Annotated in this window: 107 protein-coding genes, 1 tRNA gene and 2 pseudogenes (2 of these 110 cut by a window edge); 71 read left to right on the top strand and 39 right to left on the bottom strand. The window is 60.5% G+C overall.

What is annotated here, in order from left to right; genetic code table 11:
- Positions 1-910, bottom strand: the 5' portion of a protein-coding gene (locus ACP7B3_RS24775; protein ID WP_369302981.1) for an MFS transporter. 413 nt of this gene lie to the left of the window's left edge; the window shows 910 of its 1,323 coding nt (coding positions 1-910); the start codon lies at positions 908-910; its stop codon lies beyond the left edge, outside the window.
- 191 nt (positions 911-1,101) lie between these two features.
- Here ACP7B3_RS24775 and ACP7B3_RS24770 point away from each other — a divergent pair, with 191 nt between their 5' ends.
- The gene (locus tag ACP7B3_RS24770; RefSeq protein WP_262207283.1) at positions 1,102-2,838 is read left to right on the top strand and encodes an IlvD/Edd family dehydratase; all 1,737 of its coding nucleotides are present in this window, start codon (positions 1,102-1,104) and stop codon (positions 2,836-2,838) included.
- Positions 2,839-2,885: 47 nt separating this feature from the next.
- The gene (locus tag ACP7B3_RS24765; protein WP_145164836.1) at positions 2,886-3,608 is read left to right on the top strand and encodes a FadR/GntR family transcriptional regulator; all 723 of its coding nucleotides are present in this window, start codon (positions 2,886-2,888) and stop codon (positions 3,606-3,608) included.
- Between the two features lie 35 nt (positions 3,609-3,643).
- Here ACP7B3_RS24765 and ACP7B3_RS24760 read toward each other — a convergent pair whose 3' ends face one another.
- Positions 3,644-4,111 (bottom strand): metallophosphoesterase family protein, encoded by a 468-nt coding sequence (locus ACP7B3_RS24760; RefSeq protein WP_145164834.1) that lies wholly within the window; start codon positions 4,109-4,111, stop codon positions 3,644-3,646.
- Between the two features lie 129 nt (positions 4,112-4,240).
- On the opposite strand from ACP7B3_RS24760, the gene ACP7B3_RS24755 reads away from it, so the two are divergent.
- The 5 genes from ACP7B3_RS24755 (at position 4,241) to ACP7B3_RS24735 (ending at position 11,024) form a co-directional block, all read left to right on the top strand.
- On the top strand, positions 4,241-5,131 hold the full coding sequence (locus ACP7B3_RS24755; protein WP_262207286.1) for a bestrophin family protein: 891 nt from the start codon (positions 4,241-4,243) through the stop codon (positions 5,129-5,131).
- 152 nt (positions 5,132-5,283) lie between these two features.
- Positions 5,284-6,042 carry a helix-turn-helix transcriptional regulator gene (locus tag ACP7B3_RS24750; RefSeq protein WP_426181508.1) on the top strand — a complete coding sequence of 253 codons (759 nt, stop codon included), beginning with the start codon at positions 5,284-5,286 and terminating at the stop codon, positions 6,040-6,042.
- An 80-nt stretch (positions 6,043-6,122) separates the two neighbouring features.
- Positions 6,123-7,010 carry a proline iminopeptidase-family hydrolase gene (locus tag ACP7B3_RS24745; protein WP_426181505.1) on the top strand — a complete coding sequence of 296 codons (888 nt, stop codon included), beginning with the start codon at positions 6,123-6,125 and terminating at the stop codon, positions 7,008-7,010.
- Positions 7,011-7,291: 281 nt separating this feature from the next.
- On the top strand, positions 7,292-9,700 hold the full coding sequence (locus ACP7B3_RS24740) for a glucose/quinate/shikimate family membrane-bound PQQ-dependent dehydrogenase (protein ID WP_426181502.1): 2,409 nt from the start codon (positions 7,292-7,294) through the stop codon (positions 9,698-9,700).
- Between the two features lie 58 nt (positions 9,701-9,758).
- On the top strand, positions 9,759-11,024 hold the full coding sequence (locus tag ACP7B3_RS24735; protein ID WP_426181499.1) for a carbohydrate porin: 1,266 nt from the start codon (positions 9,759-9,761) through the stop codon (positions 11,022-11,024).
- Positions 11,025-11,069: 45 nt separating this feature from the next.
- Here ACP7B3_RS24735 and ACP7B3_RS24730 read toward each other — a convergent pair whose 3' ends face one another.
- Entirely contained in the window at positions 11,070-11,441 is a 372-nt protein-coding gene (locus ACP7B3_RS24730) for an imm11 family protein (RefSeq protein WP_426181497.1), read from the bottom strand.
- A complete protein-coding gene (locus tag ACP7B3_RS24725; RefSeq protein WP_145164819.1) occupies positions 11,441-12,619 on the bottom strand; it encodes a XylR family transcriptional regulator in 1,179 nt (392 codons plus the stop codon). The genes ACP7B3_RS24730 and ACP7B3_RS24725 overlap by 1 nt, the downstream gene beginning before the upstream one ends.
- A 140-nt stretch (positions 12,620-12,759) precedes the next feature.
- Between ACP7B3_RS24725 and xylA the strand changes: the two genes are divergently transcribed.
- The 4 genes from xylA (at position 12,760) to ACP7B3_RS24705 (ending at position 17,995) form a co-directional block, all read left to right on the top strand.
- Positions 12,760-14,076: a xylose isomerase gene (xylA, locus tag ACP7B3_RS24720; RefSeq protein WP_145164817.1), complete on the top strand. Its 1,317-nt coding sequence runs from the start codon at positions 12,760-12,762 to the stop codon at positions 14,074-14,076.
- 230 nt (positions 14,077-14,306) lie between these two features.
- The gene (gene xylF / locus ACP7B3_RS24715) at positions 14,307-15,308 is read left to right on the top strand and encodes a D-xylose ABC transporter substrate-binding protein (RefSeq protein WP_145164815.1); all 1,002 of its coding nucleotides are present in this window, start codon (positions 14,307-14,309) and stop codon (positions 15,306-15,308) included.
- Between the two features lie 5 nt (positions 15,309-15,313).
- On the top strand, positions 15,314-16,858 hold the full coding sequence (gene xylG, locus ACP7B3_RS24710; protein ID WP_262207299.1) for a D-xylose ABC transporter ATP-binding protein: 1,545 nt from the start codon (positions 15,314-15,316) through the stop codon (positions 16,856-16,858).
- Positions 16,859-17,995: a sugar ABC transporter permease gene (locus tag ACP7B3_RS24705; RefSeq protein WP_416363239.1), complete on the top strand. Its 1,137-nt coding sequence runs from the start codon at positions 16,859-16,861 to the stop codon at positions 17,993-17,995. It abuts the gene before it with no gap.
- 51 nt (positions 17,996-18,046) lie between these two features.
- Here ACP7B3_RS24705 and ACP7B3_RS24700 read toward each other — a convergent pair whose 3' ends face one another.
- Both ACP7B3_RS24700 and ACP7B3_RS24695 read right to left on the bottom strand, forming a co-directional pair.
- A complete protein-coding gene (locus ACP7B3_RS24700; RefSeq protein ID WP_242198551.1) occupies positions 18,047-19,294 on the bottom strand; it encodes a glycoside hydrolase family 68 protein in 1,248 nt (415 codons plus the stop codon).
- A 250-nt stretch (positions 19,295-19,544) separates the two neighbouring features.
- Positions 19,545-20,483: a pectate lyase gene (locus ACP7B3_RS24695; protein WP_145164807.1), complete on the bottom strand. Its 939-nt coding sequence runs from the start codon at positions 20,481-20,483 to the stop codon at positions 19,545-19,547.
- Between the two features lie 512 nt (positions 20,484-20,995).
- Here ACP7B3_RS24695 and ACP7B3_RS24690 point away from each other — a divergent pair.
- Positions 20,996-21,298: a DUF6124 family protein gene (locus ACP7B3_RS24690; RefSeq protein ID WP_145164805.1), complete on the top strand. Its 303-nt coding sequence runs from the start codon at positions 20,996-20,998 to the stop codon at positions 21,296-21,298.
- A gap of 216 nt (positions 21,299-21,514) precedes the next feature.
- On the opposite strand, the gene ACP7B3_RS24685 is transcribed toward ACP7B3_RS24690, so the two are convergent.
- Entirely contained in the window at positions 21,515-23,011 is a 1,497-nt protein-coding gene (locus ACP7B3_RS24685) for a CoA-acylating methylmalonate-semialdehyde dehydrogenase (RefSeq protein WP_145164803.1), read from the bottom strand.
- 109 nt (positions 23,012-23,120) lie between these two features.
- On the opposite strand from ACP7B3_RS24685, the gene ACP7B3_RS24680 reads away from it, so the two are divergent.
- From ACP7B3_RS24680 to ACP7B3_RS24625, 12 genes are all read left to right on the top strand, one after another.
- The gene (locus ACP7B3_RS24680) at positions 23,121-24,062 is read left to right on the top strand and encodes a LysR family transcriptional regulator (RefSeq protein WP_426181491.1); all 942 of its coding nucleotides are present in this window, start codon (positions 23,121-23,123) and stop codon (positions 24,060-24,062) included.
- Between the two features lie 407 nt (positions 24,063-24,469).
- Positions 24,470-26,335, top strand: a complete 1,866-nt coding sequence (locus tag ACP7B3_RS24675; protein WP_426181488.1) for a 3-dehydroquinate synthase — start codon at positions 24,470-24,472, stop codon at positions 26,333-26,335.
- Between the two features lie 5 nt (positions 26,336-26,340).
- On the top strand, positions 26,341-27,210 hold the full coding sequence (locus tag ACP7B3_RS24670; protein ID WP_426181546.1) for a UbiA family prenyltransferase: 870 nt from the start codon (positions 26,341-26,343) through the stop codon (positions 27,208-27,210).
- Positions 27,207-27,890: an EboA domain-containing protein gene (locus ACP7B3_RS24665; protein ID WP_426181485.1), complete on the top strand. Its 684-nt coding sequence runs from the start codon at positions 27,207-27,209 to the stop codon at positions 27,888-27,890. Before ACP7B3_RS24670 ends, ACP7B3_RS24665 begins: the two co-directional genes overlap by 4 nt.
- A 40-nt stretch (positions 27,891-27,930) precedes the next feature.
- Positions 27,931-28,815, top strand: coding sequence for a TatD family hydrolase (locus tag ACP7B3_RS24660; protein WP_145164796.1), 885 nt, complete (start codon positions 27,931-27,933; stop codon positions 28,813-28,815).
- The gene (gene eboE, locus ACP7B3_RS24655; protein ID WP_426181482.1) at positions 28,812-30,026 is read left to right on the top strand and encodes a metabolite traffic protein EboE; all 1,215 of its coding nucleotides are present in this window, start codon (positions 28,812-28,814) and stop codon (positions 30,024-30,026) included. The genes ACP7B3_RS24660 and eboE overlap by 4 nt, the downstream gene beginning before the upstream one ends.
- Complete coding sequence (locus ACP7B3_RS24650; protein WP_426181479.1) at positions 30,016-31,461, top strand: alkaline phosphatase family protein; 1,446 nt, start codon at positions 30,016-30,018, stop codon at positions 31,459-31,461. The genes eboE and ACP7B3_RS24650 overlap by 11 nt, the downstream gene beginning before the upstream one ends.
- The gene (locus ACP7B3_RS24645) at positions 31,431-32,573 is read left to right on the top strand and encodes a hypothetical protein (RefSeq protein ID WP_426181476.1); all 1,143 of its coding nucleotides are present in this window, start codon (positions 31,431-31,433) and stop codon (positions 32,571-32,573) included. Before ACP7B3_RS24650 ends, ACP7B3_RS24645 begins: the two co-directional genes overlap by 31 nt.
- A 10-nt stretch (positions 32,574-32,583) precedes the next feature.
- Positions 32,584-34,947: a hypothetical protein gene (locus tag ACP7B3_RS24640; protein ID WP_426181473.1), complete on the top strand. Its 2,364-nt coding sequence runs from the start codon at positions 32,584-32,586 to the stop codon at positions 34,945-34,947.
- A 58-nt stretch (positions 34,948-35,005) separates the two neighbouring features.
- Entirely contained in the window at positions 35,006-36,304 is a 1,299-nt protein-coding gene (locus ACP7B3_RS24635; RefSeq protein WP_426181470.1) for a hypothetical protein, read from the top strand.
- A gap of 3 nt (positions 36,305-36,307) precedes the next feature.
- A complete protein-coding gene (locus tag ACP7B3_RS24630) occupies positions 36,308-38,116 on the top strand; it encodes a hypothetical protein (RefSeq protein WP_426181467.1) in 1,809 nt (602 codons plus the stop codon).
- Between the two features lie 12 nt (positions 38,117-38,128).
- The gene (locus ACP7B3_RS24625) at positions 38,129-39,178 is read left to right on the top strand and encodes a hypothetical protein (RefSeq protein WP_145164782.1); all 1,050 of its coding nucleotides are present in this window, start codon (positions 38,129-38,131) and stop codon (positions 39,176-39,178) included.
- Here ACP7B3_RS24625 and ACP7B3_RS24620 read toward each other — a convergent pair.
- Positions 39,173-39,478, bottom strand: coding sequence for a putative quinol monooxygenase (locus ACP7B3_RS24620; protein WP_426181464.1), 306 nt, complete (start codon positions 39,476-39,478; stop codon positions 39,173-39,175). The two genes, ACP7B3_RS24625 and ACP7B3_RS24620, sit on opposite strands and share 6 nt — an antisense overlap.
- A 406-nt stretch (positions 39,479-39,884) precedes the next feature.
- Between ACP7B3_RS24620 and ACP7B3_RS24615 the strand changes: the two genes are divergently transcribed.
- A complete protein-coding gene (locus ACP7B3_RS24615) occupies positions 39,885-40,019 on the top strand; it encodes a hypothetical protein (protein ID WP_369303005.1) in 135 nt (44 codons plus the stop codon).
- Positions 40,020-40,451: 432 nt separating this feature from the next.
- Here ACP7B3_RS24615 and ACP7B3_RS24610 read toward each other — a convergent pair whose 3' ends face one another.
- Positions 40,452-40,649 (bottom strand): hypothetical protein, encoded by a 198-nt coding sequence (locus ACP7B3_RS24610; protein ID WP_426181461.1) that lies wholly within the window; start codon positions 40,647-40,649, stop codon positions 40,452-40,454.
- A gap of 351 nt (positions 40,650-41,000) precedes the next feature.
- Between ACP7B3_RS24610 and ACP7B3_RS24605 the strand changes: the two genes are divergently transcribed.
- Both ACP7B3_RS24605 and ACP7B3_RS24600 read left to right on the top strand, forming a co-directional pair.
- Complete coding sequence (locus ACP7B3_RS24605; protein ID WP_242198583.1) at positions 41,001-41,378, top strand: DUF1090 family protein; 378 nt, start codon at positions 41,001-41,003, stop codon at positions 41,376-41,378.
- Positions 41,379-41,633: 255 nt separating this feature from the next.
- Entirely contained in the window at positions 41,634-42,194 is a 561-nt protein-coding gene (locus ACP7B3_RS24600; protein ID WP_426181458.1) for a fasciclin domain-containing protein, read from the top strand.
- Between the two features lie 144 nt (positions 42,195-42,338).
- On the opposite strand, the gene ACP7B3_RS24595 is transcribed toward ACP7B3_RS24600, so the two are convergent.
- The 3 genes and pseudogenes from ACP7B3_RS24595 to ACP7B3_RS24585 all read right to left on the bottom strand — a co-directional run.
- Complete coding sequence (locus ACP7B3_RS24595) at positions 42,339-43,358, bottom strand: alpha/beta fold hydrolase (RefSeq protein ID WP_426181455.1); 1,020 nt, start codon at positions 43,356-43,358, stop codon at positions 42,339-42,341.
- Between the two features lie 336 nt (positions 43,359-43,694).
- Positions 43,695-44,177: a DUF2846 domain-containing protein gene (locus ACP7B3_RS24590; RefSeq protein WP_145164769.1), complete on the bottom strand. Its 483-nt coding sequence runs from the start codon at positions 44,175-44,177 to the stop codon at positions 43,695-43,697.
- 184 nt (positions 44,178-44,361) lie between these two features.
- Positions 44,362-44,448, bottom strand: a pseudogene (locus tag ACP7B3_RS24585) (putative metallopeptidase); the annotation flags it as partial.
- 82 nt (positions 44,449-44,530) lie between these two features.
- On the opposite strand from ACP7B3_RS24585, the gene ACP7B3_RS24580 reads away from it, so the two are divergent.
- Entirely contained in the window at positions 44,531-44,932 is a 402-nt protein-coding gene (locus tag ACP7B3_RS24580; protein WP_145164766.1) for a hypothetical protein, read from the top strand.
- A 26-nt stretch (positions 44,933-44,958) separates the two neighbouring features.
- Here ACP7B3_RS24580 and ACP7B3_RS24575 read toward each other — a convergent pair.
- Both ACP7B3_RS24575 and ACP7B3_RS24570 read right to left on the bottom strand, forming a co-directional pair.
- A pseudogene (locus ACP7B3_RS24575) lies at positions 44,959-45,213 on the bottom strand (hypothetical protein).
- 308 nt (positions 45,214-45,521) lie between these two features.
- Complete coding sequence (locus ACP7B3_RS24570; protein ID WP_426181451.1) at positions 45,522-46,421, bottom strand: alpha/beta fold hydrolase; 900 nt, start codon at positions 46,419-46,421, stop codon at positions 45,522-45,524.
- Positions 46,422-47,125: 704 nt separating this feature from the next.
- On the opposite strand from ACP7B3_RS24570, the gene ACP7B3_RS24565 reads away from it, so the two are divergent.
- A complete protein-coding gene (locus ACP7B3_RS24565) occupies positions 47,126-47,488 on the top strand; it encodes a hypothetical protein (RefSeq protein WP_256676507.1) in 363 nt (120 codons plus the stop codon).
- Positions 47,489-47,559: 71 nt separating this feature from the next.
- On the opposite strand, the gene ACP7B3_RS24560 is transcribed toward ACP7B3_RS24565, so the two are convergent.
- Complete coding sequence (locus ACP7B3_RS24560) at positions 47,560-48,006, bottom strand: Lrp/AsnC family transcriptional regulator (protein ID WP_145164920.1); 447 nt, start codon at positions 48,004-48,006, stop codon at positions 47,560-47,562.
- Positions 48,007-48,137: 131 nt separating this feature from the next.
- Between ACP7B3_RS24560 and ACP7B3_RS24555 the strand changes: the two genes are divergently transcribed.
- Positions 48,138-48,758 (top strand): LysE family translocator, encoded by a 621-nt coding sequence (locus ACP7B3_RS24555; RefSeq protein ID WP_145164761.1) that lies wholly within the window; start codon positions 48,138-48,140, stop codon positions 48,756-48,758.
- A gap of 1,374 nt (positions 48,759-50,132) precedes the next feature.
- Here the strand turns inward: ACP7B3_RS24555 and ACP7B3_RS24550 are convergent.
- Positions 50,133-50,220: transfer RNA gene (locus tag ACP7B3_RS24550), tRNA-Ser, on the bottom strand.
- Between the two features lie 285 nt (positions 50,221-50,505).
- Here ACP7B3_RS24550 and ACP7B3_RS24545 point away from each other — a divergent pair.
- Entirely contained in the window at positions 50,506-51,177 is a 672-nt protein-coding gene (locus tag ACP7B3_RS24545; protein ID WP_060755618.1) for a Bax inhibitor-1/YccA family protein, read from the top strand.
- Between the two features lie 61 nt (positions 51,178-51,238).
- Here ACP7B3_RS24545 and murB read toward each other — a convergent pair whose 3' ends face one another.
- The 8 genes from murB to ACP7B3_RS24505 all read right to left on the bottom strand — a co-directional run bounded on the left by murB (position 51,239) and on the right by ACP7B3_RS24505 (position 58,095).
- On the bottom strand, positions 51,239-52,258 hold the full coding sequence (gene murB / locus ACP7B3_RS24540; protein WP_426181446.1) for a UDP-N-acetylmuramate dehydrogenase: 1,020 nt from the start codon (positions 52,256-52,258) through the stop codon (positions 51,239-51,241).
- Positions 52,255-52,719 carry a low molecular weight protein-tyrosine-phosphatase gene (locus ACP7B3_RS24535; protein WP_106579828.1) on the bottom strand — a complete coding sequence of 155 codons (465 nt, stop codon included), beginning with the start codon at positions 52,717-52,719 and terminating at the stop codon, positions 52,255-52,257. The genes murB and ACP7B3_RS24535 overlap by 4 nt, the downstream gene beginning before the upstream one ends.
- Positions 52,719-53,483, bottom strand: coding sequence for a 3-deoxy-manno-octulosonate cytidylyltransferase (gene kdsB, locus ACP7B3_RS24530; RefSeq protein ID WP_145164751.1), 765 nt, complete (start codon positions 53,481-53,483; stop codon positions 52,719-52,721). Before kdsB ends, ACP7B3_RS24535 begins: the two co-directional genes overlap by 1 nt.
- Entirely contained in the window at positions 53,480-53,665 is a 186-nt protein-coding gene (locus ACP7B3_RS24525; RefSeq protein ID WP_003174668.1) for a Trm112 family protein, read from the bottom strand. Before ACP7B3_RS24525 ends, kdsB begins: the two co-directional genes overlap by 4 nt.
- Positions 53,666-53,689: 24 nt before the next feature.
- The gene (gene lpxK, locus ACP7B3_RS24520) at positions 53,690-54,700 is read right to left on the bottom strand and encodes a tetraacyldisaccharide 4'-kinase (RefSeq protein WP_262207330.1); all 1,011 of its coding nucleotides are present in this window, start codon (positions 54,698-54,700) and stop codon (positions 53,690-53,692) included.
- On the bottom strand, positions 54,700-55,128 hold the full coding sequence (locus ACP7B3_RS24515; RefSeq protein WP_106579831.1) for an ExbD/TolR family protein: 429 nt from the start codon (positions 55,126-55,128) through the stop codon (positions 54,700-54,702). The genes lpxK and ACP7B3_RS24515 overlap by 1 nt, the downstream gene beginning before the upstream one ends.
- Positions 55,125-55,760 carry a MotA/TolQ/ExbB proton channel family protein gene (locus tag ACP7B3_RS24510; protein WP_106579832.1) on the bottom strand — a complete coding sequence of 212 codons (636 nt, stop codon included), beginning with the start codon at positions 55,758-55,760 and terminating at the stop codon, positions 55,125-55,127. Before ACP7B3_RS24510 ends, ACP7B3_RS24515 begins: the two co-directional genes overlap by 4 nt.
- A 109-nt stretch (positions 55,761-55,869) precedes the next feature.
- Positions 55,870-58,095, bottom strand: coding sequence for a DNA internalization-related competence protein ComEC/Rec2 (locus ACP7B3_RS24505; protein ID WP_426181439.1), 2,226 nt, complete (start codon positions 58,093-58,095; stop codon positions 55,870-55,872).
- Between the two features lie 135 nt (positions 58,096-58,230).
- Here ACP7B3_RS24505 and ACP7B3_RS24500 point away from each other — a divergent pair, with 135 nt between their 5' ends.
- Entirely contained in the window at positions 58,231-58,746 is a 516-nt protein-coding gene (locus ACP7B3_RS24500) for a DUF2062 domain-containing protein (protein ID WP_404483238.1), read from the top strand.
- 3 nt (positions 58,747-58,749) lie between these two features.
- On the opposite strand, the gene ACP7B3_RS24495 is transcribed toward ACP7B3_RS24500, so the two are convergent.
- Positions 58,750-60,108, bottom strand: a complete 1,359-nt coding sequence (locus tag ACP7B3_RS24495; protein WP_426181543.1) for a histidine kinase sensor domain-containing protein — start codon at positions 60,106-60,108, stop codon at positions 58,750-58,752.
- Positions 60,095-60,820: a response regulator transcription factor gene (locus ACP7B3_RS24490; protein ID WP_262207334.1), complete on the bottom strand. Its 726-nt coding sequence runs from the start codon at positions 60,818-60,820 to the stop codon at positions 60,095-60,097. Before ACP7B3_RS24490 ends, ACP7B3_RS24495 begins: the two co-directional genes overlap by 14 nt.
- Before the next feature lie 205 nt (positions 60,821-61,025).
- Between ACP7B3_RS24490 and ACP7B3_RS24485 the strand changes: the two genes are divergently transcribed.
- The 4 genes from ACP7B3_RS24485 to ACP7B3_RS24470 all read left to right on the top strand — a co-directional run bounded on the left by ACP7B3_RS24485 (position 61,026) and on the right by ACP7B3_RS24470 (position 65,775).
- Positions 61,026-63,779, top strand: a complete 2,754-nt coding sequence (locus ACP7B3_RS24485; RefSeq protein ID WP_426181434.1) for a response regulator — start codon at positions 61,026-61,028, stop codon at positions 63,777-63,779.
- Between the two features lie 93 nt (positions 63,780-63,872).
- On the top strand, positions 63,873-64,862 hold the full coding sequence (locus ACP7B3_RS24480; protein ID WP_416363183.1) for a 2-hydroxyacid dehydrogenase: 990 nt from the start codon (positions 63,873-63,875) through the stop codon (positions 64,860-64,862).
- Positions 64,863-64,933: 71 nt separating this feature from the next.
- Entirely contained in the window at positions 64,934-65,374 is a 441-nt protein-coding gene (locus ACP7B3_RS24475) for a hypothetical protein (protein WP_106579838.1), read from the top strand.
- The gene (locus ACP7B3_RS24470; RefSeq protein WP_416363182.1) at positions 65,371-65,775 is read left to right on the top strand and encodes an META domain-containing protein; all 405 of its coding nucleotides are present in this window, start codon (positions 65,371-65,373) and stop codon (positions 65,773-65,775) included. Before ACP7B3_RS24475 ends, ACP7B3_RS24470 begins: the two co-directional genes overlap by 4 nt.
- A gap of 116 nt (positions 65,776-65,891) precedes the next feature.
- On the opposite strand, the gene ACP7B3_RS24465 is transcribed toward ACP7B3_RS24470, so the two are convergent.
- Positions 65,892-66,353, bottom strand: a complete 462-nt coding sequence (locus ACP7B3_RS24465; RefSeq protein WP_145164736.1) for a TlpA disulfide reductase family protein — start codon at positions 66,351-66,353, stop codon at positions 65,892-65,894.
- Positions 66,354-66,470: 117 nt separating this feature from the next.
- On the opposite strand from ACP7B3_RS24465, the gene arsC reads away from it, so the two are divergent.
- Genes arsC through ACP7B3_RS24450 form a run of 3 tightly spaced genes read left to right on the top strand, consistent with a single transcriptional unit; the run spans position 66,471 to position 67,838 of the window.
- The gene (gene arsC / locus ACP7B3_RS24460) at positions 66,471-66,824 is read left to right on the top strand and encodes an arsenate reductase (glutaredoxin) (RefSeq protein WP_145164734.1); all 354 of its coding nucleotides are present in this window, start codon (positions 66,471-66,473) and stop codon (positions 66,822-66,824) included.
- Entirely contained in the window at positions 66,821-67,435 is a 615-nt protein-coding gene (wrbA, locus tag ACP7B3_RS24455) for an NAD(P)H:quinone oxidoreductase (protein ID WP_106579842.1), read from the top strand. Before arsC ends, wrbA begins: the two co-directional genes overlap by 4 nt.
- The gene (locus ACP7B3_RS24450; RefSeq protein ID WP_145164732.1) at positions 67,419-67,838 is read left to right on the top strand and encodes a DUF2069 domain-containing protein; all 420 of its coding nucleotides are present in this window, start codon (positions 67,419-67,421) and stop codon (positions 67,836-67,838) included. The genes wrbA and ACP7B3_RS24450 overlap by 17 nt, the downstream gene beginning before the upstream one ends.
- A gap of 94 nt (positions 67,839-67,932) precedes the next feature.
- On the opposite strand, the gene ACP7B3_RS24445 is transcribed toward ACP7B3_RS24450, so the two are convergent.
- The gene (locus tag ACP7B3_RS24445) at positions 67,933-68,604 is read right to left on the bottom strand and encodes a DNA-3-methyladenine glycosylase I (RefSeq protein ID WP_426181427.1); all 672 of its coding nucleotides are present in this window, start codon (positions 68,602-68,604) and stop codon (positions 67,933-67,935) included.
- Positions 68,605-68,671: 67 nt separating this feature from the next.
- Positions 68,672-69,496, bottom strand: a complete 825-nt coding sequence (gene ttcA / locus ACP7B3_RS24440; RefSeq protein WP_106579845.1) for a tRNA 2-thiocytidine(32) synthetase TtcA — start codon at positions 69,494-69,496, stop codon at positions 68,672-68,674.
- 362 nt (positions 69,497-69,858) lie between these two features.
- Here ttcA and ACP7B3_RS24435 point away from each other — a divergent pair, with 362 nt between their 5' ends.
- Both ACP7B3_RS24435 and ACP7B3_RS24430 read left to right on the top strand, forming a co-directional pair.
- Positions 69,859-70,461 (top strand): Yip1 family protein, encoded by a 603-nt coding sequence (locus tag ACP7B3_RS24435; RefSeq protein ID WP_106579846.1) that lies wholly within the window; start codon positions 69,859-69,861, stop codon positions 70,459-70,461.
- 128 nt (positions 70,462-70,589) lie between these two features.
- The gene (locus ACP7B3_RS24430) at positions 70,590-71,084 is read left to right on the top strand and encodes a SprT family zinc-dependent metalloprotease (RefSeq protein WP_064454959.1); all 495 of its coding nucleotides are present in this window, start codon (positions 70,590-70,592) and stop codon (positions 71,082-71,084) included.
- Between the two features lie 92 nt (positions 71,085-71,176).
- On the opposite strand, the gene ACP7B3_RS24425 is transcribed toward ACP7B3_RS24430, so the two are convergent.
- Positions 71,177-72,358 carry a CaiB/BaiF CoA transferase family protein gene (locus tag ACP7B3_RS24425; RefSeq protein WP_426181422.1) on the bottom strand — a complete coding sequence of 394 codons (1,182 nt, stop codon included), beginning with the start codon at positions 72,356-72,358 and terminating at the stop codon, positions 71,177-71,179.
- A 157-nt stretch (positions 72,359-72,515) separates the two neighbouring features.
- Here ACP7B3_RS24425 and tusD point away from each other — a divergent pair, with 157 nt between their 5' ends.
- The 6 genes from tusD (at position 72,516) to ACP7B3_RS24395 (ending at position 75,952) form a co-directional block, all read left to right on the top strand.
- On the top strand, positions 72,516-72,908 hold the full coding sequence (tusD, locus tag ACP7B3_RS24420; protein ID WP_145164727.1) for a sulfurtransferase complex subunit TusD: 393 nt from the start codon (positions 72,516-72,518) through the stop codon (positions 72,906-72,908).
- Between the two features lies 1 nt (position 72,909).
- Positions 72,910-73,260, top strand: a complete 351-nt coding sequence (gene tusC / locus ACP7B3_RS24415; protein WP_426181419.1) for a sulfurtransferase complex subunit TusC — start codon at positions 72,910-72,912, stop codon at positions 73,258-73,260.
- On the top strand, positions 73,260-73,538 hold the full coding sequence (gene tusB, locus ACP7B3_RS24410) for a sulfurtransferase complex subunit TusB (protein ID WP_426181416.1): 279 nt from the start codon (positions 73,260-73,262) through the stop codon (positions 73,536-73,538). The genes tusC and tusB overlap by 1 nt, the downstream gene beginning before the upstream one ends.
- Entirely contained in the window at positions 73,535-73,870 is a 336-nt protein-coding gene (locus tag ACP7B3_RS24405; RefSeq protein WP_145164721.1) for a TusE/DsrC/DsvC family sulfur relay protein, read from the top strand. Before tusB ends, ACP7B3_RS24405 begins: the two co-directional genes overlap by 4 nt.
- Positions 73,867-74,868, top strand: a complete 1,002-nt coding sequence (locus ACP7B3_RS24400; protein ID WP_426181412.1) for a glycosyl transferase family protein — start codon at positions 73,867-73,869, stop codon at positions 74,866-74,868. The genes ACP7B3_RS24405 and ACP7B3_RS24400 overlap by 4 nt, the downstream gene beginning before the upstream one ends.
- An 88-nt stretch (positions 74,869-74,956) precedes the next feature.
- A complete protein-coding gene (locus tag ACP7B3_RS24395) occupies positions 74,957-75,952 on the top strand; it encodes a glutathione S-transferase family protein (RefSeq protein WP_426181409.1) in 996 nt (331 codons plus the stop codon).
- 191 nt (positions 75,953-76,143) lie between these two features.
- On the opposite strand, the gene cysG is transcribed toward ACP7B3_RS24395, so the two are convergent.
- Genes cysG through ACP7B3_RS24365 form a run of 6 tightly spaced genes read right to left on the bottom strand, consistent with a single transcriptional unit; the run spans position 76,144 to position 83,645 of the window.
- Positions 76,144-77,538, bottom strand: a complete 1,395-nt coding sequence (gene cysG / locus ACP7B3_RS24390) for a siroheme synthase CysG (protein WP_426181406.1) — start codon at positions 77,536-77,538, stop codon at positions 76,144-76,146.
- The gene (serS, locus tag ACP7B3_RS24385) at positions 77,539-78,819 is read right to left on the bottom strand and encodes a serine--tRNA ligase (protein WP_426181403.1); all 1,281 of its coding nucleotides are present in this window, start codon (positions 78,817-78,819) and stop codon (positions 77,539-77,541) included.
- A 15-nt stretch (positions 78,820-78,834) separates the two neighbouring features.
- Positions 78,835-79,209: a fluoride efflux transporter CrcB gene (gene crcB, locus ACP7B3_RS24380; protein ID WP_034098661.1), complete on the bottom strand. Its 375-nt coding sequence runs from the start codon at positions 79,207-79,209 to the stop codon at positions 78,835-78,837.
- The gene (locus ACP7B3_RS24375) at positions 79,209-80,531 is read right to left on the bottom strand and encodes a replication-associated recombination protein A (protein ID WP_106579856.1); all 1,323 of its coding nucleotides are present in this window, start codon (positions 80,529-80,531) and stop codon (positions 79,209-79,211) included. The genes crcB and ACP7B3_RS24375 overlap by 1 nt, the downstream gene beginning before the upstream one ends.
- A 27-nt stretch (positions 80,532-80,558) precedes the next feature.
- Positions 80,559-81,182: an outer membrane lipoprotein chaperone LolA gene (gene lolA, locus ACP7B3_RS24370; RefSeq protein WP_106579857.1), complete on the bottom strand. Its 624-nt coding sequence runs from the start codon at positions 81,180-81,182 to the stop codon at positions 80,559-80,561.
- Between the two features lie 54 nt (positions 81,183-81,236).
- Positions 81,237-83,645 carry a DNA translocase FtsK gene (locus tag ACP7B3_RS24365; RefSeq protein ID WP_145164713.1) on the bottom strand — a complete coding sequence of 803 codons (2,409 nt, stop codon included), beginning with the start codon at positions 83,643-83,645 and terminating at the stop codon, positions 81,237-81,239.
- 498 nt (positions 83,646-84,143) lie between these two features.
- Here ACP7B3_RS24365 and aat point away from each other — a divergent pair, with 498 nt between their 5' ends.
- From aat to infA, 3 genes are all read left to right on the top strand, one after another.
- Entirely contained in the window at positions 84,144-84,824 is a 681-nt protein-coding gene (gene aat, locus ACP7B3_RS24360; protein WP_426181397.1) for a leucyl/phenylalanyl-tRNA--protein transferase, read from the top strand.
- A gap of 56 nt (positions 84,825-84,880) precedes the next feature.
- Positions 84,881-85,588, top strand: coding sequence for an arginyltransferase (locus tag ACP7B3_RS24355; RefSeq protein ID WP_426181394.1), 708 nt, complete (start codon positions 84,881-84,883; stop codon positions 85,586-85,588).
- A 100-nt stretch (positions 85,589-85,688) separates the two neighbouring features.
- Complete coding sequence (infA, locus tag ACP7B3_RS24350) at positions 85,689-85,907, top strand: translation initiation factor IF-1 (protein WP_002553999.1); 219 nt, start codon at positions 85,689-85,691, stop codon at positions 85,905-85,907.
- Positions 85,908-86,127: 220 nt separating this feature from the next.
- Here infA and clpA read toward each other — a convergent pair whose 3' ends face one another.
- Together clpA and clpS are read right to left on the bottom strand one after the other, a co-directional pair.
- The gene (clpA, locus tag ACP7B3_RS24345) at positions 86,128-88,398 is read right to left on the bottom strand and encodes an ATP-dependent Clp protease ATP-binding subunit ClpA (RefSeq protein WP_106579861.1); all 2,271 of its coding nucleotides are present in this window, start codon (positions 88,396-88,398) and stop codon (positions 86,128-86,130) included.
- A 29-nt stretch (positions 88,399-88,427) separates the two neighbouring features.
- Positions 88,428-88,796 (bottom strand): ATP-dependent Clp protease adapter ClpS, encoded by a 369-nt coding sequence (gene clpS / locus ACP7B3_RS24340; RefSeq protein ID WP_005789091.1) that lies wholly within the window; start codon positions 88,794-88,796, stop codon positions 88,428-88,430.
- Between the two features lie 223 nt (positions 88,797-89,019).
- Between clpS and cspD the strand changes: the two genes are divergently transcribed.
- Positions 89,020-89,331 carry a cold shock domain-containing protein CspD gene (cspD, locus tag ACP7B3_RS24335; RefSeq protein ID WP_145164692.1) on the top strand — a complete coding sequence of 104 codons (312 nt, stop codon included), beginning with the start codon at positions 89,020-89,022 and terminating at the stop codon, positions 89,329-89,331.
- Between the two features lie 79 nt (positions 89,332-89,410).
- Here cspD and icd read toward each other — a convergent pair whose 3' ends face one another.
- Positions 89,411-90,667, bottom strand: a complete 1,257-nt coding sequence (icd, locus tag ACP7B3_RS24330; protein ID WP_122729012.1) for an NADP-dependent isocitrate dehydrogenase — start codon at positions 90,665-90,667, stop codon at positions 89,411-89,413.
- 493 nt (positions 90,668-91,160) lie between these two features.
- Here icd and ACP7B3_RS24325 point away from each other — a divergent pair, with 493 nt between their 5' ends.
- The 20 genes from ACP7B3_RS24325 to nuoL all read left to right on the top strand — a co-directional run.
- Positions 91,161-93,386, top strand: coding sequence for an NADP-dependent isocitrate dehydrogenase (locus ACP7B3_RS24325; RefSeq protein ID WP_426181389.1), 2,226 nt, complete (start codon positions 91,161-91,163; stop codon positions 93,384-93,386).
- A 220-nt stretch (positions 93,387-93,606) separates the two neighbouring features.
- Positions 93,607-94,053, top strand: coding sequence for an NUDIX hydrolase (locus ACP7B3_RS24320; protein ID WP_124417848.1), 447 nt, complete (start codon positions 93,607-93,609; stop codon positions 94,051-94,053).
- A gap of 59 nt (positions 94,054-94,112) precedes the next feature.
- Positions 94,113-95,237, top strand: coding sequence for a tRNA 2-thiouridine(34) synthase MnmA (gene mnmA / locus ACP7B3_RS24315; RefSeq protein WP_426181385.1), 1,125 nt, complete (start codon positions 94,113-94,115; stop codon positions 95,235-95,237).
- Positions 95,234-95,857 carry a high frequency lysogenization protein HflD gene (gene hflD, locus ACP7B3_RS24310; RefSeq protein ID WP_046068637.1) on the top strand — a complete coding sequence of 208 codons (624 nt, stop codon included), beginning with the start codon at positions 95,234-95,236 and terminating at the stop codon, positions 95,855-95,857. Before mnmA ends, hflD begins: the two co-directional genes overlap by 4 nt.
- A gap of 124 nt (positions 95,858-95,981) precedes the next feature.
- A complete protein-coding gene (purB, locus tag ACP7B3_RS24305) occupies positions 95,982-97,352 on the top strand; it encodes an adenylosuccinate lyase (RefSeq protein ID WP_119736269.1) in 1,371 nt (456 codons plus the stop codon).
- Between the two features lie 84 nt (positions 97,353-97,436).
- A complete protein-coding gene (locus tag ACP7B3_RS24300; protein ID WP_124417851.1) occupies positions 97,437-98,603 on the top strand; it encodes a cupin domain-containing protein in 1,167 nt (388 codons plus the stop codon).
- Entirely contained in the window at positions 98,596-99,018 is a 423-nt protein-coding gene (locus tag ACP7B3_RS24295; RefSeq protein WP_145164686.1) for a GNAT family N-acetyltransferase, read from the top strand. The genes ACP7B3_RS24300 and ACP7B3_RS24295 overlap by 8 nt, the downstream gene beginning before the upstream one ends.
- 262 nt (positions 99,019-99,280) lie before the next feature.
- Positions 99,281-100,018 carry a secretin N-terminal domain-containing protein gene (locus ACP7B3_RS24290; protein WP_426181380.1) on the top strand — a complete coding sequence of 246 codons (738 nt, stop codon included), beginning with the start codon at positions 99,281-99,283 and terminating at the stop codon, positions 100,016-100,018.
- Positions 100,019-100,510: 492 nt separating this feature from the next.
- On the top strand, positions 100,511-101,836 hold the full coding sequence (gene aceA / locus ACP7B3_RS24285) for an isocitrate lyase (RefSeq protein ID WP_003219577.1): 1,326 nt from the start codon (positions 100,511-100,513) through the stop codon (positions 101,834-101,836).
- A gap of 570 nt (positions 101,837-102,406) precedes the next feature.
- The gene (locus tag ACP7B3_RS24280) at positions 102,407-102,820 is read left to right on the top strand and encodes an NADH-quinone oxidoreductase subunit A (RefSeq protein WP_003219575.1); all 414 of its coding nucleotides are present in this window, start codon (positions 102,407-102,409) and stop codon (positions 102,818-102,820) included.
- A 10-nt stretch (positions 102,821-102,830) separates the two neighbouring features.
- Positions 102,831-103,505, top strand: coding sequence for a NuoB/complex I 20 kDa subunit family protein (locus tag ACP7B3_RS24275; protein WP_003174719.1), 675 nt, complete (start codon positions 102,831-102,833; stop codon positions 103,503-103,505).
- A gap of 72 nt (positions 103,506-103,577) precedes the next feature.
- On the top strand, positions 103,578-105,362 hold the full coding sequence (nuoC, locus tag ACP7B3_RS24270; RefSeq protein WP_106579871.1) for an NADH-quinone oxidoreductase subunit C/D: 1,785 nt from the start codon (positions 103,578-103,580) through the stop codon (positions 105,360-105,362).
- A 2-nt stretch (positions 105,363-105,364) separates the two neighbouring features.
- Complete coding sequence (nuoE, locus tag ACP7B3_RS24265) at positions 105,365-105,862, top strand: NADH-quinone oxidoreductase subunit NuoE (RefSeq protein ID WP_056861694.1); 498 nt, start codon at positions 105,365-105,367, stop codon at positions 105,860-105,862.
- Positions 105,859-107,217 (top strand): NADH-quinone oxidoreductase subunit NuoF, encoded by a 1,359-nt coding sequence (gene nuoF, locus ACP7B3_RS24260; RefSeq protein ID WP_106579872.1) that lies wholly within the window; start codon positions 105,859-105,861, stop codon positions 107,215-107,217. Before nuoE ends, nuoF begins: the two co-directional genes overlap by 4 nt.
- Before the next feature lie 135 nt (positions 107,218-107,352).
- Complete coding sequence (gene nuoG / locus ACP7B3_RS24255) at positions 107,353-110,067, top strand: NADH-quinone oxidoreductase subunit NuoG (RefSeq protein WP_145164682.1); 2,715 nt, start codon at positions 107,353-107,355, stop codon at positions 110,065-110,067.
- Positions 110,064-111,071 (top strand): NADH-quinone oxidoreductase subunit NuoH, encoded by a 1,008-nt coding sequence (nuoH, locus tag ACP7B3_RS24250; RefSeq protein ID WP_053256843.1) that lies wholly within the window; start codon positions 110,064-110,066, stop codon positions 111,069-111,071. Before nuoG ends, nuoH begins: the two co-directional genes overlap by 4 nt.
- A gap of 11 nt (positions 111,072-111,082) precedes the next feature.
- Positions 111,083-111,631 (top strand): NADH-quinone oxidoreductase subunit NuoI, encoded by a 549-nt coding sequence (gene nuoI, locus ACP7B3_RS24245; protein WP_003174725.1) that lies wholly within the window; start codon positions 111,083-111,085, stop codon positions 111,629-111,631.
- Positions 111,632-111,640: 9 nt separating this feature from the next.
- Positions 111,641-112,144, top strand: a complete 504-nt coding sequence (gene nuoJ / locus ACP7B3_RS24240; RefSeq protein WP_017137519.1) for an NADH-quinone oxidoreductase subunit J — start codon at positions 111,641-111,643, stop codon at positions 112,142-112,144.
- A gap of 2 nt (positions 112,145-112,146) precedes the next feature.
- Positions 112,147-112,455, top strand: coding sequence for an NADH-quinone oxidoreductase subunit NuoK (nuoK, locus tag ACP7B3_RS24235; protein ID WP_003219560.1), 309 nt, complete (start codon positions 112,147-112,149; stop codon positions 112,453-112,455).
- On the top strand, positions 112,452-113,874 hold the 5' portion of the coding sequence (gene nuoL / locus ACP7B3_RS24230; RefSeq protein ID WP_145164680.1) for an NADH-quinone oxidoreductase subunit L. 431 nt of this gene lie beyond the right edge of the window; only the first 1,423 of its 1,854 coding nucleotides appear in the window; it begins with the start codon at positions 112,452-112,454; its stop codon lies off the right edge, out of view. Before nuoK ends, nuoL begins: the two co-directional genes overlap by 4 nt.

The following is a 113,874-nucleotide window of genomic DNA, read 5'->3' as shown; positions in this document are numbered from 1 at the left end:
GATCATTCAAACGGTCGGAGCTGCGCGGAATGATCAGCAGGCCGAGAATGCCGAAAATATACGGCACCGCCGAGACGAAACCGGTGACCAGGTCACTGCCGCCGAACTGCTTGATCAGCGTCGGCAGCCACAGGCCGAGCCCATAAATGCTCAAGGTCACGGGCAGGTAGAACAGCGCCAGCAGCAGCACTCGCTTGTCTTTCAGCGCATGCAGCGGGTTGCCGTGGCGGGTCTGGCCGTAGGCTTGCAGGTCTTTATTCAGCTCGCCAGTGAGCCAGGATTTCTCGTCCTCGCTCATCCACTTGACCTGCTGGGGGCCGTCCGGCAGCCAGCGCAGCACCGGCCAGGTCAGCAACAGCGCCGGCGTGCCGATGACGATGAACAACCACTGCCAGCCATGCAGGCCGAGGATGCCGTCCATGCCCAGCAAGCCGCCGGACACGGGGCCGGTGATCATCATCGCAATGGGTTGGGAGAGGATGAACAGCCCGAGGATCTTGCCGCGATGGCGCACCGGGAACCACTGGGTGATGTAGTACAGCACGCCCGGAAAGAACCCCGCCTCCGCCGCGCCGAGCAGAAAGCGCATCACGTAGAAACTGTGCGGCCCCTGCACGAAGGCCATGCCGATAGTGATCGCGCCCCAGGTCAGCATGATGCGCGCAAACCAGCGCCGCGCGCCGAAGCGGTCGAGCATCAGGTTGCTGGGAATCTCGAACAGGAAGTAGCCAATGAAGAACAGCCCCGCGCCCAAACCATAGGCCGCGTCGCCAATGCCGACATCGGCGCCCATGTGCAGCTTGGCAAAACCCACCGCCGAACGGTCCACGTAGGCGATCAGGTAGAGCAGGATCAGGAAGGGAATCAGTTTCAGCGTGATGCGCCGAATAAGCCGCAGTTCCTGGCTCATGGGTCGATCTCCGATTGTTGTTTTTATAGAAGCTCGGGGGTTACCGCCGGCCAAATTCAGGCAGGGCGATACCTCATTTGAAGCCGACTATATAGTATGACTATTTACAAAACAACTCTTCCAAAGCCTCGATTTTGCGCTTATGTTTAGCCGCAAATAGAACATATAGTCATACAATAAGAGAGACCACCATGCCTGATAAAAAGCCCACCCTCCGCTCCGCCCAGTGGTTTGGCACCGCCGACAAGAACGGCTTCATGTACCGCAGCTGGATGAAGAACCAGGGCATCGCCGACCATCAGTTCCATGGCAAACCGATCATCGGTATCTGCAACACCTGGTCGGAGCTGACGCCGTGCAACGCGCACTTCCGCCAGATCGCCGAGCACGTCAAACGTGGTGTCATCGAGGCCGGTGGCTTCCCGGTGGAATTCCCGGTGTTCTCCAATGGCGAATCCAACCTGCGCCCCACCGCCATGCTCACGCGCAACCTGGCGAGCATGGACGTGGAAGAAGCGATTCGCGGCAACCCCATCGACGGCGTGGTGCTGCTCACCGGCTGCGACAAAACCACCCCGGCGCTGCTGATGGGCGCGGCCAGTTGCGACGTGCCGGCCATCGTCGTCACTGGCGGGCCCATGCTCAATGGCAAGCACAAAGGCCAGGACATCGGCTCGGGCACGGTGGTGTGGCAGCTCAGCGAACAGGTCAAGGCCGGCACCATCACCCTGGACGATTTCCTCGCGGCCGAAGGCGGCATGTCGCGCTCGGCCGGCACCTGCAACACCATGGGCACGGCCTCCACCATGGCGTGCATGGCCGAGGCACTGGGCACTTCCCTTCCCCACAACGCGGCGATCCCGGCGGTGGATGCGCGCCGGTATGTGCTGGCGCATATGTCCGGCATGCGTGCGGTAGAGATGGTGCGCGAAGACTTGAAGCTGTCGAAGATCCTCACCAAAGAGGCGTTTGAAAACGCGATCCGGGTGAACGCGGCCATCGGCGGTTCGACCAATGCGGTGATCCACCTGAAGGCCATCGCGGGACGCATCGGCGTCGAACTCGACCTGGATGACTGGACGCGCATGGGCCGCGGCGTGCCGACCATTGTCGACCTGCAGCCGTCGGGCCGTTTCCTGATGGAGGAGTTTTACTATGCCGGTGGCCTGCCCGCCGTGTTGCGTCGATTGGGCGAAGCCAACCTGATCCCGCATCCGCATGCGCTGACCGTCAACGGCAAGTCCCTGGGCGAGAACACCAAGGACTCGCCGATCTACGGCCAGGACGAAGTGATCCGTACGCTCGACAACCCGATCCGCGCCGACGGTGGCATCTGCGTGCTGCGCGGCAACCTCGCGCCGTTGGGCGCCGTGCTCAAACCATCGGCCGCCAGCCCCGAGTTGATGCAGCATCGCGGCCGCGCGGTGGTGTTCGAGAACTTCGACATGTACAAGGCGCGCATCAATGACCCTGAACTGGACGTGGATGCCAATTCGATCCTGGTCATGAAAAACTGCGGCCCCAAGGGTTACCCAGGCATGGCCGAAGTCGGCAACATGGGCTTGCCGGCCAAGCTGCTGGCCCAGGGCGTGACCGACATGGTGCGTATTTCCGATGCGCGCATGAGCGGCACCGCTTACGGCACGGTGGTGTTGCACGTGGCACCCGAAGCCGCCGCCGGTGGGCCGTTGGCCACGGTGCAGGAAGGCGACTGGATCGAACTGGACTGCGCCAATGGCCGCCTGCACCTGGACATCCCCGACGCAGAGCTGGCGGCACGCATGGCCGAGCTGCCGCCACCGCAGAAGCTGATCGTCGGCGGCTACCGTCAGCTGTACATCGACCATGTGCTGCAGGCCGACCAAGGCTGCGACTTTGACTTTCTGGTGGGTTGCCGTGGGGCTGAAGTCCCCCGTCATTCCCACTAATTGGGATGCTATGATGCCGCCTATTTAGCCAGGGCCTCCCGTTCGTTATGGATCACCAGCCGTCCAAGCCGCGCAAGAGCATGCATGCCCAGATCGTTCAGGACTTGGGCATGCACATCGTTTCCGGTCGCTTCAAACCCGAAGAACGCCTGCCCATGGAGGCCACGCTGTGCGAGGAGTACAAGGTCAGCCGGTCGGTGTTGCGCGAGGCGACGCGCGTGCTCAGCGCCAAGGGCCTGGTGTATTCCAAACCCCGGGTGGGCGCGGTGGTGCGGCCACGCCTGAAATGGCATTTGCTCGACCCTGACGTGTTGTCCTGGCTGATGCAGACCACGCCTCACAGTGAGTTTTTCAACACCCTGGCCGGCGTGCGGCGCATCCTCGAACCGGAAATCGCCGCCATGGCCGCGACCACCGCCACCGATGAAGACATTGCCACCATCGAACAAGCCTACCTGGGCATGGAAACCGCCAAGACCCATGACGACCTGCTGCAGGCCGACCTGGACTTTCACCGCGCGATTGCCGACGCCACCCGCAACGACTTGCTTGCCTATATGTGCAACATGCTCTCGCTGCCGCTGCGCGAGTCGATCAACATCACCAACCGCCGCCCGGACATCCAGGGCCTGAGCCTGCCGCGTCACAAGGCGATCCTCACGGCGATCCAGAACCGCGACGCCCTCGGCGCCCGCCACGCTTCGCTGGTGCAACTGGACGACACGCGCGTGGCGCTGGACACGGTGATGAACGTGCTGACCCCGTTGTAAATGCACGACGGGCGTCACCTGATTGAGCCAATCGGCTACTGAACAGCGTCCACCAGCGAAATCAGCCGCGACTCAATCGACGCCTCAACGATCTCAAGCACCGCAAGTGTCACCGGCAGTTTGAACCGGCGCCTGCCAGCGCTGCCGGGGTTGACGTACAACGTTGCGCCGCGCCACACGATCAAGGGTTTGTGCGAGTGACCGGTGATCACCAGCCGTGTGTGCGGGTCGAGTAACGCGGGCACGTCGGCAATGTCATGCACGACCAGGGTTTTCCAGCCGTCAAGATCAATGCTCAGATGGTCAGGCACCTGCTGCGCCCAGGCCGCGTCCTGATCATTGTTGCCGCGCACCACATGCACCGGCGCGATCCGCGCCAGGTGTTCAAGGATGTCCGGCCCGCCGATATCGCCCGCATGGATAATCTGCTCGCAGCCTTGCAGCGCCGCGATCGCCTCAGGCCGCAGCAAGCCGTGGGTATCGGAAATCACGCCAATTTTCATAGAGCCTCCTAAGGGTTATGAACATTGACCGCACTCGCCTTAAACGATTCAGGTCATCAGCGAACCTTCCCCCCAAACCAGCGTCCGAGCTAAGGCATTGTTGCTTACCGCTCGCCGCGAGGACCTCGTTTGAAAGCCGCCATCATCAAAAAATACCGCCTGATCATCAAGACCATGGGCTATGTGGGCTGGGCCCTGTTCTGGCTGTTGTTGTGGGATGTCGCCGTGACGGTGGATTTCATGCTGTTTCTCACCACCAAGATCAATTTGCCGCTGATGCCGTTGACCTTGCTGGGTTCGGCGCTGGTGGTGCTGATCAGTTTTCGCAACAGCAGCGCTTACAACCGTTGGTGGGAAGCCCGCACGCTATGGGGCGCGATGGTCAATAACTCACGCAGTTTTGCCCGACAGGTGCTGACGCTGCTGGACGACCCGGACGGCGAAGTGAACCCGGCCAAAGCCACGCTGCTGCGCCGTCACGTGGCCTATGTGAATTGCCTGGCGGCGCACCTCAGGGGCAAGCCGTGCCCCGACGAGGTGCGCGCGTTCATCCCGGCCGAGGAGTTCGCGCGCAACGGTGCGACCAATAACTTCGCCAATGACATCCTTACCGGCTCGGCGGCATTGCTGGCCAGGGAGTATAAGGCCGGCCACCTGGACAGCATCCGCCTGTCGCGACTGGAGTCAACCCTGGTGGACTTGTCCAACGCCCAAGGTGGCATGGAGCGCATCGCCAATACGCCGCTGCCCTACCCTTACGTGTATTTCCCACGGCTGTTTATTTCTCTTTTCTGCCTGATCGTGCCGGTCGGGTTGGTGGAGTCCCTGGGCTGGTTCACCCCGCTGGCCTCGACGGTGGTGGGCTTTATGCTGCTGGCGATCGAGCGTATCGGCACCGACCTGCAAAGCCCGTTTCACTCCAGCGAGCACCAGATCCAGATGGAAAGCATCTGCGAAACCATCGAGAAAAACCTGCAGTCGATGCAGCGCGATGCGTTGGGTGGCGAGCGCATCGGCTGAGCGCATCAGCAGGCTCACGAAGGCAGGTGGTGCTCGTCAGGCGCATTTCATCTGCCACCGCCGGTTCGGCGCGCGATGCGCCAAGGCCCGCATGACAACCGTTGGTATGGCGTTTGCTGGAGAAACCGCGCATCCCACCGCCCGGAGGCGTCATGCAAACCGACCTGATGATATTCAGCGAGCAACTCGCCCACCTGACCAGCCTGGATGCGTGCCTGGCGCATGTGCAGGCGGTGACCAACCGGTTGGGGTTCAACACGCTGATCTACGACTTTGCGCCAGTGCCGGTCAGCCATGAAGGCGCGCTGATCACCCCGTCGGTGTTCAAGGCGCTGAATGCACCGCTGGACATGCACGACCTGTGGTGCACAGGCGGCTATTACCAGATCGACCCGGTGCAGCAATGCGCCGCGCGCAGAACCACGCCGTTTGTGTGGTCGTTCGGCAGCGACACCCCGTGGAACGTCGCCCTGACCGACGCCCATCGCCCGGTGGCCCACTATGTCCGGGACTACGGCCTGAGCACCGGCCTGACGGTGCCGCTGCACTTGCCGGATGGCGGCTTTGCCACGCTCACCGCGATCATCGACGGCACCCCGGCGCAAGCCGAGCAGCAGGCCCGGCAAAGTCTTGGGGACATGCTGGGACTGGCACACACCTTCCAGGCCCGGGCCAGCGAACTGCTGGCACCGGCGCAGCGCTGTTGCACGCATGTTCACCTCACCCGGCGCGAGCGCGAGTGCCTGCAGCATTCGGCCAAGGGGCTGTCGGCCAAGTGCATTGCAGCCGCCCTCAACCGCTCCGAGGCGACGGTCAACCTGCACCTGGTCGCCGCCGCGCGCAAGTTGGGTGCGCGCAATCGCGTCGAAGCCGTGGCGCGTGGTTTGCATTACCGGCTGGTGGAAGTTTGAGAACCTATCACTTTTACCAGTGCACCTGACGCGCCGTTTTGGCTAGCCTGTACCGCATCGATCCCAATGAGGTACAGAACATGCAGGTTCGCGAAGGTTATGCCGATTTCCGTGGCTATCGGACGTGGTTCCGGGTCACCGGCGACTTGAATTCAGGGCGCCTGCCCTTGATCGTCGCCCACGGCGGCCCGGGCTGCACCCATGATTACGTCGACAGTTTCAAAGACCTGGCCGCCACGGGCCGTGCGGTGGTGCACTACGATCAGGTCGGCAATGGCCGCTCGACCCACTTACCCGGCGCCTCTGTCGATTTCTGGAGCGTGGAACTGTTCCTGGCAGAGCTGGACAACCTGGTCGAGCACCTTGAGATCAGCGACTACGCGCTGCTGGGCCAGTCCTGGGGCGGCATGCTCGGCGCCGAGCACGCGGTGCGCCAGCCTGCCGGCTTGAAAGCGTTGATTATTGCCAATTCGCCAGCTTCGATGGACTTGTGGTGCGAAGCGGCCAATGAACTGCGCCAGGCGTTGCCGCCCGAGGTGCAGGCCACCTTGCTGCGCCATGAAGCCGCCGGCACCACCGACACCGCTGAATACCTCGCCGCAGCGGAAGTGTTTTACGCGCGCCATGTGTGCCGTACCCAACCGATACCAGCCGAAGTTGAGCGCACCAATGCCGCCATCGAAGAAGACCCCACCGTCTACCACGCGATGAATGGTCCCACTGAGTTCCATGTGATCGGCAGCATGCGCAACTGGACGATCATTGATCGCCTGGCGCGAATCCAGGTGCCCACGCTGCTGATCTCCGGGCGCTTCGACGAAGCCACACCGGCCACGGTGCAGCCGTTTGCCGACGGCATCCGCGACGTGCGCTGGCAGATTTTCGAGCAGTCCAGCCATATGCCGCATGTTGAAGAGCGTGAAGCGTGCATGGCGTGTGTAGCCGAGTTTCTCGCCTCCCTGGAGTGAAGAGTGGCGAGCAGGCTTGCCCTGCGTTGGGCTGCGAAGCAGTCCTGAAAACAAACACCGCGTTCTGGCTGGCAGACCGCGGTGTTTTTATTGGGGCCGCTTCGCAGCCCAACGCAGGGCAAGCCTGCTCACCACACAAAAGCCTGCTTGCCACTTCAAGGCGGTTTGCAACACCATCATCCCAAAGCCTGTAACAGACTATTACCCAGTAGAATGTACTAACCAGTTACTTATCTTGCTAACATTCGACCTTTAGTCACTCACCTTCGAGTCCTGTCGACATGAAACGAGCATCCCGCGCCGCTGGCGCCTCACGATATCTCCTGCTGGGCCTCGGCATCATCATTGCCCTGCTCGGCGTGGCCCTGGCCGTTGGCGGCGCCAAACTGGTCAGCCTGGGCGGTTCCTGGTACTTCCTGATCGGTGGCGTGGCCATGGCCGTTTCCGGCCTGTTGATCGCGCGACGCAACCCGGCTGGCGCGTGGTTGTTCGCCGCCTTTCTGGTGGGCACGGCGGTCTGGGCGGTGGCGGATGTAGGGCTGGTGTACTGGCCGCTGTTCTCGCGGCTGTTCATGTTTGCGGTGATCGGCGTGGTGGTGGCGTTGGTGTATCCGCTGCTGGCCGGCAAGCCGGCTCGCGGCGCGTATGGCATTGCTGCCGTATTGGCAGTGGGCGTGGCCGTCGCTGCAGGCAACATGTTCGTGGCGCACCCAAGCGTGGCTCCTACCGGTAAAGGCCCGGGCATCACGCCGGTGGCTGCCGCCGACGCGCAGAAAGACTGGGCCCACTACGGCAACACCGAAGGCGGCAGCCGTTTTGCCGCGCTGGACCAGATCAACCGCGACACCGTCAACAAGCTCAAAGTGGCGTGGACCTACCACACCGGCGACGTTGCCATCAGCGACGGCAACGGTGCCGAAGACCAACTGACGCCCCTGCAGATCGGCAACAAGGTGTTCATCTGCACACCGCACAACAACCTGATCGCACTGGACGCCGACACCGGCAAAGAGCTGTGGAAGAACGAAGTCAACGCCAAATCGGCGGTGTGGCAGCGTTGCCGTGGCATGGCGTATTTCGACGCCACCGCGCCCATTGCCCAGCCGACCCAACCCAACAGCTCGCCGATCATGGCTGCCAGCGTGCCGGCCGGTGCACAGTGCCAGCGTCGCCTGCTGACCAACACCATTGATGCACGCCTGATCGCGGTGGATGCCGACACCGGCAAATTCTGCGAAGACTTCGGCACCCACGGCCAAGTGGACCTCAAAGCCGGCCTGGGCGATGTGCCGGACAGCTACTACCAATTGTCGTCGGCACCGTTGATGGCCGGCACCACCGTTGTCGTCGGTGGCCGCGTCGCCGACAACGTACAAACCGACATGCCCGGCGGCGTGATCCGTGGTTTCGACGTGATCACCGGCCAAATGCGCTGGGCCTTCGACCCGGGCAACCCCGAAGACAAACAAGCGCCAGCCGCCGGCAGCACCTACGTGCGCAGCACGCCGAACAGCTGGGCGCCGATGTCGTACGACCCGCTGATGAACACGGTTTTCCTGCCGATGGGCAGCTCGTCCACCGACATCTATGGCGTTGAACGTACCCAACTGAATCACAAATACGGCGCCTCGGTGCTGGCGCTGGACGCCTCCACCGGCGCAGAAAAGTGGGTGTACCAGACCGTCCACAACGACCTGTGGGACTTCGACCTGCCGATGCAGCCGAGCTTGATCGACTTCACCCCACCGGGCAGCGACAAGGCAGTACCGGCTGTAGTGATCGGCACCAAGGCCGGGCAGATCTACGTGCTCGACCGCGCCACCGGCAAGCCGCTGACAGACGTCAAGGAAGTGCCGGTCAAGGCCGCGAACATTCCCAACGAGCCGTACTCGTTGACCCAGCCTAAATCGGTGGGCATGCCGCAGATCGGCGCGCAAACCCTGAACGAATCGGACATGTGGGGCGCCACGCCCTACGACCAGTTGCTGTGCCGTATCGACTTCAAGGGCATGCGCTACGAAGGCCTGTACACCGCGCCGGGCACCGATAAATCGCTGAGTTTCCCAGGCTCCCTGGGCGGCATGAACTGGGGCAGTATTTCCACCGACCCGGTGCATGGCTTTATCTTCGTCAACGACATGCGCCTGGGCCTGTGGATCCAGATGATCCCGTCGCAGAACAAGGCCCAGGCCTCGTCCGGTGGCGAAGCGCTGAACACCGGCATGGGCGCCGTACCGCTCAAGGGCACGCCGTATGCGGTGAACAAAAACCGCTTCCTCTCGGTGGCCGGCATCCCGTGCCAGGCGCCGCCGTTCGGCACCCTGACCGCCATCGATATGAAGACCCAGCAGATCGCCTGGCAAGTGCCGGTGGGCACGGTTGAAGACACCGGCCCGCTGGGCATCCGCATGCACCTGCCGATCAAGATTGGCCTGCCGACCCTCGGCGGCACGCTGTCCACCCAGGGCGGCCTGATCTTTATCGCCGGCACCCAGGACTTCTACCTGCGCGCCTTCAACAGCGGCAACGGTGATGAAGTCTGGAAAGCCCGCCTGCCGGTAGGCAGCCAAGGCGGCCCGATGACCTATGTGTCGCCGAAAACCGGCAAGCAATACATCGTCATTACCGCCGGCGGCGCGCGCCAGTCCACTGACCGTGGCGACTACGTGATCGCCTACGCCCTGCCATAACCCCGTGTTCGCGCGGTGTCGCCCTCCGGCACCGCGCTTTTTGTCTGGAAAACCACGCATGACCCCCACTTCTCATCTGCCCCTTGGCCGCCTGGTGCTGGGCCTGGCCTTTGCTGCCGCCCTGCCCGTTCAAGCCGACGACACCACCCTGACCGGCGACTGGGGCGGCCTGCGCCGTGAACTCGACGAGCAAGGCATCCGCTTCACCGGCGACTACAGCGGCGAAACCGCCTACAACGCCGACGGCGGCCAACACCGTTCGGCGCGCTACTCGCAAAACATCAAGCTTGGCGTGCAGTTCGACCTGGGCAAGCTCTACGGTTTCAACAACGGCGACCGCATCCAGCTGACCATCAACGACCGGCGCGGCAACAGCGCCTCCGAAGACCTGGTGGGCAACCGCCTGCCGATCCAGGAAAACTACGGCGGCCTCTACACGCGCCTCACCGAATTGAGCTACGAACGCACGCTGTTTACCCCGGCGCTAAACGTCAAGCTGGGCTACATGGCCATGGGCAATGACCTCGGCGGCCTCGACAGCGGCATCCTGTGCAACTTCATGAACGCCGGTTTCTGCGGCCACCCATTGAACATGTCCGGCGGCAGCGGCTGGACCAACTACCCGAATGCGCGCCTCGGCGCGCGGGTGAAATACGATTTCTCGCCATCCTGGCAACTGCGCGTGGCAGCGTTCAATGTCGACCCGGACAGTAACGGCAACTCCAGCCGCGCCTGGCACCTGGACCCTAAACGCACCACCGGCACCGTGGTACCGATCGAGCTGGTCTACAAACACGCGGGCACGCTGCCGGGTGAATACAAGCTGGGGTATTACTACGACAGCTCCGACGTCAAACGCATCGGCAGCAACAAAGAAGTCAGCGGGCGCGGCGGTCACTACCTGCTGATCGACCAGGCCGTGTGGGCGTCCAGCACATCAGCCGGTCGCGTGCTGCATGCCTTCGGCCAATACTCGGCCGCCAGCGAGGCCGCCTCGCCGTTCAGCAAGTGGTATGGCGCGGGCGTGGTGCTGTACAAACCGTTCGAAGGCCGCCCGCGCGACACCGTCGCCCTGGGTTATGGCCGTGCGGTGCCGAACCCGCGCAGTCGGGATGTGCAGGAATTGGCGGCGTTCAACGCGGGCACCGACTACCCCAACCTGAACAATGCCGAGCAACTGATCGAACTCAGTTACGGCTACCAGGCCACGCCGTGGCTGACGTTGCGCCCGGATGTGCAATACATCATCGAGCCGGGGGCGTTTTCCGGTGAGAACATCGACAACGCGCTGGTAGTGGGTTTACAGGTGAAGGCCACTTTCTGACCGGATAAGGGCCGAGGCGCGAGCGCCAGCTGCGTCTCGCGCCTGTCAGGTCACAGTGGTTGTGTCACCATTTACCGAATCAAACGCCATCCCGACTACCCCTGCGCTCTCGAAGCGACGCTTTACCTCTTCGCTGACGATGATTGCCCCCAGATAGTGCTTAAGCCTGAAAATAGCTCGGCCACCCACGTTTACCGGATCAATAACGAGCCTGGTAAAGCCGCGATAATCCCCCGCCCGGTCCGGCCGCACCGGATCATCCACGGCATACCGCTGATATTCCGAGCGTTGTTGATCAACGCACTCAACCTGCGTCTCGATGATCATCACGAAATAGTCTTGCTCAACGTGCTTGTTCGCGATGTGCACCGGCTCAAGTACGAATGTCCTTATCCCTTTCCCCGCGTCTGCCGACATTATGAAGCCGCTGTGTGCTGATACTCACGCGGCGTACACCCAAACTCCCGCCGAAACACCGTGTGCAGGTACTGCGCCGATTTGAAGCCGCAGCGCGCGGCGATGTCGGCAATCGCCAGGGTTTGGTTTTCCAGGCCCTTGGCGGCGGCTGCGAGTTTGAAGCGCAGGATCTCATCGTGCACGCTGCAGCCGCGCGCCTTGCGAAAGTGTGATTCGAGGGAGGAGCGCGAAACGCCAACATAGGCCGCCACTTGGGCGGTCTTGATGCCCTGGCAAGCGTACTGGCGGATAAACAACAGCGCCTGCATCACGTACGGGTTACCCAACGGTTGATGCAAGCTGGACGCCTGCACATTGATCGCATCCGGCGGCACCAGAATCTGTGTGCCCGCGCAGGGTTTGCCGTGCAGCATCTGGTGCAGCAGCGCCGCGGCCGTGCGGCCCATGGTCTCGGTGCCCTGGATGACTGAACTCAACGGCACGCGCGTCAGCGTGCGAGTCAGCGGGTCATTGTCGATGCCGATCAATGCGACTTCTTCCGGCACGGCAATGCCGGCAGTGAGGCAGGCTTGCAGCAGCTGCCGTGCGCGGGCGTCGGTGACAGCAATGATGCCGATGGGCTTGGGCAAACTGTGCAGCCAGGCAATCTGCTGTTCCACGGCGCTGTCCCACAACGGTGCGCTGGTGCCCAGGCCGCGGTAGACCTCCACGTGCAGGCCATCGCGTTGCAACAGACGGCGGAAGGCTTTCTCACGCTCCTGGGCCCAGCGATTGGCCTGGGCTTCCGGCAGGCTGAAACAGGCAAAACGGCGCAGGCCTGCTTCGATCAAATGCTCATACGCCAGCTTCATCAACGCACGGTTGTCGGTGGCGACATAGGGAATGCCCTTCGGGTAGGCACGCGCATCCTGATAGGAGCCGCCCACCGCCACCACCGGCAGCTTGATGTCGGCCAGCGCCTCGCCGATCAGCGGGTCGTCAAAGTCGGCGATGATGCCGTCGCCCTGCCAGCGTTCGATGCCCTTGAGGCGACACAGAAAGTCCTCTTCAAGAAACAGGTCCCAGGACACGCGCGTGCTGCTCAGGTAATTGCCGATGCCGGTGATGATGCCCCGGTCGTAGATCTTGCTGCCATTGAACAGCAAGGCGATGCGGTGAACAGGCGGTAGGGTTTTCATTGTTTTTATCCTTAAAGCCGGTCGCCACAGCCTAGACCTCTCTAGTCAAAATCGCACCATGGCTTGGTGATTTTCATAATCGGCAGTCCCGATGCCGTTGCTAGTATCGAGTCACCGCCAAGAACAATAAGGAAATCGCCATGCCGTACTTCCCCGGTGTCGAGAAGGTTCGCTTCGAAGGCCCCAGCAGCGACTCTGCCCTCGCCTTTCGCCACTATGACGCCAACAAAATCATCCTCGGCAAACCCATGCGCGAGCACCTGCGCATGGCAGCCTGTTATTGGCACACCTTTGTGTGGCCAGGGGCGGATATGTTTGGTGTAGGCACCTTCAAGCGCCCCTGGCAGCGCACCGGCGACCCGATGGAACTGGCCATCGGCAAGGCGGAAGCGGCGTTCGAGTTTTTCTCCAAACTGGGCATCGACTACTACAGCTTTCACGACACCGACGTCGCACCCGAAGGCACCTCGATCAAGGCGTACCGCAACCATTTTGCGCAAATGGTCGACCACCTGGAGCGCCACCAGGAACAGACCGGTATCAAATTGCTGTGGGGCACCGCCAACTGCTTCAGCAACCCGCGCTTTGCCGCCGGCGCTGCCAGCAACCCGGACCCGGAGGTGTTCGCCTACGCCGCCGCGCAGGTGTTCAGCGCGATGAACGCCACGCTGCGGCTCAAGGGTGCCAACTATGTGCTGTGGGGCGGCCGCGAGGGCTACGAAACCCTGCTCAATACTGACCTCAAACGCGAGCGCGAACAGCTCGGACGCTTTATGCGCATGGTGGTGGAGCACAAGCACAAGATCGGCTTTACGGGCGACCTGTTGATTGAGCCCAAGCCCCAGGAGCCGACCAAACACCAATACGATTACGACAGCGCCACGGTGTTCGGTTTCCTGCATGAGTACGGCCTGGAACACGAGATCAAAGTGAATATCGAGGCCAACCACGCGACCCTCGCCGGTCATAGTTTCCATCATGAGATCGCCACCGCCGTGTCCCTCGGGATCTTCGGCAGCATCGACGCCAACCGCGGCGACCCGCAGAACGGCTGGGACACCGACCAGTTCCCCAATAGCGTCGAGGAGATGACCCTGGCCACCTACGAAATCCTCAAGGCAGGCGGGTTCAAGAACGGCGGCTACAACTTCGATTCCAAAGTCCGCCGCCAGAGCCTGGACGATGTCGACCTGTTCCACGGCCACGTCGCCGCCATGGATGTGCTGGCCCTGGCGCTGGAGCGCGCAGCGGCAATGGTGCAGAACGACCGGCTGCAGCAGTTCAAGGACCAGCGTTATGCCGGCTGGAACCAGCCATTGGGCCGGGCGGTATTGGCCGGTGAGTTCAGCCTGGAGTCGCTGGCCGAGCACGCCTTTGCACACGAGCTGAACCCGCAGGCCGTGAGTGGCCGGCAGGAGATGCTTGAAGGCGTGGTCAACCGGTTTATCTATACCTGACAGGGTGTCTGCCTGTGGCGAGCGGGCTTGTTGTGGCGAGCGGGCTTGCCCCGCGTTGGGGCGCGAAGCGGCCCTGAAACCTGACACCGCGGTATTTCAGGTAGAACGGGTCGCCTGGAATGGGACTGCTGCGCCGCCCAACGCAGGGCAAGCCCGCTCGCCACAACTACACTGTTCGCCTACAGTCGTCACACCGTGTCTTTCCAACAACAATAAAAGGACGCATCACCATGAAGTCATTTAAACGCACCTTGCTCGCCACTGCTCTGGCCCTGCTCGCCCTGCCGGTGATGGCCGATTCCGCCCATCCAAAAATCGGTTTCTCCATTGACGATTTGCGCCTGGAACGCTGGTCCCGTGACCGTGATTACTTCGTCGCCGCGGCCGAAAAACTCGACGCCAAGGTCTTCGTACAGTCGGCGGATGCCAATGAACAGAAGCAAATCTCGCAGATCGAAAACCTCATCTCCCGAGGCGTCGATGTGATCGTTATCGTGCCGTTCAACGCCACCGTGCTGACCAACGCCGTCGCCGAAGCCAAGAAGGCCGGTATCAAGGTGGTGTCCTATGACCGCCTGATCCTCAATGCCGATATCGACGCCTACATCTCCTTCGATAATGAAAAAGTCGGCGAGATGCAAGCCAACGGTGTTCTGCAAGCGGCGCCCAAGGGCAACTACTTTCTGCTCGGCGGCGCGCCCACCGACAACAACGCCAAGGTGCTGCGCGAAGGCCAGATGAAAGTGCTGCAACCGGCCATCGACAAGGGCGACATCAAGATTGTCGGCCAGCAGTGGGTCAAGGAATGGAACCCCACCGAAGCCTTGAGCATCGTCGAAAACGCCCTGACCCGAAACGACAACAAGATCGACGCCATCGTCGCCTCCAACGACGCCACCGCCGGCGGTGCGATCCAGGCCCTGGCCGCGCAGAAACTCGCGGGCAAAGTGCCGATCTCCGGCCAGGACGCCGACCTCGCCGCCGTCAAGCGCGTGATCGACGGCACCCAGACCATGACCGTGTATAAGCCGCTCAAACTGATCGCCTCAGAAGCGGCGAAACTCTCGGTGCAGCTGGCGCGCAATGAGAAACCCACCTACAGCTCGCAATACGACAACGGCAGCAAGAAGGTCGACACCATCCTGCTCACGCCTACGCCGTTGACCAAGGCCAATATCGATCTGCTGGAGAAAGACGGGTTTTATACCCAAGAGCAGATTGCCGGGCAGTGACCGCCATGGCCGACTACTTGCTGCAAATGAACGGCATCGTCAAAACCTTTGGCGGTGTCAAGGCACTGAACGGCATCGATATCAAGGTACGGCCGGGGGAATGTGTCGGCCTGTGCGGTGAAAACGGTGCGGGCAAATCCACCTTGATGAAGGTGCTGTCGGCGGTTTACCCGTATGGCACCTGGGACGGTGAAATCCTCTGGGATGGGCAGCCACTGAAGGCCCAGTCGATCAGCGAAACCGAGGCCGCGGGCATCGTCATCATCCACCAGGAGCTGACGCTGGTGCCGGACCTGTCGGTGGCCGAAAACATCTTTATGGGCCACGAACTGACCCTGCCCGGCGGGCGCATGAACTACCCGGCGATGATTCATCGTGCGCAGGCACTGATGCGTGAACTCAAGGTGCCGGACATGAACGTGGCGCTGCCGGTTTCACAGTACGGCGGCGGCTACCAGCAACTGGTGGAAATCGCCAAGGCCCTGAACAAACAGGCGCGCCTGTTGATCCTCGACGAGCCCTCTTCGGCCCTGACCCGCTCGGAAATCGACGTACTGCTGGACATCATCCGTGACCTCAAAGCCAAGGGCGTGGCCTGCGTGTATATCTCGCACAAGCTCGATGAAGTGGCAGCGGTGTGCGACACCATCGCGGTGATCCGCGATGGCAAACACATCGCTACCACCGCCATGGCCGACATGGATATCCCGCAGATCATCACCCAGATGGTAGGCCGCGAGATGAGCAACCTCTACCCCACCGAGCCTCACGAGGTCGGCGAGGTGATTTTCGAAGCACGTAACGTGACCTGCTATGACGTGGACAACCCCAAGCGCAAACGCGTCGACGATATTTCCTTTGTGCTCAGGCGCGGGGAAATCCTCGGCATTGCCGGGCTGGTGGGGGCTGGGCGCACGGAGCTGGTGTCGGCGCTGTTCGGCGCGTACCCCGGCCGCTACAGCTGCGAGGTGTGGCTCGATGGCCAGGTGATCGACACGCGCACACCGCTCAAATCGATCCGCGCCGGGCTGTGCATGGTGCCCGAAGACCGCAAGCGCCAAGGCATCATTCCCGACCTGGGTGTGGGCCAGAACATCACCCTGGCGGTGCTCGATAGCTATGCGCACCTGACCCGCATCGACGCCGAGGCCGAACTGGGCAGCATCGACCAGCAAATCGCGCGTATGCACCTCAAGACCGCCAGCCCGTTTTTGCCGATCACCAGCCTGTCCGGGGGCAATCAGCAAAAGGCCGTGCTGGCAAAAATGCTGATGACCAAGCCCAAGGTGCTGATCCTCGACGAGCCTACGCGTGGGGTGGACGTGGGCGCCAAGTATGAGATCTACACACTGATGTGCGCGCTGGCGGCCGAAGGCGTGGCGATCATCATGGTCTCCTCGGAGCTGGCCGAGGTGCTGGGGGTTTCCAACCGCGTGCTGGTGATCGGCGACGGCCAGTTGCGTGGTGATTTCATCAACCAGGGCCTCACCCAGGAACAGGTGCTCGCCGCCGCGCTCAGCCATAACAATAATGATCGGAAGACCGCGTAGATGAACCACGTCAAACAGCTGTTTACCCGCTACAAAATGCTCGCCCTGGTGATTGCCGTAGCGTTTATCTGGCTGTTTTTCAGCTGGCAGACCGAGGGCGGTTTCGTGACGCCACGCAACCTCTCCAACTTGCTGCGGCAGATGTCGATAACTGGCATCCTGGCGTGCGGCATGGTGCTGGTGATCATCAGCGGCGAGATCGATTTGTCGGTGGGTTCACTGCTCGGATTGCTGGGCGGGCTCGCGGCGATTCTGGATGTGGTCTATCACATCCCGCTGCTGGCCAACCTCAGCCTGGTGGCACTTTGCGGCCTGATGCTCGGGCTGGCCAACGGTTACATGACCGCCTACCTGCGCATCCCGTCGTTTATCGTCGGCCTGGGCGGCATGCTCGCGTTTCGCGGGATTCTGCTGGGGATTACCGGCGGCACCACCATCGCGCCGGTGTCGCCGTCGCTGGTGTATGTGGGCCAGGGGTATTTGCCGCACAGCGTGGGTATCGGCCTTGGGATTTTGCTGTTCGCTCTAACCCTGTTCCTCACTTGGAAACAACGGCGTAACCGCGCCCTGCACAGCCTGGCTGCGCACTCCCTGATGCGTGATGGGCTGCGCGTGGCGGTGATTGGCGCGGTACTCGCCGGGTTCGTCACCACCCTCAACAGCTACGACGGCATCCCGGTTCCGGTGCTGTTGTTGCTGGTGCTGCTCGGCGTATTCAGCTACGTCACCAGCCAGACCGTGTTCGGCCGCCGCGTGTATGCGGTGGGCAGCAACATGGAAGCCACGCGGCTGTCGGGCATCAACGTGCAGGCGGTGAAGCTGTGGATCTTCGGCATCATGGGCGTGATGTGCGCCCTCGCCGGCCTGGTCAACACCGCGCGCCTCGCGGCGGGCTCACCGTCGGCGGGCAACATGGGCGAACTGGATGCCATCGCCGCGTGCTTTATCGGCGGCACCTCGATGCGCGGTGGCTCGGGCACGGTGTATGGCGCCCTGCTCGGCGCGCTGGTGATTACCAGCCTGGATAACGGCATGTCGATGCTGGATGTGGACAGTTACTGGCAGATGATCGTAAAGGGCAGCATTCTGGTGCTGGCGGTGTGGGTGGATGTGAGTACGCGGGCCGGGCGGCGCTGAATCACAGCCATAAAAAAAGCCACTCGAATGAGTGGCTTCTTTTTGGCCGGTCTAGCTCAGCACAACATCACGCATTGCCGGGATGTAACCGTAATCGTAGGCCTCCTGCACAAACGAACGGTCCCCCTTCAATACAATCCTCACGGTGGGCGCCTCGGTGCCGCCGATACGGTAGTCATCGCCGGTGGTGGGCACGCTGTCGATAAACGACGTCACCAGGCCATTGGGCATCACGCAATGCGAATAGGTTTGGAAAGGTTGCGACGGTGGGTTGCCAAGTACCAGCCCCGAGCCATTCATCGGCGTGTAGGGACCAAACAGATGATCGCCAACAAACCCGTAGACGCCATCCGGCCCGGTCACGCCGTCGGCGTAGGTGAACTTGTGGCTGATGGTGAACAGGTAGTACTTGTTGTCCTGGAACACATAATGCGGGCGTTCGGTTTGATCGTTCACGCCCACCGCCGTCACCAGTGGCGGCAGGATTTCCCATTCGTCACCGTTGAGGTCCTTGGCCACGGCAATGCCAATGCAACCGACCTGATACCGCGCACCGCCGACGTCTTCATGGCCAGGTGGCACCAGGCCGAGTTCATCAGGGCCTACTTCGTGAGTACCGCGCTCGCCCGCGACATTGCCTTCAAACACCATGTACAACTTGCCGTCGTTGGGGTCGATAAACGGGCTGGGGTCGCGAAAGTTCCACGTCGCATTCTGCGCTTCGGTCTGGTAATACGTGCCATCCGCCTCGAACAGCGACTTGACGTCAGTGAAGCCCTCAAGCGTAACGCCGCTGTCCGACGTGACGACCCGGCCCCTGACCTTGGCAATCGTGGCCCCCGGCGTTACGCAGGTGTAATACAGGTCGATATCGCCGTGGTTGTTGAGCAGGATCGGCGTACCTGCCCATTCGCGGGTGGTCGGCGAAACCCCTTCGGCCATCACGCGGCCACCGAAGATCCAGTCCTTGCCGGTGCGCGAGTACCAGTAGCACATGCGCGCATGGCCGTGGCGGTCTTCCCAATCACGCTTGATATCGTAACGGCCATCGGCATTGATAAATTGTGGATCATGCGGGCGACGGTCTGCGGTCAACGTGAAGATAACCGACCAACCATTAACCGATACCACCGTGCCATCCAGTTCACGCAATGGCATGGTGTCCCAAATAAACACGGTGTCACTCATGACAGGGAAGTCAGGACTCACTAACGGCTGTGTAGTCGTCGGGTCATTTTCATTAACTTTTAGCGCATCGGCCCGAGTCCAGCGAGTGGGTGTGTGATTCGCAGGTTTCATGATGATGTCCTTTTACTGACGCTTTAGTGACAAGCGAAGATTAAATAACACTGACAGCCGGCAACTGCATTGCGACTGAAAAGAGCGAGCCGTAGTTGGCTCTATATGTGCAAAACAAGGTTTAACATGAAGCCTATTGATGACAACATTAAGAATTATTTAAGTCACAAGTGCCACCACTGTATTTATATCCTTGATATAAATACAGTGGCACGCTTCATAAATTACCGATCAATAGACAGTGAGCTGCTCAACTACCAAACACCAGCGCTACCGCCTGAGCCCCAGCATTCTTTTGCGTGAAATCCTTGGCCTGCGCTGCGGTTTTCAAGGTGTAGTTATAGTTGGAACGCGCTGTCCACTGGGCGTTAGGCGACTTCTGGTTGGTGATGCTGGGCACACTGTTGGTGTCGGTGAACGTACCAGTGCCTTTATCGTCCAACATGCCGTTATTCTGGCTGCCCTCGCCGAAGTAATTACTTTCAGAAAGGATATTGGCGTTCTGCGCCAGGGTAAAACCCAGGTGAAAGTTATTCACGTAGTTGTTATACACGTGAAAATAACCGTAACGCATCAAACCCGGCGCGCGCACTTCCATGTTGTCGAAGCGGTTATGGCACAGCGTAAGACGCGGGTAACCATTGAAAGCTGCGTTGTTGTCATCGGCTGGGTGGCCGAAGATCAAGCCGTATTTGTGGTTGCCAAAAAAGCAGTTGCTGATGGTGGCGTAGTCGGCCTTTTCGCCGATATACACCAGTTTATCTTCACTGCCGTCCGTGGTGGACCAGGTGTGGCCGACAAAAGAGCAATGGTCGATCCAGTATTTACTGCCGTAGTTCAGGTACACCTGGATATCGTCATTGGCCTTAATACTTGCCGAATGCTTGAAGATAATGTTCTGCAGAATAATATTCTGCGACTGCGCCGTGGCACGCAGGTGGATGTTCTCCAGCGTACGGTTCTGGAAGGAGCCGATCAGGGTCTTGTTGGCGCCCATGTTCACTTTGGTCAGGCTCGACGCCGAGATATTGCTGTTGATCACCAGCACCCGCGGGGTGGTGTCACCAATATTGGCCTTGAGTTGGTCCAGCGTGGTGATACTGACCACCTGGCCCGCCCAGCCACCAGTGACTTTTGCCGCAAGGGCGAAACCGGTCAAGCCGATGAGCTTGCTTTCTGGATACGACATGAGTTCCCTCTCTTTCATAAAAAGCGGCTCGACAGTGCGAGCCTGTGCATTCAAGTTAATCCGTTAACTTGCACACAGTGTTCGGCGTGGCTGGTAACGCCGGTTTTGGCTGATCAGCGCTTAAACACTGTGTTTATATACAGTAGCGGGCATTCAGTACGCGGTCAACCCACGAGCACCACCAATGAGTAGGAAATGGCTTTTTTTCTGGTTTTTAAAAGGCCAGCAAGGCGCGTCGCTTTTAATCGCAGGACGTTTCCTAGACAATCCCCGCCGCCTTGTGCCTGTTGGAATCGGTGGCTAGTCTGCGGTCCGTCGCTGCATTTCAGCGACCGGGTTTAGCAGCCTGACTTCAATACGCACACGGTTCACTTCTGCTTTTATGGTGGCTGTGCGTGGGGCACCTTCGGGTGCGCTGGTTTTCCTATTGACCGGTCTGCTAACCCGCGTACAGCTGCCACCCTCGTTTAGCAGCGTTGGCGGTAGCTTCCCTGTTCAATAGGAGTTACACCATGAATAAAGTCGTCCCCGACCCACCCCTCAGTTCAGCCAAGGCCCGCGCCGCATTCAACCGCGCCATCGACCATTACCTGCCTGCCCAGGGTGTTCCCATCGAAGACTTGAGCTTCGAAGACGCCCTGCTCTACACCGCGAGCCTGCTCGACAGCGCGTCGGCCACCACCCTCAATTGCAGCGAGCTGCTGCCAAACCCCGAGCGGGCGAAGATTCTGGCGGTGTGGCATTTGCTGGAGATGGCCAGGACGACGGTGGATCGCTCCATTGAGTGCCTGAACCCGACAAAAACCACGGCCTGAATAAACACGGTCAAAAAAGTGTGGGAGCTGGCTTGCCAGCTCCCACAGAAACGCAGAGCACCACGGGGCTGGCAGTTGAACTCGGTCAAATTGTGGGAGCGGGCTTGCTCGCGAATGCGTTGGGTCAGTCACACATGAGCTGGCTGGCACACCGCCTTCGCGAGCGAGCCCGCTCCCACAGTAGATTTCCCTCAGTTGATCTGCGGTGTTATCGAACTATTTGGACACCGGCATCGCAAACTCCGCGCCCTGCTCGATGCTCTCCGACCAGCGCTGCATGATCGATTTCTGCTTGGTATAAAAGCGCACGCCTTCAGTGCCGTAGGCATGCATGTCGCCAAACAAGCTCTTCTTCCAGCCACCAAAGCCGTGCCAGGCCATCGGCACCGGGATCGGCACGTTGATACCGACCATGCCCACTTCGATACGCCGTGCAAACTCGCGAGCAATGTTGCCGTCGCGGGTAAAGCAGCTCACGCCGTTGCCGAACTCGTGGTCGTTGACCAGCTTGATCGCCTCGCCGAAGTCATTCACGCGCACGCAGGCCAGCACCGGGCCGAAGATTTCTTCGCGGTAGATGCTCATGTCTTTCGTCACGTGGTCGAACAAGGTTGCGCCGAGCCAGAAGCCGTTTTCCAGGCCCGGTTCGGTGGGCACGTAGTCACGGCCATCGAGCAGCAATTGCGCGCCGGCCTGCACGCCTTGTTCGATGTAGCCGCTGATGCGTTCCAGTGCGGCACGCGAGACGATCGGGCCCATCTCGGCTTTCAAATCGCGGCCGTCGGTGATGCGCAATGTCTTCGCGCGCTCGGTCAAGGCAGCGATGACTTTATCGCCCACATCACCCACCAGCACCGCCACCGATATCGCCATGCAGCGCTCGCCGGCACTGCCGTAGGCGGCGCCCATCAATGCGTCGACGGTTTTTTCGATGTCCGCATCGGGCATCACCACCATGTGGTTTTTCGCGCCGCCCAGGCCTTGCACGCGCTTGCCGTTGCGCGCGCCGGTCTCGTAGATGTATTGCGCAATCGGCGTGGAGCCGACAAAGCTCACGGCCTTGACGTCCGGGTGTTCGAGCAGGGCATCCACCGCTTCCTTGTCGCCCTGCACCACGTTGAACACGCCGTTGGGCAAGCCGGCTTCGCGCAGCAACTCAGCCATGAACAGCGAGGCGCTCGGGTCGGTCGGGCTGGGCTTGAGGATGAAGGTGTTGCCCGCCGCGATGGCGATCGGGTACATCCACATCGGCACCATCACCGGGAAGTTGAATGGCGTCACGCCGGCCACCACGCCCAAAGGCTGGCGCATCGTCCAGTTGTCCATGCCACGCGACACCTGGTCGGAATGTTCACCCTTGAGCAGGTTGGGAATGCCGCATGCGAACTCGAGGATGTCGATGCCCCGGTCGACTTCGCCCTGGGCGTCGGTGAACACCTTGCCGTGTTCGGCGACGATGATGCGCGCCAGGTCGTCCTTGCGTTCACGCAGCAGGTGCAGGTATTGGAACAGTACGCGGGCACGGCGGATCGGCGGGGTGTCGGCCCAACCGGCGAAGGCGGCCTGGGCAGCGGCGACGGCCTCGCCCACGGTCTGGCGGCTGGCCAAGGCCACGCGAGCGGTCACCTCACCGGTGGCCGGGTTGTAGACGTCCTGATAGCGATCATCGCGAGAAACGCGCTGGTCGTTGATGTAATGCTCGATGGTGCGCATGGCAGTTGATCCCAGGTCGGTAACGTTGGAGCCCACGATAGGCTTTCAGTTTGTTCCGAACCAGAGCAGAATCCAGAACTTATTGTCCTTACAGGCGAACAATAGAATCATGGAAAAGGCTGAGATCGAAGGGCTGTGGACCCACATTCATTGGTTGTCGGTGCTTGAGGAGCAAGGCACCTACACCGCCGCCGCCGCGCGCCTGGGGGTGAGCAAGTCCGCCGTCAGCCAGCGCATTTCAGACCTGGAGAAAGCCACCGGCACCCGGCTGGTCACCCGCACCACGCGCAGCGTGCGGCTGACCGATGCGGGCCTGTCACTGACCCGCGAAGTGCGCAGCGCCTATGCGCACATCGCGCGTAGTTTCTCGTCGGTGCGCGACGCTGCCGGGGAAATTCGCGGCCTGGTGCGCCTCACCGCGCCGGTGGCGTTTGCCCGCCAGCAGTTGGTGCCGCACCTGTCCGAGTTCCTGCAGCTTTACCCGCAGGTGCGCATCCAGCTGGACGTCTCGGATGCCTTGAGTTCGCTGGCGGCCGAAGGCTACGACCTGGCGGTACGGCACGGCTTCCAGGTGCCGGAAACCCATGTGGCGTGGAAGCTGTGCGACACCGGCTCGGTGCTGGTCGCCACGCGCGAGTACCTGCAACAGCACGGCGAACCGCGCGAACCTGGCGACCTCACCGCGCATAACTGCCTGTACTACCCGCGGGGCACCGACCAGCCGGCGTGGACCTTTGAACGCGGCGGCAAACAGGTTGAACGGGTGACCGTGCCGATCGCTGGGAGTTTTTCGACCAATAACAGTGAAGCGCTGCGCGACTCGGCGGTGAACCACCTGGGCATCGCCCTGCTCCCGGATTTCAGCGCGCAGGCCGCACTGGCCAGTGGCAAGTTGGTGCAGGTGCTCAAGGGCTGGACGCTTAAGGGCGCGTTTGCCGATGAGATTTACCTGATTCGACCGTACTCGCCCCATGTACCTAAATCGGTCAGTACGTTAGTTGGCTATCTAAAGGATAAGTTGTCCGGCGGTTTTCGGTTCATGGGTAAGTAACACACTTATGCAGACGACTTAAGCGGAACCATTCTCGACAAGCACTTAGTGCCGAACGACTTATAGCCAGCGGCAATAATCCAAATAACCAACGTTAAGACCTTGTATTGAACTTGTTACTTGCCAACGCCTGCAACAACGGGTTCTTGACGCTTTAAAAAAAGCCATACAACTAATTGTAAAACATAGATAAATATCGCTGTGTAAACCTCTCCAACCTGCCGATTTTAAACTCCTTGCGGCGCAAACTTGCAAAAAAACCACAACCGGCTACGTTCATGAATACCGTGAAAGCCATCAGCCATTACGCACACAACCAGCCCGACGGGCGAGGAACTCTATTGCTCTGAAAACAGCGCTTAACACTGACACGGAACTTAGTCTTAACTCTCAAAAGGGATGCTTTGATGAAGCGCAGCCGGTGGTATCGTGCGTTCTCGAAAAAGGGGCCAGCCGAATATTTTTGGCTGTCGTTGATAGGCTTTGCTGTGCTGGTGATCGCCAGCTTCCTGTTGTTTGAACAACAGATCCAGGACTTCCTGATTCACCTCAACCTGTACCAACCTTCGACGCCTGCCCAGGCATTCAACCTGGCACTGCTGCTGCTCGCCCTGCTCGCCCTCGATGTGGTGTTGCCGGTGCCGTCAAGCCTGGTGGCGTTGCTGGCGGTGGCCATGCTCGGCAGCCTTGGCGGTTACCTGGTGATTTTCATTGGGCTGTGCCTGGGCGCCGGGTTGGGCTATGCGCTTGGCGCCGGCTATTTGCGCTTGCTGTCCGGCCGCCTTGGCTTGCCTCAGCGTCAGCCTGGGCAGTTGGCGTATCGGCTGGGCACGTTGTCGCTGATTTGCCTGCGCGGCGTGCCGGTGCTGGCGGAAACCTCGGTGGTGGCCGCCGGCATGCAACGCTACCCGCTGCGCGCATTCTTGCTGATCACCACCCTGGCCAACGCCGGACTGGCACTGGCTTACACCGCCATCGGCACGCTGCTGATCGAGCAGAACTCGCTGCTGGTCACCCTCCTCGCCAGCATGGTGCTGCCGCTGGCGTTTATGGCCGGTTACAGCCTGCTCAAACGCAAACCCGATGGGCAGCAGCCGCTGCGCGGACGGTTCGAGGTCAGTTACGACTACCCGGTGATGTTCACCGATCACGTGTTTGATCCGCTCAACCCGTGCCTGCACCGCGCGCTCGTTACCCAGCACGAGGCGCCGGTGACGGTAATGGTGTTCGCCGATGCGCAACTGCTGCACAGCGCCCCGCAATTGCTGGCGCAAATCGACGCCTATTTCGCCGCCCATGCAGACCTGCATTTGCAAACCGCCCCCATCGCCGTGCCGGCGGGTGAACTGAGCAAAACCTCACGCGTGCTGGAGCAGCTCTACACCGACATGCTGCAACACGGGCTGGACCGGCATTGCTACGTGCTGGCCCTGGGCGGCGGCGCGGTCCTGGATGCGGTGGGCTACGCCTGCGCCACCTTCCACCGTGGCATTCGCCTGATCCGTATCCCCAGCACGGTGCTGGCCCAGAACGACGCCGGCATCGGCGTGAAAAACGGCATCAATGCCTTCGGCCAGAAGAACCTGCTGGGTGCCTTCTACCCTGCCACGGCGGTGATCAACGACTTCCAACTGCTCACCAGCCTCACCCGCCGCGACCAGATCACCGGGCTGGCCGAAGCGGTCAAGGTGGCGCTGATCAAGGACCAGGCGTTCTTCGCGTGGATGGAACAACACGCCGATGCCCTCGCCCGTTTTGATCACCCGGCCAGCCGCCATGCGATTCGCCGCTGCGCCGAGCTGCACCTGGCGCACATCACCGGCGCCGGCGACCCGTTCGAACGCGGCAACGGTCGGCCGCTGGATTACGGCCACTGGGCCGCGCACAAATTGGAAAACCTCAGCCACCACCGGCTGCGCCATGGCGAAGCGGTCGCGGTGGGCATGGCGTTGGATGGGCTGTATGCGAATGCCTTGGGGTTGTTGAGCGATACCGACACTGAGCGTGTGATGAGCCTGCTGCGCAAACTGGGCTTCAACCTGTGCCCGCCGGAGCTGGCCTTGAAAGATGCGCAGGGTCGCTCGCCGCTGTTGCTGGGCCTGGAGGAGTTCCGCCAGCACCTGGGCGGGCAACTGTCGATCCCCATGCTCAACCGCATCGGCCAGTCGGTGGACCTGCATGAAATCGACAGCGCGACGATGGAGGTCGCGCTGCAACGCTTGTCGACTGCAAGCGAAGCAGCGCTGACGCTGGGCGAGGGTTACGCACAATGAGCCCGATGAAAACCTGGATGACCCTGGGCCGCGTCTCCAACCTGCCCACGGTATGGACCAACACCCTCGCTGCGGCCCTGCTCGCCAGCAGCGCCGGCGCCCTGGCACCGCCGTCGTCGCTGGTGTGGGGGCTGCTGCTGATCACGCTGTCATTGCTGTACCTGGCCGGCATGCTGTTGAACGACTGGCTCGACGCCGATTGGGACCGGCAACACCACAACCCGCGCCCGATCACCCTGGGTTTGGCCAGCCGGCAACAAGTCGGCCTGGCCACGGTGCTGCTGCTGATACTCGCCGCCGCAGCGGTACTGGGCCTGAGCCGCTTGATCGACAAGCCGCATTGGTTGCTTGGCAGCGTGGTGCTGTTGGTGGGCTGCATCGTCGGCTACAACCTGCTGCACAAGAAATACGCCCACAGCGTGTGGCTGATGGGCGCCTGTCGCTCGGCGCTGTACCTCACGGCAGCGGCCAGCCTGGCGGTGCCGCCGGAGCCGATCTGGCTGTGCGCGATGCTGCTCGGCGTGTACATCAGCGGCCTGACTTACCTGGCGCGCCAGGAACATCGCAACCATCTGATCAGCCGCTTGCCATTGCTGCTGATGCTCAGTCCGCTGGCCCTGGCGTTCTACTCCAACACGCTGTGGTTCTGGCCGGTACTGCTACTGTGGCTCGGCTGGCTGGGCTGGCATTACTGGAAACACCTGGCCAACCCGCAACAACGCCAGGTGCGTGCCTTTATCGGCGCTGGCCTGGCCGCCCTGCCGCTGTTCGACGCGCTGGTGCTGGCGGTGGCCAACCAACCGTTGGGCAGCCTGTTGTGTGTGCTGGTGTTTTTCCTGCTTCCCCACTTTCAGCGCTGGATCAAGCCGACATGAACATGCGCCAGGATGGCCTCGCCGCACACCTTCAAGCCCTGACCCAGCAACTGAACGCCGCCGCACTGGATTGGTGGCAGCAGGCGCAGGCGCAGCTTGCCCAGCAACCCAGCGCCACACTGGCCGCGTTATTGAGCGGCCAATGCAAGCGCCTGCTGCCCGCGCCGGCCGTCGAGTTGGCACGTGCGCTGTTAGCGGCCAAGGCACTCGAACACACCCCGGCCACCGAGCAGGTGCCGTTGCTGCGCCAGCTGTTCCTGTGGGGTGATGACCAGGAAAAAATCGCCCTGCTGGGTGCGCTCGACTGGCTCGACAGCGACGGCCTTTGCGTGGAGCTGGCCCTGCAGGCCGGGCGCACCAGCAACCCGCAGGTATTTGCCGCCCTTGCCCTCGACACGGCTTACCCGTCCCGCCATTACCCGGAGCGCGCCTTTCACCAGTTGGTACTCAAAGCGCTCGGCATGGGCCTCGACGTCGGGCGCTTGATGGGCCTCACGCAGCGCCAGGGCGTCACGCTCAACCAGCTGGCCCTTGACCTGCTCGACGAACAGCTCGCGGCCGAGCGAACCGTGTCCCCCGGGCTGCCCACCGTCATCGCCTTTGACCTGCTCAGCCCGGCGCAACACCAGCGCCTGCGAAGCCTGAACCTGCCGCCGCAATGGCGCGCCTGCCTGAACTGACACCGCACAACGCCGCCCCTGCCCTTGACGAGGATTCACCATGCTCAAGTACTTCGATCCGCATATTCATATGGTCAGCCGCACCACCGACGACTACCAGAACATGGCCGCCGCCGGCATCACCGGCGTGATCGAACCGGCGTTCTGGCAGGGCCAGGCGCGCACCAGTGTCGGCAGTTTTGTCGACTACTTTGACACGCTGCTGGGCTGGGAACGCTTTCGCGCGAGCATGTTTGGCATTCATCACTTCTGCACCATCGGCCTGAACCCCAAAGAAGCGAATGACCTGTCGATCGCCAATGAAGTGCTGCAGATTCTGCCGCGCTACCTGGTCAAGGACGGCGTGGTGGCAGTGGGCGAAATTGGCTACGACGACATCACCCCTGAAGAGGACCGTTTTCTCGCTGCGCAGCTGGAGCTGGCCAAGCAATTCAACCTGCCGGTGCTGGTGCACACGCCGCACCGCGACAAGATCGGCGGCACCAAACGCACCCTCGCGGTGATCCGTGAAGTAGGCATCGCCGAGCACCTGGTGATCATCGACCACCTCAACGAACTGACCTTGCCGCTGGTGCTCGACAGCGAGTGCTGGCGCGGCCATTCCATCTACCCCAACACCAAGATGTCGGAGCAGCGCATGGTCGCGCTGCTCAAGGAGTACGGCACCGAAAAAATGGTGGTCAATAGCGCTGCCGACTGGGGCATCAGCGACCCACTCAAAGTGCCCAAGACCGGCCAGGCGATGTTGGCCGCAGGCTTCAGCGAAGCCCAGGTGGAACAGGTGCTGTTCCATAACCCGGTGGATTTTTTTGCCCAAAGTGGCCAGCTCGACAAGGCGCTGGTGAGCACGCCACTGCCCATCGACCAGCGCAAGCAATGGCAGGAAAACTCCGCCCTGCGCGGCCAGGAACCGGTGGTCAAATGAGTGCCGGCAGCGGCTGGACGGCCGCCCAACTCGGGTATTGCAGCAATGTGCACCCGACCCGCGACCTGGCCGGGTTACGTGCCTCGATCAAGCAGCACTTTGAAGGCGTGCGCAGTTTGCGCGGGCTGCGGCAACAGGACAGCGGCCTGTGGATTTGCGCTCATGCGGCGGCGCAGCTGCAGCAGGAATCGGCGCGCGTGCCGTTCCTGGCATTTCTCAAGCACAGCGGCTTGCGCCTGACCTCGCTGAACGGTTTTCCCTATGGCGAATTTCATCGGGGCGCCGTCAAAGCCGACGTCTACCTGCCCAATTGGGCCGACCCGCAACGCCTGGCCTACAGCCTGGACCTGGCGCGCATCCTCGCCGATGCCTTGCCAAACGACTGCCGCCACGGCGTGATTTCCACGGTACCGCTGGGCTATGCCGCCACCTGGACGCCGGCATTGCAGGCGCGCGCCGACGAGCATCTGAGCCAACTCACCGCCGCACTCGCCCACCTGCATTGGCAAACCGGCAAGAAAATCGTGTTCTGCCTGGAAATGGAACCGGACTGCGTGCTGGAAAACACCGAGCAGGCCATCGCGTTTTTCCAGCGTCGGCACGCCATGGACCCCAACCATGCCTACTTGGCGTTGTGCTTCGATGTGTGCCACCAGGCGGTGATGTTCGAAGACTGCTACCAGTCGCTGGAACGGCTGCGCGCGGCCGGGGTGCCGGTGGGCAAGGTCCAGCTGTCCAACGCGATGATTTGCCGCTTGCCATCGGACGATGCCAGCCGGCGCGAACACGTGCTCACGACCCTGAGCAGCTTCGCCGAACTCACCTACTTGCACCAGGTGAAAGCGCTCACGCCCCAGGGCCATCGAGTGGCCTGGCCAGACCTGCCGGCCGCCCTGAATGACTGCGCCGGGTTCGACGAACTGCGCATCCACTTCCACATCCCGCTGTTCAGCGACCACCTGTTGTTGCCCGAACTCAGCGGCAGCCAGGTTGCCCTGGCGCAGACCTTCGATTACCTGGCGGCGCATGCCGATTTTCGCCCGGTGCTGGAGGTGGAAACCTACAGCTGGGGCGTGCTGCCCGTTGAATTACGGCCCGCTACCGAGGCCGCTCAACTGGCCGGCATCGCCGCCGAACTGCGCTGGGTCGAAGAGCAACTGCGCCAGCGCAACCTGTTGCATGTGCGGGAGGCCTACGCCGATGCCCTCTGAACAACCGCTGCTGCTGATCAATGTGGTCGGGCTGACGCCCTCGCTGCTGGGCGAAGCGACGCCGCACATCAACACCCTGCTCAAGACCGCCAAGATAGCCAACCTGCAACCGGTGTTCCCCGCCGTGACCTCGACGGTGCAGGCTTCGATCCTCACAGGCGCACCGCCGTCGCAGCACGGGATTGTCGGCAATGGCTGGTACTTTCGCGATCAGGCCGAGGTGCGTTTCTGGCTGCAACCCAACACGCTGATCCAGGGCGAAAAGGTCTGGCACACGCTCAAGCGCGAGCTGCCGGGCTTTCGCTGCAGCCAGTTGTTCTGGTGGTACAACATGTACGCCGACGTGGACGCCGCCATCACCCCGCGCCCGCATTACCCGGCCGATGGGCGCAAACAGTTCGGCCTGTATTCGTCACCGCCAGGCCTGCATGAGCAGATCGAGGCACAGATTGGCGAGTTCCCTTTCCATGGCTTCTGGGGGCCGGCAGCGGGCATTGCATCAAGCCGCTGGATCGTCGATTGCGCGATGGCCGAGTTCCAGATCAATCGCCCTCACCTGCAATTGATCTACTTGCCTCACCTCGACTACAGCTTGCAGCGCGTGGGACCTGAGCACCCCTCGATTGCCGATGAAGTGCGCGCCATCGACGCCGAGGTGGGGCGCCTGCTGGCCTTCGCCGAGGCGCAGGGGGCGGCGGTGATGGTGCTGTCGGAGTACGGCATCGAAGCGGTCGAGCAGTCGGTGTCGATCAACCGCGTGCTGCGCGCCGAAGGCCTGTTGCAGGTGCGCCAATCCTTGAGCTGGGAATTGCTCGACCCGGGCGCCAGTGCGGCGTTTGCGGTGGCCGATCATCAGGTTGCGCACATCTACGTGAAGCAGGCACAGGACATTGCGCGGATCAAAGCCTTGCTGCTGCGCCAGCCCGGTATCGAGCAAGTGCTCGATAAAGCCGAGCAACGCGCCTGGCAGCTCGATCACCCGCGCAGCGGCGAGCTGGTGGCCGTGGCCGCCGCGGGGTACTGGTTCGATTACTACTACTGGCTGGATGAGCGCAAGGCGCCGGACTTTGCGCGCACCGTGGACATCCACCGCAAGCCTGGCTACGACCCGGTCGAGCTGTTCATCGACCCGGCGATTCGCTTCCCCAAACTGAAAATGGCGCGCCGCCTGCTGCAAAAAAAGCTCGGCTTTCGCTACTACATGGACCTGATCCCGCTGGACACCACGCTGGTGCGTGGCAGCCACGGCCGCCTGCCCAGCAGCGCACAGACCGGCCCATTGCTGATCACCAATTGCGATCTGGCGTTACCGCAGCAGCTTGCGGCGACGGCAGTCAAGCAACTGCTCCTGGAACATTTCCTGGGGCGCCCACACCTCGAACTGGCCAATGCCAAGGAGCTTCCATGCGGCGAGCCTTATCTATCACTGTCCTGAGTGCACTGGCCGGATTGGCCCAGGCCCAAGGCGCAAGCACGGCCTTCGACTGCACGAATTTTCTGCAGTTTGGCGGCAACCTCGACAAGACGCGAGCCACCTTCACCCAGAGCCCCGAGACCCTGGCCTGGAACTGGTTTGTCTGCCTCAACCAACCGGCTGCGGCACAAAGCCCTGATCGGGCCTGGGAAACCATGAAGCCTTCAGACCAGGTTTACCTGGCCAATGGCACGCAACCCCTGCCCTACGCCCAGCGCACACCCGTGCCCGCTGCGGTGCTGACGCAAGCCCAGGCGATGGGCATGAACGTCAATCGTCTGTTTCACAACCTCAACGCCACGCAACAGGTGGACGGGCTGATCCTGGAAATGGGCGGCCAGGTGCCGCAAGCCCAGCAAGGCCAGGCGGTGCGGTTTCAGCTGCTGATGGGCCCGGACACCTTCAACTACATCGTGCAGCAGAAGGTTTACAACGTGAATGGCCAGGCCGCCTTGACCAGCGACCTCAACTTTCCCTCCACGGCCTGGGAGCTGAAGGCCGCCTGGCTGTGGATCGGCAACAACCCGACCTACCAGCAGCAACTGGCCAACGATGGCTACTACATCGCTCAGACCTACTACCAGCAAGGCAGTGAGTACGTGGTCGGCTATGCCGCGTTGAGCGGCTTGCATGTGATCAACAAGTTGAACCCCGACTGGGTGTGGACCACCTTTGAAAACCGCAACAACAGCAAGTACACCGTGACCAACGCGATCCCGCCCACACCGATGACCAACAGCACCGGGCCGACCCCGGCGGCGCAACCGGTCAATACGAGTTTTCAGGCAAGCAACCCGACGCTGGCGCAATACGAGTTGATCGGCGTGCAATCCAATACCACGCCCACGCTGCTCGCCAACTCCCAATTGGAATCGGCGTTCCAGAACCAGTCGTCGTGTTTCGCCTGCCACGGCACCGCCGCGTATTCGCCGACCAAGGGCTACTTCAATTTCGCCCTCAAACAAAACGGCGGCATCGTCTACCCAACCGCCGCACTGCCGGCTTCCGACTTTGTCGGGTATCACAAACTGGACTTTGTCTGGTCGCTCAAACGCGCCCAGTGGCAACGCTAAGGAGCCTCACATGAGCGTATTGAATTTCCCGCGTATCTACCTGGGCGGCCATATGTTCTGGAACCCGCCGACCGCCAACAACAACGACATGTACCCGCTTTACGATGCGGTCAAAATGCAGATGAACTGGCGGTTTCTGGAAGCCTTCAAGATCACGCCGCTGAACGCCGCCAGCCAACTGCTGCCGTGGACCATCGCGCCACTGGCGCCGGCCGCCGTGCCGGACTACGTGATGCAGGTGCCGGGCAATGCCGGGCAGTTGGCATCCCCCATGATTCCCGGCGAATGGAACCTGTTCGGCGATAACGCCTGCGGCACCGTGAGCTACAACCAGACCCAGTCGGTGATCACCGGCGGCGAGTTGCCCGACGGTGGTTACGTCAGCCAGGACCCGCTGATCAATCAAAGTTATCAGCTGCTCGGCAATCCGTTTGGCGGCGCGCCGACGTCGCCGGCGCGTTTTGTCGACGTGAGCCCGTGGCAGAACACTTTCACCGCGCTGTACTTCGACAAGCTGGTGCTGGGCAATGCGCAATGCGGCCTGACGCTCAACCGCGAGCACCGCATGCTCGACCGTTTCCTCAATTTCAACTGGGCCAACCTCGGCGGCCTGGCGTACGTGACCACCACCTGGCAGACCTGCTTCCCGAAAGAAAACCTGACGTGGGTGATCGGCAACTCGGCCTTGCTGCAAAACCTGCAGGCGCAGATGGCGCAACAACAGGCCAAGGGGCTGATGTTCCGCTTTACCACCTACCTGACCTGCTACGACAAGAACGGCATCTTCAACAACTATCCCCCCATCAACACCCACAGCGCCACGCCCGAAGCCCAGGCCAAGGTACAGGCCATGTATCAACAGGCGCTGGATAACGTCGGGGATATTTTCTTCAACCCGGCCTATAGCCGTACCGTCGGCAGCCTGGGGTTGTGGTTTGAGGATGAATTTCCCACCGCGCCGGCAGGCAGGCGCCTGGTGCCGGCCGCCAAGGTGGCGATCTACAAAACCTCACCGGGCACCACCAGCCAGGTTCAATTGGGCGTGATCTCGGCCCAGGCCCATGGCAATACCTTGTCGCTGGACCTGGGCAACGCCTTTCCGTTCTACCCCATCGACAGCAAAGCCGACATTCCGGTCGCGGCCAAGTACCAGGCCGGCAACTACCAGATCGGCATCCGCCAAGGCACGCAATTCAGCCCATTGGCCAGCTTTGGCTATGACGATTACCAGCAATTGGCGTTCGACAAGCGCGCCGGCATCCTCGACCTGCCGCTCACCGTCGAGGCCCAGGCGCAGCTGCAATCCGGCACGCTGGAACTGCAACAGCAAGGCACCACGCCGGTCATCGCCGCGACCCAGCAATTGTGGACCGCCGAGGTGGTAGAGAGCGCCAGCTTTATCGACGTGGGCGACACCAAGACGTTGCAGGTGATGGTGCAATACGACGGCCAGCCCGCACCGGCCGGCACCACGTTGTGGGTGGCCGAATACGGTAATGCCTACATGCTGTGCACCACCGATTACTACCTGGCGTTCAGTAACGCAGCGGACTTTTCGCTGTTCAACAACGACCCGCAGAACCCGGCCAACAACAGCCCCTGCCTGCCGCAATTTGCCGGTGCAAAGACCTTGGCCGGCCAGATCACCGAAGGCACGGGCCGCCAGCTCATGGCAACCCGGCTGGCGGTGCCCGCCGATCAAACCGTGCCGGTGACCTACCAGCAATTTCTGCCGACGCCCGCCGCTGTCGCCCTGAGCCCGACGCTGACGTTCGCCAACCCGATCACCCTGCAACGCACGTTGCAAGACCCGCTGAACAGCCCGGTGCAATTTAGCCTGACCAAGATCCAGACCGACGCCAATGGCATCGCCAACCTGACGGTCACGGCCCAGGCGCCGGGCTTTCCGACCTTGCGTTTCTTTGTCCAGGAAGGCCAGCAGGAACCGGATATTCCTTTCAGCTTTCCGCTCAACCAGGCCTTTACCGATTTTCTCGCGCCGCTGCGTGTGCTGCCGCTGGAACCGCAGATGCAGCAGGATTTCGTCAACGCCTGGAACCTGATTTATCAGCGTGAAAATGCCGGCCAGCTGATCTGGGAGACCTTCATCTACCCGTTCATCCTGCAGCCGTTCTATTACCTCTACCCGATCATGAGCAAGTACATGCCGCTCAATAACCTGACGCGCATCGAGGGCGCCGTCGACCAACTGATCGTGTTGATCAGCAAGGCCTATCAGGAGGAAAGCACGCTGGCGATGCCCATAACGCGGGACATGCCGCAAAGCCGTCGCGCCGTGCTGGAACTGTGGGCGCAGGCGTTGGTGAAGCGTAACTATCCACCCGTCCCGCTGAGCATGAACGACTACGCGTAAGCCACGCACAGGACCACCGGGTGACGCCCCTGTCACCCGGTTTTCAAAGGAGTGTGTTATGAACGCCAGCCTCTTGAGCCGACTGTTGCTATTGCTGATGCTGCTCAGCCCCGGCGCCTTTGCCAGGGACGACAGCGGCAAGCCCTCGGCATTGGCCACGCTACTCAATTGCCAGCCGCCCACGAGCGCGCCCGCGGCCACTGCCAGCCAGGACCAGTTCGATCAATACAGCTGGCAGCTTTTTGTTGCCTTGAACTGGCCGGCACAGGACGGGCAGCGCGGCGCGCCCAACTGCAGCAAACAACCCGGCGACCCCGGCTACACCGTGTGGCAGACCTACAAGACCGTCAGCGAAATTTTCCTGCCGGGGGCCGCCAACCCCGGGCCGTGGAATAGCCCGCTGACCGCCAGAAGCCTGGGCATCATCAACATCGCAGCGCTGAAAAACAGCTCACTGGTCAACTCCATCGACCAGGCGGTGGGCGGCTGGTTGATCGATCAGGCAGGCAACCCGACCTACTACGATATTTCGGCCAACCAGGCGTCCTACAACTACATCGTCGGCAATAACTTCTACAACGCGAATGTGGTGTCCAGGGCCAATACCATCAACTTCCCCAATGGCGTGATCGAGGTCAAATCCAGCTGGCGCGTGCTCACCGCCCGTGACAATGCCAGCCACTACCTCACGCAGTTTGCCCGCGTGGCGCGGTTCAACAGCCAGGGGCAGCGCATTGGCGTCGGCGAGGCGTACCTGGGCCTGGTGGGTTTGCACATCATCACCAAGGTCAACGGTTACCCGCAGTGGATCTGGTCCACCTTCGAGCAGGTCGAGAACGTGCCGCCCAAAGCCAAAGTCAACGGTCAATGGGTCGATCAACCGGCGCCCGGCACGGCCTATTCGTACTTCAATGCAGGCGCGCCCGCCGCCGCGCTGAACCAGTCACCCTGCAACTGGCAAACACAAGGCGCCCAGCTGGTCTGCGTGCCCAAGCCCGGCACCACATTCCAGACGCCCAACCCGCTGAACCGCGTGACGCCCATTGCGGATGTAACGAGTTGGGTGAACAACAACTATCGCAATGATCCGGGCCTGCAACGCAGCGTATTGAAGTACTACCAGTTGATCACCACCCAGCGCCCGCTGATGCCGAACAACCCAGGCAACCCACTGGGCCAGCCGACCCCGGCGCTGTCGGCCAACGTGACCATGGAAAGCTATATCCAGCCCACCAGCAGTTGCATGAACTGCCACTCGATGGCGACACCGGTGAAGAGCCCGTTCAAGTCCGACTTCTCCTACCTGTTCAAATTTGCCAACAGCCCCATCACCCCACACGCCACGGGCAAGGAATAGACCATGAGCATCCTCAACGGACCACGACTGAATTTCTGGGGCGGCATCCGCACGGACGTGAGCTTGCCGAACAACTCGCCGACCATTCCTTTTAATGGCAACAAGCAATGGCCGCTCTTCGACCTGACCACGTCGACCCTGGCACCCGGCGCGCAGTCTTACACCGACGACCAGTTGAACAGCATGATCAACGCGCCCGACGGCAACTACTACACCGCCGGCGGCTGGAACCACTACGGCCAGCACGTGGTGGACATGCAGAACGCCTTGATCAGTTCCCAAGGCAGCCCCGGCAATATCAGCACCACGGGTGACCAGGTCGGTCAGCCGGTGTACCTGCTCGGTTCGGTGGACCCGGTGAGCGGCCAGGCACCGGTGTCCGGGCCGATGATGGTGGATCTGGACCCCAGCGCCTCGACCACCACGCAGATTTTTGTCGGCGGCCTGCAAATCGGCAGCAACGACAATATCCAACTGCTGATTCGCTGCAATGCGGTGTGCAGCAGTTTCGACGTGACCGGGCGCGTGCTCGAGCCGGCAAAAATGGACGCTCCGGGGTCGTTCCATGCCAGCGGCACGTTCCAGCTGACGTTCCCGCTGAGCAGCATCGTCAGCTGGAACCCGAACAGCAGCGGCCTCAAGGCGATCATCCAGGCGCCGGGCGCGACGGGCATCGTCCTGCGTTTCGTGATGTTCGAGATGTGCCCGCAGATGACCACCGCGCAGCTCGATGCCGATTATGCTGCCGGTAAATACACGCCCAACCCGAGCATTGGCCGGGTCATCGGTACGCTGGCCCCGGCGTTTGCCGGCGAGCCGCTGAGCTGCCAGCCGGGGCGGCAATTGGTCAATGCGGCCACGAACAACGCCGCCTATGCGGCGCTGGGCAATAACGGGCTGTTGAGCCTGGACATGGTCAACGTGATTCCCAAGCAAACCTTCCGCGCGGTACGGGACGACATCACCAGCCCGATCGGGCCGAATGCGAATTATGGGCCAGTGACCATTTCGGCCGGTGCCGCGCCGCTGATCACCCTCAACCCGACTGCCAGCCCGCTGGTCAATTACTACGTGTATGGCGGCATCGTCGATGTGGCGCTGACCACCAGCCAGCAGCAGGCCGTCAGGACCACGCCGTTGGCGATCAACGCCCCTGGCCAGGTGGCCGGGACTCAGTTGCAGGCGACCGAGTCGACCTATCGGGTGTATGCGGATCAGCGCAACGTGTACCTGGAGGATTACCCCAACGGCCTGACGGTCACCTTGCAGGTTCGCTACCTGGGCGGGCCGGTGCCCGGCGCCACCAAAGTCAGCCTGGCAGCGAGTGCGCCGGGCGTCTACGAGCAGAAGCAATACACGGACTTTCTCAACTTTCCGACCTCGCTGACGGTGAATGCTGGCCAACAGACGGTGAGTTTTCCCGTTTCGCTCAAATCCGGCAGCGCCGCCCAGGCGGGCTTCGTGGCCCTGACCTACACGGCCAATGGCGTGGACAACGGCGCCTTTTTTACCAACTTCCGAAAATACGCTCAGACCGACTTTGGCATCGCCAGGGGCAGCGTCATTACCTGGCAACAGGTGTACCCGAATGTGCTGCGCTTTCACTACCTGGCCTTCCCCGCCATGTCGCGCTACGTGCCGTTGAACCAGCCTGACGCGATCATGGGCGCGAAGAACGCGATCCTCGCGCGCACCTCGGACGCCTACAAAGGCACCACGCTGTTCATGCCGGTGGTGCGCTCGATGTCCCCCGCTCAGCGCGCACTGCTGCGGGCCTATCTCACCGGCAGCCCGTGGCAGCCACCGCAATAGGAGGCAAACGCTATGACACTTCATATTCCCGCACAGCCCATCGAAGCCCTGCGCCCGAGCAGCGTTATCGCCGAAGGCCTGCTCAACCCGCGTGGCATGAGCCTGCAAGCCGATGGCAGCCTGTGGCTGGCCGAAGCCGGCTCAGGCGTGGCGGACCAGCCGTTCAGCAGTCGCATCAGTCGGCTGCAGCCTGACCCGCTGAGGCCTGGGGCCTATCTGCCCGGCGAAGTGCTCGCCCAGGGTTTTCGCAGCATGAACCTGCAGGCGCGCATGCTGCGCGATGAAATCATGGGCCTGTCCGACATCGCCTGTGGTGACGGACGTTGCCTGGCCAGCCAGACCGATTACGTCGGCGGTTCCAGACTGCTCGACCTGCAATACAACCCGCCCGAGCCGGTGTTCCACAGCCGTGGCAACCTGAACGCGCTGTGCTACCACCCAACGCGACGCAGTTGGCTGGCGGTGAAACCGGATACCAATCAACTGGTGGAGTTCAGCCACGGCGAGCAAGAACGCGTGCTCGCGCAATTGCCCGTTCTGGATGAGGATCAGGAAGCTGTTCCTGTCACCCTGGTGTACGAGCCGCACACAGACGCCGTGTTGATCAGCTTGTTCTCTGGGGAATTGCACGGCGACCCCGCGCGCAAAGGCATCGACTTTGCCGACTACGCCGGGCAAGTGATTCGAGTTCACCCGGCCAGTGGGCAAATCGAAGTGGTGATTCGCGGCCTGCAACTGCCCACCGGGCTGGCGCTGTGCCCGCAAGGCAATCTGCTGGTGCTGGAGCTGTGCAGCCATCTGCAACAGCCCTTGCTGCCGGACTGGAACGGCGAGCCGCTGCACGGAGGCTTTACCCGCTTTACCGGGCGACTGTTGCGCTGTGACCTGCGCAACGCAACAGTTGAAGTGCTCGCGCGCGGGCTGGATACGCCGTCCAACCTGTGTGTGGTGCAGGACGCGGTAGTGGTGAGCGAAGGCATGGGCTTGACGGGCCGACCGCTGCCGACACCCGACGGCACTGTGGCGCCGCTCAGTGGCAGGCTGCGGCGGGTGCAGCTATGAGGCTAGAGCGCATCCTCTAACAGCAGAACGGTCGCGGGGGCCGGCGCGAAAAGACGGATTGTGCCTGGCTGCTTCAACCATATGAGCGGCCTCATGGTGGGCGGTCAGGGCGTCCTTCGAAGCCCACTTTTCGATCAAGACAAAACTGTCGGGTTTGCCGACCACGGGGTGCAAATCGTACTGCAGACAGCCCTGCTCAGCCCTGACCAATGGGGCCAGTTTCGCGAACGCTGCACGTTGCTCGGCGCCCTTGCCGGGCTGCGTATTGATAATGACGACAAGCCGCACTTCATCTGACATGCAAACGCCACCGCAAAGTTTGGTTAAGGAAGCCGCACAGTACGTGAGCACGCCGCCAAGGTGCAAAAAAGCCTAATAGAGGGGTGCATTTCACACGGTTTTCACAGTCGGGCGCATAGGCTCAACTCAGCTCCTAAGTGAACACCTTTAAGCCCGCGCCCCCATCGTGGGCTTTTCTTTGTCTGCGATTCTCATTGGATACTCGCCTTATCGTCGTACCACAGCACTGGCTGCGCGGTTTTTTTGCTCCATTTCACCTGTTTATTGAACTGGATGAATGAGCGATGACGCTGAACCAATCGCCACCCAGCGCAAGAGGTTAAGCACGCGCATAGATAATTTGAATTAGTCAGTTGCCCGTCCGGTCAAGAACTATGAACGCAGTAAATCTGACGAGGTAAAAGCAATGACTATCCAAGCAGAGACACTCGTAGCATTGACCGAAGCGCTTCAGGAGCGCGGCCTGAATTTGGTTTCAGATGTGCACTTCACCCGCGCGCCGTATCGGCAAAATCACCGCTGGATTTGCACCGTCGCGTAACGCTGCATTTTGCCGGCGGTCAGGCTTAATGGCCGACCGCTGGCACCGCGTTGATCACCCTAGTTCGAGCGGCTTTCGTTACGATTTTGTTGTTTTTTAACGCCCTTCCCGGTTTTTCGCTCGTATTGGTGATGACAGAGCCAGACGACCAGAAGCAGGCCAGCCAAGCCAAAAATGAACAGTAACAGCTCTAGTGCGGGACCTTCGTGTGAAAACATTTTTCGTTCCTCATCCTGAAGTCGTGCAAACCGAAATCGGTCGCACCCGAAATTATTCGTAACAATTCGAACATTTTCAGGTTAATCGCCAAAACCACGCATGGCAACCCCGAGTCGCCTTAAAACCATTGATCTAGACGGGTTGCATGGGTGATCACGTTCTGCAGGCAATAAAAAACCCGGCGCAGTGGCCGGGTTCGCTGAAGTGAAATGATCAATTATCGGGATGTTCATTCGCGACTGAATCAGCCGCGTCCACATCCGACATATCCTCTTCCAGTGGCGCGTCGTCGTCAGGCGGCAATGGGAGCGCGCCCTCATCTCGGCGCGGATCGTGGCCCGTTTCGTTGTCTGTGCCGCGCGTCACGGCTTGTTGGGAAAGGTTTCCTGGCGCCTTCTCGTTGATTTCCATGTTGACTCTCCGCTTTGGCGCACGGGAAATGCGCACTTAAGCTTGAGAGACGGCGCAGCATTCAGAGTGCAAAGCATTAGACGAATGGTGCCGATCAGCGCTCGGCATTCAGGCTTTCAGCTTTGGATGTTTACTACCGCACGCAGGTAGAGCCGCTTTAAACCTGGTGGGCCGCCAGCGATGGCGACGCACAACGTGAAACAACTCACATTTATGCAACGCCGATATTGAAGGTCAATAATTGACCAACCTATATTTCGCTTCACCCGAGCGCTCACCTCTATACGGATATTGTTCTGCGCCAGCTCGGGTCCCCACTTGAGCGCAGGCAATCAAACATTGAGGTTTGCCATGCGTCTTTCCAAACTCGCGCCAGCCGCCACCCTGCTCAGCCTGTTTACTCTGCCCACCCACGCTGCCGACCTGACCGCCCTGACGGGCGCCCTGTCGTCTGCCCTGGGCGGCGCCAGCAACAGCAACACCCTCAACACCACTAACGCCTCCTGCCAGCAACAGATCCGCGACCTGCAGGCAAACATAAACGCGGCCAATGCCAAGGGTGACACCTTGCGCGCGACGGCCTTCCAGGCGGCGCTGACGCAAACCAACAAAAGCTGCAGTAATTCCAACTACAACGCTCAGGCGCAGGTGGACACCCACCCTCAACGCCAACAAAACATGAACAAGGCCGCGGATGCGATCAATGCCATCGGTGGTTTGTTCAAGTAAGAAGAAATAATCGGAGGCTCCTGCGTCGAGCGTCTTTAATCCCAGAAATGCAGAAGCCCCGCTTGAACGGGGCTTTTGTGTGAGTCTTGGCGGGTAGCCAGATGTGGTGGGTGCGGCGGCCACTTCAGGAAGAAACTTGAGCGAACACGCGAGACGCTCACAAAATTATTGTATGAACGGGTGCATCCACTTTGATCGCTGGCGCGTAGATTCAATACCCTCACTCGGAGGGCATACGAGCCAAGGAGATACACCATGCACGCCTTTTACAAAAAAATTGCTGCAGCAGCCTGCTTCGCTATTCTCTCCGTAACTGCAACCGCAAGCTTCGCCGCCGACTCTGTGATGGTCGGAGGCGCAGCGATGTACCCCAGTAAAACCATCGTGGAAAACGCGGTCAATTCAAAGGACCACACGACGCTGGTTGCAGCAGTCAAGGCTGCCGGGTTGGTTGATACGCTCAATAGCAAAGGCCCATTCACCGTATTCGCACCGACAAACGAAGCCTTTGCCAAGCTGCCCGCAGACACCGTCGATGCGCTGGTCAAGCCTGAACACAAAGCCGACCTGACTAAAATCCTGACCTACCACGTCGTACCCGGCACTCACACATCGGCACAACTGATGGCCGACGCCAAAAAGAACGGCGGCACCGTTATGCTGAAAACAGTTCAAGGTGAGTCGCTGAATATCAAGCTGCACGACGGCAAGCTTTGGGTGATAGATGCCAAAGGCGGTAAGGCAAGTATCAGCATCGAAGACGTGATGCAGTCCAACGGCGTGATCCACGTTGTCGACTCGGTCTTGATGCCTTAAACGCTCTTCAAGCCCGGCAGACGCGCAGTTTGCCGGGTAGTGAGGCCTGTCAATAACCGGCTGGTGATCATGGCCGTGTTCATGAGCCATGCCGAAACGTTCATAAGCCTTAGCCGGCGCACCGCAACATGAATGTCTCGATATTCATCGTAAGTTTCTGCGTTGAAGCCAGGTACTGATTGCCTCGACGAGTTCGGTCTTGCACTCCACCGGCAACCAATGCCCGCCAGATAAGCTCGTCACAGTGAGGTCTGCGCAGGCCGCACGCATTGGCTCGCCCAACTGATTACCCTTGATGGTATTCATCGGGTCGTAGTCGCCGTTCACAAACAGTACGGGCAAGGACAGGCGGCCGCCATTGGGCGCTCGATGGGCATAAGCGATGTTGGCGTCGTCGTTCAAATACCATGCGCAGGGCGCGCGAAAACCATGCTCCTCAAAACTGCGCACCAGTGCCGCGAAGTCCGCCTGCGGCCAGAGCGCGGGGTCGGGCTGGGTGGACGGGGCTCGGTGCGCTTCGCCAAACCGCCCTCCTTTGCTGGTGACTTGGGCGTTTGATGCGACTTTAGTGATGCTCGCAGGGTCGCCTCGTCGATAAATCGAAGCCAGTGATGCGGCTTTATCTGCATCAAGGTCTGCGACGGCGGACGCGAAGTGCGTGTTGTAAAAGCGGTAGTAGTCCCATTGACCGTCTGGATACTCGTCTGCCGGATAGATTGTTCGGTCAACCAGCGGGACGAGCGTCGGCAACGCGTTGGTGGTGGGGAAGTACGGGACCGAAATCAGCACAACGCCGCGGCTGCGTTGGGGCTGATGAGCGACCAATTCACCCGTCACAACGCTGCCCCAATCGTGGCCCACCCAAATGGCGGGCATTCCACCGAGATGGTCATGAAGCTCTGCCATGTCCGCCACGATGTTTTCAATGGTGTACGCGCGGGTGTCCGCCGGCACAGAAGAGCCGCCATAGCCGCGCATGTCGGGTGCAACGCAGTGCCAGCCCTGGGCAGCGAACGCTTCCATCTGCGCGCGCCAGATCAGACCGAGCTCCGGCCAGCCGTGCAGGAACATCATCAATGGCCCCTCGGCAGGCCCCGACGCCACATAGTGCGTCGTATGACGGGGCGTACTGAAGATGTGCGAAGTCAGCTCGGAAGTGGACACAGGATCTCCTGATGCTTACCGGCGGATACAAGCGAAACGGCGGCGCCATGCTGCGTCGCCTGTACCCAGAATAACGCCTTTATGTCATCACGGCGCGGTGTTGCACCGTAGGCCGCCTAAAGCCCTTGGCATGGCTGCCCACGGATTTTGGGTGGACGCCATTGCCGTTATATCGCAATCCAGGCAGTGACCTCGCCAGACACTCACAAACTTTTCACAGTCGAGCGCCTATGGTTAACCCAAGCTCCTGGTGAACATCCCTTTAAGCCCGCTGATCCCCATCGCGGGCTTTTCTTTGCGCGCAATTTAGCTGTTGATATTGCGACCCGATTGGAACTAGATCGCCTCAACCTTTCTACATTGAGAAATCTCGGGCAATGCCTGGTCGGCAGAGATTTTATTAAGCTGCCAATGCAGCTTGACAGCGTTTGATTGGTTTACACGCACTCTTGCGCTGCTGGACGTGAGGCTGATGTACGAGGCATCTGAGCTTTTAACGTCGATGACAACGGCGGTGGTGCCGCCCTCAAGATCAGAATTCCCCAGGATTCCAGCTTTCCATTTCTGAGTGACCCTGTGCTCACCGGGTGCAACAGGTACGGCTATGTAACCACCGTTCTCCAGAGACGCTACTTGCTTGCCATCCAAAGAAATCAAGGCAGACATTAAGCCCATGTCGTAGTTACTGGGCCTGTAGACATAGATGACACCCTGTTGTGAATCCACGTTTTCAAGAGGTGTAAATGTTGGCCCTGTGATCGTGCAGGCGCTTAAGAGCCCCAACCAGACAAGTGCTGAGATCTTCCATACTCGATTCATAACCGCTCCATTCTGATCCAGCGCTTGATGATCAACACTGCAAGACTGTCAATCAAACGGTTTGTGCTGATCTTGCACGTCCCCCACTCTCCTACCAAATGTTGGCGGTAAGCCGCCAATGGTAAGCGAGGGCTTCAATTCCTGCTTAGAATTGCCATGCACTCGAAGATCAGTGGCAGCCCGCTACGTCAGGTGCGGGTGTCAGGCGGATACCGAAGTCGCAAAGCTCGGACAACTCAAGAAGTGACGATGGAGGGTATGACCGGTCCATGGTTCTCTCTCACGCTTGAAATGGTGGCGCGTTGGCGGTTATAACTCCGCCCGATAACGCTATAGGGCTCAAGATGCAGGAAATGGATAACCTGATAAAGCTACGCATCGGACTGACAGTGGCAGCGGTTGGCGCCTTTCTACCAATTACCATTCTCTTCGCAGTCGGCGTCGTGGCATTCTTTATTCCGCTCATTTTTGTCGCGAAGAGTCCTCCGCTCGGGACGCTAGCACTTATAGGCGCAGTAATCGTCTCGGCATTCGCGATAGGGTCGGCATGGAAGATCTATGCACTTTCAATGGCGGCCAGACCCATTGTGCGCAACTCAGGCTTACTGGCATCAGGAGCAGTGATTGCGATGATTTGGGGTATGGTTCTCGCGTACTGCACGCGCACGCTACCCGAGCTCACATACATTTTTCTGATGCCGGGGACAGTCTCGACAGCTATGCTCGCCCTTACATTGAAAAGAGCGAAAGCGTGACGTAGGCGAAGAATTGGGTCAGCAATTTACCCTTCTGAACTGTCGCGCAGCACATCGATCAGCTTCTGCTCTCCCAAGCGCATCGCACCTAAGCCTTACAGGTCATCGCACTTGGGGCCGAGGCCGAACACGGTCACCTCTCCCTTCGCACCGATCAGCGTCAAGGCGCCTACGGTGCACTCCGGATGTTCGGCCGCATCGAGGTCATCGGCGATCTTGCGCAGGGTCTTGGCCGCGTCGCGCCAGTCCTCCCGCCTGAACTCCAGAACTTTGATGATCATTTGGTCACCTGCTGCTGCCACTCTGCAATGCTGCGCCGCCTCACTCCCGTCGAGTGCGAGCGCCTCCAAGACATGGCCGACGACCACACGCTGATTCCCCGGCGCGGCAAGCCAGCTGCGTAATTGCATGGACTTGACCACCCAGTTGCATTCGACTTGACCAGTCGTTTGCATCGGATTTGACCAGCACACTGGGTGGCCTTGACCGGCAAAAACGGCCAAAAACGGACGGTCGGTGATCTGCAAGCACAGCAACGAATCCTGTGCCCTTTAACGGTAATTCATCACTCTAGCAAACCCTCCGTCGCTCACGGGTTCAGATACTTGATGACAGCACCGGCAAACAGTTCTGGCTGATCAAGCATGATGAAGTGAAAACTGTCGTCAATGCGCCTGAAGCTGATGTTTGGGGTTGAGGCATAGGCGTTACGGAACATTGCATCAACCTGGGACGCCTCTACGCCGTAATGCGAGTCGTAGGCATAAACGACCTCGACAGGCACCTTGATGCGTCCAAGCTCAGGCCGGAGATCGGTAACCATCAGTTCATACATGGCATCGGCCATAGTCTTTCGGTCCGAGTTTATCCCCGCTGCCACCAGGCCTGGTCTGGCCGCTTCGGTTTTGGCAAGACGGGCGATGGAGGCATGCTGCATAGCTTCCACCTGCTCGGGCGTTGCCGCTAACATTCCATCGCGCATCGCAGCAGCATGCGGCGCCGCAGTTTCACTGGTCGCTGAGGGGTCAAACAGCAACGTATAAAAGGGCATCGCATCGACAATCATAAGGCGTCCAACCTGATCGGGATGACGAGCACCTAACATCAGCGCCACCTCACCACCCAACGAATGACCGATGATGACAGGCGCCTCGATGCGCTGGCTGCGGATGTATTCAGAGATAGCCTCGACCGTCGACGCCGCTACTCGCCCGTCTGGATTGGTTACAGCAGGCGAGCCGGCAAAACCAGCTACCTGTACGAGATGGAGGCGGTGGCTCTGCCGTAATCTAGAGGCCAAATCAGCCCATACTTCGTAGGACGACGCAAACCCTGGGATCAAGATGATATCTGTTCCCGAGCCTTGTACCAGAACCGAGATGCCACGTTGGTTGACGGTGAGTGGCGGCAGAGGCGCAGGCTGGGCTAGCGATGCAGACAACAGCGCCAGAGTGGTGCCAATCCCGGCAAGGATCATTCCTGCACGCATGGCGCTCCCCTTTTTGTGCAATGCGAAGTGGTATTTACGATGTCGAAGTCGCCAATTGCACCGATGGGCAGGCCGTTTAACGGGGTCATAGCCATTCCTTTGACCGAAAAATTATTGCCACTATAAGGCGCACAAAAGCGTCAGGAAACTAACCCACCTGCAATAATCCTTGGTCCGCTTTGGGTCGACTACTGCCAGTCAGGGCCGCCCAGTGTGCTGGTCAAATCCGATGCAAACGACTGGTCAAGTCGAATGCAAATGGGTGGTCAGGTGGAGTGCAATTACCCACCAGCCAGCAAATGCCCGGACGGTCCCCCGCTACAAGGCGATCGGCAACAGTAAGGCCGTTGCCGTGGTTCGATGGATCGGGCGGCGGCTATTGCTTCAACTGGCGAGTTGATCAGCACGCGCCAGGCGGTATGCCGTCTTTGTTGAAGTCCTTCAGGCGTTCCCGCTCTTCCTCGGTGGAATGTGCCGGGGTTTCCTGCTCGGGCTCTTTCTTCTTTTCTTCAGTCATCGCTATGTCCTCTGGGTGGTAGCTGTTTCGGCACCTGGTGGAATCAGCAGTTCAAATCAATCGCCACCGCCACCCGGGCGTCACCTGGTAACACCAGCCAGTGATCGGCTAATCAGCTTCCCCACGCAAACCACATCTGCCACGGAAATGCATAGAGCCAGCCGATCGGAACACCTACTGGGATGGAATGGGTCCGCGCACCGTCGCCGAGCTCGTCGCCGACTGCGGCTGGGACTACATCCTAAATTGCTTGGATCGCGGCATCAGCCCTACAGTGTTCAGCGGCAACGCTCTGCACGCCCTGGCCCAGAAGTGCATCCTGCAGCGCCGCCGCCAGCGGACAGGCCGCCATGACTGGGAACTGGGCAATCTGAGCAAAGATGAAGCCCGTGAGCTTTGGTATGACAAGGCGGTCGAAGAGAACCACAAATTCACCCACCTTCGCCGAGTGGTCGAGGCAGTCCAGGCGGCGCTGCCGGGTAGTCAGCTTATGATCCGGAAAGCTGCGCAGCAACCTGCCCAAGGCCATCAATTGTCGCGGCCTCAATGATCCTGGCAGCGTTAGGTGCGCCGTCGTCAGGTCGTTTCCATTCGAACTTGAGCTCTGCCCAACTCGAGTGATCAATCGCGTGGCGGTGCCACCCCGCGCATGGGAATGGGCGCAGACATGACGATGGACGTACGCGTCTCGCCAAAGTGGTTGATGCTGCCGACGAAACGCTCCAGGTGGCGGATATCGCGGGTCACCACCCGCAGGATAAAGGAGTCCTGCCCGGTCACGTGCAGGCATTCCAGCACCTCCGACATCTGCTGCAACTGGCCGATCAGCCGCGCCTTGTTCAATTGCGGAGTAGTCATGCCGATCAGCGCCATCACCCCGTAACCGGCCTTTTCGGCGGAAACCGTTGCGCAGTACGCCTCAATCACTCCGGCCTCTTCCAGGCGCTTTAGGCGCTCGGAGGTGGCCGGCAGCGAAAGGGTCACCCTTGGTGCTAGATCTGTCAGGGAAATACGTCCCTCACGTTGTACGACCTGAAGTATTTTCCAGGATTTTGCATCCAGCTCCATTTTTTCAGGCATCCGATTCTAAATTCGTAATTTATTCAGGCGATTACACGAAACTACCGTAATCCCTGCATTCAGGATCGATGCATTGCAACGCAGAATATTGCCCATGTCCACTGTCCCGGAGCCTGCGCATGGCGACCCTCCTGTTTCTCAAATCCGTCCTGATCGGCCTGTCCATCGCAGCGCCTGTTGGCCCCATTGGTCTGTTGTGCATCCAGCGAACCCTGGGGCATGGTGCGCGCATCGGTTTTATAAGCGGCCTGGGCGCTGCGGCGGCGGATGCCTGCTATGGTGCGCTGGGCGCCTTTGGTATCGGTGCAATCACCCGTGTCTTCGTCACGCTGGTCACCCCGCTCGCCCTCTTTGGCGCCCTGTTTCTGGCCTGGATGGGATTGAAGATGTTGCGCGCCACACCACCGGAACAAGCCGCCAGTGCGAGCGACCAAGCCCGCGTGCTGCCGGCATTCGCCTCGGTGTTCCTCCTGACGCTGAGCAACCCGCTGACCATACTTTCTTTCGTTGCCATCTTTGCCACTCTGTCCGGCGGCGAGGCTCTGTCCGGTGCGGACGGGCTGGTGATGGTGCTGGGCATATTCTGCGGCTCTGCGCTCTGGTGGCTAGCCCTCAGTTTCGGCGTGTCCAGTATTCGTCACCGCTTGGGAGTTAGCGCCATGCAATGGATCGACCGCAGCGCAGGCCTCTTCCTGCTGGGCTTCGCCGCCTGGCAGTTTATACGCGTAATCGCCAGCTGAAAGCGGCAATGCATCCGCCTGCCCACCTGCGAATACACAAGCCTGCGTGCTCAAATGCCTGCTATCGAACAATTCCCGTTGATTGTCTATTCCACATAAAGGGCGACACGCGCGAACGCGTCATGACGATCAACGAGTCGATGGTGCCAGCGCTTGAGGTCTACAGCATTGATAACAATAAGTTGCATACCGTGGACGTCCAAAGTCAGATGGCGCGTTCATGGACATTGACGCTTGTTCTTACAGAGATTTCCCTTGCCTACCGTCGAACACACTCACTTCAGTCCGCATGACCTTTCTGTCAAAGACCGCCTGATTAGCTACTCGCTGAATAGCTCCCGTGTAGTGATCGAAGGGCTACCACAAATATTCTAGGAAGACGGTTTGCCCTGGAGAGAAGCGAATCTCTGGGCTATGGAGAGAGTCACCAATGGTGAGGCAATCCTTAAGACCGTTTCTAGCAACCTGAACGGGCTGTTGAACTACGCGAAGTTTTTGGAAAGTCGCAGGCTTCAGTGGTTTGAGTTCCCGTCTCGAAAGGCTGATCGATGTCTTGTTCAGTGCCTTGGGGCGCTTATCAAGGCTCGTGATGCTGGTCATAGGCCCCCTGGGTATGCTCGCGGTGTTATCTGTGAGCTGCCATATCCAACGGACGACACGCGGGTCATCACAAAGGCTGCGGTTGCGACCCTAAGCGAGCTGTTCCTGGAGGGATTCAAATTCAGCAAGGCGGAGATACCGCTGATGGATCTGCGGTAGCCTAACGAATTCACCGGCGACCGTTTCGCCCCATCACAGCCAGAGGCAAGCGGGCGAGTGATGAATGTTTTTGGATGAGATAAATACCAAAGGGGGCACTACCAAAAATTCAGCAACATCGTGCGGGGAGGGGCAGACAGGAAGCGGAGGAAATCGGTCGCTGAACGAAGACTCTGCACGAGACGTGATTTTGCCGAAGGAGGAAGCCAATCAGTTCGCCAATCTGAAAATGTCCCAACCGAGCATCTTACGCCGCAGCTTTTTCATTTCTACTAGTCATCAACGGGGCATCACAATGTGCACATGCCGCCTCCTTTGGCCACCATCAGACTCTGGGCTCTAGCTCATATTAGGATTGGGGCAAATCGCCCGGCCAGCGAACCACGTTCATTTATTGGACGTGCGCCTAAGGGAAGCACAGAGAGAAGTGAAAGGTAGTCACCCCCCCAAAGCGTCAACTGAAAGGATTGGTAAGGTGCAACTGGAATTGTTGCACTCTTAGAGACCACTCATTTTATCCAGGGAGTGGCACGCCCTACCCCATCTCTCGGCCGAAAAAACACAAAAAAAGAGCCTAGATTTTCATCCAAGCCCTTGATTTTGTTGAGTTCGCGGCGGGAAACCAGGGATTCGAACCCTGGGAACGCTATTAACGTTCGCCGGTTTTCAAGACCGGTGCATTCAACCACTCTGCCAATTTCCCGTTTATTCCGATGACGCGATGAAGCGGTACAGCAAGGTGCAACTGGAGATAGCCTTAGATAAGAACCCTGGGAACGCTATTAACGTTCGCCGGTTTTCAAGACCGGTGCATTCAACCACTCTGCCAATTTCCCTTTTGCATCACAGGATTATAGTAGCCCATCCCGTGTCAGCGGGCGCCATAATACCCGAATGAAACACACTGTCAAACTCTCGGCATCGCTTGTTACAGAGCGTCTGTTATGATCTTTGCGACTGAACGTTTCAAAACTGAAGGAGTGTCGCCATGCGCGAACAGAATTACGCAGTGAATGGTAACGCGCAGGCTGAGCAGCTTGAAGTCAGCCGCGTGTTGCGCAATACGTACGGCTTGCTCGCCCTTACCCTCGCATTCAGCGGCGTAATGGCGTATGTAGCGCAGCAAATGCGCGTTGGCTACCCGAACATCTTTGTCGTGTTGATCGGTTTCTACGGTCTGTTTTTCCTGACCAACAAGCTGCGTGACTCGGCCTGGGGTCTGGTGTCGGCGTTTGCCTTGACGGGTTTCATGGGCTTTATCCTCGGCCCAATCCTTAACCGTTACCTCGGCATGGCCGGCGGCGCGGAAGTGGTCAGCTCGGCGTTTGCCATGACGGCCCTGGTCTTTGGTGGTCTGTCGGCCTACGTGCTGATCAGCCGCAAGGACATGAGCTTCCTGGGCGGTTTCATCACCGCTGGCTTCTTCGTGTTGCTGGCAGCAGTGGTCGCAGGCATGTTCTTCCAGATCAGCGGCCTGCAGTTGGCGATCAGCGCAGGGTTTGTGCTGTTCTCCTCTGTATGCATCCTGTTCCAGACCAGCGCCATCATCCACGGCGGTGAGCGCAACTACATCATGGCGACCATCAGCCTGTATGTATCGATCTACAACCTGTTCATCAGCCTGTTGCAGATCTTCGGCATCATGGGCCGTGATGACTGATTGCTAGCGCCATAAAAAATGCCCCGCATCGAAAGATGCGGGGCATTTTGTTTCTAACGGTTCAGTAACGATTAGGTTCCATTTCCAGCTCAACCTTGAAGCGTTCAGCAATGTCCTGCTGGATACGCAGCGCCAGGTCCGCAATATCGTGCCCTGTCGCCCCACCATAGTTGACCAGCACCAGTGCCTGCATCTTATGTACGCCCGCATCGCCATCACGAAAGCCCTTCCAGCCGGCCTTATCGATCAGCCAGCCGGCCGCGAGTTTCATCTGCCCGTCAGTCTGCGGGTAAGCCACCAGGTCCGGATACAGCGCCTGTAGCTCTGCGGCCAGCGCTTGGGACACCAGCGGGTTCTTGAAAAAGCTCCCGGCATTACCCAACTCGGCCGGGTCCGGCAGTTTTTCCCGGCGGATGCTGCAAATTGCGCGGCTGACGTCGCTGGGCGTCGCCTCGGTGATCCCCTGCCCGGCCAGGCGCTGCTGCACCGGGCCGTAGTCGAGCTTCAGGTGACTGGTGCGACTCAAGGCAAAACGCACGCGCAGAATCAACCAGCGCCCGGTTTCGTGTTTGAACAGGCTGTCGCGGTAAGCGAAGTTGCACTCTTGCAGGCTGAAATCGCGCAGCTCGCCCGTTTGGCGATCCAGAGCGGTCAGGCCGGCAAACACATCCTTGATCTCTACACCATAGGCACCAATGTTCTGCATCGGCGCGGCCCCGACAGTGCCGGGGATCAGGCTGAGGTTTTCCAGACCGCAGAAACCGTGCTCCAGGGTCCACAGTACAAACGGGTGCCACGCTTCGCCCGCCTCAGCTTCGACCACCACCTGCTGCCCATCATCCTGCAACACGCGAATGCCTTGGGTCGCCATGCGCAACACCAATGCTTGAATGTCCTGGGTCAGCAATAAGTTGCTGCCGCCACCGATCACCAGCAGCGGCACTGCGTGCGCAGCCGCGTAAGCCACGGCTTCGCGGACATCGGCATCACTATGGGCCTCGGCAAACAATTGGGCGCGTACGTCGATGCCAAAGCTGTTGAATGGCTTGAGCGATACCTGCGCAAGCACCTGCAAGGTCATAACCGCCCCTTCAATTCGATTACCAATAAATCACAGGCGCGCTCGATCAGGTCAAGAACCCGTTCAAAGCCTTGTTCACCTTCGTAGTAAGGGTCTGGCACCTCGTCTACTTCAGACTCAAAACGGCGCAGGAACAAGTCCAGCTCCGCTTTACCCTGCCCGGGGTGCAGCGCCTTAAGGTTGCGCAGGTTGCTGTGGTCCATAGCCAGGATCAGGTCATAACGTGCAAAGTCGGCACGCGAGACCTGTTGGGCACGCTGAGCCGACAGATCATACCCGCGCACCAACGCCGCACGCTGGCTACGCTGGTCCGGCGGGTTGCCGACATGCCATTCACCGGTGCCCGCAGACGCCACTTCGACCTGGCCTGCTAAGCCCGCTTCGCGCAGTTTATGGCGCAATACGCCCTCGGCGGTCGGCGAACGGCAGATGTTGCCCAGGCAGACAAACAGAACCTCCATCAGGCCCCCAGCAGGCGACGGACGCGCTCAAGGTCTTCGTGGGTATCGACGCCGGCCGGCGGTGCTTCCAGCGCGTCGCCCACATGGATACGCACGCCGTGCCACAAGGCACGCAGTTGCTCCAGAGACTCGGTGTTTTCCAACCAGCACGGGCCCCAGCTGACAAAGTCATGCAGGAAACCGGCGCGATAGGCATAGATGCCGATGTGACGGCGGTACGGCACGCCCTCCGGCAAGACGTCGCGACTCCTGGCAAACGCGTCGCGCGCCCAAGGCAGGGTCGAGCGGCTGAATGTCAGCGCCAGCCCATTGATGTCGCTGACCACCTTGACCACGTTCGGGTTGAACAGGGTGTCGATGTCTTCGATAGGCTCGGCCAGGGTCGCCATGCGCGCTTCGCCATGGGCAGCCAGGTTGGCGGCGACCTGATCGATCACGCTCGGCGGGATCAATGGCTCGTCGCCCTGCACGTTGACCACAATTGCATCCGCCGCCAAGCCCAGCTGCGTGGCGACTTCGGCCAGGCGGTCGGTGCCGGAATTGTGGTCTTCGCGGGTCAACACTGCTTCGGCGCCAAAACCTTTGCAGGCCTCGATGATGCGCGGGTCATCGGTGGCCACCACGACCCGTTCGGCGCTGCTTTTGCAGGCCTGCTCCCACACCAGCTGGATCATCGGCTTGTTGCCGATCAATTGCAGCGGCTTACCCGGCAAGCGGGTCGATGCATAGCGCGAAGGAATGACAACGGTAAAGGCGGTGGTCATTTATCCAGACGCTCATCGGTGGTCAAGGTACGGGCTTCGCTCTCCAGCATCACCGGGATGCCATCACGGATCGGGTACGCCAGGCCGGCGCCTTTGCTGATCAGCTCGGTTTTGTCGGCGCTGAGCTTGAGCGGGCCTTTGCAGATCGGGCAAGCGAGGATGTCGAGCAGTTTGGTGTCCATGAGCGTTTCCTGGGTAAAAGCGATTTAAGGCAAGAGTCGGGCGGGCAGCAAGCGCATCAGTTGCGTGTCAAACCAGGCGACAAACGCCGGTGACGGCAGCGCATCCACTGCAAGGTACCACCAGTCGGGACGGGCAAAGGCGCGGCACTTCACCGCGTCCTTTTCGGTCATGACCAACGGCAATGTCGGCGTAAAATTCAAGACGTCGGCGCTGTAGGGCGCGTGGTCGGCAAACGCATGCGGTATCGGCCGCCAGTGTAGCGTTTCAAGGGTAGTGAAGAAACGCTGCGGGTTGCCAATACCCGCGACCGCATGGACCTGCTGGCCCACCGGAAAATAATCGGCGGGTTGGCGCTCACCGGTTTTCAAATTGATCAGTGCCGTGGGTTGGAGACGGAAAGCGAAGCCATCCTCGCGATCGGACGCGGCACCGTTATAGAGCAGCGCATCGACGCTCTGCAGGCGCTCGACCGGCTCGCGCAAAGGTCCGGCCGGCAAGCAACGGCGGTTGCCGAGGCCACGGGCAGCATCGATCAACACCAGTTCAAGGTCACGGGCCAGGCGGTAATGCTGCAGGCCGTCGTCGGAAAGAATCAGGTCAAGCGGCTCGCTGGCCAGCAGCGCTTTCACCGCGCGACTGCGGTCTGGGTCAATCATCAGCGGGACGCCGCTGCGCTGCACGATCAGCAACGGCTCGTCACCGGCCACTTCAGGGCTGTGGCTGGCCTCGACCCGCCACGGCAACTGCGGCGGTTTGGCACCGTAACCGCGACTGACCACCCCTACCCGCAAACCACTACGCCGGCAGTGATCGATAAGCCACAGAATCAGCGGCGTTTTGCCCGTTCCGCCCACAGTGATATTACCGACCACCACCACCGGTACTGGCGATTGATAGATCGCGCCCTCACCCGCGAGAAAACGCGCACGTTTGCGCTGCACCACACGCCGATACAAAGACTCCAGCGGCCGCAGCAGCGTGAGTGCCGGGTGGCCTTCGTACCAGGCCTTGAGCAAACGATCGGACATGGCCATCAGGGTTGGGCCGCCGCCTCTACGGTGGTCATGCGCAGATGGGTGAAGCCGAGCTTGCCGGCGGCATCCATCGCGGTGATCACGGCTTGATGCTGGGTTTTGCCGTCTGCACTGATCGAAAGTGGCATGTTGGTATCGCCGCCGGATTCTTTCTGCAAGGCGTCCATCAGGCTGGTGAGGTCATTTTTCTCAAGCAATTGGTTATTCACCGAAAACACCCCGTCGGCGCTGATGGCAATATCCAGTTGCTTGGCGTCCTGGTCCTCGGCCGGCGAGCCGCTCACCGCTTCCGGCAAGTCGACACGCAGCTGGGTTTGCCGGGTGAACGTGGTGGTGACGACGAAAAACAGCAGCAGGATGAACACCACGTCAATCAGCGACGCGAGGTTGATATCAACGTTTTCCCGTTGCTTGCGGCGAAATTTCACACCCGGCCCTCGACGAAATCGACATCACGATCGCCCTGCACCACTTCCACCAGTTTGATGGCTTCCTGCTCCATGCCTACCACGAGTTCATCGATGCGGCGTTGCAGGAAACGGTGGAAAAACACCGAGGGAATACCGACCATCAGGCCCGCAGCCGTGGTAATCAGGGCCTTGGAGATACCGCCTGCCAATACCGCGGCATTAGTGGTCATGCCTGAGCCCATGAATGAGCTGAAAATATCAATCATGCCCAACACCGTACCCAACAGGCCCAGCAATGGCGCCATGGCCGCGATGGTGCCCAGCGCATTGATATAGCGCTCCATCTCATGGATGACCCGGGCGGCGGCTTCCTCAATGCACTCTTTCATGATCTCGCGACCATGTTTGGAGTTGGCAAGGCCAGCAGCCAGGATTTCACCCAAAGGGGAATTGGCGCGCAATTCCTTGAGTTTGTCTTTATCCAGTTGCTTGTTTTTGATCCAGCCCCACACCTGCCCCAGCAAATGCTCGGGCGTGATGCGGCTGGCACGCAGGGTCCACAGGCGTTCGGCGACGATGCCGAGTGCGGCGATGGAGCTCAAGATGATCGGCAACATCATCCAGCCGCCGGATTTGACCAATTCCCACACAGTGAATGTCCCCTCGAAAAAGTGCGCCACTTTACCATATAGGTTCGTCAGCGGGGCTCGTCAGCCACCGGCCCGCCCGTCGCGGGCCTGGGCTTTGGGCGACATTGATTTACGGTAACGCCTCACGCCAGAAGCGGCGTTGACTGCGCGCAACTTCCGGTGGTTCAAAGGCGCCCAATTGCACACGCACAGCGCCTTGCTCGGCGCTGTCGTACACGAGGCTGCCCAACGCTTGATAACGCGCCAGCACTTGCGGGTGCGGATGACCGAACGCGTTGCCACGCCCCCGTGAGATCAGGACCGATTTGGGCGCCAGCTGTTCCAGTAAGGGCCAGGATGAAGAACTGCGACTGCCATGATGCGGCGCCTGCAGCCAATCGGTCCGTACCGCCAGGGGGGACGCGAGGAAAGCCCATTCGGCAGCGCGATCGATATCGCCGGTCAACAGCAGGCGTTCGCCGTTGGCCTTTACACCCAACACACAGGATTTCGGGTTGCTGCTAGTGGCGCCAGGCCACTGCCACAGTTCAAACGCTACACCGTCCCACTCCCACTGCTCGCCACTGACGCAGGGTTGAGTATCGAGCAATGCCGGCAAGCCTTGGGTTTCTCCTCCGATCACCCGCTGGACTGCAAGCCCCTGGGCAACGGCTGGCGCACCGCCCGCGTGATCCGCGTGAGCATGGCTGATCACCAGCAGGTCCAGGGTGTCGACCCCGAGTTTTTTCAACGCGGGCAGCACCACGCGCGCGCCAAGATCAAACTCGCCGGAACGCGGCCCCGCATCGTAAAGCAAGGTGTGATGGCGCGTGCGCAGGATCAGCGCCTGCCCCTGGCCGACATCCAGTTGCACCACTTCCACCTGCCCAAAAGGCACGGGCTGCCAGGGTGGAAAGACCGCCAGCAACAGCATTGGCCAGCCCAGCAGCCGAAACGGCACGCCTTGGGGCAGCAGCAACAACACCGTGCCCACCAGGCTTACACACCAATACACCAGGGGCACCTCGGCCGGTATCCAGGCCGGCTGCTGGCTCGCCAGCAGCGTCAGCCCTCTGAAAAGCCCATCAAGTGCGCCGCCGGCCAACCACAGCAAGCTTTCACCCACAAACGGAATCGCCAGCAGCGCAGTCCCCAGCAGGGCCAATGGCAATACCACCAGGCTGATCCATGGCACGGCAAACAGATTGGCCACTGGCGCACTCAGGCTGACAGGCAACCCAAGCACCAGCAGGAGCGGAAACAAACCGATGGCAATCAACCACTGTGGACGCGTCCATGCGTGCCACAGACTCCATGGACCCAGGCACCCGCTGAACGCCAGTACCAGCACCGCGACGGCCGCGAACGACAACCAGAACCCCGGCTGCAAACTCGCCAACGGCTCCAGCACCAGCACGGCGTCGAGCGCCAACAACAGTGGCCACCAGATCCCCAAATGCCGGAAACGCAGACGCCACAGCAATACCAGGCCGACCATCACACAGGCCCGTTGTACCGGCACACCAAACCCAGCCAACAGGCCGTAACCCAGCGCGGCGGCAAAGGCCAGGCCACACGCCCATGGCAGCCACGGCAAGGCTCGCGGCCAACAGCCGTGGCGCGCAAGCCCGGCCACCAGGCCGTAGATCAACCCCGCCAGCAAGCCGATGTGCTGGCCGGAGATCACCAGCAGGTGCACGGTTCCGGTGTCCTGCAATACCTGCCAGTCCCCGGCAGCCAGCCCGGAGCCATCGCCCAATACCAGCGCCGCCAAACCCGCCTCGCGCCCTTGGGCGTCCACCGCCGCCAAGCGTTGGCGAACAGCATCGCGCCAGGCATTGCGGGCTGGCGCCAGGCGCTGGCCGTCCTTGACCGATCCCGTGGCGCCGATGCGCTGGGCCAGCAGCCAGGCTTCGTGGTCAAAACCGTGAAAATTGAGCAGCCCCGCGGGCCGCTTCAAGGTGATCGCCAGGCGCCAACGCTCACCGCTGTTTACTGGCGGGCCACCGTGCCAGGACACCCGAATGCGCTTGGGTAAGCGGGCTGTGCGTGACCGGCTGTCGGTCAGTTCAAACCGTACGCCAGTGCTTGTCTGCTGCGGCAGCCCGGTCACGCGGCCTTCTACCCAACGCGTCTGGCCATCCAGCGCCGGCTTCAGACGGTCATCCAACGCCCACTGCGCGCTCAGGCACGCCCAGCCCAATCCGAACAGGAAAAAGGCCACCGGGTAGGTGCGAAAAGGCAACAACATCAACGCAATCACCCAAATGGCCAGTAGCCATCCGGTAGGCGGCAGTGCGGGTAAAAGTCGCAACGAAAGCAGGCCAAGTCCGAGCGCAAACATGCCGATTTTCATGAATCATCCCTTGCAAGTGATCCACTCAGTCTTAGTCACTCGCCCAGCGCTGCCGATGATGTTTTGTCACAAAGTCTGAATTTTCTGTTTATAGAATGCGGGCATACTTGCCCCTCGAACTGACCTGGACCCCTTATGCCCCGGCGCTTATTCAAACGGTACATGCCCGATCCCACGAGTATCAGGGAACACAAGTCTTTACGATTTCTCGGCACGTTGCTGCATGACCCCAACCTCTGGCACCTGAACCGGCACTCCGTTGCGCGCGCCATGGCGGTGGGCCTGTTCGCGGCATTCATCCCGATTCCGCTGCAGATGTTGTTGGCCGCGATCCTGGCGATTGTGGTGCGCGGCAATATGCCTATCGCCGTCAGCCTGGTGTGGCTGACCAACCCGATCACCATGCCGGTGGTGTTTATCTGCACTTACCTGACCGGTGCCTGGCTGATGAACGTGCCGCCGCGCAGCCTGCCGGACAACCTCACCTGGGAATGGATCAGCGGCCAGTTGAGCACGCTGTGGCAGCCATTTCTGTTGGGATCGGTGGTTGTGGGGCTGGTGTTGGGCGCGCTGGCCTATTGCCTGACCATGGGCTATTGGCGTTGGTGGGTCGCGCACCAGTGGAAGAAGCGCAAACAACGTCGCGGGTGAAGGCTAACGCGCCAGCAGACGCAAATGCACACGCAGGCCTTGCCCGGTATTTTCCGCCCACAAACGCCCGCCCTGACGCTGCACGGCATTGCGGGCGATGCTCAGGCCCAGACCGAAACCGCCATCACCGGGCCGTGACCCTTCCAAGCGTGTGAACGGCGCGAAAATACGCTCCAGGTCACGCTCATCAATGCCGGCGCCCTGATCCTGGAGCCAGATATGCCAGTAATCAGCGTCTCGACAGCCATCAAGCTGCACCCGCCCATGCGGGGGAGAATGCCGAATCGCGTTACGCAGGATGTTTTCCAGGGCCTGAGCCAGCGCGTTCAGGTTGCCCTGTACCCAGCAGTCCGCGGGCAACCGGCAAGGTAAACGCGACGCCGGCCAGTCACTTTCAAAGCAGGCGTTTTCCCTCAGCATGTCCCACAGGGCCGGGAGTTGAATGTCTTCATTGGGCAACGGCGTGCGCTCGCTGTCCAGCCAGGCCAGCTGCAGGCTGTCTTCCACCAGGCGCTGCATGGCATCGATTTCCCGGCCCAGGCGCTCACGCAACTGCGTCAAATCCTGTTCACTGTCGCAGGCCACGCGCAAACGGCTCAACGGTGTGCGCAGCTCATGGGACATGTCCCGCAACAGTTGTTGCTGCAACACCACCGTGCCCTGCAAGCGTTCGGACATATGGTCAAAGGCCCGGCCCAGTTCGCCCAGCTCGTCCTGACGGCTGGTGGCCTCAGGCGACATGCGCGTATTCAATTGATCGGCGCGCCAGGCATTGGCCTGCTCACGCAATTGATTGAGGGGCATGATCAAAAGCCGATAAAGCCCAATACACAGCAACAGCGTAAACAGGCCGGGGATCACGCCATTGGTCACCACGCGCCAAAACAGTTGGTAGCGCCCCGGCATGAAACGTTGGGGCAGTTCAATCACCAGCGAACCCGCGCCTGGGTCGACCGGAAACGGGATTTTCATCCACGGCAGGCCTTTGACATGCCGGCTGACCGGCCACTCCAACCCGCGCAGAAAGGTCAGGCGCTGGCTTTCTTTGTCACTCAGTGGCGTGCTGCTCAGAGACTGCAAGTCGTTGCCGATCACACCGATCCACGTGGCCTCACGCCTGGCCATAAGCGCTAACCAGGCATCCACGCCTGCCCTGCCCTGGGTACTCCAGGCCAGTTCGGCGCCCGCGGCATAACCCCGCAGAATCTCGCGCGACTCCTCAGCCACGTAGGCATTCTGCTCTTCCATGTAGCGGCCCCAGGACCAACTGAGCCAAATCATCAGCAAACAGAACGCGATCAGCAGGCAGGCCAGTTTCCAGAATAACGAATGCTTGCCCGGCAACCGCTCAACGCCCTTCATCATGGCCGCTCAGTACGTAACCCTTGCCCCACACCGTGCGCACTTCACACTCGCTGTAGCCGATGGCCTTGAGCTTGCGGCGAATCTGGCTGACATGCATGTCCAGACTGCGGTCGTGGGGCGCATAACCGCGCTGCAACACATGCTGATAGAGGAAGGCCTTGCTGAGCACTTCGTCAGCATTGCGGTGCAGGGTTTCCAGCAGACGGTATTCGCTGCGGGTCAGCCCGGCCCAGTGTGCCTGATAGAAGACGTCGCACAGCTCGTCGTCAAAGCGCAGCGTGCGACTGTCGTCGCGCACCGCCAGAGGCGTGGGCAGCGGGCGCCGGTCCAGGGCCACGCGGCGCAAGATGGCTTCAATGCGCACCCGCAGCTCGATCATGCTGAATGGCTTGGGCAGATAGTCATCTGCACCGAGGCGAAAGCCACTGATACGGTCGGCTTCTGCGCCCAGCGCCGACATCAGGATCACCGGGATCGCATGGCTCTGGCGCAGGTGGGTGAGGATCGACAACCCGTCCATCCCGGGCAACAGGATATCCATCAACACCACGTCGAACGCCTGGTCGCGGGCCATTTGCAGACCTTGCTGGCCATTCTGGCACCAAGTCACCTGGAAGCCACAGCGGCCCAGATGCTCATGCACATAAGCACCCAGCACAGGGTCGTCTTCGATCGTCAGGATACTGGGTGAGCCAGCTGCGGGAGTCATTAGCGTCTGCAAGTCATTCTCAATCGCTGATTATTCAAGATTAAACTGCCCTAGGCAATCGCCGCCCGGCTCTCAATGGCCCGAAGATTGCGGTATGTCATTAATTTGCGAGATTCCAGGCCGCGCAAATGGCTACACTGCGCAAGTGGCGTGGGCCGGATGCCCGCGCAGATAATCGAAAACAATGTGGTAGCAGGAGAGTGGCGTGCTTAGAAGAATGGGGATAAAAGGCCGCGTACTGTTGCTGACCTTATTACCGACCAGCCTGATGGCCCTGTTGTTGGGGGGGTATTTCACCTGGATGCAGCTCTCGGAGTTGCAAACCCAATTGCTGCAACGTGGCGAAATGATTGCCGAGCAATTGGCGCCGCTGGTAGCCCCGGCCCTGAGTAGCAAGAACACCGACCTGCTGGAACGCATCGCTACCCAGTCGCTGGAACAACCGGACGTGCGCGCCGTGTCGTTTCTGGCGCCAGACCGCTCGCCCCTGGCGCACGCCGGCCCGACCATGCTCAACCAGCCGCCCGTCGGTAACAGTTCTCACCTGCTGCAGCGCACCGGCAATGACGCCACGCGCTACCTGCTGCCGGTATTTGGCCGCCACCGCAACCTCGCCGGCGAGCTGATCCCCGATGAAGCCGACCGTTTGCTGGGTTGGGTCGAGGTAGAGCTGTCGCACAATGGCATGCTGCTGCGTGGCTACCGCAGCCTGTTCGCCAGCTTGCTGTTGATTGCCATCGGCCTGATCTGCACCGCCGCGCTCGCGCTGCGGATCAGCCGCACGATCAACTCACCGATTGGCCAGATCAAGCTGGCCGTGGCCCAACTCAAGGACGGCAACCTGGAAACCCGCTTGCCACCCTTGGGCAGCCAGGAGCTGGATCAGCTGGCCTCGGGCATCAATCGCATGGCCGAAACCCTGCAAAATGCCCAGGAAGAGTTGCAGCACAGCATCGATCAGGCCACCGAAGACGTGCGCCAGAACCTGGAAACCATTGAAATCCAGAACATCGAGCTGGACCTGGCGCGCAAAGAGGCCCTGGAGGCCAGCCGTATCAAGTCGGAGTTCCTGGCCAATATGAGCCATGAGATCCGCACCCCGCTCAATGGCATTCTCGGTTTTACCCACCTGTTGCAAAAAAGCGAACTGTCGCCGCGCCAACTGGATTACCTGGGCACCATCGAAAAGTCCGCCGACAACCTGTTGGGCATCATCAACGAAATTCTCGACTTCTCGAAAATCGAGGCCGGCAAGCTGGTGCTCGACAGCGTGCCGTTCAATCTGCGCGATTTGCTGCAAGACACCCTGACCATCCTCGCGCCCGCCGCCCATGCCAAGCAGCTGGAACTGGTCAGCCTGGTGTACCGCGACACCCCGTTGGCGCTGGTCGGCGACCCGTTGCGGCTCAAGCAGATCCTCACCAACCTGATCAGCAATGCGATCAAGTTCACCCGCGAAGGCACTATCGTTGCCCGCGCGATGGTCGAGGACGAACAGGAGGACAGCGTACAACTGCGCATCAGCGTGCAAGACACCGGCATCGGCCTGTCCAACCAGGACGTGCGCGCACTGTTCCAGGCGTTCAGCCAGGCCGACAACTCCCTGTCGCGGCAACCGGGCGGTACCGGCTTGGGCCTGGTGATCTCGAAACGACTGATCGAGCAGATGGGCGGTGAGATCGGCGTCGACAGCACGCCGGGCGAAGGCTCTGAATTCTGGATCAGCCTCAACCTGCCGAAAACCCGCGATGACGTCGACGATCTGCCCAGCGCGCCACTGCTGGGGCGTCGCGTGGCGGTGCTGGAAAACCACGAGCTGGCGCGCCAGGCCCTGCAACACCAATTGGAAGATTGCGGCCTGGAAGTGACGCCGTTCAACACCCTGGAAAGCCTGACCAACGGCATCACCAGCGCGCATCAGACCGAACAGGCCATCGACCTTGCCGTACTCGGCGTCACGGCCAATGATATTCCGCCCGAACGCCTCAACCAGCATTTGTGGGACCTGGAACACCTGGGCTGCAAAGTGCTGGTGCTGTGCCCAACCACCGAACAGATGCTGTTCAATCAATCGGTGCCCAACCCCAACAGCCAGTTGCAGGCCAAACCGGCCTGCACGCGCAAATTGCGCCGTGCACTGGCCGACCTGATCAGCCCGCGCCCCTTGCGCAGCGAACCCGGCGAGCCGCTGTCCAGCCGCGCGCCGCGCGTGCTCTGCGTGGATGACAACCCGGCAAACCTGCTGCTGGTCCAAACCCTGCTCGAAGACATGGGCGCCAAGGTGCAGGCGGTAGAAAGCGGCTATGCCGCCATTGACGCGGTGAAACAGGAAACGTTCGACCTGGTGCTGATGGACGTACAAATGCCCGGCATGGACGGCCGCCAAAGCACCGAGGCTATCCGCCAATGGGAAAGCGAGCGCCACGGCACGCCGTTGCCGGTGGTGGCCCTCACCGCCCACGCCATGGCCAACGAAAAACGCGCGCTGCTGCAAAGCGGCATGGACGACTACCAGACCAAACCCATCAGCGAACGCCAACTGGCCCAAGTGGTGCTGAAGTGGACCGGCCTGGCCCTGCGCAACCAAGGCCCGGAACGCACCAGCGACAGTTCGGGCACAGGCGTGAAACTGCTGGTACTGGACCATGAGGAAGGCCTGCGTCTGGCGGCCAACAAGGCCGATCTGGCCGCCGACATGCTCGCCATGCTGCTGGCCTCTTTGGAAGCCGACCGCCTGGCGATCACCGTCGCCCGCGAAGCCAAAGACAACAATGCCCTGATCGAGCGCGTCCACCGGCTGCACGGCGCCACCCGCTACTGCGGCGTGCCGCAATTGCGCGCTGCCTGCCAACGCGCGGAGACTTTGCTCAAGCAGGACGACGCCAAGGCCATGGCAGCCCTGGATGAACTGGACATGGCGATTGCCCGCCTGGCCAGCGAGGCGCGCGTCAGCGCCTGAGTTTATTTTATAAGCGCGGGCGCTTGCGGCACGGGTTTGCTCCTGCCTTCAAGGGTCTGCGTTTGCAACTCGCAACTTGCAGGGAGCTTTTTGATGCGCGTCATTCTTTTCAGCAGCCAGACCTACGACCGCGACAGTTTTCTTGGCGAACCACTGCCGGCCGGCCTTGAGCTGCAATTTCAACCTGCGCGACTCAATCTCGACACCGTGGCCCTGGCCGAACACCACGAAGTGGTCTGCGCGTTTATCAATGACGACCTCAGCGCCCCGGTGCTGGAGCAGTTAGCCGCAGGCGGCACGCGCCTGATTGCCCTGCGCTCGGCCGGTTACAACCATGTCGACCTGCCCGCCGCCCAGCGCCTGGGCCTGACCATCGTGCGGGTGCCGGCCTACTCGCCCCACGCGGTGGCCGAGCATGCCGTGGCGCTGATTCTCGCCCTTAACCGCCGCCTGCATCGCGCCTACAACCGCACCCGCGATGGCGATTTCAGCTTGCACGGGCTGACCGGTTTCGACCTGGTGGGCAAGACCGTCGGCGTGGTCGGCACCGGGCAGATCGGCGCTACGTTCGCCAAGATAATGGCCGGCTTCGGCTGCCAATTGCTGGCCTATGACCCTTTCCCCAACCCGCAGGTGCAGGCCCTTGGCGCACGTTATGTGAGCCTGCCCGAGCTGCTGGCGCACGCGCAGATCATCAGCCTGCACTGCCCGCTGACCGCCGACAGCAAACACCTGATCAACGCCCGCTCCCTGGCGCAGATGCAGCGCGGCGCAATGCTGATCAACACCGGCCGTGGCGGGCTGGTGGACACGCCGGCGCTGATCGAAGCCCTCAAGGACGGCCAACTCGGCTACCTGGGGCTGGATGTGTATGAAGAAGAGGCCCAGCTGTTTTTCGAAGACCGCTCCGACCTGCCGCTGCAAGACGACGTGCTCGCACGCCTGCTGACGTTCCCCACCGTGATCATCACCGCGCACCAGGCATTTCTCACCCGCGAAGCCCTGGCTGCCATCGCCAGCACCACGTTGGGCAATATTGCCGCGTGGGCCAAAGGCCAGCCGCAGAACCTGGTCGAAGGATGATCGGCGGTCACATACCAGGCTCATGATAGGCCGGCACCCGTGATAGGATGCCGCGCCTATTTGGAGGATCCATGGCCGAACACGATTTCCGCTTCAGCTTGCTGAGCCCGCAACACACCCTGATCGAATGCCGCGCCCTGGTGCCGGGCCGTTATCAAGTCACCGGCAACGGTGGTTCGATCAAACACGGCGACGTGCTGATCGTCACCCTGCGTGGCAGTAAAACCCTGTCGATGCGCCTGACCGTCGAAGGTGATGCGCGCTACTCCATCCGCCCGGCAGGCCAATGGGTCGCCATGGCCCAGGGGCCGAAATTCGGCGAGCTGGAGATTCATACTTGGAAGGTCAACTGCGACAGCTGTGACACCGTGCTGGAATTTGAATTCGCGGTAGAAACCAAGCTGACCAAAGAGCCGCTGCAACCTGCCGCCAACGCGCGCATCAAGGCATTGGGCTGGGCCAGCGAAGGCGACAAGCACCGCTGCCCTAAATGCCAGCAGGCTGCGCAATGAAAGGCCTGCTGCTGCTCGCGGCCGTCGGCATTGGCCTGACCGGCTGCGCCGGCGATGCGGTGAAGCTCAAGCAGGATCACAGCTACGTGGTGGAATGGATTGGTGAACGGCCGCTGATGGATTACGCGCACCTGACCGTCACCCTTGGCGCCGATGGTCGCGCCTACGGCAATGGCGGTTGCAACCACTGGTTTGCGCCGTACACCGTAGAGGGTGACAAGTTGAACTTCGGCAAGATCGGCAGCACTCGCAAACTCTGCGCCGAGGCCTTGATGGAGCAGGAGCACCGCTTCTTCCAGGCCCTGCAAGGCGTCGAGCGTTGGGACATCTCGCCGATCGAGCAGACGCGTTTCTGGCCGGCTGAAGGCAAGCCTATTCGGCTGTGGCTTGAAGAAGGCTGATCGACTTCATTGCACACCGGTTTTGCTGTGGGAGCTGGCTTGCCTGGGACAGCATCGACTCGGTATCACAGGCATACCGGGTCGCCCGCATCGCAGGCAAGCCCGCTCCCACACAGTTAACCGCGTAGGGCTTTGAGCTTGGCGAGCACGCCTTGCGCCGTCTGCTCACCCATCAACTGCTCGCGCACCTTGCCCTTGTCATCAATGATGTAGGTCACCGGCAACGCCTCGCTGCGCGGGATATCGAAAATCTCTTCCGGATTCTGCGCCAGTACGGTGAACTTGATCCCCAGCTTCTCGCTGGCGGCCTTGAGCTCTTCGCCCTGCACATTGTCAAAGTTGACCCCGAAAACCCCAACGTTCTGCCCTTTGAGCTGCTCGGCCAAGGCATTGAGTTCCGGGATCTCCGTGCGGCACGGGCCACACCATTCCGCCCAGTAATTGAGCACCACCCACTGTTTGTCCAAGCGTTCTGACGCGACCTTCTTACCGTATTGGTCAACGCCGTAGTCGTTACCGCAGCCGCTGAGCAGCAGGGTTGTGATGATCGCCAATGCACCGATCAGTCGCCTTGTCATGGGGTAATCCTTCGCAAAAAAATGAACGTTGGCTGCGACCTATCGCCTCTTACGGTTTAAGGACAGGACGCTGCGCAGGTAGAATACTCGCCACCTTACGCAAGATGCGACCCGCACATGACCGATCTGACGCTTTATCACAACCCGCGCTGCTCGAAATCCCGCGGTGCGCTCGAACTGCTGGAAGCCCGCGGCCTCACACCCACCGTTGTGCGCTACCTCGAAACCCCGCTGAACGCCGCGCAATTGAAGACCCTGCTGGGCAAGCTGGGCATCAGCGCACGCCAATTGCTGCGCACCGGCGAAGACGAATACAAAGCCCTCAACCTGGCCGACGCCAGTCTCAGCGAGGCACAACTGATCGCCGCGATTGCCGAACACCCGAAGCTGATGGAACGCCCGATCCTGGAAACCGCCGATAAAGCCGTCATTGGCCGCCCGCCGGAAAACCTGCTGGAGCTGCTGCCGTGACCGCGCCGTATGTGCTGGTGTTGTATTACAGCCGCAATGGCTCGGTGAGCGAAATGGCCCGGCAGATTGCCCGCGGCATCGAGCAAGGCGGGATGGAAGCCAGATTGCGCACCGTGCCGGCGATTTCCACCGAGTGTGAAGCGGTGGCGCCGAGCATTCCCGACGAAGGCGCGCTGTATGCCAGCCTCGATGATCTGAAAAACTGCTCGGGCCTGGCCCTCGGCAGCCCGACCCGCTTTGGCAACATGGCCGCGCCGCTCAAGTATTTCCTCGACGGCACCAGCAACCTGTGGCTGACCGGTGCCCTCGTCGGCAAGCCAGCCGGCGTGTTCACCTCCACCGCCAGCCTGCACGGCGGTCAGGAAACCACACTGATGTCGATGTTGCTGCCATTGCTGCACCATGGCATGTTGATCACCGGCCTGCCCTACAGCGAACAAGCACTGCTCGACACCCAGGGCGGCGGCACGCCGTACGGCGCCAGCCATCACTCGGGGCCCGACGGCAAGCGCATGCTCGACCAACACGAAATCACCCTGTGCCGCGCCCTCGGCCTGCGCCTGGCCACCACCGCCATGCTGCTGGAGAACGGCCGTGGCCAGAAAGCCTAAGGCCCTGCCGCCCCAGGCGTGGCTGGAACCACGGGTCAACGTCGCACGCGTGCTCAGCCTGCTGGCGTTTCTTGGGCTGGTGGGGTTGCTGTGCGGGTATTACCTGTTCGTCGCCGACCTGCACGGCGCGCGCCCGTGGGTGATTCTGCTGATCGAACTGGTGCCGCTGCTGGTGCTGGCGCCGGGCATGTTGCTCGGCAGCGCACGCGGGCATTCGTGGATGTGCTTTGTGGTGAACTTGTATTTCATCAAGGGCGCGCTGGCGGCCTATGACCCGAACCGGCAGTGGTTCGGGGTGCTGGAAATGCTCGCGAGCCTGGCGTTGTTTTGCACGGCATTGCTGTATGTGCGCTGGCGGCATCAGTTGAATCGGCGGCTGGCGGCAGATTTGCAGCCGGCCTGAAGACCGCTATCGCAGGCAAGCCAGCGCCCACATTTTGAACGCGCCGCCGATCAAATGTGGGAGCTGGCTTGCCTGCGATAGGATCAACTCGGCCTCAATGATTCACTGTGTAAGCCAGCATCATCGACAACTGACACATCGGCCGCCCACTCTCGGCGTGCCATTGGTTGAACGCACCCTGCACCGTCGCCAGATCCCGCAGGCTGGTCGGCACTTTGTCGACGATCTTCTGCGCATTCAACGCCGCCACCACGTCATAGCTCGGTACAAACGTGTCCTTGCCGACCATGCGCAAAAAGCGCGGCGCCGACAGCCCACCCAATTGATGGCCGTGCTTGCTCAGGTACTTCCACAAACCAACGATGTCGGTCACCGGCCACTCGGCGATAAACGCGCCGAAACTACCCTTTTCCTGCTCGATGTCCAGAATCATCTGCGCGTTGCGCGGCACGCTCTTGAGCTTGCCCAAGTGACGAATGATGCGTGTGTCCTGCATCAAGCGCTCCAGGTGTTCGGCGCCCATCAGCACGACCTTTTCCGGGTCAAACCCAAAAAATACCTGCTCGAACGCCGGCCACTTGGCATCCACCACGCTGTGCTTGAGCCCTGCGCGAAACACGCGAAGGGCCAGGGTCGAGAGGTAGCGATCGTCGCTGATCTTGCGCAATTGCGCCGGGGTCTTGGGTACAGGCAGGTGGACTTCCAACTCGGCCGCTGAACCAAAGCGGTTCAGACAATATTCGTGCAGCCACTTGTAATCGCGCATGCCCTCTCCTGGGATTTGAATTGAAAACGGCGCTCGCAAGCGCCGTGTGTCAGAGCGTTGAATGGGCTCAGAGGTTCACAACATTGACGAAGCGCGAAGCGGCGCTCTCATCGATTTTCAGGCTGGTGAAGTCAAACAGGTTGCGGTCGGCCAGCTGCGAGGGGATCACATTCTGCAGGCTGCGGAAGATGCTTTCAGTGCGGCCCGGGGTCTTGCGCTCCCAGTCCACGAGCATTTCCTTGACCACCTGGCGCTGCAGGTTTTCCTGGGAGCCGCACAGGTTGCACGGGATGATCGGGAACTGCTTGAAGTCGGAGTAGGCCTGGATGTCTTTCTCGTTGCAATACGCCAGCGGGCGGATCACCACGTTGCGGCCGTCATCGGCGCGCAGCTTGGGCGGCATGGCCTTGAGGGAGCCGTTGAAAAACATATTGAGGAAGAACGTCTCGACGATGTCATCACGGTGATGACCGAGGGCCATCTTGGTTGCGCCGATCTCATCGGCAAAGGTGTAGAGCGTGCCACGGCGCAGGCGCGAACACAGCGAGCAGGTGGTCTTGCCTTCCGGGATCAACTCCTTGACCACCGAATAGGTGTCTTTTTCGACGATGTGGTACTCGATGCCCAGCGCTTTCAGGTAGGCAGGCAATACGTGCTCGGGGAAGCCCGGCTGTTTCTGGTCCATGTTGACAGCGACGATCTCGAACTTGATCGGCGCGACCTTTTGCAGGTGCAGCAGCACGTCGAGCATGGTGTAACTGTCTTTGCCGCCGGAGAGGCAGACCATGACCTTGTCGCCGTCCTCGATCATGTTGAAATCGGCGACCGCTTCACCGGCCAGGCGACGCAGGCGTTTTTGCAGTTTGTTTTGGTTGACCGTAAGAGTGCCCATGGCGCTTGGATCCGCTAGAGGTGTGTGACGAAAAGCCGGGCATTTTACCTTCATGACCGACCGAGTTCCATTGTGGGAGCTGGCTTGCCTGCGATGGCGGTGTCACACAACCATTAAAATTCGCTGGCCCACCGCTATTGCAGGCAAGCCGACCTTCACAGTGGACCGAGTCATTACTGACAGACCTCACCGCGATTAGCGCCACTCTTTACAGCGCAATTTGCTCTAAAGCCCTACAGTTTTTCCGGTCATCACTTCCTATACTGCGACGTAAGGTCGCACAACTATCCGGGACCTTTGAGGCCTTTGGCCCGTGGGCGCTCCGATGGGGGGCGATGGTAATAACGACAGGAGTGACTGGCATGATCCATCACGTCGTGGGGCTGTTTACCCATCCCGACCAGGAATGGCGGGAAATTCGTGGCGATAAGGAAGAAAGTATCGGCCACATGTACCTGACTCACACTCTGATTCTCGCGGCGATCCCCGCCGTTTCGGCGTTTATCGGCACTACCCGGGTGGGCTGGGTCATCGGCAGTCGCGCGCCGGTGATGCTGACCCAGGAAAGCGCTCTATGGATGACCCTGATGTCGTACGCGGCCATGCTCGGCGGCGTGGCGGTAATGGGCGCGTTCATTCATTGGATGGCCCGCACCTACGACGCCAGCCCCAGCATGGCGCGGTGCGTGGCATTTGCCACCTACACCGCGACCCCGCTGTTTATCGGTGGGCTGGCGGCGTTGTATCCGCATATGTGGCTGGGCATGGTCGTCGGCACGGCCGCCATCTGTTACACGGTGTACCTGCTGTATGTGGGGCTGCCCACGTTCATGAGCATCGACCCGGACGAGGGGTTCCTGTTTTCCAGCTCGGTGCTGGCGGTGGGTCTGGTGGTACTGGTGGCGATTATGGCGTTCACCGTGATCGTCTGGGGCTTGGGCGTAGGCCCGATCTACACCAACTGAGCGGCTGACCCCGCAGGCAAAGCCACCGCAAGGTGGCTTTATGCGTCATGCATGACCATTCGGCGCCTGACAGATTCGGAAACACCTGCTTTTGCGGCATACTGGGCGCCTCTGGAGAGATGGTCAGCATGCCCGAGCAACTCAATACCCGCGTCGAAGATTGTTTCCTGCAAGCCGAATCCTTTTTTAAACGAAGCTTCAAACGCCCCCAGGTCAGCCTCAAGCTGCGGGGCCAGAAGGCCGGTGTCGCGCATTTGCACGAGAACCTGCTGCGCTTCAACCCACAGCTGTACCGTGAAAACAGCCAACATTTCCTGAAGCAGACCGTGGCCCATGAGGTTGCGCACCTGATCGCCCATCAATTGTTTGGCGAACGCATCCAGCCCCATGGCGAGGAATGGCAATTGATCATGCGCGGGGTATACGAACTGCCGCCGGATCGCTGCCACACCTATGCAATCAAGCGTCGGCAAGTCACGCGTTACATCTATCGCTGCCCGTGTGCCGACAGTGATTTCCCGTTTTCAGCCCAGCGCCATGGGTTGGTGAACCAGGGGCGACGGTATTTGTGCAGGCGGTGCCGGCATACCTTGGTGTACACCGGGGAAACCCGGGTGGAGTGAGGGCCTCTTCGGGAGCAAGCCCCCTCCCACATTTTTGAGCGTGCTGCCGATCAAATGTGGGAGCTGGCTTGCCTGCGATAGCGGCCGAGCAGTTAACCAATCACTTTGGCCCGCCGCAATTCTGCTATTCGTTGCGCACTGAGCCCCAGCTCTTCCAACACTTCATCCGTATGCGCCCCCACCGCCGCCCCAATATGCCGAGGCTCTGGCAACCCCTCTGAAAATTTCAACGGGCAGGCGATTTGCGCCTGAGTCGAACCATCGCCGCGTGGCACTTGGCTGATCAGCGTCCGCGCCTTCAACTGCGGGTGCTCCACCGCTTCACTTAAACTCAATACAGGCTCAACACACGCATCCACCCCGGCAAACAGCTCGCACAACTGCTCAAAGCTGCGCTTTTCAAACTCGACCTGCAGCGCCAGCTTCAGGGCTTTTTGCTGTTCCGGCCTGGGCGACAGGCCCTGCGCCGCCAACTCCGGCCGCCCCAGCGCCGCGCTCAGTTGCTGCATAAACGCAGGCTCCAGGCTGCCGACCGACATCCAGCGCCCGTCGCGCGTGCGGTAGTAATCATAAAAGCTGCCGCCGTTGAGTACCTGAGTCTCCCACTCCGGCTCGACCCCACAGGCCAGGTAACCCGCGCCGGCCATGGCGTTCAGGCTGAACGAACAGTCCGTCATGCTCACATCCAGGTGCTGGCCAGCGCCGCTGTGCTGACGCGCTATCACCGCCGCCAGCAACCCGACCACCGCGTGCAGCGAACCACCGGCCACATCCGCCAATTGCACGCCCAGCGGCAGTGGCCCGCTGTCCTGGCGCCCGGTGTGGCTGGCAATGCCGGCCAGCGCCAGGTAATTGATATCGTGCCCGGCGCGGTCCTTATAGGGGCCAGTCTGGCCATAGCCGGTGATCGATACGTAGATCAGCCTGGGGTTGATCGCCTTGAGCGCCGCATAACCCAGTCCCAAACGCTCCATTACGCCGGGGCGAAATTGCTCGAGGACGATGTCGTAGTCCTTGACCAGCTCACGCACGATCTCCAACGCCTCAACCTGCTTGAGGTCCAGCGCCAGACTGCGCTTATTGCGATTGAGGTAGGCGTGGCTGGCCGATGTGCCTTGATCATGCGGCGGCAGGACGCGCAACAGATCCACGCGCGTAGGCGATTCGATCCGCAGCACCTCGGCGCCCATGTCCGCGAGCATCAAGGATGCGAACGGGCCAGGTAGCAAGGTGGAAAAATCCAGCACTTTGAGGGACGCCAAGGGACCTGACATGGAGACTCCATTTCGGTTTCGAATGCCCACAGCGTAGGCAGGCTTGATCCTACCGGCAATCGTCAGAACGATCAGCGAGGGTGACCGTTTTGATCACGGCGGGCTTTTTCGACGCGGCGGCTTTATCATTGGCCCACGTTTGCTTGCAGAGTGTTCCATGAAGTTCGCAATTGCGCTGTTTTCCGCCGCCCACGCGCCCTCCTCGCGCCGCGCCTTGCTGTTTGCCCAAGCGGCGATTGCCGGTGGGCATGAAATAGTGCGGCTGTTTTTTTATCAGGACGGCGTGTACAGCGCCTCCAGCAACATCGTCGCGCCCCAGGATGAGCAAGATATTGCCCGGCAATGGCGCGAATTTGTCAGCGCGCACCAGCTGGACGGCGTGGTGTGCATTGCCGCCGCCTTGCGCCGTGGCGTGCTCAATAGCGAAGAAGCCACGCGCTATCAACGCAGCGCGGTGAACCTGGATGCGCCGTGGGCCTTGTCGGGCCTTGGGCAATTGCACGATGCCGCGCAGGCCGCCGACCGCCTGATCTGTTTTGGAGGGCCGTGACATGTCCAAATCCTTATTGGTAATCAGCCGCCAGGCGCCGTGGTCCGGGCCAAGCGCGCGCGAAGCCCTGGATATTGTGCTGGCGGGCGGGGCGTTCGACTTGCCGATCGGCCTGCTGTTTATGGACGACGGCGTGTTTCAACTGGCGCCGCAGCAAAACGCCAACGCCGTGCAGCAAAAGGATTTGAGTGCCAACCTGCAGGCGTTGGGCCTGTTTGGCATTGATGACGTGTTCGCCTGCGGCCACAGCCTGGCCGAACGCGGGCTCACAGCCCCTGCCAGCGCCCAGGCACTGAGCAACGACGCTATTTGCAAATTGATTGACCGTTACGACCAGGTGATTACCCTCTGATGTCGACTTTACATGTGGTGTCTCATTCACCGTTTACCGATAGCCGCCTCGCCAGTTGCCTGCGCGTATGTGGCAGTGCGGACGCGATTCTGCTGTGCGGCGACGGTGCCTACGGCCTGCACAACGCGGCGCTGCAAACCAGGGGCGTGAAGGTTTTTGTACTGGCCGAAGACATGCAGGCGCGCAACCTGCCGCTACCGGACTGGGCCGACAGCGTGGACTACCCGGGTTTTGTGCAGTTGACCATCGACTACGACAAGGTCAACAGCTGGCTATGAACACCCTGACCGTAGGCGAACGCACCCTCGAATTGGACAAGGACGGCTACCTCGTCGACCTCAATGACTGGTCTGCGGAGGTCGCCAACGCGCTGGCCGCCGCCGAGCCCCTGGAATTGACCGCCGCCCATTGGGAAATCCTCGAACTGCTGCGCGGGTTCTATGAAGAGTTCCAGCTGTCCCCGGCCACGCGCCCACTGATCAAGTACACCGCTTTGAAGCTGGGTCCGGAAAAGGGCAACAGCCTGCACCTCAACACACTGTTCAACGGCACTCCCGCCAAACTCGCCGCCAAGTTGGCGGGCCTGCCCAGGCCGACGAATTGCTTATGACCGACTTTGCCCCGCTGACCTTTGAAACCCCTGCCGAGCACCCGTTTGCGCAGTTCGTGCGCATCCTGGGCAAAGGCAAGCGCGGCGCGCGCAACCTCACCCGTGAGGAAGCCCGCGAAGCCATGGGCATGCTGCTCGACGAGAAGGTCGAGGACACCCAGCTCGGCGCCTTCCTGATGTTGCTGCGCCACAAGGAAGAAAGCCCGGAAGAGCTCGCAGGTTTCACCCAAGCCGTACGCGAACGCCTGAACGCGCCGGCGCTGAAGGTGGATGTCGACTGGCCAACCTACGCCGGTAAAAAACGCCACCTGCCGTGGTATTTGCTGGCAGCCAAGTGCCTGGCGCAAAACGGGGTGCGCATTCTTATGCACGGCGGCGGTGCGCACACCGCCGGCCGGTTGTACACCGAGCAATTGCTGGAAGGTTTACAGATCCCGTTGTGCCGTAACTGGCAGCAGGTCGAAACGGCGCTCGAACACGGCAACCTCGCGTTTATTCCCCTGGGCGACTGGGCACCGCAACTGCAACGCATGATCGACCTGCGCAACACCTTGGGCCTGCGCTCGCCGATCCACTCGCTGGCGCGCCTGCTCAACCCGCTGAATGCGCGCTGCGGCCTGCAAAGCATTTTCCATCCCGGTTACCAGGGCGTACACCGCGATGCCAGCGGCCTGCTTGGCGACAATGTAATCGTGGTCAAGGGCGATGGCGGCGAAGTCGAGATCAACCCGGACACCATCAGTCACCTGTATGGCACCACCGGCGGCCAAAGCTGGGATGAAGAATGGCCCGCCCTCTCCGCCCAACGCCACGTCAAACCTGCCAGCCTGGAACCCGAACACCTGAAAGCCGTGTGGCGGGGTGACGCTCAAGACAGCTACCCGCAACTGGCACTGATCGCGACCATGGCCCTGGCATTACGCGGCATCGGCCATCCGCGAGAGCAGGCGTTTGCATTGGCCCAGCAATACTGGGATGCGCGGGACAAATCGATTTAATCGATCATTCCCCCGCAGTCTTTGCGCTTTTAGTTCGAACTCATCCCTTTACACTGGCCTCCAACGCTTATTAGCCGAGGAGCCAGTCATGGGTTTGCTGATCGAAGGACACTGGAAAGACCAATGGTACGAAAGTAGCGCAGACGGCGCTTTCCAACGCGAGCAGGCACAGCGCCGCAATTGGGTGACCGCCGACGGTGAGCCCGGCCCGAGTGGCGAAGGTGGCTTCAAGGCCGAAGCCGGTCGCTACCACCTGTATGTTTCCCTCGCCTGCCCCTGGGCGCATCGCACGCTCATCCTGCGCAAGCTCAAGGGCCTGGAAAGCCTGATCGAGGTGTCCGTGGTCAGTTGGTTGATGCTGGAAAACGGCTGGACCTTCGACAAGTCCCACGGCTCTACCGGCGACAAGCTCGACGATTTTGCCTACATGCATCAGCGCTACACCGCCGACACCGCCGACTACACTGGCCGCGTGACCGTGCCGGTGCTGTGGGACAAGAAGCTCAAGCGCATCGTCAGTAATGAGTCGGCGGAGATCATCCGCATGTTCAACAGCGCGTTCAACCACCTGACCGGCAACACGCTGGACTTCTATCCCGAGGGGCTTCGCCAGACGATTGACGCGCTGAACGAGCGCATCTATCCCGCGGTGAACAACGGCGTGTACCGCGCAGGCTTCGCCACCTCGCAAAAGGCTTATGAAAGCGCGTTTGACGATGTGTTTGCCGAACTGGACCACCTGGAGCAGCACTTGGGTAAGCACCGCTACTTGGCCGGCGAATACCTGACCGAAGCCGATGTGCGGCTGTTCACCACGCTGATTCGCTTTGATGCGGTGTATTACAGCCACTTCAAATGCAACCTGCGGCGGATTGCCGATTACCCGAGTTTGTCGAACTGGCTGAGGGAGATGTATCAGTGGCCAGGCGTGGCCGAGACGGTGGATTTTGCGCATATCAAGGGGCATTACTACGCGAGCCATCGCACCATCAATCCGACGGGGATTGTGCCGAAAGGGCCGTTGCAGAGTTTTGATGCCGGGCATGATCGCGAGCGGCTGAGCGGTAAGGCCGTCTGGAACTGACACCGCCCTCTTCCGGTAGCGATTGGGCTTTCGTGGCGAGCGGGCTTGCCCCGCGTTGGGCTGCGCAGCAGCCCCCGTAAAAACACCGCGTTCTGCCAAGCAAACCGCGGTGTCTGGCTTTAGGGCTGCTGCGCAGCCCAACGCGAGGCAAGCCCGCTCGCCACACTCAAATCACGCACTCAAGGGCGGTGTCAGACCTGGGATTGTGCGCCTTCGAACCACTTCAGCTTTTCGCGCAACTCCACCACTTCACCGACGATCACCAGTGTTGGCGCATGCACTTCATGCTCCGCCACCATGCGCGGCAAATCCGCCAGGGTGCCGGTGAAGACACGCTGGTTGGAGGTGGTGCCCTGCTGGATCAACGCCGCCGGCGTATCCGCCGAGCGCCCATGCTTGATCAGCTGCTCGCAGATGATCGGCAAGCCGATCAAGCCCATGTAAAACACCAAGGTCTGCGAGGGGCCAACGAGATCATGCCAAGGCAGGTCCGAGGTGCCGTTTTTCAAATGCCCGGTGATAAACCGCACCGACTGCGCATAGTCGCGATGGGTCAGCGGAATCCCCGCATACGCCGCGCAACCACTGGCCGCCGTGATACCCGGCACCACCTGAAACGGAATGCCGTGGGCCGCCAACTCTTCGATCTCTTCGCCACCACGGCCAAAGATGAACGGATCGCCACCCTTGAGACGCAGCACACGCTTGCCTTGCTTGGCCAAGTCCACCAATTGCTGGTTGATCTGGTCCTGCGGCACGGCGTGGTCGGCGCGACGCTTGCCGACGTAAACCCGTTCGGCATCGCGACGGCACAGTTCAAGAATCGCCGGCGCCACCAAGCGGTCGTACAGCACCACGTCGGCTTGCTGCATCAGGCGCAAGGCGCGGAAGGTCAGCAGGTCCGGATCACCCGGGCCTGCGCCCACCAGGTAAACTTCGCCCGGCGCATGCGGCGGTTTCCCGTTGACCTTTTCGATCAGCAGGCGCTCGGCTTCATCGCCCTGCCCGGCCAACTGACGGTCGGCAATCGGGCCCTGGAAAACTTCTTCCCAGAACGCGCGACGCTGCTGCACATCCGGATACAAACCTTTGACCTGGGCACGAAAACGCGCCGCCAACCCGGCCAATTGGCCATAGGTGGACGGAATCCAGGTTTCCAGCTTGGCGCGGATCAGGCGTGCCAGCACCGGCGCATCGCCGCCACTGGACACTGCAATCACCAAGGGCGAACGGTCGACAATCGCCGGGAAGATCACGCTGCACAAGGCTGGCGCGTCCACCACGTTGACCGGCACGCAGCGACGCTTGGCATCACTGGACACTTGCGCGTTCAGCGGCTCGTCGTCGGTCGCGGCGATGATCAGGGTGCAACCGTCGAGGTCGGGCTCCTGATAACCGCGCAAAATCAGTTCCCCGCCACTGCCCAGTACCAGTTCACGCAACTGGTCTTCGATCTGGGGAGCAACCACCCGCAACAACGCACCGGCGTCGGCCAGCAGCCGGGATTTGCGCAAGGCAATCTCCCCGCCACCGACGACCAACACACGACTGCCGCGCAGGTTATGAAACAGCGGCAGAAATTCCATTTAGCCGATGACCTCAACGCCCGCCATGTAAGGCTTGAGCACTTCAGGTACACGAATCGAACCGTCAGCCTGCTGGTAGTTTTCCAACACGGCTACGAGCGTACGGCCGACGGCCAGACCCGAACCGTTGAGGGTGTGCACCAGCTCCGGCTTGCCGGTTTCCGGGTTGCGGAAACGCGCCTGCATGCGACGGGCCTGGAAGTCACCGCAGTTGGAGCACGACGAAATCTCACGGTATTTGTCCTGGCTCGGCACCCACACTTCGAGGTCGTAGGTCTTCACGGCACTGAAACCCATGTCGCCGGTGCACAGCGCCAAGACGCGGTACGGCAGCTCCAGCAGTTGCAGCACGCGCTCGGCGTTGGCGGTCAGGCCTTCCAGGGCTTCCATCGAGGTCGACGGCTCGACCACTTGCACCATCTCGACTTTGTCGAACTGGTGCTGGCGGATCATGCCGCGGGTATCGCGCCCCGAAGCACCGGCTTCACTGCGAAAGCACGGGCTGTGGGCCACGAACTTGATCGGCAGCTGCTTGGCGTCGAGGATCTCGCCGGCGACGATGTTGGTCAGCGACACTTCGGCCGTCGGGATCAGGTACAGGTCGGCTTCGCCGTCGCGGCTGATCTTGAACAGGTCTTCTTCGAATTTCGGCAGCTGGCTGGTGCCCATCAGCGCCGGCGCCTGCACCAGGTACGGGGTGTAGGCCTCTTCGTAGCCGTGCTCGGCGGTGTGCAGGTTGATCATGAACTGCGCCAGGGCGCGGTGCATGCGCGCGATCGGGCCGCGCAGCAAGGCAAAGCGTGCGCCGGACATTTTGGCGGCGGTTTCAAAATCCAGGCCACCGGTCAGCTCGCCGAGTGCAACGTGGTCCTTGATCTCGAAATCAAAGACCTTGGGCGTGCCCCAGCGGCGCACCTCGACGTTGCCGTCTTCGTCTTCGCCAATCGGCACCGATTCGTGCGGCAGGTTGGGGATGCCCAGCATGATCGAGTCCAGCTCGCTCTGAATGCCTTCCAGCTCGACTTTGCCGTCGGACAGCTCAGTGCCCATACGCTCGACGTCGGCCATCAGCGGCGCAATGTCTTCGCCGCGCTGCTTGGCCTGACCGATGGATTTGGAACGTGCATTGCGCTCAGCCTGCAGTGCTTCGGTGCGGGTCTGGACGGTCTTGCGCTGTTCTTCCAGCGCTTCGATGCGCGCAACATCCAAGGCAAAGCCACGGGATGCCAGGCGGTCCGCTACGTCCTGAAGGTTGCTACGTAACAGTTTGGAATCGAGCATGTCGGTCTCTCGTTATCAAAGTTTGGTCAAGGACAGGCCAGCCCAGGTGGCGAGCAGCCCGCCGAACACGCTGATGCCCAAGTAGCCGAAGGCGACCAGGGCTTGCCCGCTTTCCAGCAGGCGCAGCGTATCCAGTGAAAAGGATGAAAAGGTCGTCAGACCGCCTACAAAGCCGACAATCAAGCCGGCGCGAATCTCAATCGGCACTTCCGGGCGCAACAGGAACCAGCCGTACAACAGCCCGATGATCAAGCAACCCACCAGGTTGACCGCCAGGGTCGCCGCATAAAAATGCTTGGGCCAATTGGCGCTCACCCACGTACCGGTGGCGAAACGCAATAATGTACCAGCGATGCCGGCTACGGACACGGCAAGAATGGTCTTGAGCACTACTTTCTCCGCTGTTTGGGGCTGAGGCGATCGAGTTGGGCGAGGTGATTGAGCTTTTCACCAATCTTCAGCTCCAGCCCACGGGGCACCGGCTGGTAGAACGGCTGCGGCTCAAGCTCATCGGGAAAATAATCTTCACCGGCGGCATAGGCGTCCGGCTCGTCATGGGCATAGCGGTATTCGTCGCCGTAGCCCAATTGCTTCATCAGCTTGGTCGGGGCGTTGCGCAGGTGCAACGGCACTTCCAGCGAGCCGTGTTCGGCCGCGGCGCGCAGGGCCGACTTGAAGCCCATGTACACGGCGTTGCTTTTGGGTGCGCACGCCAAGTAAGTGATGGCCTGCGCCACCGCCAACTCGCCTTCCGGGCTGCCGAGGCGTTCCTGCACTTCCCAGGCGGCGAGGCACAGGCTCAGAGCGCGCGGGTCGGCATTGCCGATGTCTTCGCTGGCCATGCGCACCACACGGCGCGCCAGGTACAACGGGTCGCAGCCGCCGTCGATCATCCGCGCAAACCAGTAAAGCGCGCCGTCAGGGTTGGAGCCACGTACGGATTTGTGCAGCGCCGAGATCTGGTCGTAGAAGGCTTCGCCGCCCTTGTCGAAGCGCCGGCGGGTGTCGCCCAGCAGGCTTTGCAGGAGGTCGACGCCGATCTCGCTGTGGTCTTCGGCCAGATCCGACGCGTTTTCCAGCAGGTTGAGAAAGCGACGACCGTCGCCATCGGCGGCGCTCATCAAAATCTTGAAGCCTTCGTCGCTGAGGCTGAGCTGGCGCTTGCCCAGGCCCTTGTCTTCGCTCAATGCACGCTGCAACAGCTTGCGCATCGCCGCTTCGTCCAGGCTCTTGAGCACATAGACCCGCGCCCGCGACAGCAGCGCGTTGTTGAGTTCAAACGACGGGTTTTCGGTGGTGGCGCCGATAAAAATCAGCGTGCCGTCCTCGACATACGGCAAAAACGCATCCTGCTGCGACTTGTTGAAGCGGTGCACCTCATCAACGAACAGGATGGTGCGCTTGCCGTATTGCCCGGCCTGCTGCTTGGCCACCTCAACCGCCTGGCGGATCTCCTTGACCCCCGCCAACACCGCCGAAACCGTTTCGAAGTGCGCATCCGAGACCTTCGCCAGCAAGCGCGCCAGGGTGGTTTTACCCACGCCCGGCGGCCCCCAGAAAATCATCGAGTGCAGCGCACCCTGCTCCAGGGCTTCGCGCAATGGCTTGCCGCGAGCGAGCAGGTGTTCTTGCCCGACGTACTCGTCCAGGTTGGTCGAACGCAAACGCGCGGCCAAGGGTTGAGCAATCGGGTCACTTCGAAACAAATCCATGGGCAGCGCTTGAAACCTCTAAACAGTTTATTCCTGGATCACGTCGGCACCCTTGGGTATGACGAACTTGAACTTGGAGGCATCGACAACGCCGTTGGCCTTGACCGCAGAGAACAGGATATCGGTGCGCTGACCAACGCTGTCGATCAGGCGCATGTTGTTGATCACGCCATTGCCAAACGACAGCTGCAGGCTGTCGAACAACGTGTCCTTGGACTTAGGCTTGAGGGTGAACTCAATCACGTTGCTGGTTTGCTTGGAGGTGATATCAAAACTGTCGCTGATTTTCGACACATCGCCCGACAGCAGCAGCGCCGGCGTCTGATTCAGGCGCGGGTCGAGCTTTTTGATGGTCGCCTGCTCCAGGTCCGGGTCCCACAAGGTGACTTTCTGGCCGTCGGAGACGATGGTCTGCTCGTTCGGCGCGTCGGTTTTCCAGTAGAACAGGCCCGGACGCTGCACGGCCATTTCACCGGCGGTTTCCTGCAACTGGGTGCCGCCGCCATCCAGGGTCAACTGGGAAAAGCGCGCCGTCAGGGTCTTGGATTTGTCCAACAGGTTGGTCAGGCTGGCCACGGAGGCCGGATCAGCGTGGGCCGAAACAGCAGTCAGGGCCAGGGCTGGCAACAACAGCATGCGGATAAGACGCATGGGAGTCCTCATTGAGTCGTTAAGGCGAGCCGCGTGCTGCCACTCGGCACGAGATCAGTCGCGCATCTGCCCGGGGGCGATGACTTCGCGCGAGCCGTTGGTGTTCATTGCGGTCACGACGCCAGCGTTTTCCATGGCTTCGATCATGCGGGCGGCGCGGTTGTAGCCGATTTTCAGTTTGCGCTGTACCGCAGAGATCGAGGCACGGCGGCTTTCAAGCACGAACGCCACGGCTTCGTCGTACAGCGCGTCGGTCTCGGCGTCGTCGTCGCCACCGCTGCTGCCACCGTCGAAGCCGCTGCCGGCCTCTTCGACACCGGCGAGGATGTCGTCGTTGTATTCCGGCGCGCCGCGCAGTTTCCAGGCTTCCACCACGCGGTGTACTTCGTCATCGGAAACGAACGCGCCGTGAACCCGGATCGGCAGGCTGGTGCCGGGCGGCATGTAGAGCATGTCACCGTGACCCAACAGTTGCTCGGCGCCGCCCTGGTCGATGATGGTGCGCGAGTCGATCTTGCTGGAAACCTGGAACGCCATGCGCGTCGGGATGTTGGCCTTGATCAGACCCGTGATCACGTCCACCGATGGCCGCTGGGTCGCCAGGATCAGGTGAATGCCGGCAGCCCGGGCTTTCTGGGCGATACGTGCGATCAGCTCTTCAACCTTCTTGCCGACGATCATCATCATGTCGGCAAATTCGTCGACCACGACCACGATGGTCGGCAGCTTGGTCAGCAGCGGCGCTTCGTCGTGGATATTTTCGCGCTTGTACAGTGGGTCGGTCAGCGGCGTGCCGGCGTCCTGGGCTTCCTTGACCTTGGCGTTGAAGCCGGACAGGTTTCGTACGCCCATCTTCGCCATCAGCTTGTAGCGGCGCTCCATCTCGGCCACGCTCCAGCGCAAGGCGTTGGCGGCGTCCTTCATGTCGGTGACCACCGGGCAGAGCAGGTGCGGAATGCCTTCGTAGATCGACAATTCCAACATCTTCGGGTCGATCATGATCAGCTTGGCGTCATCCGGGCCGGACTTGAACAGGATCGACAGGATCATCGCGTTCACGCCTACCGACTTACCGGAACCGGTGGTACCGGCAACCAGCAAGTGCGGCATTTTCGCCAGGTCGGTGATCACCGGCTTGCCGCCGATGTCATGGCCCAGGGCCAGGGTGACCGGCGATTTGAAGTTGTCGTATTCCGGCGTCGACAGCACTTCGGAGAAGCGCACGATCTGCCGGTCTTCATTGGGAATCTCGATGCCCACGGTGGTCTTGCCGGGGATCACTTCCACCACCCGCACGCTGGTCACAGCCAGGGAGCGGGCCAAGTCTTTGGCCAGGTTGGAAATGCGGCTGACCTTGACGCCGGCGGCGGGCTGGATTTCGTAACGGGTAATAACCGGGCCCGGGTGGATCGAGTCGACGGAAACTTCGACGCCGAATTCCTTGAGTTTGATTTCCAGCAGATGGCCGACGGCCGCCAGGGATTCCGGGGAATAATTGAGTTGTTTCTTTTCGGCCGGGTCGAGAATCGAGATCGGCGGCAAGGTGCCTTCCACGGCGCTGTCGATAAACAACGGGGCTTGTTTCTCTTTCTGTACGCGATGGCTCGGCTCGGGAGCCTTGGGCGGCGCCGGGGCGATCACCGGCGGCACCTGCTTCTCGCGGTCCGACATATGTTTGCTCAGGGCTTGCTCGCGCTCGATCAGGCGCTCCTTGACCTTGGCCTGCTCGCGCCGGTCCGGCGTGGTCGGGGCCACGACCTCATTGACGCGGGTATCCACCTCACGCAGCTGCGCCACCATGCGCTTGCGATCAACACGCGCCGACCACCAGCGGTTGGCCGCACCCTGGAACAATTCGAGCAGGTCGAGGGTGATCTTGCCGGTGACGTCCATCACCTTGAACCACGACAAGTCGGTGAACACCGTCAGGCCGAACAGGAACAGCGCGATAAACATCAAGGTGCTGCCCTGGATATTCAGGCTCTTGCGCGCCAGGTCGCCAAGGCTCTCGCCCAGCGCACCGCCCGCGCCCGCCGGCAAACCGGTAGGCGCATGAAAGTGGATGTGCGCCAGGGCCGCACCGGACAGCACCAGAAACACCAGGCCGATCAAGCGCCAGGAGAACAGCCAGCCGCTCCACTGCCACGGCTCGTGGCGCTGGCGGAAGATCTGCCAGGTCTTGATCGCCAGCAACAGCGGGAAGATGTACGCGAAGTAACCCAGCACCATGAACAGAATGTCGGCGCTGTAGGAACCGGCAGGTCCACCGAAGTTCTGCACGTCTTCGATCTTGCTGTTGTGGCTCCAGCCCGGATCGTCCTTGCCATAGGTCAGCAAGGCCATCATCAGGAACAGGCACAGGGCGCCGATGGCGATCAGCGCCCCTTCCTTGAGTCGGTAGTGCAGGTGCTGGCGCCAGGCCGGCACGACTGCTGCTTTAGGTGTTGCGGCGGATTTCTTCAAAACGGGTCTTTTCCTGCGCCTTTAGCGCGTCCATCTGTTGAATGACTGCACACTACCGCTCAATCCGAGCGGCTGAAAAATGAACGAACGTCGCTGAATCTACTTTTAACACTGGGTGATGAAAGGGTGAAATGGCGATAACGCCACAATGGCCGCATTGTACGGGTTTGCGCCCGCGATGCCACGCCCTTGCCGATCACTGAGCAGCATAGACAAATGAAGTGTCACAGCATGTTCAATTTGAACATGCATTGTCTTTGCTGACAAAGGCTTATGAGCTGTTTTTAGCAATCCAGGCAAGCTTGGCAAATGGCCTGCATTGCCTGGACCCGATTACGACCGCGCCTCGGGCACAGAGTTGCAGAAACACGCGCTCACGCTAATCCTCGTCGATCCCCGATTCGGGCTGGCCCCACAGCGCTGTGTCGACAATAATCACCCCTGCCGCGGCAGGCGACTCGTCTGCCACTCCCCTCCCCTTCCGTAAGCCTGGATGCCATGCTGACCTGGTTGCAACGCGACTCCCTGACTTTTCCGCCGCTGGCCAAGGCCATGCGCGAACCCAATGGCCTGCTTGCCGCCGGCGGCGACTTGTCGGCCGAACGCCTGATCGAGGCTTACCGCCATGGCTGCTTTCCATGGTTCTCGCAAGGCCAGCCGATTCTTTGGTGGTCACCAGACCCGCGCACCGTGATATTCCCCGACGAACTGCATGTCTCGCGCAGCCTCGGCAAACTGCTGCGCCAGCAGCGTTATCGCGTGACGTTCGACCAGGACTTCGCTGCCGTCATCCAGGCGTGCGCCGCACCGCGCAGCTACGCCGATGGCACCTGGATCACCGAGGGCATCCAGAGCGCCTACCTGGAGCTGCACCAGCGCGGCTACGCGCACTCGGTGGAAGTGTGGGATGACGGCGAACTGGTTGGCGGTCTGTATGGGCTGGCGATGGGCCAATTGTTCTTTGGCGAATCCATGTTCAGCCGTGCCGACAACGCGTCGAAATTCGGTTTCGCTACCCTGACCCGGCAGTTGCAGGCCTGGGGTTTTGTGTTGATCGACTGCCAGATGCCCAATGATCACCTGCACAGCCTTGGCGCGCGCGCCATACCGCGCAGTGATTTCGCGGCCTTCCTGCGCAACCATTTGGACCAACCCAGCTCTGGACCGTGGGTTTCCTAGGCGACTTTCTCGCACCTGGCTTACACTTATTTCAAAGCTTATCCCGAGGGTTGATCATGACCGAGCTGGCGCGCTTGAAGTTTTATGCCACTCAAGCCCACTCTTGCAGCTATCTGCCCGACGAGCAGGCCACCACGCTGTTCCTCGACCCCAGCCAGCCAATGGACGTGCACGTATACGCCGACCTGTCAGAGATGGGTTTTCGGCGCAGCGGCGATCACCTGTACCGCCCCCATTGCCAGAACTGCAATGCTTGCGTGCCGGCACGCATCCCGGCTGCGCAGTTTTTGCCGGACCGTAACCAGAAACGCATCCTCAAGCGCAATGCCGACCTGACGGTGACCGCCACCAAGCCTCAGTACAGCGAAGAATATTTCGATCTCTACCAGCGCTACATCGAACAACGCCATGCCGACGGCGATATGTTCCCACCCAGTCGCGATCAGTTTTCGACGTTCCTGGTGCGCGACCTGCCGTTTTCTCGGTTCTATGAGTTTCGCCTTAACGGACGCCTGCTGGCGGTGGCCGTGACCGATCTGCTGCCCAACGGCCTGTCCGCGGTGTACACGTTCTACGAGCCAAGCGAAGAACGTCGCAGCCTGGGACGCTTTGCAATTTTGTGGCAAATCGGTGAAGCCTTGCGCCTGGAACTGGAGGCGGTGTACCTCGGTTACTGGATAAAAAACTGCAAAAAGATGAACTACAAGACCCAATATCGGCCGATTGAGCTACTTATTAATCAAAGATGGGTCACGCTTAACTAGAACCCCTTGGCTTAAACACCCTTTTTCGGGCACAATGCACGCCGCTTTTGCCTGGCGCAGTTGCACCGGGCCATTCACTGGATACCGAGGGCTTTACTGCATGTCGAAAGAAGACAGCTTCGAAATGGAAGGCACTGTCGTCGACACCCTGCCCAACACCATGTTTCGTGTGGAGTTGGAAAATGGGCACGTCGTAACCGCGCATATCTCCGGCAAGATGCGCAAGAACTACATTCGTATTCTTACCGGTGACAAGGTGCGCGTCGAGCTGACGCCCTATGACTTGAGCAAAGGGCGCATCACTTACCGCGCTCGTTAATCAAGTCAATACAAAACGCCCGGTTCTGCCGGGCGTTTTTGTGTGTGCGCGATTAATAAGGGAGTTGCTTGCCTGGCGATAGCGGTATGACAGTAAGCGCGTCGCTGACTGACCCATCCAATCGCAGGCAAGCCAGCTCCCACAGTTGATCTTCAGTGCTTGAGACAGACAGCAAAAAGGCGCCCTTGGGCGCCTTTTTGCTTTGTTGCGGTCAGCGATATCAGGCCATTTCGGCCGTGGTTTCGAAATCGAAGGTCAGCTCGCCGTCCTTCAGATCGATATGCACCACGCCACCATGGTCGGAGAGCTCGCCGAACAGGATCTCTTCGGCCAGTGGCCGCTTGATCTTGTCCTGGATCAGACGTGCCATTGGGCGAGCGCCCATTGCCGCGTCGTAACCACCCTCCGCCAACCAATTGCGCGCCGCGTCCGTTACGTCCAGCTGCACGCGCTTGTCTTCCAACTGCGCTTGAAGCTCGGTAAGGAACTTGTCCACCACGCTTTTGATGACCTCATGGCTGAGGCGACCAAACTGGATAATGGTGTCCAGGCGGTTGCGGAACTCCGGCGTGAAGCTTTTCTTGATCACTTCCATCGCATCAGAGGAATGATCCTGATGCGTAAAGCCGATCGAAGCCCGCGCGGCGGTTTCAGCACCGGCGTTGGTGGTCATGATCACGATCACGTTGCGGAAGTCCGCCTTGCGCCCGTTGTTATCAGTCAGGGTCCCGTGGTCCATGACCTGCAGCAGCAGGTTGAAGACTTCCGGGTGGGCCTTCTCGATTTCATCGAGCAGCAACACGCAATGCGGCTGCTTGGTGATAGCTTCGGTCAACAGACCGCCCTGGTCGAAACCGACGTAGCCCGGAGGCGCACCGATCAGGCGCGACACCGTGTGGCGCTCCATGTATTCGGACATATCAAAGCGCACCAGCTCAATGCCCATGGCCTTGGCCAACTGCCGCGCCGCCTCGGTTTTGCCGACGCCGGTAGGGCCTGCGAACAGGAACGAACCGACCGGCTTGTCCGGCGACTTGAGGCCCGCGCGCGACAGCTTGATCGCGGTGGACAGCGAGTCGATGGCCGCATCCTGACCGAACACGGTGAGCTTGAGGTCACGCTCCAGGTTACGCAGCAGTTCCTTGTCGGAACTGGTGACGTGTTTTGGCGGAATCCGCGCGATCTTCGCCACGATGTCCTCGACCTGAGGCACGTCGATGCGCTTCACGCGCTTCTCGACGGGTTGCAGGCGCTGGTAGGCACCCGCCTCATCGATGACGTCGATAGCCTTGTCCGGCATATGCCGGTCATTGATGTAGCGTGACGCCAGCTCGGCCGCTGCGCGCAACGCCTCATCGGTGTACTCGATGCCATGGTGCGCTTCGAAACGCCCCTTGAGCCCACGCAGGATGCCGATGGTGTCTTCAACCGAAGGCTCGGACACGTCGACTTTCTGGAAGCGACGCGCCAAGGCGCGGTCTTTCTCGAAGATCCCGCGAAATTCCTGGAAGGTGGTCGAACCGATGCAGCGGATATCACCCGACGACAGCAACGGCTTGAGCAGGTTGGAGGCGTCCATCACCCCACCGGAAGCCGCACCGGCACCAATGATGGTGTGGATCTCATCGATAAACAAGATCGCCTGCGGGCGCTTTTTCAGCTCACCGAGCAGCGCTTTGAAGCGCTTCTCGAAGTCGCCACGGTACTTGGTCCCGGCGAGCAATGCGCCCAGGTCAAGGGAGTAGACGACACTGTTGGCCAGCAGGTCAGGCACCTGGTTATCGACAATACGTTTGGCCAGGCCTTCAGCAATCGCGGTTTTACCCACGCCCGCCTCGCCCACCAGCAATGGGTTGTTTTTGCGACGACGCGCGAGGATCTGCGCTACACGCTCAACTTCAAGCTCGCGGCCCACCAGCGGATCGATCCGCCCCTGGCGCGCCAACTCGTTGAGGTTGCTGGCATAGGCATCCAGCGGGTTGCTTGAAGAAGAAGACTCACCGCCCTCGTCGTCCTGCATATCCTGCTCACCCTCGGAATGATCGCCGTGCCCTGGCACCTTGGAGATACCGTGGGCGATGTAGTTGACGACATCAATACGCGCAACGCTCTGCTGCTTGAGCAGAAACACTGCCTGGCTTTCCTGTTCGCTGAAGATAGCCACAAGCACATTGGCGCCTGTGACTTCACGCTTGCCGGAGCTCTGGACGTGGAATACCGCACGCTGCAAGACCCGCTGGAAGCCCAGGGTTGGCTGGGTTTCGCGGTCCTCGTCATGCACGGGGATCAGTGGCGTAGTGGAGTCGATAAACTCCTGCAGGTCATGCTTGAGTTTGTCGAGGTTGGCGCCGCACGCACGTAGCACGGTGGCGGCAGCTTCGTTATCCAAAAGTGCCAGCAGCAGGTGCTCGACGGTCATGAATTCATGACGCTTCGAACGGGCCTCCTTGAAGGCAAGATTGAGGGTGACTTCGAGCTCGCGGTTTAACATAGCTTCACCTCATACCCAAGTGGTCGGCGTTAACCGTCCTTCTCGATTTCACAGAGTAGCGGATGCTGGCTTTCCCTGGCGTACTGGTTGACCTGCATGGCCTTTGTCTCGGCGATGTCGCGGGTAAACACTCCACATACTGCCCGTCCTTCTGTGTGAACGGCCAGCATTACCTTGGTCGCCAACTCGCGGTTCAGGTTAAAAAACACCTCGAGCACTTCGACCACGAAATCCATCGGTGTGTAGTCATCATTGAACAAAACCACCTTGTACATCGGCGGCGCCTGTAAGGCAGGCTTCGCTTCCTGAACAGCAATGCCCGCAGAACCGTCGTCGTCATGTTCCTGATCGGGGCGATCCTGATTGAATGTTAGTCGAATCTGGCTGTTTGCATGCATGGAAAGAAAGGTTCGTCAGTGGTTCAAGTACAGTGATGGGGGCGACCTGTCAGAATTTCAACTCTGACCCAATGGTCGCCTTGACTATCGGCGAATCAGTGTTACAACCAATAGAGCCCACAGTGGGTAAAAAAGGTCCGCGCAGTCAACCTTATTTATTCGGGTTAGGACGGATAAACTGGATGATACTCCAGTGATGGAGTCTGGTGCAGAGGGATATGGTATGTCTGGCGTCAAGATCAATGGCAAGGTCAAATGGTTTAACAATGCCAAAGGCTACGGTTTCATAAATGCAGAAGGAAAACCCGAAGAAGATCTCTTTGCGCATTATTCAGCGATTACCATGGACGGGTACAAGACGCTGAAAGCGGGCCAAGCAGTGACATTTGAAACCATTCAGGGGCCCAAGGGACTGCACGCGGTTGCAATCTCGGCGGCCGAGGCGCAAACAGAGGCGCAGCCACCTGAAGAAATGCACGAAAAGAAGCTCAAGACAGATCAGCCCACTCAATCAAAGAAGAAGCAAACGGCCTGATCAGTTTTTTCAGTAAGTGCCCCACAAAAAACCGGCCATTCCGAGACTTCAGAATGGCCGGTTTTTTATGGCCCGCGATTTACATATGCGAAATCAACGCATCACCAAAGCCCGATGACGACACCAGCTTGGCGCCGTCCATCAAGCGCTCGAAGTCATAGGTCACGGTCTTGGCCGAAATCGCGCCATTGGTGCCCTTGATGATCAAGTCGGCGGCTTCGGTCCAGCCCATATGGCGCAGCATCATTTCCGCCGACAGGATCAATGAGCCCGGGTTGACCTGATCCTTGCCCGCATACTTGGGCGCCGTGCCATGGGTGGCTTCGAACATCGCCACGGTATCGGACAGGTTGGCCCCCGGCGCAATACCTATTCCCCCCACCTCCGCCGCCAGGGCGTCGGAAAGGTAGTCACCGTTCAGGTTGAGGGTCGCGATCACGTCATATTCGGCCGGACGCAGCAGAATTTGCTGAAGCATGGCATCGGCAATGGCGTCCTTGACCACCACGTTCTTGCCGGTTTTAGGATTTTTGAACTGCATCCACGGCCCACCGTCGAGCAGCGTCGCACCAAACTCTTCAGCCGCCACTTCGTAGGCCCACTCTTTGAAGGCGCCCTCGGTGAACTTCATGATGTTGCCTTTGTGCACAATGGTCAGCGAATCACGGTCGTTATCCACCACATATTGCAGGGCCTTACGCGCCAGACGTTTGGTGCCCTCTTTGGAGACCGGCTTGACGCCAATCCCGCAGTCCTGGTCGAAGCGGATCTTGGTGACGCCCATTTCTTCCTTGAGAAACTTGATCACCTTGATCGCTTCCGGCGAGCCGGCCTTCCACTCGATGCCGGCGTAAATATCCTCGGAGTTCTCACGAAAGATCGTCATGTCTACATCGCCAGGCTTTTTGACCGGGCTGGGCACACCTTCAAACCAGCGCACCGGGCGCAGGCACACATACAGGTCGAGTTGTTGACGCAGGGCCACGTTCAACGAACGAATGCCACCGCCGACCGGCGTGGTCAGGGGCCCCTTGATGGAGACCACGTAATCCTTGACCGCATCCAGGGTTTCCTGGGGCAGCCAGGTGTCCTGATCGTAGACTTGAGTCGCTTTCTCGCCCGCGTAAACCTCCATCCAGGAGATCTTGCGCTTGCCGCCGTAAGCCTTTTCAACAGCGGCGTCGACCACCTTGATCATCACCGGGCTGATGTCGACGCCAATACCGTCGCCTTCTATATAAGGGATGATCGGTTGGTCAGGAACATTGAGAGAATGGTCTGCATTGACGGTGATTTTGTCGCCGACTGCCGGAACCTGAATCTTCTTGTATCCCATGCTGAACTCCATCTATGGATTGAACATCTGGCTGCGTTCGAGCCTACTCCAGATATATGGCGACTGAAACCTCACGCCACGCTCATTTGCATCGAAAACAGCATATTTGGTCGCCTACAAGCCTGAAAGCAAAGGCAAAATCGCCAATCTTGAGCACATCGCGCAACGTTAGTCGCACCTGGCAACCTGCGACCTTTAGACCAATGGACGACGCACCTTTTGTATGAAGGCTCGGCGTAAGCATAGCGACGTATGTATAATGCCGCCGCTGACCCAAGAGTCACGACAGCTGACCGCTCTAGACAGTAGCCTTCAGCCAGAAAGCAGGACTATTACAATAGTCCACCCGCTTGACGCTCGACTGATGCAACCCAACATCACCGCGAAGAAACCTCGACATTTCGCTCATGGATGACTTTGAACGAACGCGCTCCACCCGGCGCATCTCGAGTTTCTGCGCACGCTTTCAGCAAAGAAGAGAGTTAATCCGAATATGCCCACCCGCTCGAAGATCATCTACACCTTCACCGACGAAGCCCCAGCCCTCGCCACCTATTCATTGCTGCCTATCGTAGAGGCCTTCACCGCTTCCGCTGATATTGCTGTGGAAACCCGCGACATTTCCCTCGCCGCGCGCATCCTCGCAAGCTTCCCCGAGCAACTGGGCGCCAAGGCTATCCCGGACCACCTCGCCGAACTGGGCGACCTGGCCGTTACGCCTGAAGCCAACATCATCAAGCTGCCTAACATCAGCGCCTCGACCCCGCAGCTGCAAGCGGCGATCAAGGAGCTGCAGGCCCAGGGCTACGCCCTGCCGGACTACCCGGAAACCGTAACCACCGACGCGGAAAAAGAAACCCGTGCACGTTACGACAAGGTCAAGGGCAGCGCCGTGAACCCGGTACTGCGCGAAGGCAACTCTGACCGCCGCGCACCGCTGTCGGTCAAGAACTACGCACGCAAGCACCCGCACAAAATGGGCGCCTGGGCTGCAGACTCCAAGTCGCACGTCGCTCACATGAGCAACGGCGACTTCTACGGCAGCGAAAAAGCCGTACAGATCGAAGCCGCTGACGCGGTGAAGATCGAGCTGGTTGCCAAAGACGGCACCGCCACCGTGCTGAAAGAAAAGACTTCGGTACAAGCTGGCGAAATCATCGACACCGCCGTGCTGAGCAAAAAAGCCCTGCGCGCGTTCATCGCCACCGAAATCGAAGACGCCAAGAAACAAGGCGTGCTGCTGTCGGTTCACCTCAAAGCCACCATGATGAAGGTCTCCGACCCGATCATGTTCGGCCAGATCGTTGCCGAGTTCTATAAAGACGCCCTGACCAAGCACGCTGCCGTGCTGGAACAGATCGGCTTCAACCTGAACAACGGCATCGGCGACCTGTACGCTCGCATCAAGGCCTTGCCGGCCGAGCAGCAAGCGCAGATCGAAGCCGACATTCAGGCGGTCTACGCCGCTCGCCCATCGCTTGCGATGGTCAACTCCGACAAAGGCATCACCAACCTGCACGTGCCGAGCGACGTGATCGTCGACGCCTCGATGCCGGCCATGATCCGTGACTCCGGCAAGATGTGGGGCACCGATGGTCAGCTGCACGACACCAAGGCAGTGATCCCGGATCGCTGCTACGCCACCATCTACCAAGCCGTCATCGAAGACTGCAAGGCCAATGGCGCTTTCGACCCAACCACCATGGGCAGCGTGCCAAACGTTGGCCTGATGGCGAAGAAAGCCGAAGAGTACGGCTCTCACGACAAGACCTTCCAGATCAAGGCTGACGGCGTTGTCCGCGTCACCGACAGCAAGGGCAACCTGCTGATGGAACAGACTGTTGAAGCCGGCGACATCTTCCGCATGTGCCAGACCAAAGACGCGCCGATCCAGGACTGGGTCAAACTGGCCGTCAACCGTGCCCGCGCCAGCAACACCCCGGCTATTTTCTGGTTGGACCCACAGCGCGCGCACGACGGCGTCGTGGTCGAGAAAGTTCAGGCCTACCTGAAAGACCACAACACCGACGGCCTGGACATCCGCATCATGTCGCCGGTCGACGCGATGAAGTTCACCCTGGAGCGCACCCGCAAGGGCCTGGACACCATCTCGGTGACCGGCAACGTACTGCGCGACTACCTGACCGACCTGTTCCCGATCATGGAACTGGGCACCAGCGCCAAGATGCTGTCGATCGTGCCGCTGATGAACGGCGGTGGCCTGTTCGAAACCGGCGCCGGCGGTTCGGCTCCGAAACACGTGCAGCAGCTGGTTGAAGAGAACTTCCTGCGCTGGGATTCCCTGGGCGAGTTCCTGGCCCTGGCAGCATCCCTTGAGCATTTGGGTGTCACTTACAACAACCCGAAAGCCCTGGTGCTGTCCAAGACCCTGGACCAGGCCACTGGCCAGTTCCTGGACAACAACAAGTCGCCATCGCGCAAAGTCGGCAACATCGACAACCGCGGCAGCCACTTCTACCTGGCGCTGTACTGGGCTCAAGCCCTGGCCGCCCAGACCGAAGACACTGCACTGCAAGCGCAGTTCGGCGAACTGGCCAAAACCCTGAGCGACAACGAGGCGACCATCGTTGCCGAGTTGAACGCCGTGCAGGGCAAGCCAGTGGACATCGGCGGCTACTACGCGCCGAACCCGGAGCTGACCAGCAAAGCCATGCGCCCAAGCAACAGCCTCAACGCGGCGATTGCCAAGTTGAAGTAAGGTTGTAAGGATGCAAAGAAGCCCCGGCCCCGTGCCGGGGTTTCTGTTTTTGCCGTTCTACGCAAGAAACCGGATCAAATGTGGGAGGGGGCTTGCCCCCGATAGCGATGGATCAGTCGAGCTATTGGTAATTGACACACCGTCATCGGGGGCAAGCCCCCTCCCACACTGACCGCAATTGTGCCCAAACACCGCGTCATATCTTGAATCGAGGCCTCCCATGACCTGGCAACCCCACATCACCGTCGCCACCCTCGTCGAAGACAACGGCCGCTTCCTGATGGTCGAGGAACTCAAGGGCGGCCGCGCCGTGCTCAACCAGCCCGCCGGCCATCTGGACCCGAACGAAACCCTGACCGAAGCCGCCGTGCGCGAAACCCTCGAAGAAACCGGCTGGGACGTCGAGGCCACCGGCATTGTCGGGATCTACCTGTACACCGCGCCCAGCAATGGCGTGACCTACCAGCGGGTCTGCTTCACCGCCAAGGCGCTGAAACACCACCCGGACTATCAACTGGACGACGGCATCGTCCGCGCCCGCTGGCTGACCCGCGACGAGCTGATGGCCCTGCGCGACGACTGGCGCAGCGAGTTGATCATCCGTTGCATCGATGATTATTTGAGCGGCCAGCGCCACAGTCTGGAACTGATCCGCCCTTCTCTTTAGCCTTGCGGACGCGAGCCTGCTAGAATCGCGTCCTTTTTAAAGACACCCGTTGAAATCCTATGCGTGATCCAGCCCCTTCTGACACACAAAAGAAGCGCGTCATCGTCGGTATGTCCGGCGGCGTGGATTCTTCCGTTTCCGCCGTTCTGCTCATGGAGCAGGGTTATGAGGTGGAAGGCCTGTTCATGAAGAACTGGGAAGAAGACGATGGAACGGAATATTGCACCGCCATGGACGACCTCGCGGACGCCCAGGCCGTGTGCGACAAGATCGGCATCAAGTTGCACACCGCCAATTTCGCCGCCGAGTACTGGGACAACGTGTTCGAGCACTTCCTGGCCGAATACAAGGCCGGCCGCACGCCGAACCCGGACATCCTGTGCAACCGCGAAATCAAGTTCAAGGCGTTTCTCGACTACGCCATGATCCTTGGCGCCGACCTGATCGCTACCGGCCACTACGTGCGCCGTCGCGACGTGGGTGACCGCACCGAACTGCTCAAAGGCCTGGACCCGAACAAGGACCAGAGCTACTTCCTGCACGCCGTCGGCGGTGAACAGATCGCCATGACCCTGTTCCCGGTGGGCGAGCTGGAAAAACCCGAAGTGCGCCGGATCGCCGAGAAACACGGCCTGGCCACCGCCAAGAAAAAGGACTCCACCGGGATCTGCTTTATCGGCGAGCGCCGCTTCAGCGACTTCCTCAAGCAGTACCTGCCGGCACAACCGGGTGAAATCAAAACCACCGAAGGTGATGTCATCGGTCGCCACCACGGCCTGATGTACCACACCATCGGCCAGCGTCAGGGCCTGGGCATCGGCGGTTTGAAAGACGCAGGTGAAGAGCCGTGGTACGTGCTGGTCAAGGACCTGGAAAACAATGTGCTGATCGTCGGCCAGGGCAATGAACACCCGCTGCTGTTCTCGGGCGCGCTGCTGGCCTCGGAGATCTATTGGGTCAACCCGATCGACCTGAGCACGCCGCGCCGCCTGACCGCCAAGGTGCGCTATCGCCAGAGCGACCAGCCTTGCACCCTGGAGAAAACCGCCAGTGGCTTTCGCGCCACGTTCGATGACCCGCAACGCGCGGTCACGCCTGGCCAGTCCGTGGTGTTTTATGACGGCGAAATTTGCCTGGGGGGCGGTGTGATTGAAGTCGCCGAACCCTGGAGCAACCCGGCATGAGCCCGACCCAGGAGCAACTGACCGCACTCGGTGGGGTTTTCCTCGCTGCAGTACTGGTCGACAAGATCGCCAAGACCGGCCAGGTGACGGAGGCAGGCCTGACCTGCATGCTCGGCAGCCTGCTGATCCGCGACCCCAAGGACACCCTGGAAGTCTATGGCGGCGACGACCTGGCGCTGCGCGAAGGCTATCGCGCGCTGATCGGCGCACTGGAGCGCGATCCGAGCACCTTGCAGCGCGAACCCCTGCGCTACGCTCTGTCGATGCTCGGCCTTGAGCGCCAATTGGCCAAGCGTGACGACATGCTCGAGACCATCGGCAAGCGCCTGCCGCAGATCCAATCCCAGGTCGAGCACTTCGGCCCGGCCCACGAAAACGTGATCGCCGCCTGCGGCGCGCTGTACCAGGACACCTTGAGCACCTTGCGCCAACGCATCCAGGTGCACGGCGACATGCGCAACCTGCAGCAACCGAACAATGCCTCTAAAATCCGCGCCCTGCTCCTGGCCGGTATCCGTTCGGCACGGTTGTGGCGCCAGTTGGGCGGTCATCGTTGGCAACTGGTGATCAGCCGACGCAAATTGCTCAAAGAGCTTTACCCGTTGATGCGCAACGAATAAGTCGCAGCAACCAGGATTTTTATCGCCTCACGCGTAATACGCCGGTCAGTTGGCAACGGACCGGCGGATTTTTTCATGTATGATACGCGCCCCATTTCGTTGCCCGACTGTCCGAGAACACCCCATGCAGCTTTCTTCGCTCACTGCGGTTTCCCCTGTTGACGGCCGCTACGCCGGCAAAACCCAGGCCCTGCGCCCTATTTTCAGCGAATACGGTTTGATCCGTGCTCGTGTTCTGGTTGAAGTGCGCTGGCTCCAGCGCCTGGCCGCTCACCCTGGCATCAGCGAAGTGCCGGCGTTCTCCGCCGAAGCCAACGCGGTGCTGAACGCCCTGGCGGAAAACTTCGCTCTGGAGCACGCCGAGCGTGTCAAAGAGATCGAGCGCACCACCAACCACGACGTTAAAGCCATCGAATACCTGCTCAAAGAGCAAGCGGCCAAGCTGCCGGAATTGGCCAAGGTCAGCGAGTTCATCCACTTTGCCTGCACCAGCGAGGACATCAACAACCTGTCCCACGCCCTGATGCTGCGCGAAGGCCGCGATGACGTGATGCTGCCGCTGATGCGCCAGACCGCCAACGCCATCCGCGAACTGGCGATCCGTTTCGCCGACGTGCCGATGCTGTCGCGCACCCACGGCCAACCGGCTTCGCCGACCACGCTGGGCAAAGAACTGGCCAACGTGGTGTACCGCCTGGAGCGTCAGATCGCTCAAGTCGCCGCCGTACCGCTGCTGGGCAAAATCAACGGCGCCGTGGGCAACTACAACGCCCACCTCTCTGCCTACCCGGAAATCGACTGGGAAGAAAATGCCCGCGCCTTCATCGAAGACGAGCTGGGCCTGGGCTTCAACCCGTACACCACGCAGATCGAACCGCACGACTACATCGCCGAGCTGTTCGACGCGATTGCGCGCTTCAACACCATCCTGATCGACTTTGATCGCGATATCTGGGGTTACATCTCCCTGGGCTACTTCAAGCAGCGCACCATTGCCGGTGAAATCGGTTCCTCGACCATGCCGCACAAGGTCAACCCGATCGACTTCGAAAACTCCGAAGGCAACCTCGGCATCGCCAACGCCCTGTTCCAGCACCTGGCCAGCAAGTTGCCGATCTCCCGCTGGCAGCGCGACCTGACCGACTCCACCGTGCTGCGCAACCTCGGCGTGGGCTTCGCTCACAGCGTGATCGCGTACGAAGCCAGCCTCAAAGGCATCAGCAAGCTTGAGCTCAACGAGCAGAAAATCGCCGCTGACCTGGACGCGTGCTGGGAAGTGTTGGCCGAGCCGATTCAGACCGTGATGCGCCGCTACAACATCGAAAACCCGTACGAGAAGCTTAAAGAATTGACGCGCGGCAAGGGCATCAGCCCCGAGGCGCTGCAAACTTTCATCGACGGCCTGGATATGCCAGCCGCTGCCAAGGCCGAGCTGAAACTGCTCACCCCGGCCAACTACATCGGCAACGCGGTGGCCCAAGCCAAGCGCATCTGATTCGCGCAAGCCCTCTTGAGACGCCCGGCCGCGCCGGGCGTTTTTATTCCTGTCTTAAAAGTGCTTTCTTTCAATAGGTTACACATGAATCCTGATATTCCTCTTCAACTTCTGGGCGGCATCACGGCACGCGAATTCCTGCGCGACTACTGGCAGAAAAAACCGTTGCTGATCCGTCAGGCCATCCCTGATTTCGAAAGCCCGATCGACGCCGACGAACTGGCCGGCTTGGCCCTGGAAGAAGAAGTTGAATCGCGCCTGGTGATCGAACACGGCGAGCGTCCGTGGGAGCTGCGTCGCGGCCCATTCGCCGAAGACGCCTTCAGCACCCTGCCCGAGCGTGAGTGGACCCTGCTGGTGCAGGCCGTCGATCAGTTCGTGCCGGAAGTCGCCGAGTTGCTGGAGCACTTTCGCTTCCTGCCAAGCTGGCGCATCGACGATGTGATGATCAGCTTTGCCGCACCCGGCGGCAGCGTTGGCCCGCACTTCGATAACTACGACGTGTTCCTGCTGCAAGCCCAAGGCAAGCGGAACTGGAAAATCGGCCAGATGTGCAACTCCGAAAGCCCGCTGCTGCAGCATGCCGACCTGCGCATCCTCGCCGAGTTCGAACAAAGCGAAGAATGGGTGCTGGAACCGGGCGATATGCTCTACCTGCCGCCGCGCCTGGCACACTTCGGTATCGCCGAAGATGACTGCATGACCTATTCGGTAGGCTTTCGCGCGCCAAGCGCCGCTGAAGTGCTGACCCACTTCACCGACTTCCTCAGCCAGTACCTGACGGACGAAGAGCGTTACACCGACGCCGACGCCCAGCCGGCAAGCGACCCGCACCAGATCCAGGGTGACGCGCTGGACCGCCTGAAGAGCCTGCTGGCCGAGCACATGAGCGACGAGCGCATGCTGCTGACCTGGTTTGGCCAGTTCATGACCGAGCCGCGCTACCCTGAACTGGTGGCGGGCGAAGAATTGGGCGAAGAGGACTTCGTCAACAGCCTGGAAGGCGGCGCGATCCTGGTGCGCAACCCAAGCGCGCGCATGGCGTGGTCGGAAGTCGATGACGATGTACTGCTGTTCGCCAGCGGTCAGAGCCGTTACCTGCCAGGCAAACTGCGCGAGCTGTTGAAGCTGGTGTGCTCGGCCGACGCCTTGCACAGCGAAAACCTCGGCGAGTGGCTCGCAGACGAAGACGGTCGCGACCTGCTGTGCGAATTGGTCAAGCAAGGAAGCCTGGGATTTGCCGATGAATAAGATTCACGTAAGTGTCGCGGACTGGCGAAAGGATATCGACGAGATTCGGCGCATTCGTGAAGCGGTATTTATCGCTGAGCAATCGGTTCCACCTGAGCTTGAGTGGGACGCGGACGACGCCGACGCCGTGCATTTTCTGGCGTTCGAAGGCGATTTTCCGATTGGTACTGCGCGCCTGCTGCCCAGTGGCGAGATCGGGCGCGTGTCGGTGCTCAAGGACTGGCGCGGCCTGAAGGTTGGCGACAAGCTGATGGAAGCGGTGATTGGGCTGGCCGAGCAACGCGGCCAGACCAAGCAGTTTCTGAGTGCGCAGGTGTATGCGGCGCCGTTCTATGAGCGGCTGGGCTTCAAGATTGTCAGCGATGAGTTTCTTGAAGTCGGTATTCCGCATGTGGACATGGTGCGCGAAGGCTGATCCCTGTGGCGAGCGGGCTTGCCCCGCGCTGGGCTGCGCAGCGGCCCTAAAACCAGACGCCGCGTTCTTTCTGAAAGAACGCGGCGTTTTTTTATTGGGGGCCGCTGCGCAGCCCAACGCGGGGCAAGCCCGCTCGCCACAACAAGCTCGTTCGCCACAACGAGGCCGCTCACTGCACCGAGCCGGCTCACGACTAAACTTGCGACCTGCCAGGCCGACAAACTGGCACTATCACGCTAAATGACTCGCAGAGATAACGGACATGTCCCTACGCACCCTGCTCACCGCCCTCCTCCTGACTCTCAGCGCCTCGGCAATCGCCGACACCGCGGTCGTCAACCTGAGCAACCGCACCAGCGCCGACCTGCTGCCGGTGGCGCAGAACTTCATCGGCAAGGACGGCAGCGTCAGCGCCTACGGCAACCAGCTGATTGTGAACGCCGACCCGGGCAAGATCGAGGACCTGCGCACGCTGCTCGCGCAGTTGGACACACCCGCCAAGCGCCTGCTGATTACCGTCGACACAAACGAAAACAACCAGCAGAACAGCGGTGACAACCAGACGCGCATCATCAGCTACGGTACCGCCAGCCGCGACGGCGGCATCCAGCAGATCCAGGCCAGTGAAGGCGTGCCCGCGCTGATCCAGGTTGGCCAGAGCGTACCGCTGACCACTACTCAGCCCGACGCCTACGACCGCCCGCAAAACCAGACCCAGTATCGCAACGTCACCCAGGGCTTTTACGTCACCGCCAGCGTCACCGGCGAGACCGTGCACCTGGCCATCAGCACCAACCGTGACCGCATGAGCCAGGAACGTCCCGATGTAGTGAACGTTCAGAGTACCGACACAACTGTCAGCGGCAGGCTGGGCGAGTGGATCCCCCTGGCTGGCGTCAACCGTGAGACCCAGGCCGACAAATCCTCTACAACCCGCAATTACTCTACTCAAGGCCGTGATGACCTGACTTTGCGGGTCAAGGTCGACACCTTGAACTGAAGCACCAAAAACTGACTGATGAGTCGTCTTAGACTAAAGATGTAGTGCTTTAAAAAAAGCACTACAAAACATTTGACGATCCAAAAAAGCCTGTGCATGATGGCCTCGCTCCCGCTAATCAGGGGCCCTGGCAAGGGCCTTCGGATCGCCGCTCTAAGCTACCCACCTGAGCCGATTCGTGTCTGTACCGCCCACAAGGTGTGTTTGACGAGGTTGCGACTGGAACGAAGTTGTCCCGAGGGACGGAAGCTAACCAGGTAACCCGGCTACACACTGATGGATCGTACAAAGGCCCACGATGCCCGAAGACCGTTCGCAGTTCGCCCTTACCTGCTCAACTCCCCCTTGAGCCTGTCGTTCATCCCGTCGCCCTCCCCGCCAAACCCGGCTTGACCGCCAAGCTTCTGGTCAGCGAGCAGCCATCACCACGCACTGAGTACGTGGCTGGCAAATGGAATTTTCCACCTAGACCTATGCGACGAGGTTTTTCCCATGGCACTGACACGCGAACAGCAAATTGCAGCCCTTGAAAAAGATTGGGCTGAAAACCCACGCTGGAAAGGCGTAACCCGCGCTTATTCCGCTGCTGACGTCGTCCGCCTGCGTGGCTCGGTTCAACCTGAGCACACCTTTGCAAAACTCGGCGCCGAGAAGCTGTGGAAGCTGGTCACCCAGGGTGCCAAGCCGTCCTTCCGTCCCGAAAAAGATTTCGTCAACTGCATGGGCGCCCTCACTGGCGGCCAGGCAGTCCAGCAGGTAAAAGCCGGTATCCAGGCGATCTACCTGTCCGGCTGGCAAGTGGCAGCGGACAACAACTCCGCTGAATCCATGTACCCCGACCAATCGCTGTACCCGGTGGACTCGGTACCCACCGTGGTCAAGCGCATCAACAACTCGTTCCGCCGCGCCGACCAGATCCAGTGGAAAGCCGGTAAAGGCCCGGGCGACGAAGGCTACATCGACTACTTCGCACCAATCGTGGCGGACGCTGAAGCCGGTTTCGGCGGCGTACTCAACGCCTACGAGCTGATGAAGAGCATGATCGAGGCTGGCGCTGCCGGCGTGCACTTCGAAGACCAACTGGCGTCGGTGAAGAAATGCGGCCACATGGGCGGCAAGGTACTGGTGCCGACTCAGGAAGCCGTACAAAAGCTGACTGCTGCTCGCCTGGCTGCTGACGTTGCTGGCACCCCGACCATCATCCTGGCCCGTACCGATGCCAACGCCGCTGACTTGCTGACGTCGGACTGCGACCCGTACGACCAGCCGTTCGTGACGGGCGAACGTACCCAGGAAGGCTTCTATAAAGTGCGCGCCGGCCTCGACCAAGCCATCGCTCGCGGCCTGGCCTACGCGCCGTACGCCGACCTGATCTGGTGCGAAACGGCCAAGCCGGACCTGGACGAAGCGCGTCGCTTTGCTGAAGCGATCAAGAAGGAATACCCGGACCAGTTGCTGTCCTACAACTGCTCGCCTTCTTTCAACTGGAAGAAGAACCTGGACGACGCGACCATCGCCAAGTTCCAGCGCGAACTGTCCGCCATGGGTTACAAGCACCAGTTCATCACCCTGGCCGGCATTCACAACATGTGGCACAGCATGTTCAACCTGGCGCATGACTACGCCCGCAACGACATGACCGCCTACGTGAAGCTGCAGGAGCAGGAATTCGCTGACGCCGCCAAGGGTTACACCTTTGTGGCGCACCAGCAGGAAGTGGGCACCGGCTACTTCGACGACATGACCACCGTGATCCAGGGCGGCACCTCGTCTGTGACCGCGTTGACCGGTTCGACCGAAGAAGAGCAGTTCCACTAAGTAGCGAGTACACGGCCATTGCGGCCCCATGGAAGACCTAACCGCATTGCCGCACAACAATCACGCCCCGACTGGTTCGGGGCGTTTTTTTTGCCAGGAAAAAACGCCCTGAGACACAGGAGATTAAAAATGTGGGGATGCATGCAACCTGAAGGTTTTGCGCAAAACATTGATCCAGAGCGGTGTTTGCCCGAATCAAATCAGTTAAAAGATCCCCACCAGCAACTAAGCACCAATCAAGCAAGTAACGGCAACTTCCCCCGCCACACGAGAAACATTCGCTTAAACCCTGCGCAAACAATATTCATTATCATTTAGCGCATGAAAACTTCGTTACCCGTTAAACAAAACAGAATTGATTAAATGCCCGCTAATCCCCGCCCCACAAGGGCTACAGCCCCAAGAAGGTGCACTATGTGCTTATTCCGTCGAATAATTTCGCTATCGGAATTTTACTTGCCCGGTGTTTAGCCATAAAATCACCGCGATTGATTGCAGTGCGACATATCGTCACTGCATCGTTACTTTTTCGAGCTCAGAGACCTTTGCTCTCTGTTAAGGATTTCCAGCATGACCGAAGCGACAGGACTCATGGCCCACAACTGGGGCTTTGCCATTTTCCTCCTCGGTGTTGTCGGCCTTTGCGCCTTCATGCTTGGTGTCTCCAGCCTCCTCGGGTCAAAAGCCTGGGGCCGCAGCAAAAATGAACCGTTCGAGTCCGGCATGCTGCCTACAGGTGGCGCCCGCTTGCGGCTCTCAGCCAAATTCTATCTGGTCGCGATGCTGTTCGTGATCTTCGATATCGAAGCCCTCTTTCTCTTTGCCTGGTCTGTGTCCGTCCGCGAAAGCGGCTGGACCGGATTCGTCGAAGCCCTCGTTTTCATAGCAATTCTGTTGGCAGGCCTTGTCTACCTATTTCGAGTGGGCGCCCTTGACTGGGCTCCGGAAGCTCGTCGCAAGCGGCAAGCGAAGCTGAAACAATGAGGCTTTGGCGATGCAATACAATCTCACCAGGATCGACCCGGATGCTCCTAACGAGCAGTACCCAATCGGCGAACGCGAAACCGTTTCCGACCCGTTAGAAGACCAAGTCCACAAAAACATCTACATGGGCAAGCTCGAAGACGTGCTGAGTGGCGCGGTCAATTGGGGGCGTAAGAACTCCCTGTGGCCGTACAACTTCGGTCTTTCGTGCTGCTACGTGGAAATGACCACCGCCTTCACGGCGCCCCACGACATCGCGCGCTTTGGCGCCGAAGTTATCCGGGCATCACCGCGCCAGGCGGATTTCATGGTTATCGCCGGCACCTGCTTTATCAAGATGGCGCCGATCATTCAGCGTCTCTACGAGCAAATGCTCGAGCCAAAGTGGGTTATCTCCATGGGTTCGTGCGCCAACTCCGGTGGCATGTACGACATCTACTCCGTCGTTCAAGGGGTGGACAAGTTCCTGCCCGTGGACGTCTACGTGCCTGGCTGCCCGCCCCGCCCCGAAGCATTTCTGCAAGGCTTGATGCTGTTGCAGGAATCGATTGGCAAGGAGCGTCGCCCACTTTCCTGGGTTGTCGGCGATCAAGGCGTGTATCGCGCCGAGATGCCGTCACAAAAGGAACAGCGCCGCGAACAGCGAATCGCAGTCACCAACCTGCGCAGCCCCGACGAAGTCTGATCCAGCACCGGTTCTTTTATAGAACGAAAACCTGGCTTCATTCTTTACGTTGACCGAAAGCGATAAAAAACCATGACTACAGGCAGTGCTCGACGCATCCCGCCTTATAAGGCAGACGACCAGGATGTGGTTGTCGAACTCAATAACCGTTTTGGCCCTGACGCCTTCACCGCCCAGGCCACACGCACCGGTATGCCGGTGCTGTGGGTGGCGCGTGCCAAGCTCGTCGAAGTCCTGACTTTCCTGCGCAACCTGCCCAAGCCGTACGTCATGCTCTATGACCTGCATGGCGTGGACGAGCGTCTGCGCACCAAGCGCCAGGGGCTGCCGAGCGGCGCCGATTTCACCGTGTTCTATCACCTGATGTCGCTGGAGCGTAACAGCGACGTGATGATCAAGGTTGCCCTGTCCGAAAGCGACCTGAGCATTCCGACCATCACCGGCATCTGGCCGAACGCCAGCTGGTATGAGCGCGAAGTCTGGGACATGTTCGGCATCGACTTCCCGGGCCACCCGCACCTGACGCGCATCATGATGCCGCCCACCTGGGAAGGTCACCCGCTGCGCAAGGACTACCCTGCGCGCGCCACCGAATTCGATCCGTTCAGCCTGACGCTCGCCAAGCAGCAGCTGGAAGAAGAGGCTGCACGCTTCCGTCCGGAAGACTGGGGCATGAAACGCTCCGGCACCAACGAGGACTACATGTTCCTCAACCTGGGCCCGAACCACCCTTCGGCCCACGGTGCCTTCCGGATCATCCTGCAACTGGACGGCGAAGAAATCGTCGACTGCGTGCCGGACATCGGCTACCACCACCGTGGTGCCGAGAAGATGGCCGAACGTCAGTCCTGGCACAGCTTCATTCCGTACACCGACCGTATCGACTACCTCGGCGGCGTGATGAACAACCTGCCGTACGTGCTCTCGGTCGAGAAGCTGGCCGGCATCAAGGTGCCGGACCGCGTCGACACCATCCGCATCATGATGGCCGAGTTCTTCCGGATCACCAGCCACCTGCTGTTCCTGGGTACCTATATCCAGGACGTTGGCGCCATGACCCCGGTGTTCTTCACCTTCACCGACCGTCAGCGCGCCTACAAGGTCATCGAAGCCATCACCGGTTTCCGTCTGCACCCGGCCTGGTACCGCATCGGCGGCGTGGCGCACGACCTGCCAAACGGCTGGGAGCGCCTGGTCAAGGAATTCATCGACTGGATGCCCAAGCGTCTGGACGAGTACCAAAAGGCCGCGCTGGACAACAGCATCCTCAAGGGTCGTACCATCGGCGTCGCGCAGTACAACACCAAAGAGGCCCTGGAATGGGGCGTCACCGGTGCTGGTCTGCGTTCCACCGGCTGCGACTTCGACCTGCGTAAAGCGCGCCCGTACTCCGGCTACGAGAACTTCGAATTCGAAGTGCCGCTGGCGGCCAACGGCGATGCCTACGACCGTTGCATCGTGCGCGTCGAAGAAATGCGCCAGAGCCTGAAGATCATCGAGCAGTGCATGCGCAACATGCCGGCAGGTCCGTACAAGGCGGATCACCCGCTGACCACGCCGCCGCCGAAAGAACGCACGCTGCAGCACATCGAAACCCTGATCACGCACTTCCTGCAAGTTTCGTGGGGCCCGGTCATGCCGGCCAACGAATCCTTCCAGATGATTGAAGCGACCAAGGGTATCAACAGTTATTACCTGACGAGCGATGGCGGCACCATGAGCTACCGCACCCGGATTCGTACCCCAAGCTTCGCGCACTTGCAGCAGATCCCTTCGGTGATCAAAGGCGAGATGGTCGCGGACTTGATTGCGTACCTGGGTAGTATCGATTTCGTTATGGCCGACGTGGACCGCTAAGCATGAACAGCACGCTTATCCAAACAGATCGTTTCACCCTGAGTGAAACCGAGCGCTCGGCCATCGAGCACGAGCTGCATCACTACGAAGACCCGCGCGCGGCGTCGATCGAAGCCTTGAAGATCGTCCAGAAGGAACGTGGCTGGGTGCCGGACGGCGCCCTCTACGCCATCGGCGAGATCCTCGGCATCCCGGCCAGCGACGTTGAAGGTGTGGCCACGTTCTACAGCCAGATCTTCCGTCAGCCGGTGGGCCGCCACATCATTCGCGTGTGCGACAGCATGGTCTGCTACATCGGTGGCCACGAGTCAGTGGTCAGCGAGATCCAGAACAAACTGGGCATCGGCCTCGGCCAAACCACCGCGGACGGGCGCTTCACGCTGCTGCCGGTGTGCTGCCTGGGCAACTGCGACAAGGCGCCGGCGTTGATGATCGACGACGACACATTCGGTGACGTGCAGCCTGCTGGCGTGACCCAATTGCTCGAGGGCTACCCATGACCCTTACATCTTTCGGCCCGGCCAACCTGATCAAGCGTTCGGCCGAGACTCACCCGCTGACCTGGCGCCTGCGTGACGACGGCGAGCCTGTATGGCTCGACGAGTACCAGGCCAAGAACGGTTACGCCGCCGCGCGCAAAGCCTTCGCCGACATGGCTCAGGACGACATTGTCCAGACCGTGAAAGACGCCGGCCTCAAAGGCCGCGGCGGTGCAGGCTTCCCCACGGGCGTGAAGTGGGGCCTGATGCCCAAAGACGAATCCATCAACATCCGCTACCTGCTGTGCAACGCGGATGAAATGGAGCCCAACACCTGGAAAGACCGCATGCTGATGGAGCAACTGCCCCATCTGCTGATCGAAGGCATGCTGATCAGCGCCCGTGCGCTGAAAACCTACCGGGGCTACATCTTCCTGCGTGGCGAATACACCACCGCCGCCAAGCACCTCACCCGTGCCGTGGAAGAAGCCAAGGCTGCAGGCCTGTTGGGCAAGAACATCCTGGGTTCCGGTTTTGACTTCGAACTGTTCGTGCACACCGGCGCCGGGCGCTACATCTGCGGTGAAGAAACCGCACTGATCAACTCCCTCGAAGGCCGCCGCGCCAACCCACGCTCCAAGCCGCCCTTCCCTGCCGCCGTAGGCGTGTGGGGCAAGCCGACCTGCGTAAACAACGTGGAAACCCTGTGCAACGTGCCGGCGATCATCGCCGACGGCGTGGACTGGTACAAATCGTTGGCCCGCGAAGGCAGTGAAGACATGGGCACCAAGCTCATGGGCTTCTCCGGCAAGGTCAAGAACCCTGGCCTGTGGGAGCTGCCGTTCGGCGTGACCGCACGCGAGCTGTTCGAGGACTACGCCGGCGGCATGCGCGACGGCTACACCTTGAAAGCCTGGCAGCCAGGCGGCGCCGGCACCGGTTTCCTGCTGCCTGAGCACCTGGACGCACAAATGTATGCCGGCGGCATCGGCAAGGTCGGCACCCGTATGGGGACCGGCTTGGCGATGGCGGTGGACAACACCGTGAACATGGTCTCGCTGCTGCGCAACATGGAGCAGTTCTTCTCCCGTGAGTCCTGCGGTTTCTGCACCCCATGCCGTGACGGCTTGCCCTGGAGCGTGAAGCTCTTGATGGCGATCGAGAAAGGCGAAGGCCAGCCAGGCGACATCGAGACCCTGCTGGGTCTGGTCGGTTTCCTCGGCCCAGGCAAGACCTTCTGTGCTCACGCACCGGGCGCCGTGGAACCATTGGGCAGCGCAATCAAATACTTCCGCTCTGAATTCGAGGCTGGCATCGCACCTGCGCGCGCCGGCGATCTGAATCAGGTGGTCACACCGACCATGGTCGGTGCGTAACGCTTAAAAAGGCGAAGGGCCCGTGCGCTTCGCCTTCTCATGTGCTGACGCCTTTATGGCTGTGTAGATGCACATGAATAACAAGATTCCATTAGCCACGCCCGCTGACAACGGGCCAACGAAGAACTTTGAACCATGGCCACTATCCACGTAGACGGCAAAGCGCTCGAAGTCGATGGGGCAGACAACCTGTTACAGGCATGTCTCTCACTAGGCCTCGACATCCCTTATTTCTGCTGGCACCCAGCCCTTGGTAGCGTTGGTGCCTGTCGCCAGTGTGCGGTCAAGCAGTACACCGACGAGAACGACACCCGTGGTCGTATCGTCATGTCCTGCATGACGCCAGCCACCGACAACACCTGGATCTCCATCGAAGATGAAGAATCCAAGGCGTTCCGCGCCAGCGTTGTCGAATGGCTGATGACCAACCACCCCCACGACTGCCCGGTCTGTGAGGAAGGCGGTCACTGCCACCTGCAAGACATGACGGTGATGACCGGCCACAACGAGCGCCGTTATCGCTTCACCAAGCGTACTCACCAGAACCAGGACCTCGGCCCGTTCATTTCCCACGAAATGAACCGCTGCATCGCCTGTTACCGGTGCGTACGCTTCTATAAAGACTACGCCGGCGGCACCGACCTGGGCGTATTCGGCGCCCACGACAACGTGTACTTCGGTCGCGTTGAAGATGGCGTGCTCGAAAGCGAGTTCTCCGGCAACCTCACCGAGGTCTGCCCGACCGGTGTGTTCACCGACAAGACTCACTCCGAGCGCTACAACCGTAAGTGGGACATGCAATTCTCGCCGAGCATCTGCCATGGCTGCTCCAGCGGTTGCAACATTTCCCCGGGCGAGCGTTACGGCGAACTGCGTCGCATCGAAAACCGCTTCAACGGTTCGGTCAACCAGTACTTCCTGTGTGACCGTGGCCGTTTCGGCTATGGCTACGTCAACCGCGAAGACCGCCCGCGCCAGCCGCTGCTGGCCGATGGCGCCAAGCTGAGCCTGGACGATGCGCTGGATAAAGCCGCCGAGCTGCTGCGCGGCCGCAACATCGTCGGTATCGGTTCGCCACGCGCCAGCCTCGAAAGCAACTACGCGTTGCGCGAGCTGGTCGGCGCCGAGCACTTCTACTGCGGTATCGAAGCCGCTGAGCTGGAGCGCATTCGTCTGGTCCTGCAAGTGCTGAACGACAGCCCGTTGCCGGTGCCGAACATGCGTGACATCGAAGACCACGACGCGATCTTCGTGCTCGGTGAAGACCTGACCCAGACCGCCGCGCGTATCGCGCTGTCGCTGCGTCAGTCGGTCAAAGGCAAAGCCGAAGACATGGCCGACGCCATGCGCGTTCAGCCTTGGCTCGACGCTGCGGTGAAAAACATCGGCCAGCACGCGCTGAACCCACTGTTTATCGCAAGCCTGGCTGAAACCAAGCTCGACGACATCGCTGAAGAATGCGTCCACGCCGCACCGGATGACCTGGCCCGCATCGGTTTCGCCGTGGCTCACGCCCTGGACGCCAGCGCGCCTGCCGTCGAAGGCCTCGACACCGAAGCCGGTGAACTGGCCCAGCGCATCGCCGACGCCCTGCTGGCCGCCAAGCGCCCATTGATCATTGCCGGCACCTCGCTGGGTTCCAAAGCACTGATCGAAGCGGCTGCCAACATCGCCAAAGCCTTGAAGCTGCGCGACAAGAACGGTTCCATCAGCCTGGTCGTGCCGGAAGCCAACAGCCTCGGCCTGGCCATGCTCGGCGGCGAATCCCTGGACGCCGCGCTGCAAGCCGTGACTGACGGTCAAGCCGACGCCATCGTGGTACTGGAAAACGATTTGTACACCCGCACGGATTCGGCCAAGGTCGACGCCGCGCTGGATGCAGCCAAAGTGCTGATCGTTGCCGACCACCAGAAGACCGCCACCAGCGACCGTGCCGACCTGGTGCTGCCCGCCGCCACCTTCGCCGAAGGCGACGGTACGCTGGTCAGCCAGGAAGGCCGCGCCCAGCGCTTCTTCCAGGTGTTCGATCCGAAGTACATGGACGCCAGCATCCTGGTTCACGAAGGCTGGCGCTGGCTGCATGCCCTGCGCGCCACCCTGCTGAACCAGCCGATCGACTGGACCCAGCTTGACCACGTCACCGCAGCGGCCGCCGCAAGCGCCCCGCAGCTGGCACGTATCGTTGATGCTGCACCGTCTGCCTCGTTCCGCATCAAGGGCTTGAAACTGGCCCGTGAACCGCTGCGTTACTCCGGTCGTACCGCCATGCGCGCCGACATCAGCGTGCACGAACCGCGCACACCGCAAGACCCTGACACCGCGTTCGCCTTCTCCATGGAAGGTTACTCGGGTTCGGTCGAGCCACGTCAGCAGGTGCCGTTTGCCTGGTCGCCGGGCTGGAACTCGCCACAGGCCTGGAACAAATTCCAGGACGAAGTGGGTGGTCACATCCGTGCTGGCGACCCGGGCACGCGCCTGATCGAAAGCACCGGGGACTCGCTGAACTGGTTCACCGCCGTACCGCGTCCGTTCAACCCGGCCCAGGGCACCTGGCAGGTTGTGCCGTTCTTCCACCTGTTCGGCAGCGAAGAGACCTCTTCGAAAGCCGCGCCGGTTCAAGAGCGCATCCCGGCCGCTTACGTGTCCGTGGCCAAGTCCGAAGCCGACCGCCTGGGCGTCAACGACGGTGCCCTGCTCAGCCTGAACGTCGGTGGCAAGACTCTGCGTCTGCCGCTGCGCATCAATGACGAGTTGGGCGCGGGCCTGGTTGCACTGCCTAAAGGCCTCGCCGGCATTCCGCCTGCGATCTTTGGCCAAACCGTTGACGGTCTGCAGGAGGCAGCGCAATGACCTGGTTCACCCCTGAAGTGATCGACGTGATCATCTCGGTCGTCAAGGCCATCGTGATCCTGTTGGCCGTGGTCGTTGCGGGCGCCCTGCTCAGCTTCGTCGAACGTCGCCTGCTGGGCTGGTGGCAGGACCGTTACGGTCCTAACCGCGTTGGCCCATTCGGCATGTTCCAGATCGCTGCCGACATGCTCAAAATGTTCTTCAAGGAAGACTGGACCCCGCCGTTTGCCGACAAGGTGATCTTCACCCTGGCACCGGTCGTGGCCATGAGCGCCTTGCTGATTGCCTTCGCCGTTATCCCGATCACCCCGACCTGGGGCGTCGCGGACCTGAACATCGGCTTGCTGTTCTTCTTCGCCATGGCCGGTCTGTCGGTCTACGCGGTGCTGTTCGCCGGTTGGTCGAGTAACAACAAGTTCGCCCTGCTGGGCAGCTTGCGGGCTTCGGCCCAGACCGTGTCTTACGAAGTGTTCATGGGCCTGGCGCTGATGGGCATCGTGGTGCAGGTCGGCTCGTTCAACATGCGCGACATCGTCGAGTACCAGGCGCAGAACCTGTGGTTCATCATTCCGCAGTTTTTTGGCTTCTGTACCTTCTTCATCGCTGGCGTCGCCGTGACTCACCGTCACCCGTTCGACCAGCCGGAAGCGGAACAGGAACTGGCCGACGGTTACCACATTGAATACGCCGGCATGAAATGGGGCATGTTCTTCGTCGGTGAATACATCGGCATCATCTTGATCTCGGCATTGCTGGTCACGCTGTTCTTCGGCGGCTGGCACGGCCCGTTCAACATCCTGCCGCAACTGGCGTTCTTCTGGTTCTTCTTGAAGACGGCGTTCTTCATCATGCTGTTCATCCTGCTGCGCGCTTCTATTCCGCGCCCACGCTATGACCAGGTGATGGATTTCAGCTGGAGATTCTGCCTGCCGCTGACCCTGATCAATTTGCTGGTGACGGCTGCTGTTGTGTTGTTGAACACGCCAGCCGGCGCGGTTCAGTGAGGATTTGACCCATGTTCAAATATATTGGCGACATCGTTAAGGGTACCGGTACCCAGTTGCGAAGCCTGGTGATGGTTTTCGGCCACGGCTTTCGCAAACGCGACACCCTGCAATACCCGGAAGAAGCGGTGTACCTGCCGCCGCGCTATCGCGGCCGTATCGTGCTGACCCGCGACCCCGATGGCGAAGAGCGTTGCGTAGCCTGCAACCTGTGCGCCGTGGCGTGCCCGGTGGGTTGCATCTCCCTGCAGAAAGCTGAAACCGAAGACGGTCGCTGGTACCCGGACTTCTTCCGCATCAACTTCTCGCGCTGCATTTTCTGCGGCCTCTGCGAGGAAGCTTGCCCGACCACCGCGATCCAGCTGACACCGGATTTCGAGATGGCCGAGTTCAAACGTCAGGACCTGGTGTACGAGAAAGAAGATCTGCTGATCTCTGGTCCCGGTAAAAACCCTGATTACAACTTCTATCGTGTTGCAGGTATGGCCGTTGCCGGTAAGCCGAAGGGCGCCGCACAAAACGAAGCCGAGCCGATCAACGTGAAGAGCTTGCTGCCTTAAGGAAGAAAGATGGAATTCGCTTTCTATTTCGCGTCGGGTATTGCAGTGGTGTCCACGCTTCGCGTGATCACCAACACCAACCCCGTGCACGCCCTGCTCTACCTGATCATTTCGCTGATCGCCGTGGCCATGACCTTCTTCAGCCTCGGCGCGCCGTTCGCCGGTGTCCTGGAAGTGATCGCCTACGCCGGCGCCATCATGGTGCTGTTCGTGTTTGTGGTGATGATGCTCAACCTGGGGCCGGCTTCGGTCGCCCAGGAACGCGTCTGGCTCAAGCCCGGCATCTGGCTTGGCCCGGTCATCCTCGCAGCGCTGCTGCTGGGTGAACTGCTGTATGTCTTGTTCGCTCACCAGAGCGGCCAGGCCATCGGCCACACCACCGTAGACGCCAAAGCCGTGGGCGTCAGCCTGTTCGGCCCGTACCTGCTGGTGGTCGAACTGGCTTCGATGCTGCTGCTCGCTGCAGCCATCACCGCCTTCCACTTGGGCCGCAACGAAGCCAAGGAGCAATGACGATGCCTGCTATCCCTTTGGAGCATGGTCTGGCGGTCGCCGGCATCCTGTTCTGCCTTGGCCTGGTCGGCCTGATGGTTCGCCGTAACATTTTGTTCGTGTTGATGAGCCTGGAAATCATGATGAACGCTGCGGCACTGGCCTTCATCGTCGCGGGTAGCCGTTGGGGCCAGCCGGATGGACAAGTCATGTTCATTCTGGTGATCAGCCTGGCAGCCGCCGAGGCCAGTATTGGCCTGGCGATCCTGCTGCAACTGTATCGTCGCTTCCACACGCTTGATATCGACGCTGCCAGTGAGATGCGCGGATGAACATGATCTTTCTGACTTTCGTATTTCCCCTGATCGGTTTCCTGCTGCTGTCGTTCTCCCGTGGACGCTGGTCGGAAAACCTGTCTGCCCTGATCGGTGTGGGTTCCATTGGCCTGTCGGCAATTGTCGCCGCCTACGTCATCTGGCAATTCAACGTGGCACCGCCCGAAGGCGGCCACTACACCCTGGTACTGTGGCAGTGGATGTCGGTTGAGGGCTTCAAGCCCAACTTCGCGATCTACATCGACGGCCTGTCGATCACCATGCTCGGCGTGGTGGTGGGTGTGGGCTTCCTGATCCACCTGTTCGCGTCCTGGTACATGCGCGGCGAAGCGGGCTACTCGCGCTTCTTCTCGTACACCAACCTGTTTATCGCCAGCATGCTGTTCCTGGTGCTGGGCGATAACCTGTTGTTCCTGTACTTCGGTTGGGAAGGCGTGGGCCTGTGCTCGTACCTGTTGATCGGTTTCTACTACAGCAACCGCAACAACGGTAACGCGGCACTCAAGGCGTTCATCGTTACCCGCATCGGCGACGTGTTCATGGCCATCGGCCTGTTCATCCTGTTCCAACAAGTGGGCACGCTGAACATCCAGGAACTGCTGGTGCTGGCGCCGCAGAAATTCCAGGTCGGTGATTTCTGGATCACCCTGGCGACCCTGATGCTGCTGGGTGGCGCGGTCGGTAAATCTGCGCAACTGCCACTGCAAACCTGGCTGGCGGATGCGATGGCCGGTCCGACTCCGGTGTCTGCACTGATCCACGCCGCAACCATGGTAACTGCCGGTGTCTACCTGATTGCCCGTACCCACGGCCTGTTCACCCTGGCGCCGGAAATCCTGCACCTGGTGGGCCTGGTGGGCGGCGTGACGCTGGTACTGGCCGGCTTCGCCGCGCTGGTGCAGACCGACATCAAGCGTATCCTCGCCTACTCGACCATGAGCCAGATCGGCTACATGTTCCTGGCCCTGGGCGTTGGTGCCTGGGACGCGGCGATCTTCCACCTGATGACCCACGCCTTCTTCAAGGCGCTGCTGTTCCTTGCCTCCGGTGCGGTGATCGTTGCCTGCCACCACGAGCAGAACATCTTCAAGATGGGCGGCCTGTGGAAGAAACTGCCGTTGGCCTACGCCAGCTTCATCGTCGGCGGTGCCGCTCTGGCCGCCCTGCCGTTGGTGACCGCAGGTTTCTACTCCAAAGACGAAATCCTCTGGGAAGCCTTTGCCAGCGGTAACCAGAACCTGCTGTACGCAGGCCTGGTCGGTGCCTTCATGACCTCGCTGTACACCTTCCGCCTGATCTTCATCACCTTCCACGGTGAAGCCAAGACCGAAGCACACGCAGGCCACGGCATCTCCCACTGGTTGCCACTGTCGGTGCTGATCATCCTGTCGACCTTCATCGGCGCCATGATCACCC

It is taken from the genome of Pseudomonas sp. TWRC1-2 (assembly GCF_049896685.1).
Lineage (GTDB): Bacteria > Pseudomonadota > Gammaproteobacteria > Pseudomonadales > Pseudomonadaceae > Aquipseudomonas.
This window is presented reverse-complemented; position numbering and strand designations above follow the sequence as displayed.

Coding starts and splice junctions, on each gene's coding strand:
- ACP7B3_RS24615 (WP_369303005.1), top strand. CDS start 39,885: ATGACTATCCAAGCAGAGACACTCGTAGCATTGACCGAAGCGCTTCAG.
- ACP7B3_RS24730 (WP_426181497.1), bottom strand. CDS start 11,441: ATGTCGGCAGACGCGGGGAAAGGGATAAGGACATTCGTACTTGAGCCG.
- ACP7B3_RS24740 (WP_426181502.1), top strand. CDS start 7,292: ATGAAACGAGCATCCCGCGCCGCTGGCGCCTCACGATATCTCCTGCTG.
- nuoH (WP_053256843.1), top strand. CDS start 110,064: ATGACCTGGTTCACCCCTGAAGTGATCGACGTGATCATCTCGGTCGTC.
- ACP7B3_RS24770 (WP_262207283.1), top strand. CDS start 1,102: ATGCCTGATAAAAAGCCCACCCTCCGCTCCGCCCAGTGGTTTGGCACC.
- nuoC (WP_106579871.1), top strand. CDS start 103,578: ATGACTACAGGCAGTGCTCGACGCATCCCGCCTTATAAGGCAGACGAC.
- purB (WP_119736269.1), top strand. CDS start 95,982: ATGCAGCTTTCTTCGCTCACTGCGGTTTCCCCTGTTGACGGCCGCTAC.
- ACP7B3_RS24640 (WP_426181473.1), top strand. CDS start 32,584: ATGAGCGTATTGAATTTCCCGCGTATCTACCTGGGCGGCCATATGTTC.
- ACP7B3_RS24630 (WP_426181467.1), top strand. CDS start 36,308: ATGAGCATCCTCAACGGACCACGACTGAATTTCTGGGGCGGCATCCGC.
- nuoI (WP_003174725.1), top strand. CDS start 111,083: ATGTTCAAATATATTGGCGACATCGTTAAGGGTACCGGTACCCAGTTG.
- nuoJ (WP_017137519.1), top strand. CDS start 111,641: ATGGAATTCGCTTTCTATTTCGCGTCGGGTATTGCAGTGGTGTCCACG.
- ACP7B3_RS24660 (WP_145164796.1), top strand. CDS start 27,931: ATGCTCAAGTACTTCGATCCGCATATTCATATGGTCAGCCGCACCACC.
- ACP7B3_RS24295 (WP_145164686.1), top strand. CDS start 98,596: ATGAATAAGATTCACGTAAGTGTCGCGGACTGGCGAAAGGATATCGAC.
- ACP7B3_RS24425 (WP_426181422.1), bottom strand. CDS start 72,358: ATGTCAGGTCCCTTGGCGTCCCTCAAAGTGCTGGATTTTTCCACCTTG.
- ACP7B3_RS24535 (WP_106579828.1), bottom strand. CDS start 52,719: ATGGAGGTTCTGTTTGTCTGCCTGGGCAACATCTGCCGTTCGCCGACC.
- ACP7B3_RS24445 (WP_426181427.1), bottom strand. CDS start 68,604: ATGCGCGATTACAAGTGGCTGCACGAATATTGTCTGAACCGCTTTGGT.
- serS (WP_426181403.1), bottom strand. CDS start 78,819: ATGCTCGATTCCAAACTGTTACGTAGCAACCTTCAGGACGTAGCGGAC.
- ACP7B3_RS24435 (WP_106579846.1), top strand. CDS start 69,859: ATGATCCATCACGTCGTGGGGCTGTTTACCCATCCCGACCAGGAATGG.
- ACP7B3_RS24610 (WP_426181461.1), bottom strand. CDS start 40,649: ATGGAAATCAACGAGAAGGCGCCAGGAAACCTTTCCCAACAAGCCGTG.
- ACP7B3_RS24395 (WP_426181409.1), top strand. CDS start 74,957: ATGGGTTTGCTGATCGAAGGACACTGGAAAGACCAATGGTACGAAAGT.
- ACP7B3_RS24650 (WP_426181479.1), top strand. CDS start 30,016: ATGCCCTCTGAACAACCGCTGCTGCTGATCAATGTGGTCGGGCTGACG.
- ACP7B3_RS24480 (WP_416363183.1), top strand. CDS start 63,873: ATGCGCGTCATTCTTTTCAGCAGCCAGACCTACGACCGCGACAGTTTT.
- ACP7B3_RS24430 (WP_064454959.1), top strand. CDS start 70,590: ATGCCCGAGCAACTCAATACCCGCGTCGAAGATTGTTTCCTGCAAGCC.
- ACP7B3_RS24695 (WP_145164807.1), bottom strand. CDS start 20,483: ATGTCGTATCCAGAAAGCAAGCTCATCGGCTTGACCGGTTTCGCCCTT.
- ACP7B3_RS24375 (WP_106579856.1), bottom strand. CDS start 80,531: ATGGATTTGTTTCGAAGTGACCCGATTGCTCAACCCTTGGCCGCGCGT.
- ACP7B3_RS24290 (WP_426181380.1), top strand. CDS start 99,281: ATGTCCCTACGCACCCTGCTCACCGCCCTCCTCCTGACTCTCAGCGCC.
- xylA (WP_145164817.1), top strand. CDS start 12,760: ATGCCGTACTTCCCCGGTGTCGAGAAGGTTCGCTTCGAAGGCCCCAGC.
- ACP7B3_RS24320 (WP_124417848.1), top strand. CDS start 93,607: ATGACCTGGCAACCCCACATCACCGTCGCCACCCTCGTCGAAGACAAC.
- xylF (WP_145164815.1), top strand. CDS start 14,307: ATGAAGTCATTTAAACGCACCTTGCTCGCCACTGCTCTGGCCCTGCTC.
- ACP7B3_RS24700 (WP_242198551.1), bottom strand. CDS start 19,294: ATGAAACCTGCGAATCACACACCCACTCGCTGGACTCGGGCCGATGCG.
- ACP7B3_RS24680 (WP_426181491.1), top strand. CDS start 23,121: ATGGAAAAGGCTGAGATCGAAGGGCTGTGGACCCACATTCATTGGTTG.
- ACP7B3_RS24665 (WP_426181485.1), top strand. CDS start 27,207: ATGAACATGCGCCAGGATGGCCTCGCCGCACACCTTCAAGCCCTGACC.
- eboE (WP_426181482.1), top strand. CDS start 28,812: ATGAGTGCCGGCAGCGGCTGGACGGCCGCCCAACTCGGGTATTGCAGC.
- ACP7B3_RS24500 (WP_404483238.1), top strand. CDS start 58,231: ATGCCCCGGCGCTTATTCAAACGGTACATGCCCGATCCCACGAGTATC.
- ACP7B3_RS24465 (WP_145164736.1), bottom strand. CDS start 66,353: ATGACAAGGCGACTGATCGGTGCATTGGCGATCATCACAACCCTGCTG.
- ACP7B3_RS24560 (WP_145164920.1), bottom strand. CDS start 48,006: ATGGAGCTGGATGCAAAATCCTGGAAAATACTTCAGGTCGTACAACGT.
- aat (WP_426181397.1), top strand. CDS start 84,144: ATGCTGACCTGGTTGCAACGCGACTCCCTGACTTTTCCGCCGCTGGCC.
- tusC (WP_426181419.1), top strand. CDS start 72,910: ATGTCCAAATCCTTATTGGTAATCAGCCGCCAGGCGCCGTGGTCCGGG.
- ACP7B3_RS24470 (WP_416363182.1), top strand. CDS start 65,371: ATGAAAGGCCTGCTGCTGCTCGCGGCCGTCGGCATTGGCCTGACCGGC.
- ACP7B3_RS24590 (WP_145164769.1), bottom strand. CDS start 44,177: ATGAATCGAGTATGGAAGATCTCAGCACTTGTCTGGTTGGGGCTCTTA.
- tusD (WP_145164727.1), top strand. CDS start 72,516: ATGAAGTTCGCAATTGCGCTGTTTTCCGCCGCCCACGCGCCCTCCTCG.
- ACP7B3_RS24600 (WP_426181458.1), top strand. CDS start 41,634: ATGCACGCCTTTTACAAAAAAATTGCTGCAGCAGCCTGCTTCGCTATT.
- ACP7B3_RS24490 (WP_262207334.1), bottom strand. CDS start 60,820: ATGACTCCCGCAGCTGGCTCACCCAGTATCCTGACGATCGAAGACGAC.
- ACP7B3_RS24745 (WP_426181505.1), top strand. CDS start 6,123: ATGCAGGTTCGCGAAGGTTATGCCGATTTCCGTGGCTATCGGACGTGG.
- ACP7B3_RS24525 (WP_003174668.1), bottom strand. CDS start 53,665: ATGGACACCAAACTGCTCGACATCCTCGCTTGCCCGATCTGCAAAGGC.
- ACP7B3_RS24275 (WP_003174719.1), top strand. CDS start 102,831: ATGCAATACAATCTCACCAGGATCGACCCGGATGCTCCTAACGAGCAG.
- clpS (WP_005789091.1), bottom strand. CDS start 88,796: ATGCATGCAAACAGCCAGATTCGACTAACATTCAATCAGGATCGCCCC.
- ACP7B3_RS24760 (WP_145164834.1), bottom strand. CDS start 4,111: ATGAAAATTGGCGTGATTTCCGATACCCACGGCTTGCTGCGGCCTGAG.
- ACP7B3_RS24670 (WP_426181546.1), top strand. CDS start 26,341: ATGAAAACCTGGATGACCCTGGGCCGCGTCTCCAACCTGCCCACGGTA.
- ACP7B3_RS24605 (WP_242198583.1), top strand. CDS start 41,001: ATGCGTCTTTCCAAACTCGCGCCAGCCGCCACCCTGCTCAGCCTGTTT.
- nuoE (WP_056861694.1), top strand. CDS start 105,365: ATGAACAGCACGCTTATCCAAACAGATCGTTTCACCCTGAGTGAAACC.
- ACP7B3_RS24635 (WP_426181470.1), top strand. CDS start 35,006: ATGAACGCCAGCCTCTTGAGCCGACTGTTGCTATTGCTGATGCTGCTC.
- ACP7B3_RS24325 (WP_426181389.1), top strand. CDS start 91,161: ATGCCCACCCGCTCGAAGATCATCTACACCTTCACCGACGAAGCCCCA.
- lpxK (WP_262207330.1), bottom strand. CDS start 54,700: ATGGCCATGTCCGATCGTTTGCTCAAGGCCTGGTACGAAGGCCACCCG.
- hflD (WP_046068637.1), top strand. CDS start 95,234: ATGAGCCCGACCCAGGAGCAACTGACCGCACTCGGTGGGGTTTTCCTC.
- ACP7B3_RS24685 (WP_145164803.1), bottom strand. CDS start 23,011: ATGCGCACCATCGAGCATTACATCAACGACCAGCGCGTTTCTCGCGAT.
- cspD (WP_145164692.1), top strand. CDS start 89,020: ATGTCTGGCGTCAAGATCAATGGCAAGGTCAAATGGTTTAACAATGCC.
- icd (WP_122729012.1), bottom strand. CDS start 90,667: ATGGGATACAAGAAGATTCAGGTTCCGGCAGTCGGCGACAAAATCACC.
- ACP7B3_RS24765 (WP_145164836.1), top strand. CDS start 2,886: ATGGATCACCAGCCGTCCAAGCCGCGCAAGAGCATGCATGCCCAGATC.
- cysG (WP_426181406.1), bottom strand. CDS start 77,538: ATGGAATTTCTGCCGCTGTTTCATAACCTGCGCGGCAGTCGTGTGTTG.
- ttcA (WP_106579845.1), bottom strand. CDS start 69,496: ATGGGCACTCTTACGGTCAACCAAAACAAACTGCAAAAACGCCTGCGT.
- kdsB (WP_145164751.1), bottom strand. CDS start 53,483: ATGACCACCGCCTTTACCGTTGTCATTCCTTCGCGCTATGCATCGACC.
- nuoF (WP_106579872.1), top strand. CDS start 105,859: ATGACCCTTACATCTTTCGGCCCGGCCAACCTGATCAAGCGTTCGGCC.
- ACP7B3_RS24405 (WP_145164721.1), top strand. CDS start 73,535: ATGAACACCCTGACCGTAGGCGAACGCACCCTCGAATTGGACAAGGAC.
- ACP7B3_RS24620 (WP_426181464.1), bottom strand. CDS start 39,478: ATGTCAGATGAAGTGCGGCTTGTCGTCATTATCAATACGCAGCCCGGC.
- murB (WP_426181446.1), bottom strand. CDS start 52,258: ATGACCTTGCAGGTGCTTGCGCAGGTATCGCTCAAGCCATTCAACAGC.
- ACP7B3_RS24355 (WP_426181394.1), top strand. CDS start 84,881: ATGACCGAGCTGGCGCGCTTGAAGTTTTATGCCACTCAAGCCCACTCT.
- ACP7B3_RS24505 (WP_426181439.1), bottom strand. CDS start 58,095: ATGAAAATCGGCATGTTTGCGCTCGGACTTGGCCTGCTTTCGTTGCGA.
- ACP7B3_RS24705 (WP_416363239.1), top strand. CDS start 16,859: ATGAACCACGTCAAACAGCTGTTTACCCGCTACAAAATGCTCGCCCTG.
- mnmA (WP_426181385.1), top strand. CDS start 94,113: ATGCGTGATCCAGCCCCTTCTGACACACAAAAGAAGCGCGTCATCGTC.
- ACP7B3_RS24625 (WP_145164782.1), top strand. CDS start 38,129: ATGACACTTCATATTCCCGCACAGCCCATCGAAGCCCTGCGCCCGAGC.
- infA (WP_002553999.1), top strand. CDS start 85,689: ATGTCGAAAGAAGACAGCTTCGAAATGGAAGGCACTGTCGTCGACACC.
- nuoG (WP_145164682.1), top strand. CDS start 107,353: ATGGCCACTATCCACGTAGACGGCAAAGCGCTCGAAGTCGATGGGGCA.
- aceA (WP_003219577.1), top strand. CDS start 100,511: ATGGCACTGACACGCGAACAGCAAATTGCAGCCCTTGAAAAAGATTGG.
- ACP7B3_RS24675 (WP_426181488.1), top strand. CDS start 24,470: ATGAAGCGCAGCCGGTGGTATCGTGCGTTCTCGAAAAAGGGGCCAGCC.
- ACP7B3_RS24400 (WP_426181412.1), top strand. CDS start 73,867: ATGACCGACTTTGCCCCGCTGACCTTTGAAACCCCTGCCGAGCACCCG.
- ACP7B3_RS24280 (WP_003219575.1), top strand. CDS start 102,407: ATGACCGAAGCGACAGGACTCATGGCCCACAACTGGGGCTTTGCCATT.
- clpA (WP_106579861.1), bottom strand. CDS start 88,398: ATGTTAAACCGCGAGCTCGAAGTCACCCTCAATCTTGCCTTCAAGGAG.
- ACP7B3_RS24300 (WP_124417851.1), top strand. CDS start 97,437: ATGAATCCTGATATTCCTCTTCAACTTCTGGGCGGCATCACGGCACGC.
- ACP7B3_RS24735 (WP_426181499.1), top strand. CDS start 9,759: ATGACCCCCACTTCTCATCTGCCCCTTGGCCGCCTGGTGCTGGGCCTG.
- arsC (WP_145164734.1), top strand. CDS start 66,471: ATGACCGATCTGACGCTTTATCACAACCCGCGCTGCTCGAAATCCCGC.
- xylG (WP_262207299.1), top strand. CDS start 15,314: ATGGCCGACTACTTGCTGCAAATGAACGGCATCGTCAAAACCTTTGGC.
- nuoK (WP_003219560.1), top strand. CDS start 112,147: ATGCCTGCTATCCCTTTGGAGCATGGTCTGGCGGTCGCCGGCATCCTG.
- ACP7B3_RS24725 (WP_145164819.1), bottom strand. CDS start 12,619: ATGAAAACCCTACCGCCTGTTCACCGCATCGCCTTGCTGTTCAATGGC.
- ACP7B3_RS24545 (WP_060755618.1), top strand. CDS start 50,506: ATGCGCGAACAGAATTACGCAGTGAATGGTAACGCGCAGGCTGAGCAG.
- ACP7B3_RS24475 (WP_106579838.1), top strand. CDS start 64,934: ATGGCCGAACACGATTTCCGCTTCAGCTTGCTGAGCCCGCAACACACC.
- ACP7B3_RS24495 (WP_426181543.1), bottom strand. CDS start 60,108: ATGAAGGGCGTTGAGCGGTTGCCGGGCAAGCATTCGTTATTCTGGAAA.
- ACP7B3_RS24750 (WP_426181508.1), top strand. CDS start 5,284: ATGCAAACCGACCTGATGATATTCAGCGAGCAACTCGCCCACCTGACC.
- ACP7B3_RS24565 (WP_256676507.1), top strand. CDS start 47,126: ATGGGTCCGCGCACCGTCGCCGAGCTCGTCGCCGACTGCGGCTGGGAC.
- ACP7B3_RS24555 (WP_145164761.1), top strand. CDS start 48,138: ATGGCGACCCTCCTGTTTCTCAAATCCGTCCTGATCGGCCTGTCCATC.
- tusB (WP_426181416.1), top strand. CDS start 73,260: ATGTCGACTTTACATGTGGTGTCTCATTCACCGTTTACCGATAGCCGC.
- lolA (WP_106579857.1), bottom strand. CDS start 81,182: ATGCGTCTTATCCGCATGCTGTTGTTGCCAGCCCTGGCCCTGACTGCT.
- ACP7B3_RS24645 (WP_426181476.1), top strand. CDS start 31,431: ATGCGGCGAGCCTTATCTATCACTGTCCTGAGTGCACTGGCCGGATTG.
- ACP7B3_RS24570 (WP_426181451.1), bottom strand. CDS start 46,421: ATGCGTGCAGGAATGATCCTTGCCGGGATTGGCACCACTCTGGCGCTG.
- ACP7B3_RS24690 (WP_145164805.1), top strand. CDS start 20,996: ATGAATAAAGTCGTCCCCGACCCACCCCTCAGTTCAGCCAAGGCCCGC.
- ACP7B3_RS24580 (WP_145164766.1), top strand. CDS start 44,531: ATGGATAACCTGATAAAGCTACGCATCGGACTGACAGTGGCAGCGGTT.